We start from the raw sequence: 114850 nt of genomic DNA, 5'->3' as shown, positions 1-114850 counted from the left end.
ACTGCTGGTCGACCAAGAGCCGCAACGCCGCCGGCGACCTGGTGCCCGACCCGCAGAAGTTCCCCAACGGCATCAAGGCGGTGGCCGACTACGTCCACTCCAAGGGGCTGAAGCTCGGCATCTACTCCTCGGCGGGCACCACCACCTGCGCCGGCTACCCGGCGAGCCTGAACTACGAGCGGCGGGACGCGGCCCTGTGGGCGTCCTGGGGCATCGACTACCTCAAGTACGACAACTGCGGTGACCACCAGGGCAAGAACGGGCAGCAGCGGTACACCGCCATGCGGGACGCGCTCGCCGCCACCGGTCGGCAGATCCTGTACAGCCTGTGCAACTGGGGCCAGGAGTCGGTGTGGACCTGGGGCATGGCGACCGGCAACTCCTGGCGGACGACCGGCGACATCCAGGCCAACTGGGGCTCGATCACCAGCCTGCTGGACCAGCAGGTCGGGCTGGAGAACTACTCCGGGCCGGGCGGCTGGAACGACCCGGACATGCTGGAGGTCGGCGTCGGCTCGCTCAACGGCACCGAGGGCCGCGCGCACTTCAGCCTCTGGGCACTGCTGAACGCGCCGCTGATCGCGGGCAACGACCTGCGTACGATGAGTGCCGACACCCGGACGATCCTCACCAACACCGAGGTCATCGCGGTGAACCAGGACTGGGGCGGCAAGCAGGGGCACAAGATCAGCGACAACGGGAACCTGGAGGTCTGGCGTAAGCCGATGTCCAACGGCTCGGTCGCGGTCGTGCTGCTCAACCGGGGCACCTCCACCGCGACGGTGTCCACCACCGCCACCGCGCTGGGGCTCGGCTCAGGCGGGTCCTACTCGGTGCGCGACCTGTGGGCGCACTCGACCGCCGCCTCCTCCGGCACCATCAGCGCGTCGGTGCCCGGGCACGGCGCCGCGATGTACATCGTGAGCGGCGGCGGCCCTGCCCCGTCGCCGTCCCCGACGCCCACCCTGCCGGGGAACGGCGCGATCAAGGCGGTCGCCTCGGGCCGGTGCCTGGATGCGGGATCGTCGGCCAACGGGACGCAGGCCCAGATCTGGGACTGCAACGGCGGCACCGGCCAGCAGTGGACGCAGACCGCGTCCGGGGAGCTGCGGGTGTACGGCAACAAGTGCCTGGACGTGAACAACCGCGGCACCGCCGACGGAACGAACGTCATCATCTGGGACTGCAACGGGCAGAACAACCAGCAGTGGCGGTTCAACGCCGACGGCAGCATCACCGCGGTCGGCGCCAACAAGTGCCTGGACGTGCCGAACAACGCCACCGCCAACGGCACCAAGCTGGTCATCTGGTCCTGCAACGGCGGCACCAACCAGCGCTGGACCCGCACCTGACGCGCCGGTCCACCACGAGCACCGCCGCCGGGCCGGGTGAGCCGAGCGGCCCGGCGGCGGCCACCACCTGACGGGCGCGCGACCCGCGCGCCCGTCATGGGCCGGAGGTCCGGTCCCGCCTCACGCCATTGATATGCGGAAAACGATGGGAAGAAATTCGGTAAGTACGCACGACCGATCGCTTAACGTTCCGGCGCCGACCGGCCGGCCGGAGCGCGGCGATGAACCGTTCACCGAAATCGGCCGATCACCGTAACCGGGATAAGCGACGTCAGCTGCTCCGATGCGGGCGAAAGACCAGACGGTCGGCTGAAATTGTCCGAGCCGTGCCTTGACAACTTTTATCGCGATTTTCACACTGGACCGGCAGGATGCCTCCGGCGCCGCGATCGTGCGGACGCGGCCGATCGCCACGATCGGTGCGGCGCGGCGGCTCCGCGTACCCGGCTGGTCGGCGGTCCGGCGATAGGGCGCACTTGTTAACGCTCACACTATTTCGGGAGAGCAGATGACGTCCATGCCGTTCAGTCGCCGGCAGCTGTTCCAGGCCGCGGGCGCCGCCGCCGTCGCCTCCGCCGCCGGCCCGGTCCTCGGCGCCACCGCGGCCGAGGCCGCCGTTCCGCCGGCGCGTGCGGACATCGGGGTGTCGGCGTACGCGTTCGACGCGGGTCAGGTGCGGCTCACCGCGGGCCGCTGGATGGACAACCAGAACCGCACGCTGTCCTACCTCCGGTTCGTCGACGTGAACCGGATGCTCTACAACTTCCGGGCCAACCACCGGCTGTCCACCAACGGCGCGGCGAGCAACGGCGGATGGGACGCGCCGTCCTTCCCGTTCCGCACCCACATGCAAGGGCACTTCCTCACCGCCTGGGCGCAGGCCTACGCGGTCCTCGGTGACACCACCTGCGGGGACAAGGCCACCTACATGGTGGCCGAGCTGGCCAAGTGCCAGGCGAACAACGGTGCCGCGGGCTTCGGCGCGGGCTACCTGTCCGGCTTCCCGGAGTCGGACTTCACCGCCCTGGAGGCGCGCACGCTGAGCAACGGCAACGTGCCGTACTACTGCATCCACAAGACCATGGCCGGCCTGCTGGACGTCTGGCGGCTGATGGGCAACAACCAGGCGCGCGACGTACTGCTGGCCCTGGCCGGCTGGGTGGACGGGCGGACCGGCCGGCTGAGCTCGAGCCAGATGCAGTCCATGCTGGGCACCGAGTTCGGCGGCATGAACGCGGTGCTGACCGACGTGTACCAGCAGACCGGGGACGCGCGCTGGCTGGCGGTGGCACAGCGGTTCGACCACGCGGCGGTGTTCAACCCGCTGGCGGCGAACCAGGACCAGCTCAACGGGCTGCACGCCAACACCCAGGTGCCCAAGTGGATCGGCGCCGCCCGCGAGTACAAGGCCACCGGCACCACCCGCTACCGCGACATCGCCACCAACGCCTGGAACATCACCGTCGGCGCGCACACCTACGCGATCGGCGGCAACAGCCAGGCCGAGCACTTCCGGCCGCCCAACGCCATCGCCGGGTACCTGAGCAACGACACCTGCGAGCACTGCAACACCTACAACATGCTCAAGCTCACCCGCGAGCTGTGGCTGCTCAACCCCGACCAGGTCGCCTACGCGGACTTCTACGAGCAGGCCCTGTTCAACCACATCCTCGGCGCGCAGAACCCCGCCGACGCCCACGGGCACGTCACCTACTTCACCCCGCTCAAGCCCGGTGGCCGCCGTGGCGTGGGCCCGGCGTGGGGCGGGGGCACCTGGAGCACCGACTACAACTCCTTCTGGTGCTGCCAGGGCACCGGCATCGAGGTCAACACCGCGCTGGCGGACTCCATCTACTTCTACAACGGCACCACACTGACGGTGAACCTGTTCACACCGTCGGTGCTGAACTGGTCGCAGCGCGGCATCACGGTCACCCAGACCACCACCTATCCGGTGAGCGACACCACCACGCTGCAGGTCACCGGGAACGCCGCCGGATCGTGGACGATGCGCGTCCGCATTCCCGCCTGGGCCACCGGCGCCACCGTCAGCGTCAACGGCGCCCAGCAGGACGTCGCCGCCAACCCCGGCAGCTACGCGGTGCTCAACCGCACCTGGGCCGACGGCGACACCGTCACGGTCCGGCTGCCCATGCGGGTGATCATGAAGGCGGCCAACGACAACCAGAACGTCGCGGCGGTCACCTACGGCCCGGTCGTGCTGTCGGGGAACTACGGGAACACCGCGCTGTCGGCCCTGCCGGCCCTGACCACCTCCTCGATCACCCGGACCGGCTCCACCGCCCTCACCTTCACCGCCACCGCGAACGGCTCCTCGGTCAACCTGATCCCGTTCTACGACGCACACGGGCACAACTACACCGTCTACTGGAGCACCACCGGCGGCGGCACCCCGCCGACCGGTTACGTGCGGATCGCCAACGGCACCACCGGGCTGGTGCTGGACAGCGGCGGCAACGTGGCCTCGGGGTCCAACCTCAAGCAGTGGAACTGGGACGGCAACAACAACCTGCAGTGGCAGCTGGTGGACCTGGGCGGCGGCTGGTATCGCATCGTGAACCGGACCAACGGCATGGTGCTCGACAGCTGGGGCAACACCGCCAACGGCGCGGTGTGCCGGCAGTCGGGGTGGAACGGCGGCAACAACCAGCAGTGGCGGCTGAACGACGTGGGCAACGGCCGTAGGCAGATCATCAACCGGGGGACCGGCACCGCGCTGGACGGCATGGGCAACGGCACCGCCGGCTCCACCGTCGGCATGTGGACGCCCAACTCCAGCAGCAACAACCAGTGGACCATCACCAACGTCTGACGTCGCGGGGCCGAACTCGGGGGACGACCTCACGGGACGGTACGGCCCACCGGCCGGCCGGTGGCGGGCGAGCCGCCCGCCACCGGCGCGCGGCCGTCCGTCGCCGGCGGGCGGCTGCGCGCCCGGCTCCGGCGGATGCGTTCCGGCGGGGCGGCAGGTGGATTCCGGCCGGCGGGAGGGACCAAGATTTACGTATGTCACTGACGGAGCAGGCCATCGTCCGCATCCGGGAACTCATCAAGTCCGGAACCCTGCCGCCGGGCGCCCGGTTGCCCCCCGAACAGGAGTTGGCGGCCGAACTCGGCCTGTCGCGCAACCTGCTCCGGGAGGCGGTCCGCTCGCTGGTCACCACCAGGGTGCTGGAGGTGCGCCGGGGTGACGGCACCTACGTGACGAGTCTCGCTCCGGAGTTGCTGCTCGAAGGGGTGGGCGTGGCGGTCGAGCTGATGCGCGGCGACGACCTGCTGGAGATCACCGAGTTGCGGCGGCTGTTCGAGCCGGTGGCGACCGGGCTGGCGGCCACGCGCATCACCGCCGAGCAGCTGGCCGAGGTGCACCGCTGCCTGACCGCGATGATCGAGGCGCAGGACGACGTGGAGGCGCTGAACCAGCACGACGACGCCTTCCACCGCGCGGTGCTGGCCGCGACGCAGAACAAGTCGCTGAGCGCCCTGCTCGGCGGGATCTCCGGCCGCACGCTGCGCACCCGGGTGTGGCGCGGCATGGTCGAGGACGACGTGGCCGCCCGGACCGTCGCCGAGCACGTGGCGATCTACGAGGCGCTGGCCGCCCGGGACGCCCCGCTGGCCCAGGCGGCGGCGCTCATGCACGTGAGCGCCACCGAGACCTGGGTACGGGACAACATCCGCCGGGCCTCGCCCGGCGCCGGCCCGCGCCGGACCGGCCGGCCGGGGGCCTGACGGTCCGCGCCGGGCGCGGGCGTCCGGGGCCAGGCAGATCAGGGAAGGTCGCGGCGCAGCGAGCGCGCGCACATGGTGAGGCCGTCGGCCAGGGCCCCGCGCGTCGCGTCGTCCACCTTGGCGAGCATGACCGCCTCGATGTCGTCCAGCGACCCGTCGCAGCGGCCCAGCACCGCCAGGCCCTCGGGGGTGAGCCGGGCCGACAGCACCCGGCCGCCCGCCGGGTGCGGGTCGCGGCGGATCAGGCCGCGCCGCTCCAGATCGCGGATCACCAGGTTCATGGCCTGCGGGGTGACGAAGGCGATACGGGCCAGCTCCGCCGACGACAGCCCGTCGCGGGCGCGCAGCTCGCTGAGCGCCATGTACGCCGTGGTGGTGACACCGTGCCGGGCGAGCGCGTCGTCCAGGCGGGCGCGGATGCGGCGCTCGAGCCGGAACACCAGGTAGCTCAGGCGCGGCGCGGGCCCGGCCGGCGGGGCGGGCGGGCGGGAGCGGCGGGCGGTCACCGGACGACGATACCGCGCCGCCGCCCAATGTAAGTTTCGCGGTCTAATATCAAGTCACTTGATAACAAGTTGCTTGATATGCAGCGGAAACATGTTCCGGCCGGGGGCCGCCCGTCCGGCGCCGCCCGGCGGCGCCTTGACCGGCGGACGGCGTCCTCCTATACCGGCTGACGTCAGGTTCTCGCCATACCGGCGGCGCTCCCGCCCGGTACGCCGGACAACGGCGGCCGCCGCGATAAGAGCAGAGGAGGAGCGGATGAAGCGATTCATCTCATTGCTCTCCGGCGCCTGCGCCGCGGTGCTGTGCGCCGCGGCCCTGGTGATCGCACCACCGGCCACGGCGGCCACCCTTACCGAGGTGACCGGCTTCGGTGACAATCCCGGCAACCTGCGCATGCACCTGTACGTGCCGAACAACGTGCAGGCGAGCCCGGGGATCGTGCTGGCCATGCACCCCTGCGGCGGCTCGGGGCCGGGCTTCTACTCGTCCAGCCAGTTCGCCTCGCTGGCCGACCAGTACGGCTTCATCGTGATCTACCCATCGGCCTCCAAGAAGGCCAACTGCTTCGACAACTGGTCGGAGGCCTCCAAGGTGCGCGGCGGGCGGACCGACCCGGTGTCGCTGATGTCCATGATCACCTATGTCGAGGAGCGCTACCACGGCGACGCCAACCGGGTGTTCGCCACCGGCAGCTCGTCGGGCGCCATGATGACCAACGCCATGCTGGCGCTGTATCCCGAGGTGTTCAAGGCGGGCGCGGCGTTCATGGGCGTGCCGTTCACCTGCTTCCCCAACGAGGCGGCCTACCAGCCGGGCGGCAACGCGGCGCCGTGCGTCGGCAAGACCGCGCAGCAGTGGGGCGACGTCGTGCGCAACGCCAACCCGTCCTACCGGGGGCCGTGGCCGCGCATGCAGCTGTGGCACGGCACCAACGACAACGTGGTCGCCTTCTCCGAGCTGGAGGAGGAGGTCAAGCAGTGGACCAACGTGCACGGCCTGAGCCAGACGCCGACCGGCACCGACACCCCGCAGTCCGGCTGGAGCCGGCGCCGCTACGCCGACTCCACCGGCACCGTGCGCGTCGAGGCCTACACCATCCAGGGCGCGGGCCACTCCCTGCCGGCCGGCGGCATGGCCGCCGTCGCCGTCCAGTTCTTCGGCCTGAACGGCAGCGGACCGTCCCCGACCCCCACCCCCACCGTCACCCCCACCGCGACCCCGACCCCGACCCCGACCCCGACGCCCACCGTCACCCCGTCGCCGACCCCGACCCCGTCCACCCCGCCCGGCGCCTGCCGGGTCGGCTACCGGGCCGACTCCTGGGGTAACGGGTTCACCGCGAACGTGACGGTCACCAACACCGGCGCCGCGGCGGTCAACGGCTGGACGGTCACCTGGACCTGGCCGGGTGACCAGCGGGTCACCAACGCCTGGAACGCCACGGTGACCCAGTCCGGCGCGCAGGCCACCGCGCGCAACGTCTCCTACAATGCCGCGATCCCCGCCGGAGGCGCCACCTCCTTCGGCTTCCAGGGGACCTACAGCGGAAGCAACACCGCGCCGTCCGCCTTCACCCTGAACGGCGCGCCCTGCACCATCGGGTGACGGCGGGACCATGACAGGGTGGCGCGCGCCCGCCGCGGGGCGCGCGCCACCCTCGGGTGGCCGGGCGCGGCGGGGCCCGGCGACGAGCGGCCCCGGTGCCCCGCCCTCCGGTGCGGGACGCCGGGGCCGGTCACGCGGCCGGCGCCCGGCGGATCCCGGCCGGGCGCCGGCCGCGGGTCAGCGGGCCCAGGCCGAGCCGTCGGGGTAGCGGTAGGCGGCGATCGAGTCGGCGTGCATCCGGGCGCCGTAGCCGGGCCGCTCGGGCAGCAGGTAGCGGCCATCGCGGATCCGTACCGGATCGGTGAAATGCTCGTGAAGGTGGTCGACGTACTCCAGTACCCGGCCCTCGAGCTTGCCGCTGACGCAGACGTAGTCCACGATCGACATGTGCTGGACGAGCTCGCACAGCCCGACGCCGCCGGCGTGCGGGCACACCGGCACGCCGAACTTGGCGGCCATCAGCAGCACTGGGACGATCTCGTTCACCGAGGCCAGCCGGCAGGAGTCGATCTGGCAGTAGTCGATCGCCCCGGCCTGCAGCAACTGCTTGAACATGACCCGGTTGTGACAGTGCTCGCCGGTCGCCACCCCGACCGGCGCGACCGCCTTGCGGATCGCCGCGTGGCCGAGCACGTCGTCCGGGCTCGTCGGCTCCTCGATCCACAGCGGCTGGAAGGGCGCCAGCCGGTTCACCCACTCGATGGCCCGCGGCACGTCCCACACCTGGTTCGCGTCGATCATCAGCGCCCGGTCGCCGATCTCCTCGCGGGCGATCGCCAGCCGGCGCAGGTCGTCGTCCAGGTTCGCACCGACCTTCAGCTTGACGTGCGTCCAGCCTTCGGCGACGGCCTCTCGGCACAGCCGGCGCAGCTTGTCGTCGGGGTAGCCCAGCCACCCGGCGGAGGTGGTGTAGGCGGGATAGCCGGACTCGGCGAGCACGGCGATCCGCGCCTGGCGGGTCGGGGCGAGCCGGGCGAGCATCTCGACCGCGTCGAGCGGGGTGAGCACATCGGACAGGTAGCTGAAATCGCAGGCGGCCACCAGCTCCTCCGGGCTCATGTCCGCGATCAACCGCCACAGCGGCTTGCCGGCCCGCCGTGCGGCCAGGTCCCAGGCGGCGTTGAGCACCGCCGCGGCGGACAGGTGCACCACGCCCTTCTCCGGGCCCAGCCAGCGCAGCTGGCTGTCGGACATGATCTCCCGGTACAGCCCGCCCAGGTCGCCCGCCACCTCGTCCACGTCCCGGCCGGCCAGCCGGGCCCCGATCTGCCGGGCCGCCGCCACGCACAGGTCGTTCCCGCGGCCGATGGTGAAGGTGAGCCCGTGACCGCTCAGATCTCCGTCCAGGTCGCCGTCGGTGTGTCCGTCCGTGCCGAGCACCACGTAGGCGGCCGAGTAGTCGCCGTCGGGGTTCATCGCGTCCGAGCCGTCCAGGGTGGCCGAGGTGGGGAACCGGACGTCGATCACGTCCACGGAGGTGATGGTCGGCATGCGGTCTCCAAAATGGTCCGATGAATATGGCCGGACAGTACGGCTTTGACCAGTTAAGGTCAATAGAAAGGCTGGTAATTTCTTGCTTTGACCCGATGTCTGTGGCAGTCTCGACACCCTGGCATGTCTGGTACTCGAGTGAACCCCGGAAGAGGAGACCGTGAAACTGGTGAGAGTGGGGCCGCGCGGCGCGGAGCGGCCCGGCGTGGTGGCCCCGGACGGCCGGGTGCTGGACCTGTCCTCGGTGACGGCGGACATCGACGGGGCGTTCCTCGCCGGCGACGGCCTCGCCCGGGCCCGGGCCGCCCTGGACGCCGGGGAGCTGCCCCCCGCCGTACCGCACGAGCGGATCGGCGCACCGATCGCCCGGCCCGGGAAGATCGTCTGCATCGGGCTGAACTACTCCGACCACGCCGAGGAGACCGGGGCCACCCCGCCCGCCGAGCCGGTCGTCTTCCTCAAGGCCTCCGACACGATGATCGGCCCGGACGACGAGGTGCTGGTGCCGCGCCGCAGCGTCAAGACCGACTACGAGGTGGAGCTGGCCGTCGTGATCGGCCGCACCGCCCGCTACCTGGCCGGCCCCGAGGACGCCGCCGGCGTGATCGCCGGCTACGCGATCGCCAACGACGTCTCCGAGCGCGAGTTCCAGATCGAGCGTGGCGGCCAGTGGGACAAGGGCAAGTCCTGCGAGACCTTCAACCCGCTCGGCCCCTGGCTGGTCACCGCGGACGAGATCGCCGACCCGCAGGCCCTCGGCATGCGGCTGTGGGTCAACGGCGAGCTCCGCCAGGACGGCGACACCAAGAACCAGATCTTCGGCGTGCACCACGTGATCTGGTACCTGAGCCAGTTCATGGTGCTGGAGCCGGGTGACGTGGTGAACACCGGAACCCCGGCCGGGGTGGCCATGGGCCGCGGCCCGGACGCCTACCTGCGCGCCGGCGACGTGGTCGAGCTGGAGATCGACGGCCTGGGCCGCCAGCGCCAGACGGTGGGGCAGGCGTGACCGCGTCCGGGCCGGCCGGCGAGTTCGCCGGGCTGGTCGCCGTCGTCACCGGCGGTGCCTCCGGCATCGGCCAGGCGGTCGCCCGCGAGCTCGCCGCCCGCGGCGCCACCGTCGCGGTGCTGGACGTCAAGGACACCGAGTTCGCCTGCGACGTCACCGACGACACCACCGTGCGGGCCGCCGTCGCCGCGGTCGCCGAGCGGTACGGCCGGATCGACGTGCTGGTCAACAACGCCGGCATCGGCGCCCAGGGCGCCGTGGACGGCAACACCGACGAGGAGTGGCTGCGGGTGCTGGACGTCAACGTCGTCGGCATCGCCCGCGTCACCCGGGCCGCGCTGCCGCACCTGCGCCGCTCCCCGCACGCCGCGATCGTCAACACCTGCTCCATCGCGGCCACCGCCGGGCTGCCGCAGCGCGCGGTGTACTCGGCGTCCAAGGGCGCGGTGCTCGCGCTGACCCGCGCGATGGCCGCCGACCACATCCGCGAGGGCATCCGCGTCAACTGCGTCAACCCCGGCACCGTGGACACCCCGTGGATCGGCCGGTTGCTGGACGCCGCCGCCGACCCGGCCGCCGAGCGGGCCGCGCTTTCGGCGCGCCAGCCGCACGGCCGGCTGGTCACCCCCGAGGAGGTCGCCGCCGCGGTGGCCTACCTGGCCGGCCCCGCCTCCGGCTCCACCGTCGGCGCCGAGCTGGCGGTCGACGGCGGCATGGCCGCGCTGCGGCTGCGCCCGGAGCCGTCGTGACCCCGGGCCCGGTGTCCGGCCCGCACCGGCCGGCGCCGCCCGGCCGCGGCGCCGCCCTGGCCCTCGGCCCGTTCGGCCTGGGCACCGCGCCGCTCGCCGGGCTGTACACCCCGGTCGGCGAGGAGGAGGCCGGCCGGACGCTGGCCGCCGCCTGGGCGGCCGGCATCCGCTACTTCGACACCGCGCCGCACTACGGCGCCGGGCTGGCCGAGCAGCGCCTCGGGCGGTTCCTGCGCGGCCTGCCCTCCGGCGGGGACCGGCCGATCGTGTCCACCAAGGTCGGCCGGGTGCTGGTGCCCGGCGAGGGCGACGGCGAGGGCTTCGCCACCCGCACCGGCCTGGTCCGGGTGCGCGACTACAGCCGGGACGGGGTGCGCCGCTCGCTGGACGACAGCCTGGCCCGCACCGGCCTGGACCGGTTCGACCTGGTGCTCATCCACGACCCCGACGACCACTGGGAACAGGCCGCCGGCGAGGCCTACCCGGCGCTGGCCGAACTGCGCGACCAGGGGGTCATCGGCGCGATCGGCGCCGGAATGAACCAGGCGGAGATGCTCGCCCGCTTCGTCCGGGAGACCGACCTGGACGCGGTGCTGGTCGCCGGCCGCTACACCCTGCTCGACCGGACCGCCGCCGCCGAGCTGCTGCCCGAATGCGAGCGGCGCGGCGTCGCGGTCATCGCCGGCGGCGTGCTCAACAGCGGCGTGCTGGCCGGCGGCACCACCTACGACTACGCCGACGCCCCGCCCGAGGTGCTCGCCCGGGCCCGCCGGCTCGCCGGCGCGTGCGCCGCGCGCGGCGTACCGCTGCCGGTCGCCGCCATGCGGTTCCCGCTGCGGCACCCGGCGGTCACCACCGTGCTGATCGGGGCGCGCAGCGCCGAGGAGGTGGCCGAGGACCTCGCTCCGGCCGACATCCCCGACGAGCTGTGGGAGGAGCTGGAGCATGCGGGTTGACCTGGCCTACGGCAGCGGCGGGCTCGCCGTCGACCTGCCGGAGGACCGGACCACCGTGATCACCCCGGTGGCCCGGCCGGCCGCCGCCGACGAGGCCGCCGAGCTGCGGCGGGCGCTGCGCCACCCGGTGGCCGGGCCGCCGCTGCGCGAGCGGGTGCGCCGCGGGCAGACGGTCGCCATCTCCGCCTGCGACGGCACCCGCCCCCAGCCCCGGCACCTGATGATCCCGGCCGTGCTGGCCGAGCTGGACGGCATCGTCGACCTCGCCGACGTGGTGGTGCTGGTCGCCACCGGCACCCACCGCGGCAACAGCCCCGCCGAGCTGCGCGCCATGTTCGGCGACCAGGTCATGGACTCCGTCCGCGTCGTCAACCACGACGCGCGCGACGCCGGATCGCTGCGCTGGATGGGCCGGCACGGCAAGGACGTCCCGGTCTGGCTCAACCGCGAGTGGGCCGACGCCGACGTGCGGATCACCACCGGCTTCGTCGAGCCGCACTTCTTCGCCGGGTTCTCCGGCGGGCCCAAACTGGTCGCCCCCGGCCTGGCCGCGCTGGAGACCGTCCTCACCCTGCACGACGCCGCCCGGATCGGCGACCCCCGGGCCACCTGGGGCGTCATCGAGGGCAACCCGGTGCACGACGACGTGCGGGCCATCGCCGCCGCCACCGGGGTCACCTTCGCCCTGGACGTGGTGCTGAACCGCGAGCAGCGGATCGTCCAGGCGTTCGGCGGCGACCTGGCCGCCATGCACGCCGCCGCCACCGCCGCCGCCCGCGCCGCCGCGATGCGCCCGGTGCCCGCGCCCTTCGACGTGGTGATCACCACCAACGCGGGCTTCCCGCTGGACCAGAACCTCTACCAGTCGGTCAAGGGCATGAGCGCCGCCGCCCAGGTCGTCCGGCCCGGCGGCACCATCATCTGCGCCGCCGAGTGCCGCGACGGGTTCCCCGACCACGGCTCCTACCGCGAGGTGCTCACCTCCGCGCCGTCCCCGGCGGCACTGTTCGACGAGATCTCCCGGCGCGAGCACACGGTGCCCGACCAGTGGCAGGTGCAGATCCAGGCCCGCATCCAGCGCGCCGCCCGCGTCGTCATGCACACCTCGCACCTGGGCGACGCCGAGCTGGCCGCCGCCCACCTGGAGCAGACCGCCGACATCGCCGCCACCGCCCGCGGGCTGCCCGGCCGGATCTGCGTGCTGCCCGAGGGCCCGATGACGATCCCGTACCTCGCCGAGGAGGCCGCGTGCTCCGCCACCGCCTGACCCACCCGCCGCTGCTGGCCGCGCTGGCCGGCACCGGGCACGGCTCGCGCGTGCTGCTCGCCGACGGCAACTACGCCTGCGACGTCAACGTCCGCCCCGGCGCCCCGGTCGTCCACCTGAACCTGCGCGCCGGCCTGGTCCGGGTGGACGACGTGCTGGAGCTGCTGGCGGAGGCGGTGCCGCTGGAGGCGGTGCACTCGATGCGCCCCGACCAGGGCGGCGAGCCGGAGGTGCTCGCCCGCTACCGCGAGCTGCTCGGCGGCGGGCCGCCCATCCAGGCGCTCGACCGCCACGAGTTCTACCGGCAGGCCCGCGGCGCCGACGTCGCCCTCGCGGTCGCCACCGGCGACGAGCGGCTGTACGCCAACCTGCTGCTGACCGTCGGCCACATCGTCCCGTGACCCGTTCATGATCCTCTACCTGAACCCGGGCACCGGCCTGGCCGGGGACATGCTGCTGGCCGCGCTGCTGGACGCGGGCGCGTCGCCGGACGCGGTGCGCCGCGCGGTCGCCGCCACCGGCCTGACCGGCTGGCGGCTGACGGCCGAGCGGGTGGACGCCGGCGGGCTGGCCGCCACCCGGGTGCGGGTCGAGGTGGACGACGACGCCACCGAGCGCCCCGCGGCCGAGCTGGCCGCGATGGCCGCCCGCGCCGGGCTGCCGCTGGCCGACGCCGCGCTGGCCGCCATCGCCGAGGCCGAAGGCGCGATCCACGGGCGGCCCGCCGCCGAGGTGCACCTGCACGAGCTCGGCGGCCACGACACCCTGGTCGACGTGGTCGGCTGCGCCGCCGCGCTGCGCGACCTGCGGGTGAGCGAGGTGTACTCGGCGCCGCTGCCGCTCGGCGGCGGGACGGTGCGCACCCGGCACGGCGTGCTGCCGGTCCCCGCCCCGGCCACCCTCGCCCTGCTGGCCGGCGCCCGGGTGCGCGGCGGCGGGACCGGCGAGACGGTCACCCCCACCGGCGCCGCGCTGCTGCGCGCGGCGGGCACCGGCTACGGCCCGCCGCCGGAGATGACCCTGGCGGCCACCGGGTACGGCGCCGGGTCGCGCGTCCTGCCGGACCGGCCGAACGTGGTGGTGGCGATGCTCGGCGAGCCGGTCGCGCAGGCCTCCCGGCAGGTCGTCCTGTCGGTCAACCTGGACGACGTGACCGGAGAGGTGCTCGGATACGTCATCGAGCGCGCGCTGGGCGCCGGCGCCGCCGACGCCTGGGTCACCCCGGCGGTGATGAAGAAGGGCCGGCCGGCGCACGTGTTGCACGTGCTGGCCGACCCGGAGCGGGCCGACCGGCTGCAGGAACTGGTGCTGGCCGAGACCGGCGGCCTCGGGCTGCGCCGCGCCTTCGTCGACAAGGTGGCGCTGCCGCGCCACACCGAGACCGTGGAGATCCACGGCCGGCCGGTCCGCGTCAAGCACGGCCCGGCCGGCGCCAAGCCCGAGTACGACGACCTGGTCCAGGTGGCCGCCGCGTCCGGCCGGCCGCTGCGCCAGCTGGCACGAGAGGCACTGGACGCGCTGTGAGCACCGCACATCCCCCCGCCCCCGGGCGGATCGACGCCCACCACCACCTGTGGGAGCTGGCCCGGCGGCCGCAGGAGTGGCTGGACCCCGAGCACATGGCCCCGGTCCGCCGCGACTTCACCACCGCCGACCACGCCGCCGCGGCCGCCGCGGCGGGCGTCACCGCCTCGGTGCTGGTCCAGGTGCTGCCGGACGCCGCCGAGACCCGGGAGTTCCTCGCCACCGCCGCCGAGTCCGAGATCATCGGCGCGGTGGTGGGCTGGGCCGACCTGACCCGGCCCGACCTTCCCGCCGAGCTCGCCGCACTGGCCGCCGCGCCCGGCGGCGGCCTGCTGCGCGGCATCCGCCACCTGGTACAGGGGGAGGCCGACCCGCGCTGGCTGGCCCGCGACGACGTGCGCCGCGGCCTGGGCGCGGTGGCGGACGCCGGGCTGGTGTACGACCTGCTGGTGGTGCCGCACCAGCTGCCCGCCGCGATCGAGACGGTCCGCGCGCTTCCCGGGCTCTCCTTCGTGCTGGATCATCTGGCCAAGCCGCCGGTCGCGACCGGCGAGCTGGAGCCGTGGGCCGGGCTGCTGCGCGAGCTGGCCGCCGAGCCGAACGTCACCGCCAAGCTGTCCGGCCTGATCACCGAGGCGCGGTGGGACCGGTGGGACGCCGCGACGCTGCGCCCGTACGCCGAGGTCGCGCTGGAGGCCTTCGGGCCGGACCGGCTGATGTTCGGCTCGGACTGGCCGGTCTGCCTGCTGGCCGGCACGCTGCCGGACTGGACCGCCACCGCCGAGGGCCTGCTGGACGACCTCGGCCTGCCGGCCGCCGAGCGGGCCGCGGTGTTCGCCGGCACCGCCGCCCGCGTCTACCGCCTGCCCCTCGACGCCGCGTCCTGACCGGGCGCGCGGCGCGGGGGCGGCCGGTGCGTCGCGCACCCGGGCCCGCCCCCGCGCCGGACGCCCCCGGCGCCGCCGCTATCGCAGGTAGGCCGCCAGGCCAAGCCGCTGGTCACGGACCGCTCCGGCGACCAGTCCGGCGATCTGCCGGGCGCCGGCCGCCTCGAAGTGGGTGTGGTCGTCGGCGAAGAACGCGCCGACCGGGCCGGAGGTGTAGTCGCCGTTGAACGGGCAGAAGCGCAGCGTGTTGTAGAGCGTGTAGCTCAGCTTGTGCAGGTCGATGACCGGCGTGCCGGTGGCGGTGCCGACGGCGAAGGTATCGGTGAGGAAGCCGCGGTTGCCGGTGGCGGTGCTCCCGCTGCAGGTCAGCGCGGCGGTGGAGGTGACCAGCACCGGGTTGGCGCCGCGCTGCCGGGCCGCCTGCACCATGGTGGTGAGCAGCTCGCGGAACCGGGTGGCGCCGACATGGCGCGGGCAGGCCGAGTCCCCGTCGTTGATGCCGAACTGGATGAACAGGTGGTCGCCGGCCTTCATCCCGGTCGAGGCGTCGAGCATGGCCTGCCAGCGGGCGGCGTAGGCGTTCGAGCTGAGCACGCACTCGCCGGCGGAGTTCTTCTGGCCGGTGACGGCCGACTCGTACAGCCAGGTCTGCACGCTGCGGCCGCCCACGGCGCTGTTGACCACCGTGGCGTTCGAGGTGAGGTACTGGCCGAACTCCCGGCCCCAGCCCACGATGTTGCCCGAGCCGTTGGCGACGGTGGAGTCGCCGGCCAGCCACACGGTGACGCGGCCCGGCGCCGGCGTGGGCGTCGGGCTGGGCGTCGGCGTCACCGTCGGGGTGGCGGTCGGGCTGGGGGACGGGCTGGGAGACGGCGACGGGGTGGCCGGCCCGTTGCAGGCGGTGCCGTTGAGCGCGTAATAGGTGGGCACCGGGTTGGCGCCGGTCCAGGAGCCGTTGAACCCGAAGGTCACCGAGCCGCCGGCGGGGATGGTGGCGTTGTAACCGGCGTCCTTGGCGGTGACGCCGCTCCCGCTCTGGGCGACCGTCGCGTTCCACGCCTGGGTGACCCGCTGGCCGGCGGTGAACGTCCAGGCGAAAGTCCAGCCGCTGATCGCGTCACCGAGATTGGTCACCGTGACGTCCGCGCCGAACCCGCCGGACCACTGGCTGGTGATCTGGTACCGGACGGCGCAGCCGGCCGCGGCGCCGGCGGGCGGCGCCCCCGCCATCCATACCAGCGCACCGGCCAGGGCCGCCACGATCGGCGCGATCAGGGCGGTGGCCCGTCGTCGGAACGTCTTCATCTGAGCTCGCTTTCTGGGGGGTCGGCCCGAACCGGCCGCCATGGCGGCGGCCGGCGGGTGGAGCCGGTGGATCAGGGACGGAGCGGGACCTCAAGGACGTCGGAGGACGCCTAGCGACGCCGGGGGACGCCGCCGGACGCGTTCAGGCGGACCGGCAGCCGGCGCCGTTGAGGGTGAAGGAGGCGGGCACGCTGTTGGCGCCGGTCCAGCTCGCGCTGAAGCCCACCGTCGCCACCGCGCCGGGGGCCAGGGCCGGGCTCCAGTCCGGGCCGGTGACGGCGACGGTGGCACCGGTCTGGGCGAAGGCGCCGTTCCAGCCCTGGCCGATCCGCTGGCCGTCGGCGAAGGTCCAGCGCAGCGTCCACGGGTTCAGGGTCGTGCCACCGGTGTTGGTCACCTGTACCTCACCCTGGAAGCCGCCCGGCCACTGGTTGACCACCGTGTACCGCGCGGTGCATCCGGCGTCCGGGCCGCTCGGTGTCGGTGTCGGTGTCGGTGTCGGGGTGGGCGCCGGGCTGGGTGTCGCCGAGGGCGTCGGCGTCCAGGTGGGCGTCACAGCGGGGGTGGGGGTGGGGGTGGGGCGCGGGGCGAGGTGCGCGGCGACGATCGGCGCCAGCCGGGCGGCGATCGCCCGGTGGCCGGCGTCGTTGGGGTGCACGCTGTCGGACAGGCCGTCCGGCGGCACCCATCCGTCGGTGTCGACGAAGAAGGCGTTGCGGTCGCCGGCGTTGTTGACGGTCTGCACCGCGGCCTGGGTCTGCGGGACGAACCGCCCGCGGAAGGTGCGCAGCGCCAGGATCGCGGCCGCCGGATACCTGCTCCGGACGGTGCGCAGCAGCTCGACGTAGGAGTTCTGGAACTGCGTCGTCGACACGCCGTGCCCGGCGTCGTTGGTGCCGAGATTGATCACGACGACGTCCGCCTGGTAGCGGGAGAAGTCGTGGTCGGCGGCGCCGTCGACGGCGCTGACCTTCACGAAGCGGCGGTCCAGGCCGACGCAGCCGTCCGCGGTGCTGACCAGGCAGGCGCCGCCCTGGGCGACCTGCGTGTGATCCAGGCCGAGCTGCTCGCCGACCAGCCATCCGTAGGCGGTGAGGGCGTTCTTGGAGGTGGTGGTGCCGACGGTGATGGAGTCGCCGACGAACTCCACCGTGCCGCCGACCGGCCGGGCGGGCAGCGTGCGCGCGCCCTGGTCCAGCACCAGTCCCTGGAACACCGCGTCACCGTGGTAGGACCCGGCCACCACGCGATAGGACACCCGCAGGGTGTGCTCGCCGGCCGGCAACCGGGCGGGGGTCAGGTCGACCGTGCCGCGCACGTTCTGCAGGTACACGTCCGGGCCGCCGTCGATGCTGTAGTAGAGGTCGATGGCGTCGCGCTGCTTCAGCTTGACGGTGGTGCCGGTGAAGCCGACCCTGAGGTAGGCGCCGGCCCAGCCCGGGACGTAGGCGGTGCTGTCGCGGGTGTCCCACCGGCCGGTGAAGCCGATGTTCGGGTCGGCCGGCGTCCCGTCTCCGGCGGCGGCCCTGGCGCCGAGCGGCATCGCGAGCATGGTGGCGAGCATGGTCGCAAGGACGGCGGCGAGGGCCGCGGCCGGCCCGGCCAGGCGGCTGAGTCTCATGGCGGTCCGTTCTCCGATGACGGGTTCACCGGCGGGTGTGGTCTGGAGCTAACCGGGGATGAAACGTTTTAACCAAGCTGGTGGCCGATACCGTCATGGCGCCGCCCGCGACCGCCGCGGTGGTCCGGTCGCGGCCGTGGCCGGCTGCCGGGATTCGCGCGGCCGGACATCGCATCGGTGGCCGCCGCGTCGCCGCCGCGGGCGGTTCAGACCGTAAGAACCATGGACGGGTCCGTCAACCGGCCGGCGGCCGCCGGCCGGGGCACCGCCCGGCCGGCGGGCCGATGGCGCAGCTCGACGATACGGTGATCTTCGCGGCCGGCCGGGACGGGCCTGAAACTTTCGGCCCGTGCTCAGCCGCCGAGTCGGTCCTGCCGCACGCCGCACACCGGGCAGGCCGCGACGGCGGTGTCGGCGCGCAGCGGCGTCGCGCATCCCGCGCACCGCCCCTCGAACGCCAGGTGTCCTTGCCTGCGGTCGTCCAGGCGTGGCAGCGCGATGGCCACCGCCCGGTGGCGCCACCCCTGCTTCTTCCTGGGGGCGGGCCCGGTCACCGCCAGGAACAGCCGGGCCTCGCGGGACGGGGAATGATCGTAGGGCGCCCGTTCGGCCAGGGTCGCGCACAACACGTCCCGCAGCGCGTCGTCGGGCAGGGCGAGCAGGTGCGGCAGCAGCCGTTCGGCGGTGATCCGCGCCGCCGTGTCGCGCAGTTCGTCGTCGGTCAGCGCGCGTAGCGTGTCCGCCGGATCCGGCCGGGTCTCATCGGTCATGTCAGGTATCCCGGTTCATCGCAGATCGGGCAGATCACGTGCTTGTGGCTGCCGGCCAGCCGCGCCTGGCACCGCCGGCAGGCACCGGACTGGACCAGTGATCCATCGCCGTCGAGCGGGTCGTCGTAGTGCCGGGGGTCCGGACGGGCCACGGCCAGGTGGTCGACCTGCCCGCTCCACCGTCCGCTGCCCGGATCGCGGTCCCGGGAGGAGACGCCCGCGAAATAGCGCCCGCCGGATCGGTCGTCCTCGCCACCGGGCGGTCGCCGCTGCTCGAAGACCTGCCACAGCAGGTGCATCAGCCATTCGTCGGGCAGCGACCGCAACTGTCTGACCAATGCGTACCGGGACGGCGTATCGGACATGACATCGATGATCGCAGCACCGGCCGTGGGTTCGCAGCCCCGAATCTCCGGTGGGGCGTACGCCCCGCCGGCGCCCCGGTGACGGCGACGGGGCGATCATCCGGCGTGGGCTCAGCCGCGGTCGCCGCGCAGGGCGCGCAGGAAGCGCCACAACGCCGAGCGCGCCGGAGGCGCGGCAGGCGCCGGCTCCGGCGGGGTGCCGGACGCGGCCGGCCGGGGCGCGGGGCGGGCGGCCGGCTCGAACCGCACGGGCAGCGAGCGCAACGCCCGGACGAACGGCGAGGGCCGCCAGGGCAGCTGGTCGGCGGGCAGCGCCAGGCGAAGCCCGGCGAACCGGTCGAACAGCCGGTCCACCGCGATCGTGGTCATGGTCGTGGCGAGCTGGCGGCCCAGGCAGCGGTGCGGGCCCACCCCCCAGGCGAGATGGCCCCGGGTACTGCGCATCAGGCCGGGGTCGATCGCCGCGCCGAACAGCGGGTCGGCGTGCGCCCCGGCGATGGACACCATGACCGGGTCGCCGGCCGCGATGGTGAAGGCACCGAGCTTCACGTCCGTCCGCGGGAAGCGGAAGGTGAGGTTCGCCATCACCGGGTTGGCCAGCGCCACCCGGTTGACGATCTCTTGCACGCCCTCGGCCCGGCTCGCCCGCACCGCCGGATCGACCAGCACCTCCACGATCGTGTTGCTGATGAGGCTGGCGGTGACGTCACCGGCCAGCACCGGCAGCATGATGAGCTCGCGGGCCAGCTCGTCGACGCCGAACTCCGGCCGCGCCGCCAGCAGATAGGACGGGACGTCGTCGCCGGGCCGGGACCGTTTGGCCGCGGCCAGCCCGGCCATGGACGCCATCAGCCGGCCGGCGGCCTGGGCGGCCTCCGGGCCGGCGTCCAGCATCCGCCAGATGTCCATGAAGACCTCGTCGCCCTGCGCGGTGGGGAAGCCCAGCAGGCGGTTGATCACCATCAGCGGGAGCGGCCGGGCGTACTGCGCGCACAGGTCGGCGTAGCCGGCGCCGCCCTCCGACAGCACCGTGATGAGATCGTCGGCGTACCGGTGCACGGCGCGCTCCAGGTCGCGGCCCAGCGGGTGCGAGCGGTCCTGGAAGGGGGCCAGGGCGGCGGTCCAGGCATCGCGTACCTGCCGCAGGGCGGAGCCGTCCTGGAAGGCCGAGGAGTTGACCGCGAACGCCGGGGCCAGCGGCCAGTTCGCGGGCACCCTGCCCTCGGTCAGGTCCCGCCAGGAGTCCAGGCGCTTGCTCCACACGCCGCTGTCGTCGCGCAGCACCTCGCGCACCTCGTCGAAGCCCAGCACCATCCACACCGGGACCCCGAGCAGCCCGACCGGCGCCACCGGGCCGTACGCCGCCCGCAGGCGCTCGTGCACCGCACCGGGGTCGGCGTCGTAGTCGCGGGTCAGCAGGGGTTCGGCCGCCAGCGATGCGAGCGTCTGGTCCGCCGGTCGCGGCCACGCGTCGGATGTCATGGTGGGGATCGCCTCTCTGGATGCCGGAGCCCGGGCGCCCGGCGCCCGGCGGATCCGCCCGCGGGGGCCGCCGGAGCCCCGTGGTGACCGGATGCGGAGCATACCGATCGGACGCGGCGGCTGGGAAGGCGTGGCGGCGGTTGCCGGTGGTGGTCTGGATGCGGGACGCTGGACCCGCCCGCCCGGCGGGCCCGGCGGCAGCCGCCCCGTCGCCACCTGACCTGCAGGGGCGGGCCCTCCCGAATGGCCACACCGTGACGACCGTCTCCCTGATCGTGCCCTGCTACAACGCGGCCAGGACGCTGCGCCTGTGCCTGGAATCCGCGCTCGCGCAGACCCGCCCGCCCGACGAGATCGTCGTGGTGGACGACGCGAGCACCGACGGCTCGGCGGAGATCGCCGAAGGGCTCGGCTGCCGGGTGGTGCGCCTGCCCGAGAACCGCGGCGTGTCGGCCGCGCGCAACGCGGGGGTGGACGCCACCACCGGAGAGATCGTCTTCTTCCTCGACGCGGACGTGGCGCTGCGGCCGGACGCGGTGGCCGCCGCGCTGGACGTCCTGGCGGGCGACCCCGGCTGCGGCTGCGTGCACGGCGTCTACGACACCGAGCCGCTCATCGACGACGGCCCGGTGGAGTGGTACCGCATCCTGCACGCCGCGCACTGGCGCGGCCGCCATCTCGGCGAGGTGAACAGCGTGGTGTTCGCGCTGGCCGCCATCCGCCGCGGCGTGCTCGCCGACACCGGCCGGCTGGACGAGACCCTGCGCGACTGCGAGGACGTCGAGTACAGCAGCCGCCTCGCGGTCCGCACCCGGATCGTGCTCACCGACCGGATGGTCGGCCGGCACGACGACGGCAGCCGCCTGCTGCCCATCCTGGCCGAGCAGTGGCGGCGCGCCCTGCCGCTGGTCCCGCTGGTGCTGACCACCAACCGGCGCGGCGCGGCCAAGCCGGAGCACGCCAACCGCCCGGCCGGCATCCTCGCCTGCGCGCTGGCCATGGCGACGGTGCCGCTCGGCCTGTTCTCTCCCGCCCTGCTGGCGGTGCCGGCCGCGCTGGTCGCCGCGTTCGTCCTCGCCGATCCCGAGCTGGTGCGGTTCGTGTACCGGCGGCGCGGCCCGGCCTTCACGGCGTACTTCATGGCCGTCCACCTGGTGGTGCACACGGTGCTGGTCGCCGGGCTCGCCGCCGGGGCGGTCCGGGTGCTCCCCGGCCTCAGGAGGCGGGCGGCCGAGCCGGCCTGAGCCCGCCGCCGGGGCGGGCCGCGGGGCCCGCTCCGCCGGTGAGCGCGGCCCGGTAGACCGCGATCGTCCCCTCCGCCGCCCGGGGCCAGCTCAGCGTCTCCCGGACCAGGTGCGCCCCCCGCTCGCCCAGCTCCCGGCGCAGCACCGGATCGGTCATGACCTCGACCACCACCCGGGCGATGTCGTCCGGATCGGCCGCGCGCACGTACCTCGCCGCCGGCCGGTCCGGATCGCCGAGGAAGATCCGCGAGAAGCCGTCGCCGAGGATCGTGGGCCGGCCGAGGGCCATGGACTCCGTCGCCACCAGCCCGAACGGCTCGAACAGCGAGGGGAAGACGCAGGCGTCGGCCATGGCGTAGTAGTCCGGCAGCCGGCGCCCGTCGACGAAGTCGCCGGAACACAGCACGCGCCCGTGCAGGCCGTGTTCGGCCACGATCCGCGCCACTCCCGCCTCGTCACCGGCTCCGACGATCACCAGGCGCAGCGCGGGGACATCGGCGGCGATCCGTCGCATCGCCGCCAGCAGCTGGTAGACGCCTTTCTGCCGTTCGATCCGGCCGACGAACAGCAGTACCGGGTCGGTGGCGCCGATGCCGAGGCGCTCGCGCAGCGCGGCGGCCCGTCCGCGCAGCGCCCCCGGGTCGAACCCCGGGCCGGCGAGCAGGGTCTCGTAGGTGCCGCCCAGCCGGACGACGTCGATGGGCGTCCGGTCCCAGCCCGCCGCGAGCAGCTGCTCGCGCACCTCGGGGGTGGCGGCCACGACGCGCCGGGAGATCCGCGCCAGCCACCGCTCCACGGTCGCGAAGCCGCCCAGCGGATCGGTGACGGTGCGCTGCGGCGCCACGCCGTACTCGGTCGTGTGGACGTGCAGCACGACGGGCAGCCGCAGCACGTAGTGGCACAGCAGCGCGCACAGGAAGTTCGTCGTGTCGTGCACCGCGACCAGGTCCGGGCGCCCGGCCCGCCCGGCCCGGCACAGCCGCAGGAAGTATCGCCAGTTGCTCGCCACGACCGTCGCCACCAGCAGGGCGAACTCCGCGCCCCGGGTGCGGTTGAGCCGCCGGCGGCGGGCGATCGCGCCGAGCAGCCGGCCGAGCGGCCGGTACACCGTGACGCCGCCGGCGCGCTCGTGCACCGGCAGTTCCCCGTCGTTGAGCGTGAAGACCGCCATCCGGTGCTCGCCCGCCAGGAAGGGGGTGATCAGCTCGACATAGCGGCCCAGCCCGGCGGTGATGTACGGCGGGTACTGGTTGATGACACAGGCGATCTTCAGCGGTCTTCCCATCGCGGTCAGGCTCCGTGTTCGTTCTGCGCGCTTCGCGCGCGGGCTCGGGTGCTCTCGCCGCGAACCGGGCCGCGGGGTGCGCCTGGCTCGGGACCGCCCGGCCGGGTCGCGGGGTGGGCGGTGGGTGTCCGGTAGGCGCGGGCGGTGGCGGTGGCGACGATGGCCACCAGCAGGACGTTGGTCAGGGCGAAGCCGGCCAGGCCGCCGGTCAGCCCGCCCCAGGCGATGCACGCCGCCTGGCAGGCGAGCGCCACCGGGGTGCCGGCCGCCAGGCAGGCGATCAGCAGCCGGGCCCCCGGCACGCCGTCCATCGACAGCGCGACGGAGTACAGGTTGAAGACGGTGTGCGCGCCGATGCCGGCCGCCGACAGCGCCATCAGCCCCAGCGAGTACGGATACTCCCCGCCCATCAGCAGGAAGAAGACGGTGCTCGCCGCGAAGGAGAACACCGCCGTGCCCGCCGCGACCGCCGGGACCAGCCGGGCGATGCGCCGCATCACCCGCGGCTTGGCGGCGGTGGCGAGCATGGGCAGCAGCACCAGCCCGATCCCGTCGGTGAAGACCACCCCGAGCAGCCGCTTGGGGAAGCCGTTGTAGAGGGAGTACACGCCGACGTCGGCCCGGCCGGCCCAGTGGTTGAGGAACAGCACGTCCACCCCGAACAGCACCCCGGTGAACGCGGCGATCACGGTCACGTACCCGCCGTGCCGGTACAGCGACCGCGCCAGGGCCGGCGACCAGGCGCGCGGCCGCACCTGCAGGCCGGCCACGGCGATGGCCGCGAAGACCAGGTTGGTCACGATCAGCGCGACCAGGTAGGTCTCGGCGTCCCGGACGCCGAGGACGAGCAGGCAGTAACCGGCGGACGCCAGGTAGCCGGCGGCGACGGCCAGCTTCAGCCAGGCCACCCGGCGGAACCGCTTCAGCCCGCGCAGGAAGCTCTCGGCCAGCTGGTTCAGCGTCATCGACAGCGCCAGCGCCAGCGCGAACACCAGGGTGCGGGCGTCGACGCCGAGCGCGGGCCCGATCAGCGGCGCGGCCGCGGCACCGGCGGCCAGCACGCCGGTGCCGAGCACCAGGGTGCACAGCAGGGCCGTCGTCACCAGCGCCGGCCGGTCGGCCGGCGCCGACCGGGGCAGTTCCTGGAACATCACGTAGTTCAGGCTCGTCAGCATCCCGACGGTGACGATCAGCGCGATCGACAGCACCAGCGTGAAGTGGCCGAACGCCGCGGCGCCGGCCCCGCGGGCGATGACGAGCGTGGTGGCCGCCGCCGTCCCGCTGGCCAGGGTGCTCACCAGGGTGGGACCGGCCGCCCAGCGATGACCGGCGGCCAGCCGGGCCGCCCGGGCGCGCACGCCCGGGCGGCCGGCGGTCAGCCCGGGCACCGCAGGAACGCCTGCCGCGCGAACTCCAGGTCCTCGGGGGTGTTGATCCCGCGCGCCTCCTGCGGGTCGGTCACCGGCACCACCCGGAACGGCCAGTCCCGCACCCGCGACAGGTAGGACAGGAACGGCAGGAAGTTGACCTCCCCGGTGACCGCTCCGGGCGCGGCGCCGGCCAGGTAGAGGCGCCAGGCGGCACGCAGGCCCGCGGTGGCCAGGCAGAACACCCCGACGTCGCTGAGGCCGCCGGGCCGGCACGGGTCGCCCTCGCGGGACATCCGGACCCGGACCAGCCGGGTCTCGCCGTCCCCGGTCCCGCCGGGCGACCGGTCCGGTCCGGCCGCCGGACCGGCGCGGTCCAGCTCGTACTCGACGTACGGGTCGGGCATCGCCACCAGGGGAACGGTGAGGCCGGGACTCCGGTGGGCGGCGGCCACCCGGCCGACCGTCTCCGGCGACAGGTTCGCCTGGTCGCCCCAGACCACCAGGATCGCGTCGTAGGCCGCCCAGAACCGGGCCGCGCCGAACACGGCGTCGCCCATGCCCTCCGGCCGGTGCTGCACGCTCACCGACACCTCTCCGGCGGCGATCCGGGCCGCCGCCAGCTCGCGGAACGGCGCCTCGCCGTCGGGGGAGACGACGACGTGCACGTGCGCGACGTGCGGGCGCAGCCTGCGGTACAGCAGATCCCAGACGGTGACCCCGCCGGCCACCTCCACCATGATCTTCGGAGTGGCCGATCCGAGCCGGGTGCCCCGCCCGGCGGCCGGGATGACCGCGCAGGTCCGCGGCTCAGCCATGCCCCATCACCTCCCGGTCCAGCAGGCCGATGATCCGGGTCAGGTCCCCGGCGGCGACCGCCCCCGGCGCCGGCCGGTCGGCGTGGACCTGCAGCGTCAGCAGGCCGGCGCCCACCGCGGAGGCGACCCCGTGCGCGGAGTCCTCCACCGCGACCGCGGCGGCCGGGTCGACGCCGAAACGCCGGCAGGCCTCGGCGTAGAAGCGCGGGTCGGGCTTGCTGACCGGGACGTCGTCCCCGGTCAGCACGTGTCCGAAGTGGCCGGCCAGCGAGCAGTGCGCGAGCACCCGTCGCACCGAGCCGCGGCTGCCGCTGGTGACCAGGTGCACCGCGTGCCCGCCGCGCGCGAGGTGGTCCAGCAGCCGGCGGGCGCCGGGGAACACCGTCACCCGGCCGGCGGCCACCAGCTCGCGGTACAGCCGCCGCTTGCGCTCGGCCAGCCGGTCGGCGACCTGGCCGGGGCCGGCCAGCCGCGCGGCCACCGCGCCGGTGGTGGCGCCGGCGTGGTCGGCATAGCGGAAGGAGGCCAGCAGGGCGGGCGCCACCTCGGCGATCGCCTGCCGGAACGCGGCCTCGTGCGCCGGTCCGGAGTCGACCAGCGTGCCGTCCAGGTCGAACAGCCAGGTGCGGCGGGCGGCGGCCGGCCCGGCGGGCGGCCTCACTCGGCCACCGCCGGTGCCGCGCCCGCCGGGATGCCGGCCCCCACGCCGGCCAGCGCCTCGACGGTGCGCCGCCCGCAATGGACGCCGGGCGTGCCCGGGTCCTCCAGATCGGCGATCAGCCAGCGCGCCCCCGACCATTCGCCGTGGTCGAGCACGATCCGCGGCACCTCGGGCATCCGGGTGCCCGAGGCGGCGGGCACGGCGGGGCGGTGGCACAGCACGTGGGTCACCGTGCGCCGCTCGTTGCCCGGGTCGCCCAGGTGGTGCAGGGTGCGGCCCACCAGGGCGGGCGCGCTCAGCCCCTGGGCGTCGTGGTCGTCGCGGACGTTCACGACGAAGACCTTGGCCGCCGCCCGGCTGGCGGCGATCGCCTCGGCTATCCCGGGGGTGAGGTAGCTGGGCAGCAGCGAGGAGTGCGGCGTGCCGGGCCCGTACACGATGAGGTCGGCGTCCAGCAGCGCCCGCAGCGCCCGCGGATTGGGGGTGATCTCGGCGCGCAGGCCGTCCAGCGCCGCCCGCACCCGGCCGGCCGGCCGGCCGGACAGCGCGGCCAGCGTCGCCGGGCCGAGCCGCTCGCCGAGCAGGTAAAGGTCGCTGATCGGCACCGCGTCCTGCGGCGCGACGATGCTCGCCTCGTCCGCCAGGATCCGGCCGTCCCGCTTGACCGCCACCAGGTGGGCGTCCTCGCCACCGGTCACGTTGAGCAGGTGCACCGGCGAGCCGAAGGTGCGGGCACAGGATCCGATCGCGGCGTTGAAGTCCTCGCCGAGCCGCAGGTACGCGCCGGCGATCAGCAGGTTGCCCAGCGCGCAGTCGGCCAGGTCCAGCCCACCGGGGGCGGCGGCCAGCCGGCGGGCGAACACCCGCAGTTCCCGGCCGATCGCCTCGCGGGCCCGCGCGTCCAGCCCGGCGAACGCCGCCGGGCGGGCGTCCCCCGGGCCGCCGTCGATGGCCTCGATGAGCCCGCGCAGCCCGGCGCGGCCGGTCCCGGCGGGCAGCCGGTGGTCGAGCACGGCCGCCAGCGCCGCCTGCCGCGGGTCGCCGGGGTCCAGGTGCAGCCGCAGGTTCTTGCGGAAGTCGGACGGGCCCAGCATGCCGGGAAGGTAGCGGCGCAGCGCGCCGGTGGACATCCCGTCGTCGTACCCGTTGATCAGCAGCGTGAGGTCGACGCCGGGCGTGCGCAGCAGCCGGCGGGCGATGCTCGCCGCGCCGCGCCCGCCGCCGAACATGGCGACCGCGGCCGTCCCGGCCGCGATCACCGGGCCTCCTCCGGGGCCCGCAGCACGCCGCGGCGCAGCAGCCAGTTGCGATAGCCGAGGTAGCCGACGAACAGGGCCCGGTCCCGCGCGCCGCGCCAGAACCGCCAGCCGCGGGCGCCGCCGGCGCGCTCCCGGTGCTCGATCGGCACCTCCACCCAGGTGTGACCGAACTCGGCCACCCGGGCGGTGATCTCGGTGGAGCAGTTCATGCCGGACGACTCCAGCGGCAGCGACCGGAACAGCGGCCCGTGCACCAGCTTGAAGATCGAATTGAAGTCGCGGTACCGGGTGCGGTGCAGGGCGTTGCTGACCGCGCCGCTGGCCGCCGACCCCAGCCGGTAGCGCAGGCCGTCGGCCTTGCGGATCCGGGCGCCGGAGAAGGCGATCCCGTCGCCGGCCCGGACCCGCTCGACGAACCGGTCGAGGTTGGCGATCGGGAACTGGCCGTCGGAGTCCAGCAGCACCACCCAGTCCAGGCGGGTGCGGGCGATGGCGGCGGCGATGGCGGCGCCCGCGCCCCGGTTGCGGTCGAACGTGACGACGGCCAGCCGCGGGCACTCGGCCCGCAGGGCGGCGAGGATCTCGCCGGTGGCGTCGGTGCTGCCGTCGTCGCACACCACGATCTCCCACTCGCCGATCGCCGGGCTGCGTTCCAGGTAGTCACGCCATTCGGCCACCACGGCGGCGATGTTCGCGGCCTCGTTGTACGCCGGGGCCGCCACCGACACGTCGAGCGGGCGCGTCCGGGCATCCTTACCGGGCACTGTCACCTCCTGGGGAGGGTTCTGATGGTCTGAGACGGCCGCCGCCCGGCGGCCGGGGACCGCTAACGGACCTGGGCGGGGTCCGCGGTGCCGAGCAGGCGGCCGATCCAGCGGTCCAGGGGGAGGAGGTTGACGCCGAGCAGGATGGGGACGTGGGCCAGCGCGAAGACGATCGTCGCGCCGAAGGAGATGGGACCGCCGGTGATGATGTTGATGTGCGGCGCGTCGATGAGCGGCGGGATCGGCACCGGGTTGGCGACCTGCCACATGATGTCGAGGAACCCGGAGAACACGATCAGCACTCCGGTGACCATGATCTTCAGGCAGCGGGCGGGGCTGCCGCCGCCGATCCGGTAGGCGGCGGCCACGGTGAGCACGATCCCCGGATAGAGCAGCAGGTAGAGGTGGGTGTAGAACGAATCACCCTGGGCGCGGGCGCCGTCGCCGTAGTAGAACCAGCTGATCCGGGGGATCAGGTAGCCGGTGAAGAAGACGAACGGCACGTAGAGCAGCCAGTACAGGCGCGGCGACACCCAGGGGAAGAACGCGATCGCGCAGCACAGGCAGGCGAAGGCGAGCAGCTTGGCCACCAGCTGCCAGGGGGTCTCGATCTCCCGGGCGTGCGGGGTGGCCAGCCAGACGAAGGCGAAGCCGGCCGCCCCGACGGCCAGTGCGATCCACCACAGATGCACCGCCCAGCGGCGCGGTACGGCGGGGCCGCCAGGTGGGCGCGGGCCGGCGACCGGGCCGGGCAGGGGAGGCGGGCGATCTTTGCCGCGTGCCGTCATGAGGTCTCGGCACCTTCCTTCCAACATGCCTGAGCGCACGGTGCGGTGGCGTCAGGCGATCATCCCCGTGAGTGATGGATGTCCGGGTGGGAGCGCTCCCACGGCGGCGGCGTCCCCCGCGGCCGCCCAGGACGGGATCCTTGCCCGGAAGTATGGCACTCCACTGCCGGATAACCCCGGGCGTATCAAATAGTGAACATCACAAATTGATACATTCGCCGAACCGATCGGCCTTCAGGGTAAAAGCCCTATTTCCCGATAATGCGCTCCGGCGGCCTCGGCGAGCTCACCGCGGTGAATGCCGGATCACCCGGTCAGCGGGCCGGTGATCCTTCCCGCACCGGCACCTGTGCCGGCCGGGTGTGGCCGGCGCGCAGCCGGACGGTGCTCATCCGCGCGGTCACATCCGCCGCGGCGGGTCCGGCGTCCAGCCCGGCGAAGATCGCCCGAGCCCGCCGCAGGGCCGCCAGGGAGTCTTCGTAACGTTCCATTTCGTGGTCGAACTCGGCGAGCCCGCGCAGCATCACCGCCTCGCCGAGCCGGTTGCCGGCGTTCCGGCAGGCCGCCAGCGCGACGCGGTGGGACCGGGCCACCTCGTCCCAGCCGCCGGCCGCCGCCGCGTTGAGCAGCGTGGCGGCCAGCTCCCAGGCCAGCTCGTCGTGCCCGTGCGCCGCCGCCTGGCCGACCGCGGCGACCAGGCCGGGCCGCTCGGCGTCGAACCAGGCCGGCGGGTCCGCCAGCAGCTTGTCCTGCACCGCGGGCGGCGGGGGCCAGCGCGGCGCCCGCCCGCGCACCGGGGCGTGCCGCCGGACGCAGGCCAGGTGCGCGTCGGCCTCCTGCGCCAGCGCGAGCAGCGCGGCCAGCGCCCGGGTGACCACGACGCGCGGCGTCGTGTCGTTCTCCTCGGCGGCGGCCCGTTCCCGGGCGTACAGCCGGGCCAGCCGGTGGAACCGGTAGCGCGTCTGGCCGGTGGGGTCGGTCCCGCAGGCCTCCAGCAACCGGGCGTCCACCAGCGCGTCCAGCAGCTCCTCGGCCGGCTCCGGTGCGATCTCCAGCACGGTGGCCGCGGTCCAGGCCGCGAAGCACGGGGCGTCCAGCAGGCCGAGCAGCCGGAACGCCCGCCGGGCCGGCTCGGCCACCCGCAGATATCCGGCCGCCAGGCCGGCCCGCACGTCCAGGTCGCCGAGGACCAGCTCGTCCAGCCCGCCGGCGGCCAGCCGCGCGGCGAACCGGGCCAGCGTCCAGTGCGGCCGGGCGGCCAGCCGGCCGGCCGCGACCCGCAGGGCCAGCGGCAGCCGGCCGCACGCCTCGACCAGCTCCTCGGCGGCTCGCGGTTCGGCGCGGACCCGCTCGGCGCCGACGGCGGCGGTGAGCAGGTCCCGGGCGTCCCGCGGGGTCATCACCCCGAGGTCGACGGCCCGGGCGCCCGGCCAGCCGGACAGCCGCGAGCGGCTGGTCACCAGCACCGAGCAGCTGGGCGAGCCGGGGAGCAGCGCCCGCACGTGCGCCGGGCCGTCCGCGTCGTCCAGCACGACCAGGATGCGGCGCCCGGCGACCTGGGTGCGATACAGGTCGATCCGCTCCTCCAGGTCGTCGGGGACGGCCGCGCCGTGCACGCCGAGCGCGCGCAGGAACCGGGTGAGCACCCGGGCCGGGTCGGCGGGCCGCGGGCCGGAGCCGCCCAGGTCGGCGTACAGCTGGCCGTCGGGGTAGGCGTCGCTCAGCCGGTGCGCCACGTGCACGGCCGCCGCGGTCTTGCCGGCCCCGGCCGGCCCGGTGATCAGGGCCACGCGCACCGGGCCGGGCAGCCCGGGCGCCAGCGTGCCGCACAGCCGGTCCACCGTCGCGGCGTGCCCGGTGAAGTCGGCGATGTCCGGCGGCAGCAGCGACGGCCGGACGGCCGGCGCGGCGGCCGGCGCCGCGCCGGCCGCGGTGGGCGACGTCTCCTGGCGCAGCACCTTCAGGTGCGCCGCCCGCAGCTGCGGGCCCGGGTCGATGCCGAGCTCGTCGGCCAGCCGGGCGCGCACGGCCTCGTACTCGGCCAGCGCGTCGGCCTGCGCGCCGGAGCCGGCCAGCGCGAGCAGCAGCCAGGAGTGCACCGCCTCGTTGAGCGGCTCGGCGGCGGCGACCGCGCGCAGCTGCGGCAGCACCTCGCCGGCCAGGCCCAGCTCCAGCGCGGTGCGCGCGGCGTCCAGCAGCACGTTGATGCGCTCCTGGTCGACCGCGCGCACCCAGGGGTGACCCTTCAGCACGTGGTCCAGGTCGGCCAGGCAGGTGCCCTGCCACAGCTCCAGCGCGCGCAGCATCAGGCCGAGGGATTCGCGCGGCGCGGCGGCCCGGCGGGCCTCGGCGGCGGCAGAGCGGAACCGCAGCACGTCGGCGTCGCACCGGTCCAGCCGCAGGGCGTAGGCCGAGCCTAGCCCGGCCAGCCAGGAGGAGGCGGAGCGGGCCACGTGGTCGGGGTCGATCCGGCGGCGCAACCGTCCCACGTAGGTCTGCACCAGGTTCACCACCGAGACGGGGGCGCGCTCGCCCCACACCGCATCGATGATCTCCTGTCGGCGGACCGGCGCCCCGGCCTTCAGCAGCAGCAGGGCCAGCACGGCGCGCTGCTTGTCCGATCCCAGCTCGACCTCGGTGTCCCCCCGCCATACCCGTAACGGACCAAGCAGTTGAAACCGGATCGGTGCCATGACTCTCCCGGGAGGTATGGAGGGACGCCGGTGACGCCGGTGACGTCGGAAATCTGGAGAATCATATGTTTTGCCCATCTGGTAGGCGAGGTCGCGCGCTGTCCTATCGCGGCCATTCCGAGACCTTCCCGTAATGACCCGGCCGGCCCGGACACCCCGCGAACGCCCCCGCGCGCGGGGTACCGCCGCGCACTGGAGGCCCGCTGGCATCCGGCGCGCGTCCGGCGCCGGCCGGCCCGGCCGGCGTCCAGTCCGCCGGCGGCGCCGCTCCAGTGCCGCCGGTCATCGTTGGCGCAAGCCCTCGACGAGCGGGAGGAGGTACGAGATGAAGAAGATCACGATCCGCAAGGTGGGTCCGGTCCGGCTGACCGCCGCCGCGTGCTCCATCTACAAGAACGTGAACTAGTCCGGTTCACGGTGGAAGCGCCGGGCACGGCACGCCCGCGCCCGGCGCTTCCTTCGCCCGAAGCCGCCCAGCGACCCCGCACCAGCCGCACGGAGGGCCGTCCGCTTGAACGACGCCGACACCGGGCAGCAGGCCCCGGCGACCCGCCACGACCCCGACCGGCCGCTCCCGCTGCACCCGCTGGTCTACCTGGCCGACGGCGAGGAGGTCACGGTGGGCCGGCCGGACATCGACTCCTACGGCATCTTCCCCCCGGACGGCGCCGAACTGGTGCGCCGGCTGGAGCGGGGCGACACCCCGCGCGAGGCGGCGGCCTGGTACGCCGGCCGCTACCAGGAGAGCGTCGACATCGACGACGTGATCGAGGCGCTCGGCGAGCTGGACTTCCTGCGCGAGGAGACCGAGCCGGCGCCCCCGCCGGCCGCTCCGGTGCGCTGGCGGCGGCTCGGCGCGGCGGTGTTCTCCACCCCGGCCTTCGTGCTGTACGCGGCGCTGGCGGGCTGGGCGCTGGTCGCGATGGCCCGCCACCCCGACCTGGTGCCGAGCTACCGCAACGTGTTCTTCACCGAGTACTACACCATCGTGCAGGCGGCGCTGTTCGTCGCCGCCGTGCCCCAGCTGCTGCTGCACGAGGCGTTTCACGCCCTGGCCGGCCGGCGGCTCGGGCTGCGCTCGCGGCTGAGCGTCGGCCGCCGGCTGTACTTCATCGTGCTGGAGACCTCGCTGCCCGGCCTGGTCGCGGTGCCCCGCCGCCGCAGGTACCTGCCGATCCTCGCCGGGATGCTCGCCGACGTGCTGGTCATCGCGGCGCTCACCGTGGCCGCCGACCTCGGCCGCGGCCCGGACGGCACCTTCCCGCTGTGGGCCAGGTTCTGCCTGGCCTTCGCGTTCGCCGTGCTGCTGCGCATCGCCTGGCAGTTCTCCCTGTACCTGCGCACCGACCTGTACGTGCTGGTGACCACGGCCCTCGGCTGCGTGGACCTGCACGCCACGGCCAAGGGCATGCTCGCCAACCGGGTCAACCGGCTGCTCGGCCGCCCCGGCCGGCTGGTGGACGAGTCGGCCTGGCATCCGGTGGACCGGCGGGTGGCCCGCTGGTACTCCTGGCTGATCGTGGCCGGTTACGCGGTGAGCCTGACCACCTTCGTCCTGGCGGTGGTGCCGATCGTGTACCGGATGGCGGCCGGCGTGCTGGGCCGCTTCACCGGTGGCGGCGCGAGCGTCCCGGAACTGCTGGACTCGGCGGTCTTCACCGGGTTCGTCGCCGCGCAGCTCGCCGTGCTCGGCTGGCTGGCGATCCGCGACCGCCACCGCCGCCGGCCGGCACCCCGCCACGTCATCGCCTGAGTCCGACCGACGCCCGCCCGGCCGGCCGGGACGGGGTGACATATCTCGAAAGGGACGCACCATGGGTGACCACCACTGGATCCGGGGGGACCGGCGCCACGACCGCGACGCGCTGCGCGACCGGCTCGGCCTGCCGCCGGCCCTCGCGGTGCTCGACGCGCACCGGCGGCTGCGCGGGCCGTACACCGCGGTGGGCGCCCTGATGCGCGCCCTGGCCCCCGACGCGCTGGACCGCCGGCCGGACCTCGGTCCCCGGCACAACATCGAGATCCTCACCACCACGCCCGAGCTGCGGGACGCGGTGCCGCCGGCCTGGACGACGCTGGAGTGGACCGCGGGCAAGGGGGAGCGGACCCGCTTCTACTCCCGGCTGCACACGCTGAACATCGCCAACGGGCTGGCCGAGTTCCTGCGCGACCACCTGGCCGAGGCGGGCGGCGGGCCGCGCACCCTGGTGGTGGAGAACCTGCACGAGGCCGACCCGACCGACCAGGAGTTCGTCGCGGTGCTGCTGCGCCGCACCGACCTCGGCGCGCTGACCGTGGTGGCCGGCACCGGTACCGGCCCGATCGCCGACCCGCCCGGCGAGATCGCCATCTCGCTGGCCCCGATGCTGGAGGCGCACGCCGTCCGGCACGACGCCCCGGCGACGGCGCCGCCCCCCCTTCCGGCCGACCCGGCCGCGGCGTACGTCGCCGGGGACTGCACCTCCGACGACCCCCGGCTGCGCGAGGCCTACGAGCGGCTGCCGCGCGCCGAGCGCGCCCGCCTGCACGACGCCCGGGCCGCCGGGCTGGCCGCCGCGGGCGAGTTCTCGCTCACCCTCGGCGCCGTCCCCTACCACGCCGAACACGGCTCGGACCCGGCCGGCGCCGGGCTGAGGGCGCTGCGCGCCGCGATGGACCACTGCCGCGGCATCGGTCTCTACCAGGCCGCGGCCGACCTCGGGCTGCGCGGCCGGGCGATCGTCGAGCGGTCCGCCGACGAGGAGCTGTGGTGGCACTTCACCAACGCCACCAGCACCACCCTGGCCTCCCTGGGCCGGGCCGGCGAGGCGATGGACATCTACGACGAGGCCCGGGCCGCCACCGCCGACCCGATCGCGCACATGGAGCTCGCCTACGGCACCGCGATGCTCTACGCCCGGCACTATCCCGAGCCGCAGCGCGACTACCAGCGCGCCCGTGCCTGGATGAACATGTCCATCGCGATCGCCTCGCTGGTCGAGGACCCCAAGCGGCGCGCGTTCCACACCGTCTTCGGGCACAACGGGCTGGCCCTGGTGGAGACCCGGCAGAAGGGCGCGGCCGAGGCGCTGCGGCTGCTGGAGGAGGGCATGGCCCGGCTGGACCGGGAGCTCGCGCCCGGCGAACACCTGCTGCACCGCGCCGTGCTGCGCTACAACCGGGCGCAGGTGCTCGGCATGATGGGCCGGCTGGAGGAGTCGCTCGCCGACTACACCGCCGTGGTCGAGCTCGACCCCGACTTCCCCGAGCACCACTTCAACGTCGGCAACATCCTGCGGCGCCTGGGCCGCGAGGAGGAGGCGATCGCCGCCTACCGTCGGGCGCTGTCGCTGTCGCCGCCGTTCCCCGAGGCGTACTACAACCTCGGCGACGCCCGGCTGGAACTCGGCGACGTGGAGGGGGCGCTGGCCGACTTCGGCTACGCCATCGAGCTGGACCCCGGCCACGTGGACGCCCGGGTCAACCGGGCCGGCCTGCTGTGCGACCTGGGCGACGTCACCGGCGCGCTCGCCGAGGTCGAGACCGGCCTGGCGCTGGCCCCGGGCAACGCCCACCTGCTGTGCCTGCACGGCCGGCTGCTCGCCGAGCGCGGCGAGGCCGCCGCGGCCCGCGACGCGCTGTCGGCGGCGCTGGAGCGGGACGCGCGGCTGCCGGAGGCGTGGGCGCTGCGCGGGCAGCTGGCCTACGAGGCCGGCGACCTGCCGGGCGCGGTGCGCGACCTGGACCAGGCGGTGGAGCTGAGCGACGCGCCGCCGATCCTGTTCAACCGGGGCGTGGTCTACCAGGCGGCCGGCCGGTACGCCGACGCGGCGGCCGACTTCGAGAAGGTGCTGGCCGCCGGCGATGACGAGGAGGCCGCCGCGCGGCTGGACGCCTGCCGGCGGGGCGCGGCGGTCCCCTCCACCTGACCGAGGGCGGCCGGAGATGAGGCGGGACGGCCCGGGAAGCCGGGGAGCGGAGGAGGGGTGTGATGGCGGATCTGTTCGAGCCCGTGCGGGTGGGGGCGCTGCTGCTCCCCAACCGGCTGGTCATGTCGCCGATGACCCGCAGCCGGGCCGACCGGCGTGGCGTGCCCGCCGCCGAGGCGGCCGTCTACTACGCGCAGCGCGCCTCGGCGGGCCTGATCATCACCGAGGGCACCCAGCCGAGCCTGGCCGGCCAGGGCTATCCCGGCACCCCGGGCCTGCACACCGCCGAGCAGGCCGCCGCCTGGCGCGCGGTCACCGAGGCGGTGCACGCGGCCGGCGGCCGGATCGTGGTCCAGCTCATGCACGCCGGCCGGATCGGCCACCGGAGCCTGCACGGGCTGACCCCGGTGGCCCCGTCGCCGGTCCGGGCGGCCGGCACCGTCTACACCGAGGCCGGGCGGCTCCCGCTGCCCGAGCCCCGGGAACTGCCGGCCGCCGAGATCCGCGCCACGATCGGCGACTTCGCCCGGGCGGCCCGGCTGGCGGTCGCCGCCGGCTTCGACGGCGTCGAGCTGCACGGCGGCAGCGGCTACCTGATCCACCAGTTCCTTTCCTCCGCCACCAACCGCCGCACCGACGGCTACGGCGCCGACCGCATCCGCTTCGCGGTGGAGCTGGCCGCCGCGGTCGCCGAGGCCGCCGGTCCGGGCCGGGTGGGGATGCGGATCACGCCGGGGGACCGGCTGAACGACATGGCCGAGCACGACGCGGCCGAGATCTACCCGGCGCTGGCGGCCGCGCTGGCGCCGCTGGACCTGCTCTACCTCCACCTGGCCGGGGTGGACTGCGACGACCCGCTGGCCGCCGCGATCCGGGCCCGCTGGCCGGGGACGCTGGTGGCCGCGCCCGGCACCGGCGGCGACCCGCCCTCCGACGGCGGCCGGGCCGCCGGCGAGCGCTGGCTGGCCCGCGGCGCCGACCTGGTGGCGTTCGGCCGCGCCTTCCTGGCCAACCCCGACCTCGTCGAGCGGCTGCGCACCGGCGCGCCGCTGAACCGCCCCGACCCGGCGACCTACTACGGCGGCGGCCGGCACGGCTACACCGACTACGCCCTCACCTCACCGGCCCCGCTGCGCTGAGCGCGTACCGCCGCGCGGCGCCGCGGCGAGGTCCCGTTCCGTGCCGGACGTCCGCCGGGCCCCGGACGTCCGCCGGGCCGCGGGTGCCCGCGGACACCGGGCCACCGGGAGGTCGCCCAGGAGACCCGCGGGTTCCGGGCTCGCCGGAGGGCGTCCCGGGCGCCCGCCGGGCCACGGGTGCCCGCCGGTCCCGCACCGGCGAGGCCTGCCCGGATATCCGCCGCCTGGATATCCGCGTGCCCGGTGCCCGCCGGGCCCAGGTCAGCCGCCGGCCAGCCGCGGCTCGCCCGCCCAGGGCGGGTCGGCGCCGGGGACGGCACAGGTGAGGGCGGCGACCCGCGCCGCGAAGGCCAGCGCCTCGCTGATGACGCCCGGCTCAAGCGCGGGCAGCCGGCCGCCCAGCGCGCCACCCGCCCCGAGGCGGTGCAGCAGGCCGGCGGAGAACGCGTCGCCGGCGCCGATCGTGTCGGCCACCGCCACCCGCGGCGCAGGCACCGAGAAGTGCCGGCCGCGCAGCGACACCGTGGCCCCCCGCCCGCCCCGGGTGAGCACGACCAGCGCCGCCCCGTAACCGTGCCAGCGCGCGAAGACCTGTCCCACGGGCAGGCCCGGCGCCAGGATCTCCAGATCCTCCTCGCTCACCTTGACGATGTCGGCCAGCCCGCACCACCGGGCGATCCGCTCCCGGTAGCGGGCCGGATCCACCAGCGAGGGCCGCACGTTGGGATCCAGGCAGACGGTCACCCGTTCGCGCACCCGCGCCAGGAAGTCCTCGATCCGCGGTCCGCCCGGCTCGCGGACCAGCGCCAGCGACCCGGTGTGCAGGCAGACGGCGCCGCCGAGCCGCGCCGGGTCGAGCTCCTCGCGCGTCCAGCCGAAGTCGGCGGTGCCCTCGGCGTGGAAGGTGTAACTCGCCCCGCCCCGCGCGTCGAGCGTGGCGACCGCGAGCGTGCTCGGCTCGGCGGCGGCCACCGCCGCCGACAGGTCCACGCCCGAGGCGGCCAGCCGGGTGCGGGCCAGCGCGCCGAACCGGTCGCCGGACAGCCGGCCGAGGAAGCGGACCGGGGTGCCGAGCCGGGCCAGCGCGGTCGCGGTATTGGCCGGCCCGCCGCCGGGCAGCACGCGGAGCGCCAGCTCGGGCGGGTCGTCGGTCGCGGAGGTGACGACCGCGTCGGCGACGCACTCGCCGAGCACGGCGATCGGGCTGGCGGACATCGGCACTCCTCAAGGACCGGCGGCCCGGCAGCGCCGCCGCGGGTGGCACGCCGGCGGCCGCGCGGCCTCCGGCGGGAGGGGATCGCGGACCGTGCCCGCCAACCCGCCCCGGCCGTCATCGTGGCAGAACACCGGCCCGGCCCGCCCGCCGGCCCGGACCTGGACGGTCCGCCGGCGGCGACCGGCCGCCGAGCGGCCGGGCCCCGGGCCGGCCGGCGGGGCGCACCGCAGGGAACCTCTAGCGGCAGGGTGGCACCGCCGGACCGGACATCGCGCCACGCGAGACACGGGGGAGGGGCGGTGTTGATCGTCTGCTGACCTTCCGGCTCCTAGCGTTGCGGTAGCCGGCGGCGAGCCGGACATGCGAGCGCGGGGGGAGCGTGCCGGCCCGATGGCCTGCAGGGACGAGAAGATGGGCCGCACCAGGCCGGCGGCGGGCGCCGGGCGGCGAGGGCGTGAGACGGCCGCGACCGCCCGGACCACCCCGGCCGCCGGGGACACCGGACCCGCCGGACCGGCGAAGGCCGCCGGGACCTCCACGGCGGGGATCACCGGGAGCGCCCGGGCCGCCGGGGCGGCGATCACCGGGACGGCCGGGGCAGGGACCACCGGGACGGGGAGGGCGGGGCTGGTCCGCGGGCCGGGCGGGCGCCGTGGGGCGGCGGTGCGCGGGGCGCTGGCCGGGCTGGCGCTGCTGGCGGTGCTGCCGGCCGGCGGGTGCGCCGATGGCGGGTCCGCCACCGGCGGTGCACCGGCCCGCACCCCCGCCGCCGCGCCCTCGAGTACGCCGGCCACGGCGCCGGCGCCGGCCGCCACCCCCGCCGGGCCGCCGGGGCCGCCGCGGGCCGGCGGGGCCCAGCGGGCCGGGGTGGCGGACGTGTACGCCTTCGACCGGCCCGGGATGCTCAGCCCGGCCGTGGCCGGCTTCCCGTCCCTGGTCTACGTGCCGAACAGCGAGAGCGGCACGGTCAGCGTCATCGACCCGCGCACCTACCGCGTCGTCAGGACGTTCCGGGTGGGCGCCCGGCCCCAGCACGTGGTGCCCTCCTGGGACCTGAAGACGCTGTGGGTCAACAACAACGCGGGTAACACCCTCACGCCGATCGACCCGGCGACCGGCCGCCCGGGCCGGCCCGTCCCAGTGGAGGACCCCTACAACCTCTACTTCACCCCGGACGGCTCGGCGGCGCTGGTGATGGCCGAACGGCTGGACCGGCTGGACTTCCGCGACCCGCGCACCTTCGCGCCGCGCGGCTCGCTGCCGATGCCCTGCCGGGGCGTCAACCACGCCGACTTCACCGCCGACGGCAGGGTAATGCTGGCGAGCTGCGAGTTCTCCGGCCATCTGGTGGTGGTGGACCTCGCCGCCCGCCGGGTCACCGCCGTGGTGCGGCTGCCCCGGCACCACAGCATGCCGCAGGACGTGAAACTGTCCCCGGACGGGCGGACGTTCTACGTCGCCGACATGGCCGCCGGCGGGGTGTGGCGGGTGAACGCCGCCTCGTTCCGCGTCCTCGGCCTGGTCCGCACCGGGGCCGGCGCGCACGGCCTGTACGTCAGCCGGGACTCCCGCAAGTTGTACGTCTCCAACCGGGGCGCCGGCTCGGTCTCGGTGATCTCCTTCGCCGCCCGCCGGCCGGTCGCCACCTGGCGGATCCCGGGTGGCGGCTCGCCGGACATGGGCGGGGTGTCGGCCGACGGCCGCCGGTTGTGGCTGGCCGGGCGCTACCACCGCGAGGTCTACGTCTTCGACACCCGCGACGGGCACCTGGTGCGCCGGATCCCGGTCGGCGCCGGCCCGCACGGGCTGGCCGTCTACCCACAGCCCGGCCGGTACTCCCTGGGGCACACCGGGGTCTTCCGCTGACCGCCCCGGCCGGCGGGCCGGTCAGCCGCCCCGCGCGGACCCGGCGTACTCCTGGCCGCGCGGGCCGGCCGCGCCCGGGGCCGGCCCGGACCGGCGGCCGGCCAGCTCGTCCAGCCGCAGGACCAGGCCGGTGACCGCGACGCTCGCCACGATGGCGCCGGCCACGTCCGACAGGTAGTGGACGCCGAGGTAGAGGCGCGACATCCCCTGCAGGACCACCAGCACCACGCCGGCGGCGGCCACCGGGACCAGCCGCCCGGTCCGGCGGGCCAGGAAGGCCGCGGCGACGGCCAGCGACATGGCCAGCGCGACGTGCCCGCTCGGGAAGCTGTCGTTGCCCAGCTCGGCGGCGAGCTGGTGGGCGAGCGGCGGCCGGGGCCGGGCGACGAGCGCTTTGACCAGCGAGGCCGAGCCCCACCCGGCGGCCAGCAGCAGGAAGGTGACCAGCGCGGTACGCGGGCGCCGGGCCAGCAGCAGGCCGGCGCTGACCGCCACGATGAGCACCGCGCCCGCGTGCGGCTCGAACGCGGTGTCCAGCGCGTGCGCCAGCGTGGTGAGCGGGCCGGTTCGCAGGCCCCGCATCGCGTCGTCCAGGCGCAGTTCGGCGCTCGTCCAGGCCGGCGTGCGGGCGGCCAGGCCCAGGGCGACCGCCAGCGCCAGCAGCGGCGGGAAGGGCACCAGCGCGGCGATCGCGGCCGGCCCGGCCCGCCTGACCGGCGCGGCCCGTCCGACCCGTCCGGCTCGGCCCTGTCCGGCTCGGCCCTGTCCGGCCCGCGGTGCGGCACCCGCCGTCGCGGCCGCGGTTCGGTCCCGCCGGGCCGGGTCCCCGGCCAGGCGAGCGGCGCGGGTCACGTCGGTCACGTCGGTCACGTCGGTCACGCCGGCCACGCCGGTCATGCCGGTCTCGTCGGTCGCGTCGCCCGTGCCGGTCGTGCCGGTCGTGTCGGTCGTGTCGTCCATGCCGGACGTGTCGTGCATGACGTCCACCTTCCTGGCGGGAGGAGGCCGTTCACCGCCACCGTAAGGGCACGCCGGTCAGCCGGGGGCCAACCCCGGGTCAGTTCTCCCCGGCGGCCGGCATCCGGCCACCGGGGAACCCGGCAAAGGTAAATGTTCCGCCGGAATCCCGGAAATCGGACCGTGCGCCGGCCGCCGGCCACAGGATGGTGCCCATGCGACAACGCTCCAACGGCGGCCCGCGCACCGCCGTCCCGGCCCCGGCGGTCGTCCTCGCGGCCGCCACGGCCACCGTCCTGGCAGCCGGCTGCGGCGCCGCGCCGGAAGCGGCCGGCCGGCCGGTGCCGCCCGCCACGTCCCTGGCGCCGCCGGCGACCGCCCTGGTCACCCCGGAACCCGGCCCGGCGGACACCTCGCCGGCGCCGGCCGGGAACCGCGCCGAGGACGGCGGCGACGGCGGCGACGCCGACGGCGCGGGGGTGACCGTGGTGGCCACCGGCGACATCTCCCCCCGGTGCTCGGCCGGGCCGGGCTGCGCCGCGCGGGCGACCTCCGACCTGGCGCTGCGGCTGGCCCCGGACGCGGTGCTCGCCCTGGGCGACCTGCAGTACCCCGCCGGGGCGCTGCGCGACTTCCGGGCCTACTACGACCGGACCTGGGGCCGGCTGAAGGACATCACCCGCCCGGTGCCCGGAAACCACGAGTACATCACCGCCGGCGCCGCCGGATACTTCCGCTACTTCGGCGACCGGGCCCGCCCGCAGGGCCGCAGCTACTACGGCTTCGACCTCGGCGGCTGGCATCTGGTGGCCCTGGACTCCAGCATCCCGCACGGGCCGGGGTCGCCGCAGCTGGAGTGGCTCACCGCCGACCTGGCCGCCAATCCCCGGCCGTGCACCCTGGCCTACTGGCACCATCCCCGGTTCTCCTCCGGAAGCGTGCACGGCAACGACCCCGACGTCGGCCCGTTCTGGCGCGAGCTGGCCGCCGCGGGGGCCGACGTGGTGCTCGGCGGGCACGACCACGTCTACGAGCGGTTCGCGCCGCTGCGCCCGGACGGCACCCGGGCCGCCGACGGCATCCGCTCGTTCGTGGCCGGCGGCGGCGGGGCGAGCCGCTACGCCTTCGGCCCGCCGGTGCGCGGCAGCGCCTTCCGCGACGACGGCCATCACGGCGTGCTCCGGCTGGTGCTGAAGCCGGGCGGCTACAGCTGGGGGTTCGCCACCACCGAGGGCACGGTCCTGGACACCGGCTCGGCGCGCTGCCACTGAGCCGCCGCCAGACCGCCGCCCGGCCGCCGCCAGACCGCCGCCCGGCCGCCGCCAGACCGCCGCCGGGCCGGCCGGGTGAGGTCGGCACGCCTTCCGGAGAGCAGGTTCCTACCTTTCGGCGACATCTCCATAGATGTCCCCGGCGTCTTGTATCAGGGTGCGGGAACGAGAGGCTCACTTTCCGGGGGTCGCATGACTTCATCAACGTACGGAACCGGCAGCGATCGTGTCCTGCACCTGGCCGGCGATCCGGACGCGGTGGCCCGGGCCCGGCGGCTGGTGTCGTCCGCGCTCGGCGCCGGGCACCCGCTGCACGACGACTGCGTGCTGCTGACCAGCGAGATCGCCACCAACGCGGTGGTGCACTCCGATTCGGGCGACGGCGGCACGTTCACCCTCAGCGTGTCCTACGCCGCCGACTGGGTGCGCATCGCTGTGCAGGACGCCGGTTCGGCGCACCCCCCGTTCGGCTGGCGGCCCTCCTCCCCGCTGGACACCGGCGGCCGGGGCCTGCTCCTGCTGGAGGCGCTCGCGCACCGCTGGGGCTTCATCCGGGAGGCGGGCACCAACAACGTCTGGTTCGAGATGCACGCCGATCTGCTCGATCCCGAACCGGTGCTGCCGGCCGGCACGCTGCGCGGCGCCCGCTGAACCCGGCGCTCAGGGCAGGTCCAGCCGGCAGAGCCCCTCGGCCAGCACCTTGGTGGTCAGCCGGGTGCGGCTGTCGCAGCCCAGCTTGGCGAAGATGTGCTCCAGGTGCGTGGTCACCGTGCGCACGCTGAGCACCAGCGCCGCGGCGATCTGCGGGTTGGAGTCGCCGGCGGCCACCCGGGTGAGCACCTCGACCTCCCGGGCGGTCAGGTCGTAGGGCAGCGCGCACGGCCGCTCGGCGATCAGCGCGCCCTGGACGGCCCCGTGCGGGCCGACGCCCGCCCGGTGCACCCGCACCTCGCGCCACCGCCCGCCCGCCTCCGGCCACAGCCCGCGCCGGGACAGCTCCCGGGAGTCCAGGAAGTCCCGGGCCAGCCGGGCCATCGCCGGCTCGGCCGCGATCGCCGCCGACGCCGGCCAGCCCGCCACCGGCCGGTGCCGCCCGCCGCGCTCGAAGGCCAGCGCGTGGAAGCCGGGCGGCAGCCCCAGCGGGTCGATCACGCAGCGGGTCAGGTCGGTGACGTGCGCCAGGGTGCCGGCCACCGCGGCGAGCACCGTGCCCGCCTCCGGTGGCAGCGCCCGCCGGGCGTTGACGTGCAGCAGCCCGGTGTAGCGCTCCCCGCCGACGAACAGCGGCGCGGTCAGCCCGGCGCGCCAGCCGTACGGCTCCAGGTGCCGGCGGTAGTAGCGCTCGGTGCCCGGCGCCCCCATCGCCAGCGGCACCCGGGCGGCCATCGCCCGGCGGTAGGGGTCCAGCCGGGCGTACTCCTCGGCGGCGTCCTCGTCCACCCGCGCGTACCCGGAGGAGACCAGGCTGCGGTGCCGGCCGGTCGCCGGGTCGTAGGCGACGAACTCGTAGGCCTCCACCGGGATGACCTTGCGCAGCGCCGTCATGGCGCCGTGCGCCCCCGACCCGCCCGCGACCTCGAAGCCCACCTCGGTGAAGGCGTGGAGGTGCCGCGCGTCCAGGGTGATGCGATCCATCGGTCCTCCCCGCTGAGCCTGCCGGACACGATCATCGCAGCGGAATACGTAAACCTTCCGATGCACCGGTCTCCCTGGCTATTTAGCCTCTCCGGCATCACGCCGGAGCGACGGAGAGGCAGAGGAACAGTGACGGTCCACAACAGGGCGCGAGGTGCCGCCGTCCTCCTGGCGGCGGCGCTCGCGGTCAGCGCCTGCGGCGGGTCGGGCGGATCCTCCGGCGGCACCGGGGGCGGGACGGGCGGGACGGGCGGCGGCGCCTTCTCGGTCGCGCTCAACGAACCCGACCACCTGACGCCCGGCAACACCTCCAGCAGCTACTCCATCACCGTGCTGCAGGCGCTGTTCGACACCCTGGTCGTGGTGGACGCCCAGGGGAAGACGCAGATGCGCGCCGCCGAGTCCGTCAGCAGCGACGACCAGCAGACCTGGACCATCAAGATCCGGCAGGGGCAGAAGTTCCACAACGGCGAGGCGGTGACCGCCGAGAGCTTCGCCGACGCGTGGAACGCCGCCGCCTACGGCCCGAACGCCTGGACCAACAACTACTACTTCGCCAACATCGAGGGTTACGACAAGCTCAACCCCGAACAGGAGGGCGCCAAGCCGTCGGCCGACAAGCTGAGCGGCCTGAAGGTCGTGGACGCCGCCACCCTCCAGGTGCGCCTCACCGCGCCGTTCAGCCAGTTCCCGATCACGCTCGCCTACACCGGGTTCGCGCCGATGCCCAAGGCCGCGTTCACCGACCTGAAGTCCTACGACCTCAAGCCGATCGGCAACGGGCCGTTCATGCTGGACGGGGCGGGCTGGGAGCGCAACCAGCGCATCACCACCAAGAAGTTCGACGGGTACGCCGGGCCGCGGCCGGCGAAGTCGGCCGGCGTGCAGTTCAAGATCTACGCCAGCCGGGACACCGCGTACACCGACCTGCGCGCGAACAAGGTGGACCTGCTGCAGACCATCCCGCCGGCCAGCGCCGCCGAGGCCAAGCGGCTGTTCGGCGACCGCTTCGTGCCCACCGCCAGCGGCACCATGGACTACCTCGGATTCCCGGTGTTCGACAAGCGGTTCGCCAGCCCCGACCTGCGCAAGGCGTTCTCCATGGCCATCGACCGGCAGGCGATCGTGGACGCGGTGTACGACGGCACCTTCAAGCCGATGCGCTCGCTGGTGGCGCCGCTGGTGCCCGGCTACCGCGAGGACGCCTGCGGCGAGCCGTGCTCCTACGACCCGGCCAAGGCCAAGGCGCTGTTCGACAAGGCGGGCGGCCTGTCGGGCACCGTGAACCTCTACTTCTCCAACGCCGACCCGAGCTACGAGCAGTGGATGACGGCGGTGGCCAACCAGCTCAAGCAGAACCTCGGCATCGCCGACATCAAGTTCCGCAAGATCCCGGCGGCCGACTACCTGGCCACGCTGCGGGCCAAGAAGGAGGACGGCCCGTACCGCAACAACTGGATCATGGACTACCCGAGCCCGCAGAACTACCTGGAGAGCATGTGGGGCGCGGGGAACCGGATGGGCTGGGAGAACGAGAAGTTCACCGACCTGATCGCCAAGGCCAACGCCGCGCCGAGCATGGAGGCGAGCATCCCGCTCTACCAGCAGGCCGAGGACCTCGCCATCGCCGAGATGCCGATGATCCCGCTGTGGAACTGGCAGGATCAGGCCGGGTACTCCAACAAGATCACCGGAGTGGCGATCGACGCCTACAGCCCGAACCTCGACACGATCTCGGTCAAGTAAGGCATGTGAGGATGCACGCGATGGGGCCTTGGCGCGCGGACCCGGGGTCCCCCCGCGGCCGGGGGCGGTCGTGAGGTACACCGTCCAGCGCCTGCTGCAGGCGGTGCCGGTCTTCGTGGCCACCACCTTCCTGATCTACGTGATGGTGTGGGCGCTGCCCGGCGACCCGATCCTCGCGCTCGCCGGGGACAAGCCGCTGCCGGACAACGTGCTGGCCGAGCTGCGCCGGCACTACCACCTGGACGAGCCGCTGCTGGTGCAGTACGGCCTGTACATGGCCGGGGTGTTCCTGCGCGGCGACCTCGGCGAGACCTTCACCGGGCAGCCGGTCGGCGAGCTGCTGGCCGATCGGTGGGCGGTCACCGCCCAGCTCGGCGCCACCGCCTGGGTGTTCGAGCTGGTGGTCGGGATCGGCTTCGGCGTGCTGGCCGGCCTGCGCCGCGGCCGGCTCGCCGACACCCTGGTGCTGGCCGGCACCACGTTCGTCATCGCCGTCCCGGTGTTCGTCGTCGGGTACACCGCGCAGATCGTGCTCGGACTGAACCTCGGGCTGTTCCCGACGGCCGGCACCGACGAGGGCTGGCCCGGCAGCTACCTGCTGCCGGGCATGGTGCTCGGGTCGTTCGGCCTGGCCTACGTGGCCCGGCTGACCCGCACCAGCGTGGTGGAGAACCTGCGCGCCGACTACGTGCGCACCGCGACGGCCAAGGGGCTGCGGCGAACCCGGGTGGTGGGCCGGCACGCGCTGCGCAACTCGCTGATCCCGGTGGTGACCTACCTCGGCGTCGACTTCGGCAACCTGATGGCCGGCGCGGTCGTCACCGAGGGCATCTTCAACCTCCCGGGCGTCGGCCAGCAGGTCTTCCAGTCCATCCAGCTGCAGGAGGGGCCGGTCGTGGTCGGCGTCACCACCCTGCTCGTAATGATCTTCATCGTGGCCAACCTGCTCGTCGACCTGCTGTACGGCGTGCTCGACCCGAGGATCCGCCGTGGTTGACCTCAAGGCCTCGGTGGAGGCCGCCGCTCCGGGCCCGCGGCCGCCGCGGGACCGCCGCGGCTCGCTGTGGCACGACGCCTGGCTGGACCTGCGACGCCGGGTGATCTTCTGGATCTCGGTGGCCATCCTGGCGGTCGCCTGCGCGATGGCCGCCGTCCCGTCGTTGTTCGCCGGATTCGGGCCGAACGAGGGATGCGTCCTGCGGATGTCCAAGAAGGGACCCGGCCCGGGCGCCGTCTTCGGCTACGACCTGCAGGGCTGCGACTACTGGTCGCAGATCGTGCACGGCACCCGCCCCTCGGTGCTCATCGGCGTGGCGGTGACGGTCTTCGCGCTGCTCATCGCGATCGTGCTCGGCCTGCTCGGCGGCTACTACGGCGGCGTGCTGGACGCGCTGATCTCCCGGCTGACCGACGTGTTCTTCGGCATCCCGTTCGTGCTCGGGGCCACCGTGGTGCTGGTCGCCTTCCCCGGGCACGGCATCTGGGCGATGACCGCGGTGCTGGTGCTGCTGGGCTGGACGACGATGACCCGGCTGATGCGCGGCCAGGTGATCGCGGTGCGCGACACCGACTACGTGCAGGCGGCCCGGGCGCTCGGCGCGAGCGACCTGCGGATCATGGTCAAGCACATCCTGCCGAACGCGATCGCGCCGGTCTTCGTGGTCGCGATGCTGAACGTCGGCAACGTCATCTCCGGCGAGGCCACCCTGGACTACCTGGGGGTCGGCCTGCAGTATCCGGACGTCTCCTGGGGGCTGCAGCTCAACGTGGCGCAGTCGTTCTTCGCCGAGCATCCGCACCTGCTGGTCTTCCCGGCGATGTTCCTCACCGCGACGGTGCTCAGCTTCCTGATGCTCGGGGACGTGGTGCGCGACGCGCTGGACCCCCGGCTGCGCTGACCCGCGGGGCCGCCGGGCGGGGGCGGCCGCGCGGCGTCAGGCCACGAGGTTCACGTAGTAGGTGGAGTAGCCGTTCATGTCGACCAGGCGGGTGCCGACCCGCCGGGCCGCGGTGCTGCCGATGTTCAGGCAGGAGTCGAAGGCGTTCTGGTAGACGTACATCGGCCCGTAGGGGCCGGACCAGACGGCCCCGTTGGCCGCCTCGGCGTAGTAGGCGGCGTAGCGGTTGCTCGTGTTGAGCACGAAGGCCTCGCCGCCGGGGTCGATGGCCCACCAGCCGCGGGTGCCCCACTGGCCGTAGTCGCGGCAGGTGTCCGGGCTGTAGAACATGATCGCGACCCACACCCTGGAGGTGTAGCGGTTACGGAAGTGCAACTCCATGGCGGGTCAGTCCTCCTCCGGCTCGGTGAAGCGCTGGGCGAGCGGCCTGGCGTCGGGGGAGCGATCGGCCATCGGGGGCAGGTATTCGCCCTCTCCCGCGACCACGACGGCCTGGTCCACCGTGCCGGGCCGGTCGTCGGACTCGCCGGTGTCGGCCGTTCGCACCCCGGCGAACGCCACCCGGGGATCGGGCAGTCGTTCGGTGCCGTTGTCGGGCATGTGACTCACCTCCACTTAACGTGACTGGCTGACAACCTACGGTCACCGGCAAGCGGGTGTAAAGGCCGCGGTCGCCGACGTTCGCGGCCACATCCGGCCAGGTGGGACCGGGGGCGCCCGCCCCGGCGGGCCGGGCGGGCGGCCGGCGGTCGCGGGTCTAGATTGAAGGGGTGGCCGGTGAGAAGGTGGAGTTCACCCGGGAGAAGGAGACCCTTCTCGCCACCCTGTACGGCCGGGCCGCGCACAGCCGGGCCGGTGGGACGGTGCTGCGCGACCCGCTGGCCGAGCGGGCGGTCGAGCGCATCGACTACGACTTCCACCGGCTGCGGATGCGCCCGGTCGACGCGCTGGCGGTGGCCATCCGCGCCCGGGCCTTCGACGTCCTCACCGCCGAGCGGCTCGCCGCGCTGCCCGGCGCGACCGTGGTCCATCTCGCCTGCGGGCTGGACACCCGGGTCCACCGGCTGGACCCGCCGCCGGGCGTGCGGTGGTTCGACGTCGACTATCCCGACGTGATCGAGCTGCGCCGTCGGCTGTTCCCGCCGCGCGCCGGCTACACGATGATCGGCCTGCCCGCCACCGACCCGGGCTGGGCGGCCCTGGTGCCCGGCGACCGGCCGCTGCTGGCCGTCGCCGAAGGGCTGATGATGTACCTGACCGCGGCGCAGGTGCGGGAGGTGCTCGGGGTGATCGCCGGCCGGTCCGGCTCCGGGGAGTTCGTGTTCGACGCGATCAGCCGGGCGGCGGTGAAGCTCTCCCGGCTGCAGCCGCAGATCCGGGTCACCGGGGCCACCATGCGGTGGGGCCTGACCGACCCGGCCGAGATCACCGCCGCCGACCCGCGGTTCCGCCTGGTCCGGCAGATCTTCTATTCCGAGCTGCCGGACGTCGCGCGGTTCCCGGCCGGCTACCGCGCCGCGCTGGCGGTGGTGAATCGCGTCTACTTCCTGCGCCGGGTCGGGCGGATCCTGGACTACCGGTTCTGACGCCGGTCCCGGCGGCCGCTCTCCAGCCGATAATCGATATTAGTGATGCTTTGTCGCTTACGTCCTTCCATATGGGGATATGTCCGGTGTGCTCCGCGATAATGAGAGGGTCGCCGCACAACCGCAAAAGGGGATAAGGATGAATCATCGTCTTCTCGCCCTGCCGATCGCCGCGGCCCTGTCGTTCGCGGTCGCCTATCAAGCCGGGGCCGGCGCGACCGACGGCACCGGCGCCGCGGTGCCCGCCGCGGCCCGCACCGAATCGCCCACTCCCATGCCCGCCTCCTCCCCGGTCGGCCCCGGCTGCGCCTCGCTGCCGCAGTCCGGGCCGGGCAGCCCCGCCCAGCTGGCGAACGAGCCGCTGACCGCCGCCGTCTCGCACATCCCCGACCTGTCCACGCTGGGCGAGGCCATCAAGAAGGCCGGCCTGGGCGACAAGATCGACGCCGCCAAGGACATCACCCTGTTCGCGCCGAACAACCAGGCGTTCGCCAAGGTGCCCAAGGACCAGCTCGACAAGCTCCTGCAGAACAAGGGCGACCTCACCCGGGTGCTCGCCTACCACGTCGTGCAGGGCCGCAAGGCCCCGGCCGACCTGGAGAAGGGCGACCTGACCACCCTGGAGGGCGGCAAGCTCACCGTCACCAAGTCCGACGACACCTACCAGGTCAAGGACGCCAAGGTGGTGTGCGGGAACATCCAGACCCGCGACGCCACCGTGTACATCATCGACGGCGTCCTCAAGCCCGGGCAGTGACGGGCGGCGGGCGCGCGCCGGCGGGCCTGGCCCGCCGGCGCCGTCACGCCGAGACCGGCGCGGCCGGGGCCGCCGGGGCGGCGAGCAGCCGGTCCAGCACCCGCACGCCGAACTCCAGGCCGGCCACCGGCACCCGCTCGTCCACGCCGTGGAACATGCCGAAATAGTCGAGGCCGGGATTCAGCATAAGCGGCGCGAAGCCGTACCCGCGGATGCCGATCCGGGCGAACGCCTTGGCGTCGGTGCCGCCGGTCATCACGTACGGCACCGGGCGCCCGGCCGGGTCCTCGGCGCGCAGCGCGTCGCACAGCTCGCCGAACAGCCCGCCGGCCGGAGCGGCGATGGCGTCGTCGAAGCTGACGAACTCCCGGGTGATCTTCGGGCCGAGGAGCCGGTCCACCGTCTGGAGGAACTCCTCGCGCAGCCCCGGCAGGAAGCGCCCGTCCACGTGCGCCTCCGCGGTGCCGGGGATCACGTTGACCTTGTAGCCCGCCGACAGCATCGTCGGATTGGCCGAGTTGCGGATCACCCCCTTGAACAGCGCGCCGGCCCGCCCCAGGCGCACCGCCTCCTCGTCCAGCCGGTCCAGGTCGATCGACGTGCCGAGCGCCCGGCCCAGCCCGTCGATCAGCGCGGCCACCCCCGGGGTGAGACGCACCGGCCAGCGGTGGCCGGCCAGCCGGGCCAGCGCCCGGCACAGCTCGGCCACCGGGTTGTCCACCGGCGGCTTGGAGCCGTGCCCGGGCACGCCGCGCGCGGTGACCTTCATCCACGCGGTGCCGCGCTCGCCCACCGCCACCGGGTAGACGCGCAGCTCGCCGCCCTCCGGCGCCGGGGCCGGCACGCTGAAGCCGCCCGACTCGCTGATGGCCTCGGTGCACCCCTCGAACAGCTCGCGGTGCCGGGTGACGGCGTACCCCGCGCCGTACTCGCCGGTGGCCTCCTCGTCGGCGAGGAACGCCAGCACCAGGTCACGCCGGGGACGCACCCCACGCCGCGCCCAGTCGCGCACCAGCGCCAGCGTCATCGCCAGCGAGCCCTTCATGTCCACCGCGCCGCGGCCGTGCACGCAGCCGTCCTCGACCTCCCCGGAGAACGGGTGCGTCCGCCATTCCGCCGGGTCGGCGGGCACCACGTCCAGGTGGCCGTGCACCAGCAGCGCCTCGGGGGAGTCCCCGGGGATCCGGGCCACCACGCTGGTGCGGCGCGGCGCCGACTCGAAGACCACCGGCTCCACGCCCGCCTCCGCCAGCAGCCCGGCGACGTGCTCGGCGGCCACCCGCTCGCCCGAGCCGCCGGGCGTCCCGTCGTTGGTCGTGTCGATCCTGAGCAGGTCCGAGCAGATGCCGGCGACCTCGGTCACGTAAGTCCTTTCCCAGTTCCGTTCAGCGTCAGCGCCGGCACCTCCGGGGTGGCGAACCCGAAGATCAGCCCGTAGAACGCGAGCTCGGCCTCCAGCGCCGCGACCATCGTCTCCTGCCTGCGCCACCCGTGCTGTTCCCCGGGAAAGGTCAAATACGCCCACGGCCTGCCGGCGCGGTCCAGCGCGGCGACGAACCGCTCGGCCTGCCCGGGGTCGACGATGACGTCCTCCAGGCCGTGCATTAGCAGCGCCGGCCCCGAGGCCCGGGCCGCGTGCAGGGTGGGGGAGCGGTCCAGGTAACGCCGCCGCGTCTCGGGCAGCGGCCCGATCAGGCCGTCCAGGTAGCGGGACTCGAAGTCGTGGGTCTCCCGGGCCCAGCCCTCCGGGTCGGTGATCGCGTAGTGCGCCACCGCGCCGCGGAAGGCGTCGCCGTGCACCAGGGCGGCCAGCGCGGTCCAGCCGCCGGCGCTGCCGCCGCGGATCGCGATCCGCGCCGGATCGGCCAGCCCGGCGGCGGCCAGGCCCCGGGCGACCGTCTCGCTGTCGCGCACGTCGACCACGCCCCACTCGTGGCGCAGCCGCTCGCGGTAGGCCCGGCCGTATCCGGTGGACCCGCCGTAATTGACCTCGGCCACCCCGATCCCGCGGCTGGTGAAGTAGGCGATCTCCAGGTCGAACACCATCGGGCTGGACCCGGTGGGACCGCCGTGCACGAACATGACGTACGGCGCGGGAACCCCCGGCGCGGCGCCGGCCGGCGGGTACACGTGCGCGTGCACCCCGTCGAAGACCATCGCCTCGGGCACCGGCAGCACCGCGGGGTCGGGCAGCGGCCGGGCGGGGGACAGCACCTCCTGCCGCCCGGAGGCCAGGTCGACGCGGACCACCTCGAACGGCCGCAGCGGTGACCCGCCGATCGCGGCCACGCTCCCGCCGTCCGGCGCGGCGCAGATGGTGGGCGCCCAGTAGGTGTAGGCGCCGCCCACGTCGGCCAGCGCACCGGTGGCCACGTCCAGCACGCCGAGCCGCTTGCCGCCGGCGGTGCCGTGCGGGGCGACCAGCCGGTCCCCGGCCACCGCGAACCAGGTCAGACCCGGTTTCCACGCCGCGCCGCCGAACTCCTGCGGCATCGGCGCCAGGTTGCGCGCCGGGCCGCCGTCCAGCGGGACCAGGTGCAGGTTCCACCAGCCGTCTGGGTCGGTCACCGCGTACAGGGCGTCCTCGTCGCGCCACTCGGCCTGGACCACCGCCTCCTGCGGCCCGCCCGCCACCACCCGGTACGGCCCGGCGGTGCCGTCGGCGCCGAGCGGGGCCACGCACAGCACCGTGCCGTCCCACGGCATGGCCGGGTGGTCCCAGCCGATCCAGGCGACCTGCCGGCCGCCGGGCGAGACGCGGGGGTTCATGACGAAGTGCTGGGCCCGGACGGCCACCCGCGCCGGGCCGCCGCCGAGCGGCACCGCGACCAGCTCGCGCACCTCGCCGGTCTCGCGCACGCACCACACCTGCTCGCCGTGCACGACCAGGTCGGCGTACCGGGCGGCCCCCGGCGGGGTGAGCGGCCGCGGCACCTCGTCGCCGGGGTCCACCCGGTAGAGCCGCTGGTCGGCCCACTCGGTGAACACCAGGCCGCCGCCGGGCAGCGGCCGCCAGGAGCGGCCCCCGTACTCCACGACCCGGTTGCGGGCGTTCCAGCCCGGCGGCAGCACGTCGGCCATGCTGCCGTCCGGGCGGCGCCGCACCACGCAGCGCCGGCCGCCCTCGGCCGGGCGCGGCTCGTCCCACCACACCTCGTCCCCGCCGGGGGTGGGCACGATCTCGACCCACAGCGGGCGGTCGTCCACCCGCGCGACATCGGCGGCAGTGATAGGAGAAGAGATCACCAGTTGCCCTCTGAAGGTGGTAGCGGAATGTCATGTGGGTGGATGACCTGGACGATTCCCCCGCTGCCCGTGCCGCGCAACCACACGTTCTCGAACGGGCGCCGCGGATACACCCTCTTGACCGTGCCGTCGGACGGTGCCGCCGGATCGTTGGCGATGACGTCGCCGCCGGCGGTGAACCCGATGAGCACCATCAGGTGCCCCCGGGTGGAGTACCCGGCCCCGGGCAGCTCGGGCTCGCGGAAGGACTGCGAGGTGATGACCGGCACCCCGGCCCGCACCAGGCGCTCGGCCTCGGCGAGCGAGCGCAGCCGGGTCACGAAGCCGGTGGTGCCGTACCGGCCGGCGTAGGCAACGGCGAACGGCCAGTTGCCGGTGCCCTGGTAGCTGTGGTCGTACATGTCGCGCGCCGCGTGGTCCACGGCCGGGCACGGGTCGGCCGGGTCGACGAACGACAGCTCGGCCGGTCCGGGCCCGCGCCCCCAGTACCGCAGCACCATCGCCACCGACGCCGGGCTGCACCAGGACTCGCCGCCGCCGTCCCACTCGGGGTGGTGGCCGGCGTGCACCTTCTGGGAGTAGGCCGGCACGTCCAGCTCGACCGCCCCCTTCCCAGGCGGGCCGGGCGGCACCACGGCCCCGGGGGGGATCGCCGACGCCATCACCCCGGCCGTGCGGACCCACGCCCCCTGCCCGTACAGCGTGATCCGCAGCCGGTAGGCGGTGACCGGGAGCGCCGCCACGAAGGTGTCCACCGCGACGTCGCCGTCCTGGTCGCCCTGGCCGGGCAGCGAGGTGCGGTGGATGTCCTCGCCGCCCTCGGCCCAGCGGCCCATGTCGTACCACTTGGTCAGCGCGCCGGTGACGGTCCGCGCCCGCAGCTCCACCCGCAGCCAGGTGCCCTTGGGGGCGGCCGCCGTCCAGGACGGCACCAGTTCGGTGGCCGGGAAGCCGATCTCGCGCTCCTCGGAGGTCCACCGGGTGTAGGGCCAGTCCGAGGCCCGGCCGCCGAACGGGTCGAGGTAGCCGGTGGTCCCGGTCTCGGTGGGGACGACGCGGGTCCACCGGTGGAACGCCACGCGGGCGGCGGGAGCGGCCCGGTTCGGGCCGGCGGGCGACGGGGTGACCACCCTGCCGATTCTGGGCAGGGCCGCCGGGCGGCGCATCGGATGGTTTACGTATCCGTGATCCTCCGGCCACCGGACCGGGCCGCCGGAGGATCACCGCACGTCAGCGCACCTTTGACATCACAGGTACAGGCCGGGGGCCCGCTCGGCCGGCGCCGGGACGGCCCGCCCGGCGCGCAGCGCGTACAGCTCGGCCAGCGTGGCGCCGGCCGCGCCGACCCCGTCGGCCGAGCCGAGCCAGGCGGCCGCCTCGGCCGGGGTGAGCGGGCCCGCCTCCACCTGGGCCAGGCAGCGGCCCGGGCGCACGACCGCCGGGTGCAGCCGGCCGAGCGACTCGTTGGTGGTGACCGCGACCAGCACGTCCCGGCCCTGGCCGAGCAGCCCGTCGGTGAGGTTCAGCAGCCGGGACAGGCCCTGGCCGGTGGCCTCCTTGGCCTCCGCGCGGATCAGCTCGTCGCAGTCCTCCAGCACCAGCAGCCGCCAGCGGGCGTCGTCCTGGTCGCCGTCGTGGCCGACGGCGACCTCCATCAGGTAGCCCGGTCCGGCGAACAGCCGCTCGGGGTCGAGCACGCAGTCGACCTGGCACCAGGACGACCACTCCTTGGCCAGCGCCCGCAGCGCGGTGGTCTTGCCGGTGCCCGGCGGCCCGTGCAGCAGGATCAGCCGCCCGGCGACCTCGGGCGGGGTCAGCGCCATCAGCCGCTCCAGCGGGCCGCGGGCGGCACCGGAGTAGTTGTCCCGGATGTCGGGCCAGCGCGGCGCGGTGATCGGACGCTCGGTGCGCCGCGGGCCGTGCTCGCCCATCCACCAGAAGCCCATGTCGACGTGCCCGGCGTCGGCGGGCGGCGGCTCGACGGCGTCCCGGGTGGCCTCCTCCAGCACCCGCCGGGCCAGCTCGTCGCTGGTGGCGGTGACGGTGAGCAGGGCGGTGCGGTTGCGGAACCGGACCGCGCGCAGCGTCCAGCCGTCCCCGCGGGACAGGCGGGACTCGCGGCCGTCGTCCTCGACGGCGGATCGGGCCAGGCAGGCGGCGGCGGGCATCAGCGGGGCGTCGGGGCGCACCCTCTCCAGGTTGGCCGAGCGGGCCCACGGCTGGCTCCCGGTGGCGAACGGGGACAGCGCGAGCGCGTCGATGACGTCGACCGGCGAGTCGCCGTCGTCGAGCCACACCTTCATCGGCAGGGCTTCGGCGGCAGGGAAACGAACCTCCTCCACAACGGACATATATTCATGATTGACGCCCATTGCCAGCGGCGTCCAAGGTTTTTCCCACTTCGGCCGGGACTTTCACCGGTCAGCCGGGGTGAGCGGCGGCCGGTGACCGCTCCTGGCCACAAATCCGCCATCTGATGATGTGACAGTCGTTAGGGTCGTCCATGCGGATTCGCTCTACTCCGAAGGTTGATGATGCGGTTTGGGAACCGTAGTGGGGGACAGTGGTCCGCAGTCGGAATGTCCGTTCCCCGCAGGAGAAATCCGTGGCCATCGATCTGGTATCGCGTAAACAGTGGGGCGCCCGCGCCCCGCGCGGCTCCTATTCGGCGCTCGCCTCCACCAAGGGCGTCAAGGTCCACTACACCGGCGGCCGGGTCGACCCGGCGATCGTGCAGGACCACGCGAAATGCGTCGCCATGGTCAGGACCATCCAGGGCCATCACATGGACGGAAACGGCTGGCTGGACATCGGTTACAGCATGGTCGCCTGCCCGCACCGCAAGGTGTTCGTCGGGCGCGGCCCGCGCCACCTGCCGGCCGCCAACGGCCCGGGCCTCAACTCCGGCCACTACGCCGTCCTCGGCCTGGTCGGCAACTCCGGCCTGGTCAAGCCGCCGGACGGCATGCTGCACGGCATCCTGGACGCCATCGAGTACCTGCGGCGCGAGGGCGGCGCCGGCAAGGAGATCAAGGGACACCGGGACGGCTACGCCACCGACTGCCCGGGTGCCGCGCTTTACGCCTGGGTCAAGAAGGGCGCGCCCCGCCCCGGCGGCACGCCCCCGCCGCAGACCGAGCCGTCCGACCACCCCGAGTTCCCCGGCCGGCTGCTGAAGTACCCGCCGGTCATGCACGGCGACGACGTGCGCACCTGGCAGGCCCAGATGGACAAGCGCGGCTTCACCATCGACGTGGACGGCGCCTACGGGCCGGCGTCGCGGGACGTGTGCGTGCGGTTCCAGCGCCAGCAGCACCTGGACGACGACGGCATCGTGGGCCGGCGGACCTGGGACGCCGCCTTCGAGGCGCCGATCCCCTGATGAGGGCCGCCGGGTCGCCTGATCGGGCGGACCCGGTGCCCGGTGGCCCCCGGCCACCGCCCTACCGGGTCCCCGCCGTCCGGCGGCGCGCGGGCCGCCACCCCCGGCGTGCCCTCGGCCGGGCGCAGCGCCTACGATCCGGGACATGACCGTGCAGCCCAAGGAGCAGCCAGAGCAGCCCGCGGACCTGCGGACGGCCGGCGACTTCCCGCCGGGCACCCGGGAGGAATGGCGGCGGCTGGCCGCCGCCGTGCTGCGCCGCTCCGGCGCCCCGGCGGCCGCCGCGGACGCCCCGCCCGAGGAGGCGCTGGCCGTCACCACCTACGACGGCGTGCGCGTCGCCCCGCTCTACGACGCCGGCGACCTGCCGGGCGACCCGGGCCTGCCGGGCTTCGCGCCCTACCTGCGCGGCACCCGGCCGGCCGGTGGCGTCCCCACCGGCTGGGACGTGCGCCAGCGCCACGCCCACCCCGACCCGGCGGCGGCCGGCGAGGCCGTGCTCGCCGACCTCACCGGGGGCGCCACCTCGCTGTGGCTGGTGCTCGGCGACGGCGGCCTGGACCCGGCCGCGCTGCCCCGCGCGCTCGGCGAGGTGCACCTGGACCTGGCCCCGGTCATCCTCGACGCCGGCGCGCGCACCGAGGAGGCGGCCCGCGGCTACCTGCGGCTGCTCGCCGAGCGCGGCACCGCCCCGGCCGCCGGCGGCAATCTGGGCGCCGACCCGCTGGGCCTGCGGGCGCGCACCGGCGCCGCCCCGCCGCCCGCCGAGATGGCCGCCGAGGTGGCCGGCCAGGTGGGCGCCGCCGCCCGGCTCGCCGCCGAGGCCCCCGGCCTGCGCGCGGTCACCGTCGACGCGACCCCCTACCACGACGCGGGCGGCTCCGACGCCGAGGAGCTCGGCTGCTCGCTGGCCACCGGTGTCGCCTACCTGCGCGCGCTGGCCGACGCCGGCCTGCCGGCCGCCGAGGCGTTCGGGCAGCTGGAGTTCCGGTACGCCGCCACCGCCGACCAGTTCCTCACCATCGCCAAGCTCCGCGCGGCGCGCCTGCTGTGGGCCCGGGTCGCCGAGGCCTGCGGCGAACCGGCGCACGGCGCCCAGGTCCAGCACGCGGTGACCTCCTCGGCGATGATGACCGCCCGCGACCCGTGGGTGAACATGCTGCGCACCACGCTGGCCTGCTTCGGCGCCGGCGCCGGCGGCGCGGACGCCGTCACCGTGCAGCCGTTCGACGCCCGCCTGGGCCTGCCGGACGCCTTCGCCCGGCGCATCGCCCGCAACACCCACGCCCTGCTCGTCGACGAGGCCGGGCTGGCCCGGGTCGTCGACCCGGCGGGCGGCTCCTGGTACGCCGAGCGGCTGACCGCCGAGCTGGCCGGCCGGGCCTGGGACTGGTTCCAGGAGATCGAGCGGGCCGGCGGCATGGCCGCCGCGCTGGAGGCGCTGGTCCCCGAGCGGCTCGCCGCCACCTGGGGCCGCCGCCGGGCCGACATCGCCCGCCGCCGCGCCCCGATCACCGGCGTCAGCGAGTTCCCCGACCCGGCCGAGCGCCGCCCCGCCCGCCGGCCGGCGCCCGAGCCGCCCGGCGGCGGCCTGCCCCGGGTGCACTACGCGCAGGACTTCGAGGCGCTGCGCGACCGCGCCGACCGCGCCGCCGCGGCGGGGGAGCGCCCCCGGGTGTTCCTGGCCACCATCGGCCCGGCCGCCGCCTACACCGCGCGCGGCACGTTCGCCGCCAACCTCTTCCAGGCCGGCGGGATCGCCACGGTGACCGCCGGCCCGGGCACCGACCCGGCGGCGATCGCCGAGGCGTTCCGCGGCAGCGGCACGACGGTCGCCTGCCTGTGCTCCACCGACGAGCTCTACGCCGAGCACGCCGCCCCGGTCGCCGCCGCGCTGCGCGGGGCGGGCGCCCGGCGGATCTGGCTGGCCGGCCGGGGCGACCACCCGGGCGTGGACGCCGCACTGTACGCCGGCTGCGACGCGCCCGAGGTGCTGCGCGCCACGTTCGACGACCTGGAGGTGGGCCCGTGATCCCCGACTTCACGACGATCCCGCTGATCCCGCCGACCCCGCCGACCCCGCCGGACGCCGGCCGCCCGGCGGCCGGCCCCGGCCGCTGGGCCCGCGCGGTGCAGGAGCAGACCGGCCACACCCCGGACGAGCTGGTCTGGGACACCCCGGAGAACATCCCGGTCAAGCCGCTCTACACCGCCGACGACCTTTCCGGGCTGGACTTCCTGTCCGGCTACCCGGGCATGGCGCCGTTCGTGCGCGGCCCCTACCCGACGATGTACGCCACCCGGCCGTGGACGATCCGCCAGTACGCCGGCTTCTCCACCGCCGAGGAGTCCAACGCCTTCTACCGGCGCAACCTCGCCGCCGGGCAGAAGGGGCTGTCGGTCGCCTTCGACCTGGCCACCCACCGTGGCTACGACTCCGACCACCCGAGGGTGGCCGGCGACGTCGGCATGGCCGGGGTGGCGATCGACTCCATCGACGACATGCGCCGGCTGTTCGACGGCATCCCGCTGGACGAGATGAGCGTGTCGATGACGATGAACGGCGCGGTGCTGCCGGTGCTCGCCCTGTACATCGTGGCCGCCGAGGAGCAGGGCGTGCCGCCGGAGCGGCTCAGCGGGACCATCCAGAACGACATCCTCAAGGAGTTCATGGTCCGCAACACCTACATCTACCCGCCCGGGCCGTCGATGCGCATCATCTCCGACATCTTCGCCTACACCTCGCGGCACATGCCCCGGTTCAACTCCATCTCCATCTCCGGCTACCACATCCAGGAGGCCGGGGCCACCTGTGACCTGGAGCTGGCCTACACCCTGGCCGACGGCGTGGAGTACCTGCGGGCCGGTGTCGCGGCCGGCCTGGACGTCGACGCCTTCGCGCCGCGGCTGTCGTTCTTCTGGTGCGTCGGCATGAACTTCTTCATGGAGGTCGCCAAGCTGCGCGCCGCCCGGTTGCTGTGGGCCGGGCTGGTCAAGGGGTTCGGCGCGCGCGACCCGAAGTCGCTGTCGCTGCGCACCCACTGCCAGACCTCCGGCTGGTCGCTGACCGCCCAGGACGTCTACAACAACGTGGTGCGCACCTGCGTCGAGGCGATGGCCGCCACCCAGGGCCACACCCAGTCGCTGCACACCAACGCGCTGGACGAGGCGCTCGCCCTGCCCACCGACTTCTCCGCGCGCATCGCCCGCAACACCCAGCTGCTGCTGCAGCAGGAGTCCGGCACCTGCCGGGTCATCGACCCGTGGGGCGGCAGCGCCTACGTCGAGCGGCTGACCTACGAGCTGGCCCGGCGCGCCCAGGGGCACATCCAGGAGGTCGAGCGGGCCGGTGGCATGGCGCGGGCCATCGACGACGGCCTGCCCAAGCTGCGCATCGAGGAGGCCGCCGCCCGCACCCAGGCCCGCATCGACTCCGGCCGGCAGCCGGTGATCGGTGTCAACAAGTACCGCGTGGGGTCCGACGAGGACATCGAGGTGCTCAAGGTGGACAACTCCGCGGTGCGCGCCCAGCAGGTCGAGCGGCTGGCCCGGCTGCGCGCCGGCCGCGACCAGCACGCCTGCCGCGCCGCGCTCGCCGCGCTCACCCGCGGCGCCGCCTCCGGGGCCAACCTGCTGGAGCTGGCGGTGGACGCCGCCCGGGCCCGGGCCACCGTGGGAGAGATCTCCGACGCCCTGGAGGAGGTCTTCGGCCGGCACGCCGGCCGGGTCCGTACGATCACGGGGGTGTACCGAGACGAGGCGGGCGACTCCGCCGGCATCGAGCGGGTCCGGGCGGCCTGCGCCGCGTTCGAGCGCGCGGAGGGCCGCCGGCCGCGCATCCTGGTCGCCAAGGTCGGCCAGGACGGCCACGACCGCGGGCAGAAGGTGATCGCCACCGCCTTCGCCGACCTCGGCTTCGACGTGGACGTGGGCCCGCTGTTCCAGACCCCGGCCGAGGTGGCCCGGCAGGCGGTCGAGGCCGACGTGCACGTCGTCGGGGTGTCCTCGCTGGCCGCCGGGCACCTGGCGCTGGTGCCCGAGCTGCGCGACCGGCTGGCCGGGCTGGGCCGCGACGACATCATGATCGTGGTGGGCGGGGTGGTGCCGCCCGGCGACTTCGCCGCGCTGCGCGAGGCGGGCGCCGCCGCCATCTTCCCGCCCGGCACGGTGATCGCCGACGCCGCGCTGGACCTGCTGCGCGACCTGTCCGCCCGGCTGGGCCATGCCGGCGCTTGAGGAGTACGCCGAAGGCGTGCGGGCGGGCTCGCCGCGCTGGGTCGCGCGGGCGATCACGCTGGTGGAGTCGACCCGGCCCGACCACCAGGAGCTGGCGCAGCGGCTGCTGGTCGAGCTGACCCCGCTGGCCGGCAAGGCCCGGCGGGTCGGTGTCACCGGGGTGCCCGGGGTGGGCAAGTCGACGTTCATCGACGCGCTCGGGGTCCGGCTGACCGGCGAGGGCCACCGGGTCGCGGTGCTCGCCGTCGACCCCTCCTCCACCCGCACCGGCGGCAGCATCCTGGGGGACAAGACCCGGATGGCCCGGCTGTCGGCCGACCCGGCCGCCTACATCCGGCCCTCGCCCACCTCCGGCACCCTCGGCGGGGTGGCCAAGGCGACCCGCGAGGCCATGGTCGTGGTCGAGGCGGCCGGGTTCGATGTCGTGCTGGTGGAGACGGTCGGCGTCGGCCAGTCCGAGACCGCCGTCGCCGAGATGGTGGACACCTTCCTGCTGCTCAGCCTGGCCCGCACCGGCGACCAGCTGCAGGGGATGAAGAAGGGCGTGCTGGAGCTGGCCGACGTGATCGCGGTCAACAAGGCGGACGGCCCGCACGAGGCCGACGCCCGCAAGGCCGCCCGCGAGCTGGCCGGCGCGCTGCGGCTGCTCGGACCGGGCGCCGGCGGCTGGACCCCGCCGGTGGTCACCTGCAGCGGGCAGGAGGGCACCGGGCTGGCCGAGCTGTGGGGGCACGTGGTCCGCCACCACGACACGCTGGCCGCCACCGGGGAGCTCGCCGCGCGGCGCCGCCGCCAGCAGGTCGGCTGGACCCGCGCCCTGGTGCGCGACCGGCTGCTGGCCCGGCTCGCCGCCGACCCGCAGGTGGCCGAGGTCGCCGCCGCCGCCGAGCGCGAGGTGCTGGAGGGCACGCTGACCCCCGCGCTGGCCGCCGACCGCGTCCTGGCCGCCTTCGCCCGCGTGACCGCCGGGCCCAGCCGGGCGGCGGGGTCCTGACCCGGCCGATCCGCAAGGATCCGCAGGTCGCGGGCGGGGCGCCCGGGCCGGGTTGTCCCCGGGCGGAGACCGCTGCACCGGAGTGGAAGGAACCTCCGCCCGGCGTACCCGCCCCCGGCGGCCCCCCCGGCGCGCCGGTGTGACGATTGCCGCACACCGCGTGATGGGAGGTTCCATGGGCGATGACGACCCGATGCTGCCGGCGGCGGTCGCCGGCGCGCTCGAGCGGTACCGCGACGCGCTGGCGGCGCACGGCATGAGCTGGACGGAGCCGCCGAGCCCCTACGTCCGGCTGATGGGCGTGTCCCGCTTCGCCGGCGAGGAGGAGTTCTTCCGGGCCGCCTTCGCCCGGGTCCGTACCGGGGCGGGCCCGGGCGCCACCGGCGACGAGATCACCCGGGTGCTGGAACTGGACTTCGACGAGGTGCTGCGCGACGCGGTGGGGGCGGCCCCGCCGGACGGGCTCGCCGTGCTGCGGATCACCCCCGACGGGCACCGGGTGGACGGCCGGCCCCGCACCGTGCTGGACGGCCGGCCGGTACCGCTGGCCCTGCTGCTGGACAACGCCGGTCCCGACCCGGTCCGCGTCACCGTGGCCGGCCGGCCGCACCGGGTCGGGGCGGGCGGCGCCCGCCTGGTGGACCTCGACTCGGCGGCCGAGGTGGCGGTGGCCGGCCGGCCGGTGGACCTGTCCGGCCTGACCCGCCGCGCGCCCGCCGCGCGGTTGCGGCTGCGTGCCGGGCTGCCCTGCCGGTGGAGCGTCTACGGCGCCGACGGCCAGGGCTGGTACCCGGCCGGGGCGCCGCCGCGCCGCGACCACCACGGCACCCCCTACTTCCACGGGGACGACCTGGTGCTCGACGTGCCCGCCGAGCCGCTGACCGTCCGGGTCACCCGGGGCATGGAGTACGAGATCGCCGAGACCGCGGTCGTCCCGGCGGGCGAGACCACCGTGGAGCTGGCACCGGCCCGGATCATCGACGCCGCCGCCCGCGGCTGGTACGGCGCCGACCTGCACGTGCACCTCAACTACTCCGGGGACGTGGTGGCCACCCCGGCGATGGCGGCCGCCGCCCAGCACGGCGAGGACCTGCACGTGCTCAACCTGCTCGCCGCCAACGTCTCCGGCGGGCAGGTGTACGACCGGGAGGCCCTGGCGCACTGGGCGGGCCGGGACCTGCCGTGGTCGGACGGCACGCACGTGGCCCGGATGGGCGCCGAGTACCGCGACGACCTGCTCGGGCACCTGCACGCCTTTGGGATCGCCGCCCCGCCCGGCCGCTACCACGCCGGTCCGGCCGGGGACCCGGCCCGGCCGCCCACCGGCGAGGTCTGCGAGGAACTGCGGGCGCTCGGCGGCGTCGTCGGGTACGCCCACACCTTCAAGACGCCGGTCGGCGAGCCGCGGGACGCCGTCGGCACCGGGCGCGCCGACTGCACCGCCCGGGCGGTGGTGGTGGACGCCGCGCTCGGCCTGGTGGACGCCATGGAGATCCTGCACTACGCCTCGGCCGCCGGCTCGTCGGCGGTCTACCGCCGGCTGCTCGGCGCCGGGAACCGGCTGGCCGCGGTGGCCGGCACCGACGCCATGCTCTCTTTCGGCCACCAGCGGATGGAGACGGTGACCAACCCGCCCGGCTGGGAGCGCACCTACGCGCGGGTGGACGGGCCGCTCACCGCGGCGGCCTACGCCGAGGCGGTGCGGCGCGGGCGCACCTTCGCCACCACCGGCCCGTTCCTGGAGCTGGCGGTGGACGGGCACGGCCTGGGCGACACCCTGGTCCGGGAACCGGGGGACCGGGTGGAGATCACCGCGCGGGCCACCGGCCCGGAGGTCGAACGGCTGGAGATCCGCACCGCCGGCGGCGTGCTCGCCGCGGGTCCGCCGCCGGTGCTGACCGCCGAGCTGGTGGTGGACTCGCCCACCTACGTGGTGCTGGTGGCCGGCGGCGGGCCGCATCGGCGGTCGCACTTCGCCGAGGTCTTCGCGCACACCAGCCCGGTCTACCTGGACGTGCGCGGCCGGCGGGTCGCCCGCCCCGCCGACGTCCGCTGGTGCCTGGCGTGGCTGGAACTGCTGGAGGAACTGGTCGGCGCGCACGTCCGGCCGGGGGCCGGCCGGCTGCGCGAGCACCTTTCGATGATCGACGAGGCCCGGCGGGTCTACCAGGCGCGGCTGCCCCGCTGACCCGCCGGCGCGGCGGGCGCTTCGGCGGCGGCCCGGCGCGGCGGGCGGTGCCCGGCCACCGGACCCGATACGGGCCCGGGAGCAGGGGCGGCGCCGGGCCGGAAATCGTCTGAGGCCGGTGCTTCGGGCCGCACGCGGCGGCCATTGCTGTCACCATGGCGTCACACTGTGTAATGGGAGGTGTCATGAGCGGTGATCCAGCGCTCTTCGAGGCGGTCGCCGCCGCCGGGTCCGGCCCGGGGGCCGGTGGCCGTCCGCTGCTGTACAGCCGGGTGATGAGCCTGTGCCGCCTGGTGGGCGAGGAGCGTTTCTTCCGCGCCGCGTTCAGCCGGGTCCGGGCGCCGGCCGGGCCCGAGGCCGGCCCGTGTTCCGGCGCGGCCGGCGACACCTGGGTGCTGGAGCTGGACGTCGAGGAGGTGCTCCGCGACGCGTTCGGCGCCACGAGCCCCGCCCCGGCCCCCCGGGCCGCCGGGGCGGTCCCGCGCGCCGACGCCTGAACGCCGACGCCTGAACAGGGCGGGACGCGTGCCCGGCCGCTGCGTGGGCACGTACCAGGGCATGCGCAAGGCCACCTTCACCCGCCCCAGGATCAGAAAGGCGCTCGGCGCGCTGGACCGGCGGCTGTTCTCGTCGGTCGCCACGGCGCGGCTGCCCGGGTTCCACCACGTGCTTCCCCGGTTGTCCCGGGCGGCGGACAACTCGCTGCTGTGGGCCGGGGCCGCCGCCGTTCTGGCCGTCACCGGCCGCCGGCGGATGCGGCGGGCCGCCACGCGCGGCCTGCTGGCGATCAGCGTGGCCAGTCCGGTGGTGAACCTGCTCGGCAAGCAGGCGTTCGCCCGCGCCCGGCCCGCGGTCGCCGACCTCGTGGACTTCCCGGCGGTCCGGCTGGGGCGCGTCCCGAGCTCGCACTCCTTCCCCTCCGGGCACTCGGCCGCCGCGGCGGCCTTCGCCACGGCGGTCGCGATGGAGGCGCCGCGCGGGGTCGCCGTCCCGGTCGCCGTCACCGCCGGCGCGGTCTGCTTCTCCCGGGTCTACACCGGGGTGCACTATCCGGGGGACGTGCTGGCCGGCGCGGCCATCGGCGTGCTCGCCGCGGCGGCCTCCCGCCGGATATGGCCGGAGCCCGCGGTGCTCGGCGAGGTCCGGGTCGCCGCCACCGCCCCGACCCGCGACCTCGACCCGCGCGGCGCCGGGGTGGTCGCCGTGGTGAACAACGGCACCGGCCGCGACCCCGGTACCGCCGCCGCGCTGCGCCGGGCGTTGCCGGACGCCGAGGTCGTGGAGGTGGCACCGGGTGACGACCTGGCCAAGCACCTGCACGAGGCGGCCGGCCGGGCCCTGGTGCTGGCCGTCGCGGGCGGCGACGGCACCATGGCCTGCGGCGCGCAGGCGGCGCTGGAGCAGGGCGTCCCGCTGCTGCCGGTCCCGGCCGGGACGCTGGACCACTTCGCGCGCACCCTCGGCCTGCAGACGGTGGCCGACGCGGTCGCCGCCTACCAGGCCGGGCACGTGGTGGCGGTCGACGTCGCCGAGGCGGCCGGCCGGGTGTTCCTGAACACCGCCACGCTCGGCATCCATCCGCTGGTGGTGGACCGGCGCGAGCGCTGGGAGCGCACAGTGGGGAGGTGGCCGGCGCTGGTGATGGCGATGGCCGACGCGCTGCTGCACGACCGGCGCCCCGAACCGCTGGTGATCGACGGGGTGCCGCGCCGGGTGTGGCTGCTGTTCGCCGGCAACTGCGCCTACCGGTCGCGGGGTGTCGCGCCGACGGTGCGCGACCGGCTGGAGGACGGCCTGCTCGACGTCCGGGTGCTGGCCGCGGCCGGCCGGCTGCCCCGGCTGCGGGCCCTGGCCAGCACCGTCGCCGGCGGGGTCGGGCTGTCGCGCAACTACCTGCGCTGGCGTGCCGACACCGTACGGATCGACGCGCCGGACGCGCCGGACGGGCAGGTCCGGCTGGCCCGCGACGGGGAGACCTTCAGCGTCGCCGGGCCGGTCGTGCTGGCCAAGCGGCCGCGCTCGCTGCTGGTGTTCCGCCCGCCCGGCTGATCCGCGGCCGGCGGTCCACGGCCGCCATGACCGCCCGGCTTGACAGTGCGGCGGCTCTCCCGGAATATCGGCGAATGATCGCCCCCCGGTGGCTCCCCCTCGCGCTCGTCGCGACGTTCGCGGTGTCGGCGTGCAGTTCCGGCGACGAGCCGGCCGACCAGTCCTCGCGGTTCTCCCGGAGCGCCCCGCCCGCGGGCGGCTCCACGCCCGCCCGTGCCGCCGCGCTCTCACCCGAGCGGTACTCCGCCGAGCTGACCGCGCAGGCGGGGCCGGTGGCCAAGGCGCTGGCCGGCATCGGCAGGTCGCGCTCGCTGAAGGCGCTCGGCGAGCGTTTGGAACGTGCCCGCGTGGCCGCCGCCGAGGCGGCGGCCGGGCTCGGCGTGCTCGTGCCGCCGGCGGACGCCGCCGCCGAGCACGCCGACTACGTGGCGGCGCTGCGTGACCTGACCGACGACTTGGACGACCTGCGCGAGTCGGTGGAGGGGCGGCGGCTGTGCACCTCCGGCGCCGTGCTGGCCAGGCTCGGCCGGGCGGAGGGTTTCGAGGCGGTGCGGTCGGCGGGCGGCGACCTGGCCGCCAAGGGCGACTACCCGGCCGAGGTGGCCACGGTGAAGGTCCCCGCGGCGCGTGACCGGCGGCTGGCCAACGGGGCGTTCGTGCGCTCGGGCGCCCGCTCCGGGCGGGGCACCCTCACCGTCGACAACGGCACCGGCAAGGACGCGGTGCTGACGCTGGTGCGCGGCGGCACCAAGGCGGTGTCCTTCTACGTGCGCAAGAAGCGGAAGGCGAAGATCGGCGGCGTGCCGGACGGCACCTACCGCATCTACTTCACCGGCGGTGCCGACTGGGACGGCAAGGCACGGGCGTTCACCCGCGACTGCGGGTTCCAGCGGTTCGAGGAGCCGGTGAAGTTCACCACGGTGCGCACCGGCAACCTCATCCGGTTCAGCACCTGGACGCTGACGCTGCAGCCGGTGGCCGGCGGTAACGCCCGCACCGCCGAGGTCGACCCGGACGGCTTCCCGCGCTGAGGGGAACGGCGGGCCGCCGGGCCGGGACGCGCCCGGGCCCGGCGGACGCCGCCGTCAGCTGGAGAAGAGCATGCCCACCCAGCCGCGCTGGTGATGACCGTGGCGGCCGTGGTGGCCGTGGTGCGGCGCGCCCCAGGCCGGACCGCCCGGGGCCGGCGGCGGGCCGTACTGTTGCTGGGCCCACTGCGTCTCCACCCGGGACAGCGTCTCCAGCTCGCCGTAGTCGAGGAAGATGCCGCGGCAGTTCTCGCACTGCTCGATGTGAACGCCGTTGCGATCGTAGGTGCGCATGACGCCGGGGCACTTCGGGCACTTCATCGATAGATCTCCTTCGTTGATCCGCAAGGCGACCCTACTGCCGCCGGGCGGCGCGGGTGATCCTTCCGCAGGAGGAGACGAGCGCCTGCTCGGCCTCGTCCAGCGGACGTCCCTCCTCGCCGGCCGCCGCGACCGCCGTGGCCGCCAACTGGACCGTCAACGCCCGGGCGGGCCGGTCGAGTTCCGGCCACGGATCGCCCGCGTCCACCGCCGGACCACCTGCACTGACATATCCCGATAAAAGGCGGTGCCATAACTCCGGGTCGAGGAGTCCGGCGGCGTACCAGGCGGCGGGACGGGCCAGATCCCACACCGGATCGCCCAGCCCGAGGTCGTCCACGTCGATCAGCAGCCAGCGGTCCCGGTACCGGACGATCTGGCCGAGATGCCAGTCGCCGTGCGCCAGGCCGGTGCCCGTGCCGCCCCCGGCGGGCAGGGTGCGCGCGGCCCGCCGGACGGCCGCGGCCGCGGCGGCGGGCGCCCCCGGCGCGCCGGCCAGCCGGGCCAGCGCCCGGGCCACCCGGTCCGGGCCGCCGGCCGGGGGCAGCCCGAGGCCGCCGGCCGGCGTCGCGTGCAGCCGGGCGAGCAGGCCGGCCGCGGCCTCCCAGGGCGCGGCCGCCGGATCGCCGGCCGGGTCCACCGCCTCGCCGGCCGGCCAGACGGTGACCAGGCGCCCCGCCACCCGCAGGGCCCGGTCGGACGCCGGCGGCAGCAGCAGGTCCGGCAGGGCGGCGGCCGCGCGCAGCCGGGCGTTCAGCGCCGCCTCCGCCGTGCCCGGCTCGTGGGCCTTCACCACCAGCTCGCCGGCGCGCACCACCGTGACCCGGGTCCGCTTGAGCACCGTCGCCGCGCGTGGCGACACCCCCGCCACGCCGGCCAGGGCCTCCGGTAAGCCGCCTGCCACCCCGGTATCGTCCTCGACGGTCACCGGATCACTGTAGGACCGCGCCTTAGGGTGGGGGGCATGAAGATTGGATTCGGCGCGCCCATCTCCGGCTCGTGGGCCACCCCGCGCAACGCGCTGCGGATCGCCCGCGGCGCCGAGGAACTCGGCTACGCGACGCTGTGGACCTTCCAGCGGCTGCTCTATCCGGTGGGGCACGACATGGGGCCGGTCTACCGGTCGGTGCGCGACCCGATCGTCACGCTGTCCTACCTCGCCGGGGTGACCGAGCGCATCGGGCTCGGCCTGGCCGTGGTCAACCTGCCGTTCATGTCCCCGGTGCTGCTGGCCAAGCAACTGGCCACCCTGCAGGACGTCTCCGCGGGCCGGCTGTCGGCCGGGCTCGGGCTCGGCTGGGTCCCCGAGGAGTTCGCCGCCTCGGGCGTGCCGATGGCCGCCCGCGGGCGCCGCGCGGTGGAGTACCTCCAGGTGCTGCGGCTGCTGTGGGGCGAGGAGATCATCTCCCACCAGGGGGAGTTCTACCAGGTGCCGCCGGTCCACCAGGACCCCAAGCCGGTCACGCCGCCGCCGCTGCTGCTCGGTGGCACCGCCGAGGTGGCGCTGCGCCGGGCCGGGGAGATCGCCGACGGCTGGATCAGCTCCAGCCGCGCCGACCTCACCGCGATCCGTGATCAGATCTACATTGTAAAGGAGGCGGCCGCGGCCGCCGGCCGCGACCCGGAGGCGCTGAGCTTCGTGTGCCGCGGCGTCACCCGGCTGCGGCCGCCCGGATCGCCGGACCGGCGCCCGCTGACCGGCTCGCCGGACGAGATCCGGGCCGACGTCGCGGCGCTGGCCGCCGCCGGGGTGACCGAGGTCTTCCACGACCTCAATTTCGACCCCGAGATCGGCTCGCCGGACGCCGATCCGGCCGAGTCCATGCGCCGCGCCGAGGAGGCCCTGACGGCGCTGGCCCCGGAGGCGTAGGGGGCCGTCCGCCGGCCGGTCCCGGCATTTCGCCGCGGGGCCGGCGAGGTGGCATGCTGGGCCCGACGTACCGCGGCGAACCGGGGGAAGCGTGGACGAGCGCAAACCGATCGAATGCTGGCTGTCGGACATGGACGGTGTCCTGGTGCACGAGGGCCAGCCGGTGCCCGGCGCCGAGGAGTTCATCCGCCGTCTTCGCGAGTCCGGCCGCCGGTTCCTGGTGCTGACGAACAACTCCATCTACACGCCGCGCGACCTGTCGGTGCGGCTGCGCGGCGCGGGCCTTGAGGTGCCGCCGGAGTCGATCTGGACCTCGGCGCTGGCCACCGCGCAGTTCCTGCACGACCAGCGGCCCGGCGGTACGGCGTACGTGATCGGCGAGGCGGGGCTGACCACCGCGCTGCACGAGGTGGGATACATCCTGACCGACATCGCGCCGGACTACGTGGTGCTGGGCGAGACGCGCACCTACAGCTTCACCGCGATCACCCGGGCCATCCGGTTGATCGAGGCGGGCAGCCGGTTCATCGCCACCAACCCCGATGCCGTCGGCCCGTCCAACGAGGGGTCGCTGCCGGCCTGCGGCGCGGTGGCCGCGATGATCACCAAGGCGACCGGCGTGCAGCCCTACTTCGTCGGCAAGCCCAACCCGATGATGATGCGCAGCGCGCTGAACGCGATCGAGGGCCACAGCGAGAGCACCGCGATGATCGGCGACCGGATGGACACCGACATCGTGTCCGGCATGGAGGCCGGCCTGCACACCATCCTGGTGCTCACCGGGGTCACCGCCGAGGATCAGGTCGACCGCTACCCGTTCCGCCCGTCGCGGGTGGTGCGCTCGGTGGCGGATCTGATCGAACTCGTCGAGTGACCGCCGGTTCCTGTCAGGTATGCCGGGGAAGATGGGGCCCATGACCGACGTCTACCTCGAGATCGGCCCCAAGAAGAAGGTCTTCGCCTGCGCCCCCGACTGGCCCGGCTGGTGCCGGGCCGGCAAGACCGAGGAGGCGGCGCTCGCGGCCCTGGCCGACTACATCCCCCGTTACCGGAAGATCGCTCAGCGGGCCGGCCTGCCCTTCGAGCCGGACGCCCTCACCGTGGCCGAGCGGGTGACCGGCAACTCGACCACCGACTTCGGCGCCCCCGCCGCGGTGCCCGAACTGGACGCCCGCCCGGTGGACGCGGCGGTCGCCGAGCGTGACACGGCACTGCTGCGGGCCTGCTGGGCGGCCTTCGACGAGCTGGCCGCCGCCTCGCCGAGCGAGCTGCGCAAGGGCCCGCGCGGCGGCGGGCGCGATCGCGACAAGATGATCGCGCACGTGGTGGAGGCCGAACGCTCCTACGCCCGGCTGATCGGGGTGCGCCACCGGCCGTTCCCGCCGGCGGACGCCGCGGCCCGGGACGCGCTGCGCGATGAGATCGCCGCGGTGCTCGGCAAGCCCTCCGACGGCGTGCCGCTCGCGGCCAAGGGGTGGCCGGCGCGCTACGCCGCCCGGCGGATGGCCTGGCACGTCATCGACCATCTCTGGGAGATGGAGGACCGCCGGCCCTGACGGCCGGGGCGCCACCGGCGACCGGCGTGGTGATCGGTGCCGCGCCTTCGCCGGTGCCCCGCGGGTTCGGCCGCCGGGCTCAGAACCCGTCGGGGCGGCGCAGGCGCTTGACGTCCGAGCGGCGTTTCTTGGCCGCCAGCCGACGCTCGGCCGCGCCGCGCGACGGCTTGGTCGGGCGGCGGCGCTTGGGCGGGGGAGCGGTGGCCTCGGCGAGCAGGCCGGCCAGCCGGGCCTTGGCCGCCTCGCGGTTGCGCAGCTGCGAGCGGTACTCGGCCGCGGCGATGGTGAGCACGCCGTCCACCAGCCGGGGCGCCAGCCGCTCCAGCGCCCGGGCCTTGAGGACCGGCGGCAGCGTGGTGGTGCCCGCGAGGTCGAAGCTCAGCTCCACCCGGCTGTCGGTGGTGTTCACCCCCTGGCCGCCGGGCCCAGAGGACCGGGAGAAACGCCAGCAGAGCTCGGCGTCCGGGATGACGACCGAGCCGCGGACGGTGACCGGGCCGGACATTCCCCCAGAGTAGCCGGTGCCCCTGGTCGGCGATCAACCGGTTTCCCGGCGGCCGGGGCTGTCCGGTTCAGGACGATCTCGGCCGGATGCCGGGACGGTGGTTGTCGGGGTCGGCGGCGTGCGGGACAGTGGGCGTGTCCCCGGCCCCGGCGCGTGCGGGCCGGGCGCGTCGCACGGGGAGGGCCGCGGTGGCGGGGATCGTGGGGGTCCACGGGATCGGCAAGTACCACTACTTCGCCGAGGCCGGCTCGGCCGCGGGGGCCGCGGCGGTGATGCGCGCCAAGTGGGACCGGTACCTGCACGCCGGGCTGACCCGCGGCGCGCCCTACCGCGGCGAGGCCTACCTGTCGGAGGTCGCCTACTACGCCCACCTGCTGCGCGCCGAGGTGCCCGCCGCCGTGCGGCGGGAGCTGCGGGCGATGGATCCGCCGGCCAAGCTGGTGCTGGCCGGCTGGATGCGCCAGGCCGGCGCGGCCGGCGCGTTCGCGGGGGAGGGCCTCACCGGGCTGGTCCACCGGGCCGCCGAGTGGCTGCTGCCGCTGCTCGGCCCGCGGGCGGTGGACTTCGCCGAGGACTTCTGCCCGGAGGTCGCCGCCTACCTCGCCTCGGCCGACGCCGCCGCCCGGGTGCGCTCGCGCGAGGCGGTCGCCGAGGTGATCCGCCGCAACCGGCCGGACGTCGTCATCGCGCACTCGCTGGGCAGCGTGGTGGCCTACGAGGCGCTGTGCGCGCACCCGGACCTGTCGGTGGAGCTGCTGGTCACCCTGGGCAGCCCGCTCGGCATGCGCGGCGTGGTGTTCGAGCGGCTGCGGCCGCTGCCCAGCCAGGGGCGTGGCATCGGCCCGAAAGGGGTGCGCACCTGGATCAACATCGCCGACAAGGACGACATCGCCGCGATTCCCGGCGCGCTGAAGGCCTGCTTCGACGGGGTGACCCGCGACGAGCGGGTCAACATCGACTGGGCGGATTTCCACACCGTCCGCCACTACCTTGGGTGCGGGGCTGTCAACGCGTGCGTGCAGCCCTTCCTCAAGAACGCGGTTCGGTAATATCTCGATCATGAAATGGGTGCTGTTCGACTACGGGGAAGTGCTGTGCCACGCGCAGCCCGCGGCCGACCGGGAACGCCTGGTGGCCGCCTCGGGGATGGACCCGGACCACTTCTGGCGACACTACTGGGAGCACCGGCTGGAATTCGACCGGGGCACCCTGGCGCCGGACGCCTACTGGTCGGAGGTCCTGGACCGCTCGCTCGGCGACCTGGAGGTCGCCCGGCTGGTCGACCTGGACGTCGAAAGCTGGACGCACGCCAACGACGCGGCGGTCGCCGTGCTGAAGGAGATCCGGGCCGCCGGGCACCCGGTCGGGCTGCTGTCCAACGCGCCCGCGTGCGTGGCCGACGGCATCGAACGGTTGTCCTTCGTCCAGGAGATGGACGCCCGCTTCTACAGCGGCCACCTCGGACTGGTCAAGCCGGACGCGGAGATCTACCTCCGGGTCGCCGCCCGGCTGGGTGCCCGTCCGGGTGACTGCGTGTTCGTCGACGACCGGCTGGTGAACGTCAGCGGAGCGGAGTCGGCCGGGATGACGGCCGTCCACTTCCGGGACGCCGGCGCGCTGCGGGACGACCTGGCGGCGGCGCTGGCCGCACCGGGCCGCGCCTCCTGACCGGCCCGTCACCCGGCCGGGGCATTCCACTCCTGTGACCCGTACCGGCGCATCGCCGGACCTATCTGGGGGAATACGGGTCACAACCGGATAACGGAGGCGTGGAAATGACCATCGGCGGAATCATCAGCGCGATCATCATCGGTGCCATCATCGGCGTGCTCGCGCGGCTCATCATCCCGGGGCGGCAGCCCATTCCCTGGTGGCTCACCATCATCGTCGGCATCGTCGCGGCGCTGATCGGCACGGCCATCGCCCGCGGCCTCGGCGTCGCCACCACCAGCGGTATCGACTGGATCGAGCTGATCATACAGATCGTCCTCGCCATCATCGGCGTCCTGATCGCCGTCGCCCTGTGGACGAGACGCGGCCGGGTCACCTGACCCGCCGCCCTCGCCTCCCGCCGGCCCGGGCGTCCGGCGGCGCGGTCCCGCCGGCCGCGCCGCCGCGGCCCCGGGCGTGCGGCGGTTGTTCACGCCGCCGACACCGGGTCCTCGCCGGCCGGCCGGCCCGGCCCGCTGCACTGGGCGTGTGCAGCGGAAACCCTCACGCAGAGCGTTCCTCATCGGCGCGGCCGCCGGCGGCCTGGTGCCGCTCGCCTCCGCCCGGGCCGCCACCGGCGCCGCCCGGCCGGGCCGCGCGCTCCCCGACCCCTTCACGCTGGGGATCGCCTCCGGCGACCCGTCGGCCGACGGCTTCGTGCTGTGGACCCGGCTGGCCCCCGAGCCGCTCGCCCCGGACGGCCATGGCGGCATGCCGTCCCGTGACGTCGAGGTGGCCTGGCAGATCGCGGCCGACGAGCGCTTCCGCACCGTGGTGCGCTCGGGCACCGTCACCGCGCGCCGGGACGGCGGACCGCCAGCCCGTCCGGGGTCACCGCGACCGACGAGCCGAACAGGTCGCCGGGGCGGCCGGCCCGCCCGGCGAGCAGCGCGTGGTGCCGGGCGGTGAGCCCGCCGGTCCGGGTGCCCGCCAGCACCAGCACCCGGCCGGCGCCGGGCGCGCCGGCGGCGAGTTCGGCGTCCCCGTCCCCGTTGAGGTTGCCGGCCGCCAGCGCCGAACCGAGCCGGTCGGTGCTGCGGGCGCGCCCGCGCACGCCCCGGGCGTCCAGCGTCCAGAACTCGCCGCCCGACGCGCGCGGGCCGCGCGGGCCGCCGTACAGCACGTGCACCGCCCCGTCCCCGTACATGGGCCCGTCCTGGAAGCGGTCCAGCCCTTCGCCGGGCACGCCGACCGCCAGGTCGTCGCGGCCGTCGCCGTCGAAGTCGCCGGTGACGACCGCCGAGCCGAACGCGGCGCCCCGCCCCGGTTCGCCGGCGATCCCCGCCCGGCCCTGCGCGAGCGTGCCCGCCGGGCGGGCGTCGCGGAACAGGCTGACCGCGCCGGCCCTGTAGCGCCCGGCCACGGTGGCGTAGGGGGCGGTGACGGCCAGGCCGGGCACCCGGCACGCCGCCGCGGTGGTCTGGACGGTTCCGGTGGCCGGGACGGTTCCGGCGGTCCGGGCGCTTCCGGCGGTCCGGGCGGCCGCATCGGTCGTGGCGGCCCGGGCGGTCGCGTCGGCTCGGACGGTCCTGGCGTGCCGCGCGGCCCCGGCGTCCCGGACGGCGGACGCGGTGGACCCGGCGGCCGCCGCCGGCGGGAACGCCGGCGGCAGCAGCGCCAGAGCGGCGGTGAGCAGGCACGATGCCCGCATGATGGTCATGGCCGGATCATCCCCCGCGATCCGGACATCGGTCCCACCAGGTGGTGACGCGGGCACGTCGGCCCGCTGAACTCACCCCGCCGGCCGTCCGCCGTGCCCGGTCAGCGGTAACCGCCGCACGACGGGGCCGGGAGCGCGAACGCCACCGCCTTGCCGGCACCGCCGCCGACCGACATCGTCGTCGGGTAGGCGTAACAGTGGCCGTAGGAGAGCCGGTGGGCGAGCAGCAGGCCGCGCCCGTTCTCGGCGAACGGCGCCGGGTCGTGCTCGGGCCCGGTGTGCAGGCCGGCGAGGATGGCGAGGATCCCGTCCAGGCCATGGCCGCCGTCCACCATCTCGCACCACACCGGGATGCCGCTCAGGCAGTGCACACGCAGCTCGTACGGGCCGCACGCGTGCTTCTCGGCGTTGGCCGCCAGCTCGGCGACGATGATCTCGGCGTCGCTCACCCCGTCGGCGGCCACCCCGGCCCGCTCCAGGGCCTCGCGCAGCGCGGCGCGCGCACCACGCGAGGCCGACCCGGCGCGCAGCATGGTGACCAGGACGCGGAAGGCGTCATCGCCTCCACCGCCCGGGACGCCGGCGGGCGGGCGGTCCGCCGCCAGGACCCCGGTGCGTTGAAGAGCCTCCTTCGGGACGGGCTGCTGGGCGCGCATTGGCTGATCACTCCTTGCATCTTGACGGACTGTGACGCGGAGGAAGCGCGCGGTGATCCCCCCGAGGTGAGTCCGATGGTGCGGCAGCGCGTCACGGAGCGGTAAGCCGCGCCACCGATAGCCATCCCTGATCTGTCCGTGATCGGTCAAACCGATCTGCCCGGGCGATCGGTCCGACCGTTATCCCTGCGCGCGCCGCGCCGGGACGGCTTAATTGATGGAAGCGAACGGGCGTTTCCTCCGGCGGAAGGTCGACATGAATGTCACCCATGTCAGCGAGCAGGCGATCAGCTTCGCCATCTGGGAGCGGCCCGCCATGCGGCAGGCGCTGGCGTCCCGCGACATCGCGGGCGTCTACCAGCTGCTGCAGCGCGTGGGCGTCTCCCAGCGCCGGATCGCCGCGCTGACCGGGCAGTCCCAGTCGGAGATCTCCGAGATCCTCAACGGCCGCCAGGTCATGGCCTACGACGTCCTGGTGCGCATCGCCGACGGCCTCGGCGTGCCCCGCGGTTACATGGGGCTGGCCTACGACGGCGACTCCCAGCACCCGCTGCCCGCCGTCTACCAGGAGGACGGCGACGAGGACGAGCAGGTCCGCAAGCTGCTGGCGCACGCCGCGCAGGTGACCATCGGCGCCGCCCCCGCCTCGGTCGAGGAGTGGAGCCGCCCGCTGCCGCACCAGGAGACGCCGGTGCCGGACCGGATCGGCGAGGCGGAGGTCGAGACGGTGGAGAAGGTCACCGAGTCACTGCGCGCGCTCGACTACCGGTACGGCGGCGGCATCTGCCGGGACGCGGTGCTCGCCCAGCTCGGCTGGTCGAACCAGTTACTGAGGGCGAGCTGCACCGAGGAGGTGGGGCGCCGGCTGCACCGGGCGCTGGCCGACCAGCACAACCTGGCGGGCTGGACGGCCTTCGACGTCGGCCTGTACCCCGCGGCCCGCCGGCACCTGGCGCGCGCCCTGGAGCAGGCCAAGTACGCCGGCGATCCGTCGCTGGCGGCCAACATCCTGTACCGGATGGGCCGGGTCCACCTGCACCAGGAGCGGGTGAAGGACGCGCTGCGCTTCTTCCAGCTCGGCCAGATCAGCGCCCAGGACGCCAGCTGCGAGCTCACCGTCGCCATGCTGTGCGTGAACGAGGCCTGGGCCTACGCGCTGCTCGGCGACGAGAAGCTCGCCCTGAAGTCGGTGAGCCGGGCCCGCGACGAGTTCGCCCGCGCCGACCAGGACTCGGCGCCGGGCTGGGTGCGGTTCTTCGGCCAGGCCGACCTGGACGCGGCCAGCGGCGTGACGCTGTCCAACCTGGTCGCCAGCGACGCCCACCTGTCGGAGGCGGCCGAGCTGCTGGCCGCGAGCGTCGAGGGCCGGGCGCACGACATGGCGCGCAGCAAGGTGTTCGAACTCATCGCACTGGCCACCGTCCAGCTGCTCCTGGGCGAGGTGGAGGCCGGGCTGGACCACGGCCACCAGGCGGTCACCCTGGTCACCCAGCTCCGGTCGGTACGCACGATCGACCGGCTGGCGCCGCTGGAGAAGGCGGCGTTCAAACGCCGGGCCGCGGCGGGCGCCGACCACCTCCTGCAGCGCATCGCGGACGTGCGGATCAACCCGCAGCGGTGAGCACGCCCGGCCGTCCCGGGCCACGGTACGCGCCGGAGGTTGCCGGTTACTTAAAGTAATCAGTCAAATGCTTAGCGCTGCCTTGCGGTCGCTGTAGAGGATGTCGGCGCATCCGATTCCGTGGCCACGCCGGGCCCGCGCACCGCCCGCGCGACGGCGGCCGCGCCGTTCCCGCTCCGGCACCGTCGCGTGGCCGCCGTACCCGGCGACGCCCCCGCGACCCGGACGAGACCGGCGCTCCCGGGCCGGCGCGCGGGGGCGCCCAGTGCTCTCCCCGTACCAGACCGGCATCCCCGCACGACCCTTTCGAGCAAGACGACAAGGACGTACAAGAACCGATGACGATCTCCGCAGTACAGAACCCCTCCGGCGGGCTCACCCGCGACACCCTGGACGGCCTGCTCGCGGCGCTGTGCGCCGAGACGGGGCTCGACCCGGAGGGGGCCGAACTCATCAAGTTCACCAACAACGCGGTGTTCCGGCTCCGCGCCGACCCGGTGGTCGTCCGGATCGCCGGCTCCACCGCGGCCCGGGAACGGGCCGGCACCGTGGTGCGGGTGGCGCGCTGGCTGGCCGGATACGGCTTCCCGGCCGTGCGGCTGCTGCCGGGCTGGGAGCGGCCCATCCGGCTGCGCGGGCAGGTGATCACCTTGTGGGAGCGGGTGCCGGAGGGCGGGCCGCGGCCGGACGGCGCCGGGCTGGCCGAGCTGCTCAAGAGCCTGCACCACCTGCCCGATCCGCCCGGTGACCTGCCCCGCTGGCGGCCGATGGACGAGGTGCGCCAGCGGCTCGCCGAGCCGGAGGACCTATCCCCGGCCGACCAGGCCTTCCTGCGCCGGGAATGCGACGAGGTGGAGGAGCAGCTCGCCCGGGTGCGGTTCGAGCTGCCGGCGGGGGTCATCCACGGGGACGCGTTCCTCGGCAACCTCATCCCCGGGCCGGGCGGTCCGGTGCTGTGCGACTTCGACAGCACCAGCATCGGCCCTCGCGAGTGGGATCTGGTGCCGGTCGCGGTCGGCCGGCTGCGGCTGGACTATCCGACCGACGACCAGGCCATGCTCGCCGAGCACTACGGCCACGACATCACCGCCTGGGACGGCTTCCCGGTGCTGCGCCGGCTGCGCGAGCTCAAGCTGGTGACCAGCGTGCTGCCGATCCTGCGCAGCCAGCCGGCGATCCGCGCGCAGTGGGAGCACCGCATGCGCACGTACAAGGCGCGCGACCTGCACGCCAGGTGGCAGCCGTACCGCTGAGCGGCGGCGGCCGGACCCGGCCGCCGCGTGCCGCGGCGGCCCGGGCCGTGCCAGGATAGGGGCGTGGAAACGGCGGTGGAGACGGGCATCGACCTGGCGGACCTGGCGTTCTGGCGCCGGCCGCCGGCCGAGCGCGATCGCGACTTCGCCCGGCTGCGCGCCCTGGACCGGCCGGTGTTCTTCCCCGAGCGGCGGGTGCCGCTGCTGCGGTCCGGGCGCGGGTTCTACGCCCTGGTCCGGCACGCCGAGGTGGTCGAGGCCAGCCGCAATGCCCGGGTGTTCTCCAGCGAGCCCGCCGTCACCAACCCCGAGCCGCCCGGCTGGGTGAAGCACGTCTTCGGCGACTCGATGGTCAACCTCGACGATCCCCGGCACGCCCGGCTGCGCCGCATCGTGTCCAGGGCGTTCTCGCCTAAGCGGCTGGCCGCCCTGGACGGCCACATCGCCGCGGCGGCCGCCCGCATCGTCGACGACGTGGTGCGCGAGGGGCCGCGCGACTTCGTCCGGCAGGTCGCCGCCCGGCTCCCCATCCATGTCATCTGCGACATGATGGGCATCCCCGGCGACATCCGGGCCAAGGTGCACGAGCACGTGGACGTGTCCACCGCCTACACCGGGGTGCGCATGAGCCTGGCCCGCACCGCCGCCATGGCCGGGCGCAACATGGCGGCGCTGTTCGCGCTGCAGCGCCTGGTCATCCGGCTGGGCCGCGAGCGCGAGCGGGCGCCGGGCGACGACCTGGTGTCGGCGCTGGTCACCGCCAACGTCGACGGCGAGCGCCTCACCCCGCGCGAGCTGGGCTCGTTCTTCACCCTGCTGCTGGTGGCGGGGAACGAGACGGCCCGCAACACGATGGCGCACATGCTCCGGCTGCTCACCGAGCATCCCGGCCAGCGCGAGCTGCTGGCCGGTGACTTCGAGGGGCGCGTCGCCGGCGCGATCGAGGAGACGGTGCGCGTCGTCTCGCCGATCATGCAGTTCCGGCGCACCGTGACCGAGGAGTACGAGCTACGCGGCGTGCGGCTGGCACCGGGCGACAAGGTGGTGCTCTTCTACGGCTCGGCCAACCGCGACGCCGAGGTGTTCGCCGACCCCGACGGTTACGACATCACCCGCCGGCCGAACCCGCACGTCGGCTTCGGCGGCCCCGGCCCGCACTTCTGCCTCGGCGCCAACCTGGCCCGCCAGGAGATCAAGATCATGTACCGGGAGCTGTTCGACCGGCTGCCCGGCATCCGCACCACCGGCGAGCCGGAACTGCTGCTGTCCAACTTCGACAACAGCGTGCGCGCCCAGCCCTTCACCTTCTGAGGCCGTTCCCGGACCCGGACCGCAGGCCACGGGTGAACGGCCCTGGCCGGCCGCGGTCGGCCGCGGGCCCGGGCCGGTTCGCCCGGTTCGCCCTCCAGCACCCCGGCCGGCGAACCGGGGCGGGGCGCCGCTGCGATAGAGGAGTTGTGCCCGCTTTTCTCAACCGCCGCCGCCCCCCGCCTGAGGTGGACTCCGACAGCCCGGACGCCGATCTGCTCGCCGCCGTCGCGGCCGGCCGGGTGGAGGCGCTGCGCCTGCTGCACACCCGGCACGCGCCGTGGCTGCGCGCCAGGCTGGCCCGCCGCTGCGTCGACCCGGACGCGGTGGACGACGCGATCCAGGACACCTTCGTCGCCGTCTGGCGTGACGCCCACCGCTACCGGTCGTCGCGCGGCGAGGCCGGCGGCTGGCTGTGGACCATCGCCTCCCGCCGGCTGATCTCCGCGCTGCGCCGGCGGGGCGGCCGGTGGCTCGGCGGCGACCTGCCCGGCGAGGACGCCCGGACCGTGCAGTCGGCCGAGGACGTGGTGCTCCTCGGTGTCGAGCACGGCGACCTCGGCATCGCGATCTCCCGCCTGTCGCCCGAACTGCGCGCCGCCATCCAGGCCACCGTGCTGGACGGCCTGACCACCCGGGAGGCCGCCCGGCTGCTCGGCATCCCCGAAGGCACCGTCAAGACCCGCGTCATGCGGGCGAAGGCCCAGCTCAGGGAGTACCTCGTATGAACGACACCGGCGCCGCGCCGCGCCCGTCCGGCCCGGCGCCCTGGCACCTGCCCGCCGACCTGGCCGGACGGTACGCCGCCGGCCGCCTGGACCCGGCGCAGACCATGTCCGTGGAGGCGCACCTGGAGCGCTGCGCGCGCTGCCGGGCCGCGATCCCGGCCGACGCCGGCTGGCTGGCGGCGAGCTGGGAGCGCGTCGCCGACATCGTGGACCGGCCGCGCGCGGGGGTCGCCGAGCGGCTGCTGTGCCGGTGCGGCGTCCCCCAGCATCTGGCCCGGCTGCTCACCGCCACGCCGGCGCTGTCACGGGCCTGGCTGGGGTCGGTCGCCGCCGTGCTGGCGTTCGCCGTGCTCGCCGGGCTGGCCTCCACCTTCGCGGTGCCGGTGGGCCGGGCCGGGGTGCTGCTGGCGTTCCTGCTGCTGGCGCCGATCCTGCCGACGGCGGGGATCGCGGCGGCCTACGGCACCCGGGTCGACCCCGGCCACGAGTTGCAGGCCGCGACGCCGATGGCGGGCCCGCGGCTGCTGCTGCTCCGCGCGCTCGCCGTGCAGGTGACGGCGGTCACCCTGACCGGCCTGTGCGCCCCGTTCCTGCCCGGGCCGCCGGGGCTGGTCGCCGCCTGGGTGCTGCCGTCGCTCGGCCTGACCGCCGCCGTTCTCGCGCTCACCCGCCTCGTCCCGGTCCAGCCGGCCGCCGCGGGCATCTCCGCGTGCTGGGCGGCCGCCGTGCTGGTCTACGGCGGGTGGGCCGACGACCTGTTCGCCGCGTTCCGCCCGCCGGCCCAGGCCCTGTACGCGATCACCGCGCTGGTGCTGCTTCCCGTCCTGCTCACGCGGTACCGCCGCGCCGACCACTGGAGATACCGTTGAACCCCACCGATACCACCGTCGGCGTCCGCGCGCTGACCAAGCGATACGGCTCCCGTACCGCGCTGGCGGCGCTGGACCTGGCCGCCGGGCCGGGCGTCACCGGGCTGCTCGGGCCGAACGGCGCCGGCAAGACCACCCTGCTGCGCTGCCTGGCCACCACGCTCGCCCCGGACGGCGGCGAGATCCGCCTGCTCGGCCTGGACCCGGCCGACCGGGCGCAGCGCACCGAACTGCGCCGCCGGCTGGGCTACCTGCCGCAGGACCCCGGGTTCTACCCGCACTTCACCGCGTTCGAGCTGGTCGACTACATCGCCATCCTCAAGGAGATGAACGACCGGCGGGCCCGGCACGCCGAGGTGCGCCGGGTGCTCGCCGAGGTCGACCTCGCCGACCGGGCCGCCACCAAGGTGCGCAAGCTGTCCGGCGGGATGAAGCAGCGGCTGGCCTTCGCGCAGACCCTGCTCGGCGACCCGGAGCTGCTCATCCTGGACGAGCCCACCGTCGGCCTGGACCCCGAGCAGCGGATGCGCTTTCGCGCCCTGGTCTCCCGGCTCGGCGAGGGACGCACCGTGCTGCTGTCCACCCACCAGACCGAGGACGTCGCCGCGCTGTGCGAGCGGGTCGTCGTGGTCGGCGGCGGCCGGGCCGTCTTCACCGGCACGCCCGCCGGGTTGGCGGCCACCGCGGCCGGCCAGGTGTGGCTGTCGGAGCGCCCGCCGGCCGGCCGGCAGCTGTTCTGGCGCACCGCCGACGGCCGGTACCGGGCACTGGGGGAACGCCCCGAGGGCGCCGAGCCCGCGGTCCCCGGCGTGGAGGACGGTTACCTGCTGCTGCTCGGCGACACCGCGGCGGTGGCGGCGTGACCGCGCTCGTGGCGGCCCCGGCGCGGGCGCGGAGCGGAGCCGCGGGTGCCACCGGGCGGCAACTGGTGGTGTTCGAGCTGCGCCGGTTCGCCCGCAGCCCGGTGCTGTGGGCGGCGGTCGCGCTCACCGTCGCCTGGCGGCTGTACGACGCCTGGGGATGGCTGCCGGACATGACGGTCGAGACGATCGGCGCGGCGAACGCGTCGGCCATCGTCGCGGTCGCGGCGCTGGTCGTCGCGAACCTCGCCACCTCGCGCGACCGGCGGCAGGGCGCGCCGGCGACGCTGGCCGCGCTGCCGCGCCGGGCCGTCGACCGGACCCGGGCGGTCGCGCTGGCCGCGCCGGTGGCGGGGGCGGCGGCCGCCGCGATCGCGATCGCGGCCTGTCTGGCGGCGCGCTGGGCGTCCGGGCCGGTGGCCGGCCGGTTCGACGCCTACGAGGCGCTGTCGGGGGTGGCGGTCGCCGCGCTGGCCGCCGCCGCGGGCGTCGCGCTGGGCCGCTGGCTGCCGGCCCTGGTGGTGGCACCGCTGGCCGGGTTGCTGTGGCTGTTCGGCCTGCTGGCCAACTCCCGGGGCGAGTACGGCGGCTGGCTGCTGCCGGTCATCCCGTCCTACGAGCCGGACTGGGGACCGCGCTCGTCCGGATGGCACCTGGTCTACCTGTGCGCGCTGGTGGTCCTGGTGGCGGCGGTCGCCCTGTTCCGGCACGGTGTCCGGCCGCTCCGGGTGGCCGCCGCGCTCGCCGCGCTCGCCGTCGCGGTACCCGCCGTCTCGGCCGCCGGCCACGCGCCCGATCAGCAGATGCGGATCCTGAACCGGGTGTATGACGCGGTGGACGCGCGGCGGGCGGGCCTGTACGGGGATCGGTGCCGGCAGATCGACGGCATCTCCTACTGCGCGCTGCCCCGCTACGTTTCCTGGACCGCGGCATGGGCTGAGGCCGTCCACCCGGTCGTCGCAGCCCTGCCGCCCGGTGCGCGGACCGGCCTGCCCGCCGTACGGCAGACCAACGTCACCTTCTCCGCCCTCGTCGCGCCTGCCCTGCCGGTACTGCTGAACTGGTCCACCGATCCCGGACAGGGGCACCGCGCCTGGCTGGCGGGTGGGATGGCCGCGGCGGCGGTCCGGCTGGGCCCCGAATGCGACGCGCGCGGCCGGGCCGGCACCCTGGTCGCGCTGTGGCTGCTCGGCCAGGCCGGGCCGGTCCCGCCGCCCGGGCCGCTGATGGTCGAGGGCCTGCAGCCGGCGTCGGCGATCAACAGGTACTACGGCGCCGCCGAGGCGGGGTACGCGCGGCGGCTGCTGGCCCGGGCGGACACGCGGCAGCGGATCTGGGCGAGCTGGGACCGGCTGGCCGACCCTCGGACCACGCTCGACCAGGCGCTGCCCCTGCTCGGCCTGCGCCCGGAGCGCTTCCCTGCCGATCCGCCGGCCGACGTGGCCGCCGTCTGCCGGTTCGAGCCGGAGACGGGCGGCCGGGGGTGAGCCGCCGGCACGTCCCGCTGCTGGGGGTGCTGGTGCGCGCGGTGGACTGGACGCCGCTCGCCGCGGCGACCGCCATCGCGGTGGCGCTGGCCGCCCTGCTCAACGTGCAGGACCCGCACCTGGACCCCGGGTTCGCGGTGCTGGCACTGCGGATGGCGGGCGTCATGCTGGGCACCGCGGCCGGATTCACCCTGGTGGACGCGATGGCGGCCAGCACCGCCGCGGTCCCGGTGCCGCGCTGGGTGCGCCAGTGGCTGCGCACCGGGCTCGGCGCGGCGGCCGCGGCGACCGGCTGGGGCGCCGCCGCGGCCGTGACCGCGCTGCGCCTGCCACCCGGCGGATCGTTCCCGTTCGGCGGCCTGGCGCTGGAGGCCGCCGCCTGGGTGCTGGCCGGCCTGGCCGGCGCGGCGGTGGCGGTGCGGACGGTGCCGGGCCGGCCCGCCGCACTGGCCGGCACCGGCGCGCAGGCGGTGCTCGGCGCCGTCGCGGTCCTGCAGGCCGGCGGCGCCGCGAACGCCTGGCCTCTGCCCGCCGACCCGTCCTGGACGGCCGCGCAGCGGGGCTGGGCGTGGGCGCTGCTGCCCGCCTTCCTGGCGCTGCTCGCCGCCCACCGGGCCCCGCGTACCCGTCCCGGTGCGCTGATCGGCCGGCCACCGGCGCCCCGGAGCGGCGCGCCCTCTCGCCTGGACGGTGAGGTCCCGGCCCGGCGGTGAAGGCACCCGGCCGGCTGCCGCGGGGGCGGGGTGTGGCCGGTGCGGACCGGAAGGTCCGCTCCGGCGCGGCGCCGGACGACGCTGCTGGGACACCGGGCCGGCCGGGCGGAGCGTACCGCCATCATTGCTACGGTGGGCGGGTGGCGCGACTGCTGCTGATCGAGGACGACCCCGCCGTGCGGTCCGCCCTGATCCGTGCCCTGGGCGAGCGCGGCCACGCGGTGAGCTCGGCCGCCACCGGGATGACCGGGCTGCGCGCGGCGGTCGACGAGCGACCGCAGCTGGTGCTGCTCGACCTCGGCCTGCCCGATCTGGACGGCTACGAGGTCATCCGCATGCTGCGGGCGGTCAGCGAGGTGCCGGTGATCGTCGCCACCGCCCGGGACGACGAGAGCGAGATCGCCCGGGTGCTGGACGCGGGCGCCGACGACTATCTGGTCAAGCCGTTCCGCGCCGTGCAGCTGGACGCCCGGATCCGGGCGGTGCTGCGGCGGCAGGGCGGTGACGGCGCCGGCGCCGATCGTCCGCTGGTGGTCGGGGCGCTGCGCGTCGACCCGCGCGGACGCGAGGCGAGCCTGGACGGCCGGCCGCTGGACCTGCGGCCCCGGGAGTTCGACCTGCTGTGCTACCTGGCCGCCCGCCCCGGTGAGGTGGTCAGCAAGCGCGAGCTGCTCACCGAGGTCTGGCAGGTGCCCTACGGCGGCGCGGACAAGACCGTGGACGTCCACCTGTCCTGGCTGCGCAGCAAGCTCGGCGAGTCGGCGCAGCGGCCGCGCTATCTCCGGGCCGTGCGCGGCGTGGGCGTGAAGATCGTGGATCCGGGGCCGTGAGGCGCCGGCTGCTGCTGCTGGCCGCCACGACGGTGTCGCTCGCGCTGATCGCGTTCCTGGTCCCGCTGTCGCTGCTGGTGACGGTGCTGGCCGCCGACCGGGCCACCGCCGACGCGCTGGTGCGCGCCCAGTCGCTGGTCCCGGTGGTGGCGCAGGCGGACCGGGCCGGGCTGGAGCTGGCCGCCGAGCAGGCCGGCAGCGCGGGCGGCCTGCCGATCACGATCTTCCTGCCGGACGGGACGCCGCTGGGGGCGCCGGCCACGGTGTCGGACGCCGTGCGGCTCGGCTTCACCGGCCGGAGCCTGACCGCCGAGGCCGCGGGCGGGCGGGAGATCGTCGTCGCGGTCGGCGGCCGGCCGGGCGGCACGGCCGTGGTGCGCACCTTCGTCTCCCAGGCGCAGCTCCGGGCCGGGGTGACCCGGTCCTGGCTGATCCTCGCGCTGGTCGGCGGCGGCCTGCTCGCCATCGCCCTGGCGGTCGCCGACCGGCTGTCCCGGTCGCTGACCCGGCCGATCGCCGAGGTGGCGCGGGCGTCGCACCGGCTGGCGGCCGGCGAGCTGACCGCCCGCGCGGCGGCCGGAGGCCCGCCGGAGGTGGTCGAGGTCGCGACGGCGCTCAACCATCTGGCCGACCGGATCCGGGTGCTGCTCGCGCAGGAGCGCGAGGCGGTCGCCGACCTGTCCCACCGGCTGCGCACCCCGCTCACCGTGCTGCGGCTGGAGGCCGACGGGCTGCCGCCGGGCGGCCAGGCGGCCCGGGTGTCGGCCGCGGTGGAGGAGATGGAGCGGATGGTCACCCAGGTGATCAAGGAGGCCCGCCGGTCCCGGGAGGAGGCGGCCGGCAGCTGCGACGCGGCCACGGTCGTCGCCGGCCGGCTGGACCACTGGTCCATGCTGGCCCGCGACCAGGGCCGCGCGGTCGGCCGCGAGCTGGCCGGCTCGCCGCTGCCGGTCGCCCTGGCCGAGGAGACCCTCGCCACTTGCGTCGATGCCCTACTGGAGAACGTCTTCGCCCACACCCCCGACGGGGTGGCGTTCGACGTCCGGCTGGCTCGGCGGGACGGCGGCGGCGCCGAGCTGGTGATCACCGACCAGGGCCCCGGCTTCCCGCACACCGGCCTGCCGGCCCGCGGGGTCAGCGCCGGGCGGTCCACCGGTCTCGGCCTGGACATCGCCCGGCGGGCCGCCGAACGCTCCGGCGGGTCGCTCGACCTCGGCACCGGCCCGGACGGCGGCGCCCGCGTCCGGATGATGCTCGGCCCGCCGCGCCGCTGACCTCGCCGCCCACCCGTCGGCCGCCGCCCGGCCTCGTCCTGCTGGCCGCGCGCCGGCCCTCCGTCCGGCTTGCGTCCTGGTCACGGGCCATCCTGTCCGCCGCCCGCTCCCTGTCCGGCTGCCGCTCGTGCTGCCCGTTGCCGGCTGCCCCGTTGCCGGTTGGCCGCTGGCCGCGCCGGGAGCCGGCGTCGCGTTAACCGGACGTTAGGGATCCGGCAGCGCGGCGATATCCCGCTGCCGGACAACCTTGGGTCATCGACGAGTCAACCGACCGCTGGAGGTTCGGATGCGCAAGCCTATGATCATCGCTGGTATCGCCGTGACGGGTGCCCTGCTCGCCGGCGGCGGAGCCGCCTTCGCCGCGCAGCAGGACGCCACGCCCACCCCTGCTCCCGCCTCCTCGGCGCCGGCATCCGACGCGGGCCGCCAGGACGGCGGCCAGGGCACCACGACGCCCGCCCCCACGGTCTCCCGCGAGGACGCCGAGCGCACCGCGCTGGGGAAGGTGCCCGGCGGGAAGGTCACCGAGGCCGAGCTGGACGACGAGAACGGCGTCCAGGTCTGGGACGTCGAGGTCCAGGCCGGTGACGGCACCGAGCACGAGATCGAGGTGAACGCGGCGGACGGCAAGATCGTGACGGCCGAGGTCGACGATGACACCGACGACCAGAACGACACGGACGACCCGAACGACGCCGACGACCAGAACGAGCAGGACGACTGACCGGCCGGCCGGGTCGCCCGGGCCCCCGCGGCCGGGCGGCCCGGCTGACAGCGGCCCGGCCAGGACCACGGACTGCCCGGGCCGGTGGAGTGCCTGGGAAGGGCGGAGCGGCCGGACGGCGGGATATCGGGATGTGAGCCGTCCGGCCGGCGGGTGGCCGCCCGGACGGGAACGGATCGGCCGGACCGCGGATGGCGGGCCGCCCGGACCGTGGACCGGCTGGACCTCGGATGGCGGGTCAACTGGACCCGGACCTTGGACCGGCCGGACTTCGGGCGGCGGGCCGGCCGGACCTGGGGGGCGGGCCGGTCGGTCGGCGGGCCGGGAGCGCGGCGGGAGCTAGGCGCTCGCCGGGATCTCGCGGCGTCGCACGCCCTCGACGCCCGGTTCCAGACCCCAGGAGAACACGGTGCGCGGATGGATCCGGATGATCTCGCGGCTGAAGCCCGGCATCGGCGGCTCCTGGTCGCGCAGCGCCTCGGCGATGCCGCGGATCTCGATCCCGCGCACCTCCCATGGCTGGAATGACTTCACGTCGTCGACCACGAAGGCCACCTGGACGCCGCCGCGCTCGATGTTGCGGAACTTCTTGGTGGCGCCCATCCGGTATCCGCCGATGTCCACGGTGCCGCGCTCGGCGTCGTAGCGGAAGGCCACCGGATTGTTCTGCAGCGTGCCGTCGGGGGCGGCGGTGGCCAGCCGCCCGATGGCCTGGGCGTCCAGGAACTCGCCCTCGGCTTTGGAGAAAGACATGAGCCAATGCTGGAACCTCAACCGCGGTTGAGGTCAACCCGCCGCCCGGCTCGCCCGCCGGCACCGTTCCAGGGGCCGGCCCGGTGGCTGACATACCCTGAGAACGCCCGCGCGGCCGTCCACCAGCGCCGCCAGTGTCAAGGCAGGAGCCATGAAACGCCGATCGCTGCTCGCCGCTCTCGGCTTCGCGGCCGTCGCCGCGTTGACGACCCTCACCAGCACCTGGGCGATCTCCCTGCTGGGCGCGGGACTGTCGGAGAACGTGGTGGCGCCGATGAGCCGGGCGGAGGTGGCGCGGGCACTGGCCGCCGCCACCGGCACGCCCGCGCCCGCGCCGCCGGCCGGGGGCACCGCGCCCCGGGCCTTCCACGCCCCCGGCGGCTCGGTCACCGCGTCGTGCGCCGGCGACCGGGCGGTGCTCCGCTCGTGGAGCCCGGCCCTGGGGTACGGCGCGGAGGACGTCAGCGCCGGTCCGGCGCCGGCCGCGTCGGTGGAGTTCGAGTCCGAGACCGAGACGATCACCGTGCGGGTGACCTGCCCCGGCGGCGCGGCCAAGATGACCTACGTCATCGAGGCCGACCGCGACTGAGCGACATGCTCAAGCGACATGCTCAGCCGCCGGGGGAGACCAGTCCGGTCTCGTAGGCGAGCACGACGGCCTGCACCCGGTCGCGCAGCTCCAGTTTGCCGAGAATGCGGGCCACGTGCGTCTTCACCGTCGCGGTGCTCAGGTGGAGCCGGTCGGCGAGCTCGGCGTTGTTGAGCCCGGTGGCCAGCAGGCGGAGCACCTCCAGCTCGCGCGGCGTCAGTTCCGCCAGCGCGCGGTGGCCGCCGGCCACCGGGTCGTGGCGGCGGGCGAACCGCTCCACCAGGCGGCGGGTGATCACCGGGGCGAGCAGGGCGTCACCGGCGCGCACCAGGCGCACCGCGGCCACCAGGTGCTCGGGGGAGACGTCCTTCAGCAGGAAGCCGCTGGCGCCGGCGGTCAGCGCCGTGTACACGTAACTGTCGAGGTCGTAGGTCGTCAGGATCAGTACGCGGGTGCTCGCCGTGCCGTCGGCAACGATGCGCCGGGTGGCCTCCAGGCCGTCCATCCCGGGCATCCGCACGTCCATGAGCACCACGTCCGGCCGGGTGCGCCGGACCGCGCTCACCGCCTCCGCCCCGTCGGACGCCTCGGCGGCCACCTCGACGCCCCCGGCGGCCAGGATCATCCGGAAGCCGGTGCGCACCAGCGACTGGTCATCGGCGATCACCACCCGCAGCGGCGGGTCATCGGCCGCGATGGCCGCCGCCCGCTCCGGGACGCTCAACGGGATCGCCACGGCGCGACGCCCCGCACCCGGAACCCGCCGCCGGGCGCCGGCCCGGCGGCGGCCATCGGCGGAGAGGGCCGGTCGGGAGGGTCCGCACCCGGCCGCGGCGCGGTCACCGGGACCGCCAGGGAATGGTCGCCCGCACCCGGAACCCGCCGCCGGGCGCAGGCCCGGCGTCCAGGGTGCCGCCGTACACCGACAGGCGCTCCCGCAGGCCGATGAGCCCGCGACCGAGGCCCGCCACGCCCGGTCCCGCCGGTGAACCCCACCCCCGGGACACCCCCGAGGAGTGCGGGGCAAGGCCCGAGAGGGCCGGGCCAGCCGGGCGGCCCGGTACGCCCGGTGCCGCACCGGTGTCGGTCACCTCCACCTCCAGCCGGTCGCGGCGCCGGCCGACGGCGACGCTCGCCGTCGCGCCCGGCGCGTGCTTGATCGTGTTCGTCAGCGCCTCCTGCACGACCCGGTAGGCCGCCAGCTCCACGCCGGGCGGCGGCTCCGGCAGCCCCGGCGGCTCCGGCGGCTCCGGCGGCGACACCACCACCTGTACCGGCACCCCGGCCGCCCGGACCCGCTCGACCAGGGCGTCGATCTGCCCGAGCCCCGGTTGCGGTTCCAGGCCGGTGCCGTCGCCGGGCCGCTCGCTCTCCGGGCCGGCCAGCAGGCCCATCACGTTGCGCAGCTCTGCCATGGCGGCCCGGCCGCCGGCCTCCACCGCCAGCAGCGCCCGCCTGGACTCGGCCGGCGCCAGGTCGATCATCGCGCGGGCCGCGCCGGCCTGGATCACCATCACGCTCACATTGTGCGTCACCACGTCGTGCAGCTCGGCGGCGATGCGGGACCGTTCCTCCTCGACCGCCCGGCGCATGGCCTCCCGCTGGGTGCGCTGCAGCTCGGCGACCCGTTCCCGGCTGTCGCGCAGCCGCTGCCGCCAGAAGCGGACCACGCTGGAGAACACTCCGGCGGTCAGCAGCACGACGAAGGGCCCGAGCCAGCTCGGCAGGCTCGGGACGACGTCGCGAAAGGCCACCCCGGCCAGCACGGCGGCCAGCAGCAGCCCGGCCACCGCCACCACCCGGTCCCGGCTGTGCGCGACGGCGCTGTAGGCGGCGATCGCGCAGGTGAGCACGGTGATCCATGTCGCGCCCTGGTAGGCGGCCAGCGCCGCCAGCAGCACCGTCCAGAACGTGGTCAGCGGATAACGGCGCCGGGACGCCAGCGGCAGCGCGGTGAGCACCACCAGCAGGACCGGCGGCCCGTCGTCCACCGGACCCGGCGACCGGACCGGCGGCGGCTCGGCCGGCGGCCGTGGCCGCTGGGGCGCGGATCGCGGCCCGGCCACCGACGGCGGTCCGGTGGGAGCGCGATCGGCGGCCGGTTCTGCCAGGCTGAGGCTCTCGGCGAGCCGCGCGGACCGCGAGTCGGCCCCGTCCTGGACCGTCGCCACGGCGTACATCGCGGCGGCGGTCAGCATGACGGCGAGCACCATGTCGGCGACCAGTGCCCGCGCCGGGAGCCTGGGCGGCGCCTCCCGGCGCAGCGCGGCGCGCAGGACCCGCACGCCCCGCCGCCATGGCCCTTCCGTGGTCTCCACCCGCGTCATTGTGCCTGTCGCCCGATGCCGCTCGCATCGGCATCCGGATGTATCGGCCGTACATCGCAGGGATGATCAGCAGGCGGATGACTCCAGCGAGTGACTCGATATCGCCACCGCGGCCGACGCGCGGGACGCCGGGCCCGCCCTACCGTCGTTCCTCGTCGGACGGCCCGCCCTGATGACCTCTCGCGGGCTCTCCCCTCTACCAGGATGGACATGTCGTGCCTCAGCCGATGGACCCTAGTCGTGCTCCCAGCCGGCCGCTTCCCGTGCGCCGTGCGCTGAGCACCGGGCTGGCCACCACGGCCGCCCTGATCGCCCTCGCCGCACCGGCCACCGCCGGCGCCGCCTCGGGCACGCCGCCCCGGCCGGCGGCCGCGCCGGCCGGGGATGCCGCGATCCGGGTGACCGCCCCGCCCCGGCTGCCCGCACCGACCGGCCCCCGGCCGGTGGGCAGCACCTCGCTCCACCTCACCGACACCGCACGCCCCGATCCCTGGGTGGCGGCGGCCAGGACACGCGAGCTCATGGTGACCGTGTGGTATCCGGCCCGCATCACGCCGAAGGGCACCCGGGCGCCTTACATGACCCCGAAAGAGTCCGAGATCACCCTCAAGGGGGCCGACGTCGACGTGCGCGGCCTGCCGGTGGACATCCTGAGCAGAACGCGCACCCACTCCATCCGAGACGCCGCGCCGGCCGGCCGCAGGCACGGCCGGCCGCTGGTGGTGCTCTCCCCGGGGTACGGCCTGCCGCGCGGCTCGCTGACCGGGCTCGCCGAGGACCTGGCCTCCCACGGATACATGGTGGCCGGCATCGACCACACCTATGAGAGCGCCGCGACGGAGTTCCCCGGTGGCCGGCTCGCCACCTGCGTGACCTGCGAGCAGCCACACGGGCCGGACTTCTGGAAGAAGCTGACCGCAGTGCGGGCGGCCGACGTGTCCTTCGTGCTCGACGAGCTCACCGGAGCGAAGCCCGCCTGGCGGGGCGGCCCGCTCATCGATCCGGCGCGGGTCGCGGTGGTGGGCCACTCGGCCGGTGGCGCCGCCGCCCTGGCGGCCATGGTCGCCGACCCCCGGCTGCGGGCCGGCATCGACATGGACGGGACGACCATGGAGGTGATCCCGGCGACCGGCCTGGCGCGCCCGTTCCTCTTCCTCGGCCAGCCGGATCATGCGCCGGGCGGGCGGGACACCAGCTGGGATCGCGACTGGCGGCTGCTCACCGGCTGGAAGCGCTGGCTCGTCCTCGCCGGCGCGGCACACGCGTCCTTCCACGACTTCGCGGTCATCGGTGAGCAGCTCGGTATCGACGATGAGGCCGAACTGCCCGGGGCCCGCGCCATGACGGTCACCCGCCGCTACGTGCGCGCCTTCCTGGATCGGCACCTGCTGGGCCGGCCGCAACCGCTGCTGGACCGTCCCTCGGCGCGCTATCCGGAGATCCGGCTGTGCTCGGTCGCGGAGAAGACCTGCGCTTAGCCGGGCGTCACCGGGGCGACGGCCGGTCGCCTGCCGGGCCGGTCGGCGGGGGCACCGGTCCGCCGGTCGGCGGCGCGGCGGCGACGGTGGCATCGGCCGGGCCGGCGGCGGTGGCGGTATCGGAGGTGGGGCCGGTGCCGGTGGCCGGGGCGGCCAGCACGTTCGTGCGGATGGTGACGAAGGTCAGAGCCGCCGAGCAGGCCATCATCACCGCGCCGACGAGCATGGCGAGCCGGTAGCCCGCGGTGAAGCCGGCGGGCGAGGTGTAGGCGGCACCGGTCAGCCCGACCAGCGGCGGGATGGCCGCCACCGCCAGCAGGCTGCCGGTGCGGGCGACCGCGTTGTTCACCCCGCTGGCGATGCCCGCGTACCGCTCCTCGGCGGTGGCCAGCACGGTGGCGGTCAGCGGCGCCACCGCCGCCGACAGGCCGAGTCCGAACAGCGTCACCCCGGGGAGCACGTCGAGCAGATAGGAGGAGCCGGGGCCCACCCGGGTGAGCAGCAGCAGGCCCGCCGCGCACAGCAGGATGCCGCCCGTCATCGGCAGCCGCGGCCCGATCCGCCGGCCGAGGTCGCCGGCGCGCGGTGACAGCAGCAGCATCAGCAGCATGATCGGCAGCAGCGCCGAGCCGGCGGCGAGCGGAGAGAACCCGGCTGCCACCTGCAACTCCACCACCAGCAGGAAGGTGACCACGCCGAGCGCCGCGTACATGATCAGGGTCACCGCGTTGACCGCGGTGAACTCGCGGGAGGCGAACACCCGCACCGGCACCAGGGCCGACACCCGGGCGCCCTGGCGGGAGCGGCGGGACTCCAGCAGCACGAAGACCACGCCGAGCGCCACGCCGGCCGCCGCGGCGACCGGGGGCAGCGCCGAGCCGCGCTCGATCAGCCCGTAGGTGATCCCGGCCAGTGCCAGCGCGGCGAGGGCGGCGCCGAGCACGTCGAACCGGCCGCCGGCGGACTCGTCGCGGCTCTCCGGCACGTGCCGGGCCGCCACCGCGACGACGAGCGCGGCGATCGGCAGGTTGATCAGGAACACCCAGCGCCAGCCCGCCGCCGCGACCAGCCAGCCGCCGAGCAGCGGGCCGATCGCGCCGGCCACGCCGCCGAGCCCGGACCAGGCGCCGACGGCGCGCGGCCGGTCCTCGCGCACGTACGCCGACTGGATGATCGCCAGCGAGCCGGGCGTGAGCAGCGCGCCGCCGATGCCCTGCAGCGCGCGGGCCAGGACGAGGGTGGTGATGTCAGGCGCGATCCCGCACAGCGCCGAGGCCACCGCGAACCAGACGACGCCGACGACGAAGATCTTGCGCCGCCCGTACCGGTCGCCGAGCGAACCGCCGAGCAGGATGAGCCCGGCCAGGGTCAGGGTGTAGGCGTTGATGGTCCACTGCAGCCCGGCCATCGAGGCGCCGAGGTCGGTGCCAAGCACCGGGAGCGCCACGTTGACGACCGTCCCGTCCAGGAAGGCCATCCCCGAGCCGAGCACCGTGGTGAACAACACCCACCGGCCCCGCGGAGTGCCCATCCTGATGCCGCCGTCGCCGCCGTCGCCCATGCCGTTCCGTCCCGGTTCGCCGCTCGGCGGGCCTGCCCCCGCCTACCGGGGGTCAAGCGGGATGCGGGCCGGTTTGTTCCCGTCCGAACGGCTTTCCAGCGGGCCGCCGGATCGCCCGCGCCGGGCCACCGCCGCGCACGCCGCGGCCACCAGCGCCGCCGGGATCGGCAGCCAGCACATCCGGTGCAGCAGCCAGGCGGGAGAGCCGGGCGGGGCGAGCAGGCCCGGCGCGCCCGAGTCGACGGGCAGCACGGCGAGCATGACCGCGGTCAGCGCCGTCTGATGCCACAGGAACACCGTCATGGCCGAGACGTTGGCCGTGGCGACGCCGGCCCATAGGCGGGGCCGGCGCATGAGCGCCGACAGCGGTCCGTGCAGCAGCAGCGCCAGGCCCACCTGTGCGACGCCGAAGGACACCGCGGCCAGCGTGGGCGGGCTCAGGTTGGAGACCCGCGCGCCGGTGACGCCGATCATGGCGGCCGGGTACCCGAACGCGACCACCAGCACCACGGTGGCCGCGGCGCCCCCGGCCAGCAGGGCCCCCGCGGCCCGCCGTCCGGTCAGGGCGCCGCGTGCCCGGGCCAGGCCCAGCGCGTACGGAACCAGCCAGCCCGCGGCCACGTTCACCCAGCCCACCCAGGAGGGGCTGTCGAGCGCGAAGCGGGCAGCGTCGACGGCGAGCACCACGGCGACGGCGCCGAGGACGAGCACCGTCGGCCGCACCCGGACCAGCAGCGGTGTGGCCACGGTCAGCAGGCCGAACACCGCGAGAAACCAGAGCGGGCCGAGCGCGGGCACCACCAGCGCGCGCAGCGTCCCCATGGGGACGCCGCCGGCCGCCGCGGCGGCGAGCAGCGCCGCCCACATCGCGAGCAGCGGGCCCGCCGGGCGCAGCAGCCGGCCGGCCCGGCGGCGCAGCCAGGCCCGCGGGTCGCCGGCCCGGGCCAGGCCGCCGGCCGCGGTCCGGCCACCGACGAAGAAGAAGACCGCCAGGGTTTGCAGCACCCAGGACAGCGGTGCCAGGCCGGGCATGAACGCCAGGGGGCTGGTCACCCGGAGGTTCCCGGCGGCGTCGACCAGCCAGGCCGTCACCAGCCAGTGCCCGATGATGACACCGGCGATGGCCAGGGCGCGCAGCGCGTCGATGCCCCGGTCGCGGTCCGGTGGCGTCGCGGCCGCGAGCCGGGCGGCGTACCCGGTGCCCGCCCGCCGGGCCTGGACGTCCCCCGCCATGCCCGCCGCCGGCTCCACCGGCCGAGCGCCGTTCATCGGATGTCGCTGACCATTGCCCGGTCGCCGGCCCTGGATGTCGTGGCCGAGACTCCCCGTCTGCTCCACCGGCCGGGGTCCGGGCATCGGATGTCGCGGACCGCCCGTTCGCCGGGCCTGGGGGGCTTGGCCGGGTTCCGCCGGCTCTACCGGCCGGGGGCCGTTCACCAGGGGTCGCGGACCTTTGCCAGGCGGCCGCGCGTTCGTCGGGTGTCCCGGATCCCGGGGCAGCGGCCACGCGTTCATCGGGCCGCCCCGACCTCGGCGGCGCGGCCGAGGGTGATCAGCGCCAGGTTGCGCAGCGCGGTGCCGCCCGGGCGGAAATAGTCGCTGTGCCCGCCGTCGCCGGTGGCGAAGACACGCGCGCCGAAGGACGGGCGGGCCGGGTCGGCGCCGAACCCCAGCGCGCCGAGCCTCACCGAAGGGACGAACCGGACCCAGTCGTTCGCCGATCGGCCGGCCCAGAGCCGGGACCGGGATCCCAGAGCCGCCAGCTCGCCCGCGTGCCGGACGCCGAGACCCGGGCTGCCGACCACGACCGCGTCGGTCACCGGCAGGCCGGGCAGCGCCCTGGCGCACACCACCGAGCCGTAGGAATGGCAGAGCAGCACCACCGGGGCCGGGGTGGCGGCGCGGATCGCCGCCACCGTGCGGCGCAGTTCCCCGGCGCCTGCGGCGGCGGCGGTGGTGGTGGCCGCCGACAGGCTGACCGTGGGCGGGCTGTCGTACCCGAGCCAGGCCACCACGGCGGTCCGGGCGGCCGGGTCGATCGCCTTCATCTGGGCGGTCAGGGCCCGCGCCGCGCCACCCGGGGTGCTGTACCAGGCGCGGCGGCCACCGTCGAAGGTGGCACGGGTGACGTCCGCGCCGGGGACGATCACCGCCACCCGGTCGGCGGTGGCGAGGTCGCCGAAGACCTTGACGATCCGGGTGCCGGCCGGGGGAGGCGCCAGGGCGGGAGCGATGAGTGACCCGCCGGCGGCGCCGACGAGGGATGCCGCGAAGACGGCGGTCCGCATCATGGTTCGCACCTCCTGTGTCGAGCCGCGTCCGTCGCGGTTCAGGAGGAACCGTAGAAATCATGATCGGTAACCCGCGTCCCGCCGGATGCCGGTCTGCCGCCGTAGTCCCACGGGATGACGCCGGTGACCCGGGCCGCGAGATCAGGAACCCGGGCGGACCAGGCCGGACTCGTAGGCGAACACGATCGCCTGGGCGCGGTCCCGGACGCCGAGCTTGGCGAGGATCCGGCCGACGTGCGTCTTGACGGTCTGCTCGGAGACCACCAGCCGGGCGGCGATCTCCGCGTTGGACAGGCCCTGCGCGATGAGGGCCAGCACCTCGGTCTCCCGTTCGGTCAGGTCGCGCAGCCGCCGCACGGTGGGCGAGCGGGGCGCCCCCAGTCGGGCGAACTCGGCGATGAGCCGCCGGGTCACCGTCGGCGCGAGCAGCGCCTCGCCGCCGGCGACCACCCGGACCGCCTCGACGAGCTGCTGGGCCGAGGCGTCCTTGAGCAGGAACCCGCTGGCACCGGCCCGCAGCGCCTCGTACACGTAGTCGTCGAGGTCGAAGGTGGTGAGGATGAGGATCCGAGTAGGGACCTCGGCCAGGATGCGGCGGGTGGCGGCCAGGCCGTCCATCACCGGCATGCGCACGTCCATCAGCACCACGTCCGGCGCGAGCTCGGTGGCCAGCGCCACCGCCTCGGCGCCGTCGGCGGCCTCGCCGGTGACCTCGATGTCGGGCTGGGTGCCGAGGTACGCGGTGAACCCGGCCCGGACCATGCCCTGGTCGTCGGCGATCAGGACCCGGATCATCGGGTCGCCGTCCCCGGGCCGGGCCGGCCGGGGCCGGGACGGAGCCGCGCGGGGGCCACCGGGCGGCGCCGGGGGCCAGGGGAAAGGTTCATCTGGTCTTCCTGGCTTCCTTGAGGTCCTGGACGTCGTCGAAGGGGAGTTCGGCGGTCACCATGAAGCCGCCGTCGAGGGTGGGGCCGGCGGTGAGCGTGCCGCCGAGCAGGGCGGCCCGCTCCCGCATCCCGATGATCCCCCGCCCGCCGGCCGGTGGTGCGGTGGCGGCCCGGCCGGCGGAGACGGCCCGAAGCCGCCGGCCGGCCCGGGACGGGGCCGCCGCGGCAGGCCCGTCACCCGGCACCGGACCGGCGGCCGGCCCGGCGCCGTGGCCGGCGGCGCCCCGATCGCCGGGGGCGGACGCCGCGACGCCGAGGGTGTCCGGACGGCCGGGCGGGCCGTTGCGCACCCGGAGCCGGATCAGCGTCGCGGTGCCGGTCACCTCGACGGTGACCGCGCAGCCCGGCGCGTGCCGCATGGCGTTGCTGAGCGACTCCTGCAGGATGCGGTAGGCCGACAGCCCGACCGCGGTCGGCGGGTCCAGCCGTCCGCGCGCGGTCACGGTGACCTCCAGCCCGGCCGACCGGGCGTTGGCCACCAGCTCGTCCAGCCGGTCCAGGCCCGGCTGCGGCGCCGTCTCGCGCCGGCCGTCCTCGCCGCGCAGCGCCCCGAGCACCTGGCGCATCTCGGCGAGCGCTGCCAGCGACAGCCCGCGGATCTCGGCCAGCCCGGCCGCGAGCGCGTCGGGGTCGCCGGCCGCCCGCAGCGGGACGGCCTCCGCCTGGATGGCGATCACCGACATGTGGTGCGCCACCACGTCGTGCAGTTCGCGCGCGATCCGGGTGCGTTCCTCCAGCACCGCCCGGGCGGCCCGCTGCTCGGCCGCGCCGCGCCGTTCCTCGTGCATGCGGGCGGTGGCGGCCCGGCGGACCCGCACGTTGTACCCGAACAGCAGCACGCCGGCCACCAGCAGGCTGACCAGGACCATGGAGTTCGGGTGGGCGATCCACGCGCCCACCGTGGTGATCAGCCAGATCCCGATCGTCGTGCGCCGCCCAGCTCGCGTCGCCGCGGTGTAGGAGCACAGCAGGAAGGTGATCACCTGCGGGGCGATGTACGGCATCGCGTCCTGCGTGGGGATCTGCAGCAGTTGCGGGTAGCCCAGCGAGCCCGCCGCGGCGGCCAGCGTGGCCAGCCGCCAGGCGGCCAGCGGCCAGCGTTCGCGCAGCGCCAGCGGGATCGAGAAGCCGGCCGCGAGCGCCCACAGGGCCGGCTCTTGCGTCGGCGGGCTGATGGCGTCCGCCTTGGACATCAGGAAGGCCAGCCCGGTGGCGAACATGACCCAGGCGATGATCACGTCGGCCACGGCGACCAGGTGGACGGTCCGGAACGGCAGGCGCGGCGTCCGCGGGCGCAGCCACCGGGAGCGGGCCGGCGGCGGGCCGGCGTTGCCGGTGACCGCGGCCTCGATCCACGGGCGCGCCACCCAGTACGGCAGGGCGGCCATCCGGGAGATCATTCGCTCAGCCTAGAGGTGGGCGGCCGGGCCCGGCGTCCCGCGCCGAGGTGACGCCCGGCATCACCCGTGGGGGTGAGATTACACGATTACGATCGCCGTCAGCGAACACGCGCAAGCCTGGGAACATTCAGCGGCTCCCATTAATTGAGCGGATGTAACTCAACTTTGGAGGGCGCATGAGTGAGAGCCTGATCCTCCCGGTGCTGCCGCTGGACGACGAGGTCGTGCTGCCCGGCATGGTGGTCCCGCTCGACCTGTCGGACGGCGAGGTGCGCGCGGCGATCGACGCCGCCCGGGCCTCCTCGGCGCAGGCCAAGCCCCGGGTGCTGCTGGTGCCGCGCGTCGACGGCAGGTACGGCGCGGTCGGCGTCGCCGGGGTGGTCGAGCAGGTCGGCAGGCTGCCCGGTGGCGAGCCCGCCGCCGTGCTGCGCGGCGTGGAGCGGATGCGCGTGGGCTCGGGCACCACCGGCCCGGGTGCCGCGCTGTGGGTGGAGGCGACCCGGATCGAACCGGTGCCCGCCGGCCCGCGTGCCGAGGAGCCGGCCCGCGAGTACAAGGCGCTGGCCACCACGATCATGCAGAAGCGCGGCGCCTGGCAGATCGTCGACGCGATCAACCAGATCGAGGACGCCTCGGAACTGGCCGACAGCTCGGGGTACGCGCCGTGGCTGACCACCGCGCAGAAGGTCGAGCTGCTGGAGAACCCCGACCCGGCCGAGCGGCTGGCCCGCCTGGTCGAGTGGGCCCGCGAGCACCTGGCCGAGCTGGACGTCGCCGAGACGATCCGCAAGGACGTCCAGGAGGGCATGGAGAAGCAGCAGCGCGAGTTCCTGCTGCGCCAGCAGCTCGCCGCGGTCCGCAAGGAGCTGGCCGAGCTGAACGGCGACGCCGCCGCCGAGGAGGACGACCTGCGGGCCCGGGTGGAGGCCGCCGACCTGCCGGAGAAGGTCCGCGAGGCCGCGCTGAAGGAGGTCGGCAGGCTCGAGCGCACCTCCGACCAGTCGCCGGAGGCCGGCTGGATCCGCACCTGGCTGGACACGGTGCTCGACGTGCCGTGGAACACCCGCACCGAGGACTCCTACGACATCGCCGCCGCCCGCGCCGTGCTCGACGCCGACCACACCGGGCTGGACGACGTCAAGGACCGCATCATCGAGTACCTGGCGGTGCGCGGCCGGCGGGCCGAGCGCGGGCTCGGCGTGGTCGGCGGCCGCCGCAGCGGTGCCGTGCTGGCGCTGGCCGGTCCGCCCGGGGTCGGCAAGACCTCGCTCGGCGAGTCGGTCGCCCGCGCCATGGGCCGCACGTTCGTCCGGGTGGCGCTCGGCGGCGTCCGGGACGAGGCGGAGATCCGCGGCCACCGGCGCACCTACGTCGGCGCGCTGCCCGGCCGGATCGTGCGCGCCATCCGCGAGGCCGGCAGCATGAACCCCGTCGTGCTGCTGGACGAGGTGGACAAGGTCGGCGCCGACTACCGCGGCGACCCGACCGCGGCGCTGCTGGAGGTGCTGGACCCGGCGCAGAACCACACCTTCCGCGACCACTACCTGGAGGTGGAGCTCGACCTGTCGGACGTGCTCTTCCTGGCCACCGCGAACGTGCTGGAGGCGGTGCCCGGCCCGCTGCTGGACCGGATGGAGGTCGTGACGCTCGACGGGTACACCGAGGACGAGAAGGTGGCGATCGCCCGCGACCACCTGCTGCCCCGCCAGCTGGACAAGGCCGGCCTGACCGGCGGTGACGTCACCGTGGGCGACGACGCGCTGCGCCGGCTGGCCGGCGAGTACACCCGCGAGGCCGGGGTCCGCTCGCTGGAGCGGGCGGTCGCCCGGGTGCTGCGGAAGGTGACCGCGAAGTCGGCGCTCGGCGAGATCGGGTTCCCGGTGCACGTCGGGGCGGACGACCTGGTCGGCTACCTCGGCCGGCCGCGGCACGTGCCGGAGTCCTCGCTGCCGGAGGCGGCGCAGCGCACCGCGGTCGCGGGCGTGGCGACCGGCCTGGCGGTCACCGGCGCGGGCGGGGACGTCCTGTACGTCGAGGCGTCGCTGGCCGACCCGGAGACCGGCGCGACCGGGGTCACCCTGACCGGGCAGCTCGGCGACGTGATGAAGGAGTCGGCGCAGATCGCGCTGTCCTACCTCCGCTCGCGGGGGGCCGAGCTGGAGCTGCCGGTCGGCTCGCTGAAGGACCGGTCAGTGCACATCCACGTCCCGGCGGGCGCCATCCCCAAGGACGGCCCGTCGGCCGGCGTCACGATGACCACCGCCCTGGCCTCGCTGCTGTCCGGCCGGCCGGTGCGCTCGGACGTGGCGATGACCGGCGAGGTCTCGCTGACCGGGCGGGTGCTGCCCATCGGCGGGGTCAAGCAGAAGCTGCTCGCCGCGCACCGGGCGGGCATCACCACGGTGCTCATCCCGGCGCGCAACGAGCCGGACCTGGACGACGTGCCGGAGGAGGTGCGCGCCGAGCTGACCGTGCACCCGGTCGGCGATGTGCGGGAGGTGCTGGAGATCGCGCTGACTCCGGCCGTCGTGGCGGAGCCCGCGGCGGCCTGAGCCCGGCGAATACCGCCTAACTCACCTTTGTGGACGAATCATCCAGTCACTTGACTGGATGATTCGTCCATGCTGTCATGAGGGCATGATCTACGGAACGCCGGAGCTGGAGCCGGCCGACAAGGCGGTGCTGGTCGAGATCGAGGACATGCGCCGCGACCTGCGTCACCGGCTGGCCGAGCCGCACCGCTGGGACGGCCAGCTGCGCCGCCAGTTGCAGGCCCGGGCGATCCAGGGGTCCAACTCGATCGAGGGCTACCGGGCCAGCGTGGAGGACATCGAGTCCATCATGCTGGGGGAGGAGCCGCTGGAGACCTCGGCCGCGGTGACCCGCGAGATCGCCGGCTACCAGCAGGCGCTCACCTACATCCGCGGGCTGGCCGGCGCCCGGGCCTTCCGCTTCGACGCGGGCCTGCTGCACGCGCTGAATTTCATGATCATCGGCCATCACCACGACAAGAGCCCCGGCATCGTGCGCCCGGGCGGCATCTACGTGCGGAATTCCGCCACCGGCGAGGTGGTCTACGAGGGCCCGGACGCCGAGGAGGTGCCCGGTCTGATCGCCGAGCTGGTCGACTGGCTGAACGACGGTGATCTGGAGCACCCCGCCTACGTCCGGGCCGCGATGGCGCACTTCAACCTGGTGGCGATCCACCCGTGGCGGGACGGCAACGGCCGGATGTCCCGCGCGCTGCAGACCCTGGTGCTCGGCCGGGACGGCATCACCACCCCGGAGTTCTGCTCCATCGAAGAGTGGCTCGGCCTGGGGGAGAACACCGTCGACTACTACCGGGTACTGCGGACGGTCCAGCAGGGCAGCTGGTCGCCGCACGGGGAGACGCTGCCCTGGCTGCGGTTCTGCCTGCGGGCGCACCACCTGCAGGCCCAGCTGGTGCGGCGCCGGCTGGCCGAGGCGGGCCAGGTCTGGATGCTGCTGGAGGAGCAGGTGGACGCGGACGGCCTGCACACCCGGTGCGTGTCGGCGCTGTACCAGGTGTTCGTCAGCCGGCGGCTGCGCCGGGCCACCTACCAGGCCGACGAGGCGCTGAGCCAGGGCCAGGCCGCCCGCGACCTGCGCGAGCTCGCCGCGCGTGGCTGGCTGACCCCCTACGGGGAGACCAAGGGACGGTTCTACGCGCCCGGACCGCGGATGGAACGGGTCAAGGCCGACTTCGCCGGCCGCGCCGAGCCGCTGCGCGACCCCTACCGCGAGCTGCTGACCGCCTAGCCACGCCACTATCTTCAAGGGTGTCCTGCCGTCGCTGCCCTGGAGCCACGTTGTCCATCGCCCTCATCGCCCTCACGATCATGCTGGCCCTGACGCTGCTCGGCTCGGGGTACGCGAAGCTGACCCGGCACCAGGTGGTGGTCGACAGCCTCACCGGCGTCGGCGTGCCGCTCGGCATGTTCCCGTTCCTGGCCGCCTGCGAGATCGCCGGTGCCATCGGGCTGCTGGCCGGGCTCTGGCTGCCGCCGCTCGGCGTCGCGGCCGCGGCCGGCGTCGTCCTCTACTTCGTGGGAGCGGTCGGCACCCATCTGTACCGGCGCGACTTCCGCGGGATGCCGAACGCGCTGGTGATCCTGGTGGTGGCGGTCGCGGTCCTGTGGCTTCGCCTCGCCACCCTTTGATCCGCTCCGCGGCGCCGCCGGCGGGCACGCATACAGGGCGCGCACGGCGGCCACGTCGGCCGGGCTGAAGCCGACCCGCTGGCCGATGGGCACGCTGACCCGGGGGACCAGGGTGTCCTTGCCGTTGCGGCTGAAGAAGGCCCGCCCGTAGAGCATCACCGAGCCGTAGTCGAACGCGCCGAACAGCCGGTTCTGCGGCGGCCGCAGTTTCTGGAACTGGGCGGCGTAGCCGTCCAGCACGTTCTCCAGGTGCACGGTCACCGCCGTGTCGCGGTCGGACCGGGAGTGCTCGTGGTAGAAGCCGAGCGCGTGCATCAACTCGTGGATGACGATCCCCTTGCGTTCGCAGCCGGGGCCGACGGAGACGTCCTGCGGGCCGGTGCGGCGCCGCCCGACGTAGGAATAGCAGCCGCCGCCGGGAAAGATGTCGAGGAATCCGTCCTGGCCGGCCCGGGGCACGAAACGCACGCAGGTGCGTTCGGTGAAATCCCCGATCGCCGCGGTGACCGCCGCGCGGGCCTCGGGCGGCAGCGCGGGCGACAGGACATAGGGCACCACCCCGCCCGGCCACAGCGCGTCGCGGTCGGAGGTGGCGGCACTCGCGTCCGGCCGGCGGCAGCGCCCGCGGGGCCCGCCCGGGTGCCGGGGAGCCGGTGACGCGGCGCCGTCGGGCAGGACACCGGGCATCCGGAGCCGGCCGGAGGAGGCCTCGGCGGCGGTGCCGACCACGATGTCGCCCTCGATCACCGCCCGTCCGTCGATGTCCACGTAGGTCACCGTGCGCGGCCGGCCGGCCAGGTCCGGGACGGTGATCGAGCGGCCGGGCCGGTCCGACTGCTGCCGCCAGAGGGGCTCCAGCGGATCGTCCTGCGCGCCGGGCGCGATGCCGGCCGCCACGACGAAAAGCACACTGGCCGATATAAGCTCCGGTCTCATATGAATGCCCCCGAAAATATGTCGTATCCGCTTTATGGGGATAGCACGGAACGTACCCCGCCCGGCATCCCACGTCTCTCCGGAGAAAGTCCCAATTCTCCCATGTGTTAATTTCGTCGCACTATCTCGAAAAATACGTAGAAGCGCCGTGAAGAGTATTTAACCGACCATGAGGGATATGTCAGGACAGGCCGTGCGGGTCCGGGTGGCGCGGCGTCCCCAGGGCTGCACGCTCTACCTTCGGGCCGGGCCCGGCGTAACGTCACGGACCCGGCTGAAACGTTCAGGCGACCTTCAGGAAGGGCTTAGGGAGTTCTTATCGGCGCCTTGTCATCATTGATTCACCGGTCACCAACCGGCGGCCGCGAACGGCGGTCAGTGTGGAGACCCTGGGGGATGAGATGAGCACCGAAGACCCGCGCGAGCACACCGAGGAGAGCAGCACCCCGGCGACGCGGCCGGGACCGCGGGGATGGACCCAGTTCGGTCAGAACCCGCCCGAGGCGGGCGGCTACCGGCGCGCCTGGACCGGCGCGGCACGGCCCGCCGCGGACACGATGGTCCTGCCGACCAGAGGGCCGGCCGGGGCCGCCGCGTGGTGGACCACCGGACGCAAGGCGGTGGCCGGCCTGGCGCTGGCCGTCACCGCGGTGGCCGGCGGCGCCGCCGGCGCCTTCGTCACCGCCACCGTCGCCCAGCCGGAGCCGGCGGTGGCCATGCCGGTCACCCGGGCCGTCTCCGGCGACTCCGCCGCGACCGTCGCCGACGTGGCCCGGGCCGTGCAGCCCTCGGTGGTCTCGATCACCGTCAGCGCCGGCTCCGGCCAGGTGGAGGGGTCCGGCGTGGTGCTGTCCACCGACGGGCTGATCCTGACCAACAACCACGTCGTCGCCGAGGCCGGCCAGGGTGCGAGCGTGAAGGTCAGGTTCAGCGACGGCGACACCGCCACCGCCACGGTCGTCGGCACCGACCCGACCACCGACCTCGCCGTCATCCGGGCCCAGAACGTCTCCGGCCTGACCAAGGCCACCCTGGGCGACAGCGACCGGCTGCGGGTGGGCGACGCCGTGCTCGCCATCGGCAGCCCGCTCGGCCTGGAAGGATCGGTCACCGCCGGCATCATCAGCGCCCTGGACCGCACGCTCACCGTGGGCGGCGAGTCCCAGCGGCAGCGCCCGCAGCTGCCGCCCGGCTGGGGCCAGGACGGCTGGGGCCAGGAGCGGTCCGGTGACCAGCCCTCGGGCGGCTCCACCACGACGACGATCGGTGGGGCCATCCAGACCGACGCGGCGATCAACCCGGGCAACTCCGGCGGCGCGCTGGTCGACGCCGGCGGGCGGCTCGTCGGCATCAACACCGCCATCGCCACCAATGGCGGCGACGGCAGCATCGGCGTCGGGTTCGCCATCCCGATCAACACCGCCCGCCAGGTGGCCGACCAGATCATCAAGACCGGCAAGGCCTCGCACGCCTTCCTCGGCGTCAACGTCGCCGACGCCACCGGTGACGCCCAAGGGGCCGTCGTCGGCTCCGTGCAGGACGAGAGCCCGGCCCAGCAGGCCGGCCTGCGCGAGGGCGACCTGATCACCAAGATCGACGGGAAGCCGGTCGCGAGTGCCGACACCGTGGTGGGCGCCGTCCGCGGCTACGCCCCCGGAACCAAGGTCACCCTCACCTACGTGCGGGACGGCCGGACGGCCACCGTCACCGTCACGCTGCGGGAGCGGACGCTGGCCGGCTGACCGGCCCCCCCGCGAGGTCCGCCGCCGGTCACCCGGCGGCGGACCGCTTTTTTTCCGCCCTCCACCGGCGCCTGCGCGATCGCCTCGGCCCGGCGGGTTTACCGCCCGGGGCAGGGGTAGTCGAGATCGGGTGTGGCATCCGTTGGCGGTCCCGGCGCGCCGGGGCGGGCGAGAGGAGGCGGACATGATCACATGGCCCGGCTCGTGGGAATGACGGCCGCGGCTCACCTCGCGGTCAGGGCCTCCGCCTCCCACAGGTCGCGGTAGTAGCCCGGGACCGCGAGCAGGTCCTGGTGGGTGCCGCGCTGCGCCACCCGGCCGCCGGACAGCACGACGATCTCGTCGACCCGCTCCAGCCCGCGCAGCCGGTGGGTGACCAGCACGGTGGTCCTGCCGTGTGTGGCGTCGAGCAGGTCGGCCAGCAACGCGTCGGCCGTGGGCTCGTCCAGCGACTCGGCGGGCTCGTCCAGCAGCAGCACCTCGGGGTCGTACAGCAGCGCCCGGGCCAGCGCCAGGCGCTGCAACTGGCCGCCGGAGACGGTGCGCCCGTCCTCGCCCAGTGTCGCCTCCCAGCCGGTGGCCGCCACCCACGCCGACAGCCGGGCCCGCCGGACCGCCGCCGCCAGATCCTCCTCGCCGGCCTGCGGGCCGGCCAGCCGCAGGTTGTCGCGCAACGAGGCGCGGAAGACGTAGGGGTCCTGGGTGAGTCCGGTGATCCGCGCCCGCACCTCCTCCGGCGCGATGGCGGTGACGTCCACCCCGTTGACCAGGATGTGCCCGGATTCGATCTCCACGGTGCGCATCAGCGCAGCCAGCAGCGTGCTCTTGCCGGCCCCGCTCGGGCCGACCACGGCCACCCGGCGGCCCGGTGCCAGCCGCAGGGAGACCCCGTCCAGCGCGGGTGCCCGTCCCGGGGCGTGCCGCACCACCAGATCCCGCACCTCGATCGCCAGCGGCCCGCCGGGCATCGGCACCGGGCGGGCGGGCGCGGCGACGGCGGGCGGCGTGGCGCGGACCTCCCGCAGCCGGCGCAGCGCCGCGGTGACCCCGGCGAACCGCTCGCCGGCGGCGGCCAGCGGCAGCACCGGCTCGAAGGCCACCAGGGCGGTCAGCGCCAGCACCGCGGTGACCACCTGGCCCGCCCCGGCCGTCTGGGCGGCCAGCACGACCGCCGCCGCGGTGAGACCCTGCGCCAGCGTCCCGGCCGCCAGCGCGGTGGCACCGGCCCGTGACCGCCGGCGTTCCAGGGCGGCCAGCTGCCCGTCCGCCGCCGCCGCGGCCGCCAGCGCTTGCTCTCCGGCGCCGTAGGCGGCCAGGTCGGCGGAGCCGTGCACCAGGTCGGCGACCCGGGCCGCCAGGTCGGCCCGCGCCGGCGCCAGCCGGGCCGACCACCGCCGGGCGAGCCCGGCGGTGGTCGCCGGCAGCAGCACCCCGGCCACCAGCAGCCCGGCCAGCAGGACCAGGGCGGCGGCCGGCAGCAGGAAGGCGGCCAGCGTGACGGCGGCCACCGCGGTGACCGCGGCGGCGGTGGCCGGCAGCAGGCAGCGCACCAGCAGGTCCTGGACCGCGTCGGTGTCGTCGACCATCCGGCTGAGCAGATCGGCGCCCCGGTGGCCGTGCGGCGCGGCGGGCGCCAGGGCCCGGTACAGGTCCTCCCGGGTGCCGGCCTGCGCGCGTAGTGCGACGTCGTGGCCGGCCAGCCGCTCGCCGTACCGGAACACGCCGCGGGTGGTGGCGAACGCCCGCACCCCGACGATCGCCACGCTCAGCGCGGCCAGGGGCGGCTGCTCGGCGGCCCGGGTGATCAGCCAGGCCGCCGCGCCGATCAGGCCGAGGCCGGCCAGTTCGGCGGCGGCGCCGGCCGCGGCGGCGGCCAGCAGCCGGCGGCGCCCGCCGGGCCGGCCGGACGGCCGGCGTGCGGGCCCGCCGCCCGGCGCGGCGGGCGGTGCCGGGGTCTCGGCCGGGGTGGTCATCGGGTGCCTCCCGAGGTGATGGGGGCGGCCTGGCCGTCCCCGCCGTCCGGCGGGGCGGCGCCGGTGGCGGGCCGGTCGGCGACGATCCGCCCGGCGTGTACGCGGACCACCCGGTCGGCCAGCCCGATCATCGCGGGACGGTGCGCGACGATGAGGGCGGTGCGCCCGGCGGCCAGCGCGCCGGTGGCGGCGATGACCGCGGCCTCGCTGCGCCCGTCCAGCCGCGCGGTGGGCTCGTCCAGCAGCAGCAGGTCGGCCTCCGGCCGGCAGAAGGCGCGGGCCAGCGCCAGGCGCTGCCGCTGCCCGGCGGACAGGTCGGCGCCGCGCTCGCCGACCACGGTCCGGTACCCCTGTGGGAGCTCGGCCACGAACTCGGCGGCCCCGGCCGCCGCGGCCGCCGCCCGCACGCGTTCCTCGCCGGTGTCCGGCCCGAGGGCGATGTTGTCGGCCACCGTGGCGGTGAACAGGTGCGGCCGCTGCGGGACGAACGCCAGCCGGCGCCGCCATCGGTCCAGATCCAAAGTGGCCAGGTCGACCCCGCCGGCCAGCACGCGGCCGGACTCGGGGGTGACGAACCCGAGCAGCAGGTGCAGCAGGGTGCTCTTGCCGGCGCCGCTCTCACCGACCAGCGCGACCCGCTCTCCGGGCGCGATGACCAGCGAGACGCCGTCCAGCGCGGGCTCGGCCCGGCCGGGATATCGCACCGTCACGTCCTCCAGCCGGATCTCCGGCACCCCGGCCGGCACCCCCGGGCCGTCCGGGATCCCGGCCGGCCGGGGCGGCGCGGCGTCACGGTCCGCCTCCGCGTCGCCTTCCAGCACGGCGAACGCCTCGTCGGCCGCGGCCACGCCCTCCATGGCGGCGTGGAAGCGGGTGCCGACCGCGCGCAGCGGGATGTAGGCCTCCGGCGCCAGGAGCAGCACCAGCAGCGCGGTGCGCAGGTCCAGCGAGCCGGACAGCAGCCGCAGCCCGACCGGCACGGCGACCAGGGCCAGCGACAGCGAGGCGACCAGTTCCAGCACCAGCGAGGACAGGAAGGCGACGCGCAGCGTGCGCATGGTGGCTGACCGGTGGGCGTCGGCGACCTCGCGGATCACCGTGACCTGGTGGCCGGCCCGCCCGAACGCGCGCAGGGTGGGCAGGCCGCGCACCACGTCCAGGAAGTGGCCGCCCAGCCGGGACAGCGCGCGCCACTGGCCTTCGGTGACCTCCCGGGTGTGCCGGCCGACCAGCGCGCCGAACACCGGGATCAGCGGCAGGGTCACCAGCACGATCACCGCGGTGGCCAGGTCGGCCACCGCCAGCCGGACGAGCACGGCGACCGGCACCACCGCGGCCACCGCCACCGCGGGCAGGTAGCCGGTGATGTAGGCGTCCAGGGCGTCCAGCCCGCGCCCGGCGAGGGTGACCAGCTCGCCGGAGCGGCGGTCGGCCAGCCGGGCCGGACCGAGCCCGCCCAGCCGGGCGAGCAGCCGGTGCCGCAGCACCGACTTCAGCGCGGTGGCGGTGCGGCCGCCGGCGGCGCCCTGCAGCCGGGCGAGCAGTGCCCGGGCCGCGACCACGGCCGCCAGCGGGACCAGGGCGGTGATCGCGAGCGCCCCGGACAGCACCCCCGACAGCAGCTCGGCCTGCACCAGGACCGCGAGCCCGGCGAGCACGGCCGCCACCAGGCACGCCAGCAGGTGCCGGCGGACCGCCGGTTCGGTCCGCGCCAGCCGGACGAGTGCCTGGTGCATCGATCTCCTAGAAGAAGGACGGGACGCGGGCGGCGGCGCCCGTGGACCGCGCGGGGCGGAACGTGCGCCATACCCATACTTGCGCGGCCACGAGGATGGGTGTGACGGGTAGCGCGATGAAACCGAGCACATTCAGCGTGGCCGGTGACGCCGCGTGGCCGAGGACGTGGCCGGCGGTCACGGCCAGTGACGCGGCGGCGGGCAGCCCGGCGAGCACGCCGGTCAGCAGTAGGCGGGACGCGCCGCCGGCCGGCGGCAGCCGCCAGGCCGCGAAGGCGCGGCCGTGCAAGGTGAACACCGCGGCCACCACCGCGCCGCCGAGCAGGCCGGCCAGGTCGAAGGGCTGGGCCGGCAGGCCGCGGACCACGGCGGCCAGGATGGCGCCCCAGGTGAGGGCCAGACCCCACGAGCCCGCGCAGAGCACGGCGTCCCAGCAGGCCCGCCAGCCCGGGCCGTCGATCCGGCGGCGGAACCACAGGCCGGCGTCGCGCAGGATCCACGCGACCAGCAGGGCCACCACCAGCGGGTAGAGGCCGCCCAGCAGGGGGCCCTCGAGCGCGGGGAACGCCCCGACCAGGGTGCCGGCCAGCGCTACCAGCCAGACCTCGTTGGCCAGCACGAACGGGGCCATCCCCGCCACCAGCAGGTCGCGGTGGTCCTGCCGGGTGCCGGGCTCCCCGGCGCGCTCGCGGGCCCGGGCCAGCGCGGGCAGCATCATGCCGAGGCCGATGTCGAAGCCTTCCAGCGCGAAGTAGCCGACCAGCAGCACGGCCAGGACCGCGAGCCAGATGATCTCCATGGGGGACTCCTCAGAGGGTGCGGGGCCGGCGGTTCACAGCGACAGCGCCGGGGCGGCCGCCCGGCCGGGGCCGTCCGGGGCCGGAGCGCCGAGATCGGCCTGACCGGGCCCGCGGCGCACGGTCCGGGCGATCAGCAGGTAGTCGACCAGCGCGAGCAGGCCGAGCACGCCGGCGAAGGCGGCGAACGACAGGGTGACCATCCCCTTGGTGAGCCCCGGGGTCATCGCGTCGGCGACGCCGAGCCGGCCGTAGATCAGCCACGGCTGCCGGCCGACCTCCCGGGTCAGCCAGCCGAGGATGGCGGCCACGAACGGCAGCGGGGTCATCAGCATCAGGATCGGGTGCAGCCACCGGGCGCGGGCCAGCACGTCGCGGATCAGCAGCGGGAGCAGCACGAGCATCACGGCGAACTGGGTGAGCTGCCCGATCGTGATCATCAGGCCGAGGGCGAGGCCGGGCAGCACGCCTTCGAACTTGTGCGGCTGCAGGGCGCCGATGAAGCCGAACTGCGCGTAGCCGAAGCCGATGGTGAGGGTGGACCCGATGAAGGCCCACACCACGCCGGTGCGCAGCGAGCGCCGGAAGAACTCCTGCTCGGCGGTCCGCCGGAACAGGTGGTAGGCGCTGGCGCCGATGATCACGAAGCTGCCGGCGAACATGCCGGCGCCGAGCACGTGCGGCAGCGCCATGACGAAGGTCGGGTTGGTGAGCAGGGCGCCGAAGTCGGTCAGCACCAGTCGGCCGTCGCGCAGCACGCTGCCCACCGGGTTCTGCAGGAAGGAGTTCGCCGCCATGATCCAGAAGGCGCTGGCGTAGGCGGTCAGGGTGACCAGCCAGATGCACGCCAGGTGCAGTCCCTTCGGGAGCCGGTTCCAGCCGAAGATCCACAGACCCAGGAAGGTGGATTCCAGGAAGAACGCCACCAGGGTCTCGATGGCGAGCGGGGCGCCGAACACGTCACCGGCGTAGTGCGTCAACCCGCTCCAGCTCAGGCCGAACTGGAACTCCATCACCAGCCCGGTGAAGATCCCGAGTGCGTAGTTGATCACGTAGATCTGGCCCCAGAACCTGGTCATCCGCGCGAAGATCGGCCGGCCGGTGATGGCGTGCCGGGTCTGCATGATCGCGACGAGGGGGGCCAGGCCCAGCGTCAGCACGACGAACAGGAAGTGGAGGCTTCCGGTCACCGCGAACTGCAGCCGGGCGAGGTCGAGCACGTTCATTGCTGCCTTCCGGTTATCTGTGTTCTTCTACATATACGTGGCCTACATATAGACTCGCGGCGTGGTGTATCGGGAAAGGGTGTCTCCGTGAACATCGACGCGCTCCGCGGCCACATGAGCGCCCTCCTGCTGTCCGTCCTGGAGCAGGAGCCGCTGCACGGGTACGCGATCATCGAGGCGCTGCAGCGCCGCAGCGGGGGCGCGCTCAGCGTGCCCACCGGCACGGTCTATCCGGCGCTGCGCAGGCTGGAGCGGGTGGGGTACCTGGTCAGCGAGTGGGCGACCGTCGCCGGCCGGCGACGCCGCACCTACCTGCTGACCGCCGCCGGCCGCACGGCCCTGGCGGACGAACGTTCGGCCTGGCTGGCGTTCACCAGCGCCGTGGGCAGTGTGATCGAGCCGCGGCCGGTGCCCTGACGGCCGGGCGCTCGCTCACCAGGGCGCCTCCGCCCCGGCGCCGGCCCCAACGCAGGCCCCAACGCGGGCCCCGGCGCCCGGCGGGTCGGTCCGCCCGGCCGCCGGCCGGGCCGGGCCCGCGGCCGGGCGGGTCCCGGCGGCGGCCCGCCCGGCGCGCGTCCCGCGCCTCGGGTCGGGCCCGGTCCGTTCCGGCGTGCGCGTGGGAGGGGCCAGGGTGCTCAGGTGGCCGTCGATGACACCCGTGATCACCATGGTCCTTCCCCTCTGCCCCTCGCCGGACGGTTCGTCCCGGCCATTCTCACGCCGGGTGGTGCCGTACCGGAATCCGGGAGATCCCTGACAGACCCCTGGGGGCCGGGACGGGGACAGGTACCTGCGCATGATGCGCGGAAGCGTACGGGGGCGGCGGGTGCCCGACCGGCCGTGACGTGGCGTCGGGCCCGGCCGAGGCGTACAGGGTCATCGCGGCGGCGGCGCCCGCCAGCGCCAGCCAGCCGGCCGCCCGGCCCATCCGCAGCCCGTAGCCGCACAGCAGCCAGTGCAGCGACAGCGCGAACCAGGTCGTGCCGTGCCCGCTGGCCAGCCGGCGCATCTCCATGGCGCCGAAGGCGAAGTCGGCGGCGGTGCGGTCGTCGTCGACGGCCTGGCGCAGCCGTTCGTAGAGGCCCGCCAGCCGGCCGGGGTCCGGCGGCTCGCCCGCGCGCGGCGCCCAGCCGCGCCAGGACCGCTCGTCGGCCAGGACCCGCCGGCCGGTCCACCAGCGCACCGGCGGCCAGGCCGCCTGCAGCCGCACCCCGCGCGGGGTGGCGGCGAACGCGCATCCCGACAGCCGCAACGCCTCCGGGCGGCGCACCCCGGCCAGCGAGCAGGTGCTCAGGTCGGCCCGGTCCAGGGTGAGCGCGGCGGCGTCCAGCCGGTCCAGCGAGACGATCCGCAGCCCGCCACGCCCGGTGACCGTCGCCGGGCCGGCCAGCACGGCGTCGCGCAGGTCGAGATCGGCGTCGGCGAGCCGGAGGGTGAGCCGGCCGGCCACCCGCGCACCGCCGAGGTCGACCGGGCAGTGCGCGGTGTCGACGTCCAGGGCCGCGGCGTGCGCGCCGGCCAGCGACAGCCGGTCACCGGCCCGCAGCCGGGACAGGAAGCCGCCGCCGTGGAAGCGCGCCGCCTCGAAGCCCGCGGTCCCGCCGGTCGTGGCCCGGCGGAAGGACGCCGCCCGGCGGAACCGGGCACCGCGGAAGATCGCGTCTCCGCCCACGGTGAACCCGTCGAACACCGCGAACCCGGCGAACTCCGTGCCGCGGAAGGCGACGTCCTGCCCGAAGCGGGCGTCGCCGAACAGCGCGTCGCCCGCGGCGTGCGCGCGGTCGAACGTCCCGTGGCCGGCGACCCGGGCGCCGTGCATGGAGAACTCCCGGGCGAACCGGGCCTCCCGGAACGACACGTGGCGGGTGAAGCGCGCGTCGAAGAACGACGCCAGGCGCTCGAACCTGGCATGGTCGAACGTGGCGTCGCCGGCGAAGACGGTGCCGCCGAACCGGGCCGGCCCGGTGAAGACGGCGTGGTCGAAGCGGGCGCGGCCGAGCCGGCCGCCGGTGGCGGCCAGCAGCCGGGCGAGCAGGTCCTCGCCGATCCGGGTGCCGCGCAGGTCCACGGTGCCGCCCGGTCCGAGGTCGCCCAGCACCCGGGCGAGTTCGGCGGGGTCGAGGTGGGCCGCGCACCGCGGGTATGGCGGCCACGTCACGCCGGGGCAGTCCGGAGAGGCGTCGCAGGCCGGCCAGCCGGCGGCCAGCGCGGCGATCTTCAAGGCGGGCTTCAAGGCGGGCTTCATGGGCAAAGTCATACCCACGAACGCGCGCGATCTCGCCGGATGGTGATGGGCCGCTGACACAGTGTGGGCGGGTGGCGGGCCCGCCACGTCAGAGGGCGCCAAGCCTCCTGTCGTTAAATCGCCATTAAGTGCCAAGATTCGGTTTTTTCACCTTCTATCTGGTTCTACCGGCAGTTGAGGCGGTCTCGCCCCCCTACGCTGCCGCTCATGCGTCCTCTAACCCGGGCGGTCGCCGCCCTCGCGGCGGCCGGTACCGCCATGGCCGGCCTCGCCGTCATCCCCGCGTCCCCGGCCGCAGCCGCGCCGGGGACCGTCCAGACCGCCCGGCTCGGTGACCCGGGCCCCGCGCCGTCCGGCACGCCCGCCCCCACCCCGGCGGCCGGGCCGTGCGAGGTCCCGGCGACCGCCGAGATCGCCGAGGTGCAGGGCGCCGGCGAGACCTCCCCGCTGGCCGGACGCCAGGTGCGCGTGCAGGGCGTGGTGACCGGCGACTTCCAGGGGGCGAACGGTCTCGGCGGCTTCACCGTGCAGGATCCCGACCCCGACGGCGACCCGGCCACCTCCGACGCGGTCTTCGTCTACTCCTCCCGCCCGGTGGCGGCCGGCGACCTGGTCCGGGTCAGCGGCACGGTCACCGAGTACAACGGGCTCACCGAGCTGACCTCGGTCACCGCGGCCGACGTCTGCGGGACCGGTACCGTCGAGCCGGCCGCCGTCACGCTCCCGTGGGCCGAGGGCACCGGCCTGGAACGCCTGGAAGGCGTGCTGGTGCGGTTCGCCACGCTCACCGTCTCGGAGGTGTACGACCTGGCCCGCTACGGCGAGCTGACGCTGTCGGCGGGCGGCCGCCTGTACCAGCCCACCGACCGGGCGGGGGTCGACCCGGCGCGGGACGCCCGCCGGCGCGTGCTGCTGGACGACGCCTCCACCGTGCAGAACCCGCCGGCGCTGCCCTACCACACGACCGGCTCGTCCAGCGTGCGCGTCGGCGATACCACCCGCGGCCTGACCGGCGTGCTGACCTACGGCTTCGGTGCCTACCGGCTGCAGCCGACCCGGCCGGTGGTCATCGACCCGGCCAACCCCCGCCCGCCGCGGCCCCGCCGGGTCGGCGGCGACGTGCGGGTGGCGAGCCTCAACACGCTCAACTGGTTCACCACGCTCGGCTCGCGCGGCGCGACCACCGCCCAGGAGCGCGACCGGCAACTCGCCAAGCTCGTCGCGACGCTTAAGGGCCTGGACCCGGACGTCGCCGGGCTGATGGAGGTGGAGAACAACGGCACGGGCGCGCTGGACGCGCTGGTGGCCGCGCTCAACGCCGAGGCCGGCGCCGGCACCTACCGCGGCATCGTCTCGCCGAACCCTGGCACCGATGCCATCCAGGTCGCCCTCATCTACAAGCCGGCCGCCGTCACCCCGGCCGGCCCGGCCCGATCCTCGGCGGACCCGGTGTTCCGCCGCCCGCCGCTGATCCAGGAGTTCCGGCGCGCCCGCGGCGGCGCGGGCTCGGCGTTCACCATGATCGTCAATCACTTCAAGTCCAAGGGCTGTGACGGCGCCACCGGCGCCGACCTGGACCAGGGCGACGGCCAGGGCTGCTTCAACGACGAGCGGGTCCGCCAGGCGCGGGCGGTGCTCGACCTGATCGCGACCGCCCGGCCGCGCAATCCGCTGGTGCTCGGCGACCTGAACGCCTACGGCGAGGAGGACCCGGTGCACGCCCTGGAGAAGGGCGGCCTCACCAGCGTCAGTAAGGAGTTCGTCCGGGCCCGGGACCGCTACAGCTATGTCTTCGGCGGCCTGTCCGGCGAGCTCGACCACATGCTGGCCGCCCGTTCGCTGATGAAGCGGGTGACCGGTGCCACCATCTGGCATGTCAACGCCGACGAGGGCCGGTTCCTGGACTACAACACCGAGTTCAACCCGCCCGCCCTCTACGCCCCCGACCCCTTCCGCTCCTCCGACCACGACCCCCTCCTCCTCGGCCTCGATCTCCCCGGCCACTAACCCACTCACCCCATGGCGACAAGGGTCATCCCCGCCGCCCACCCGCCCCGCGGAGCAGCCGCTGACCCCGCCGCCGGCCCGCCCCGGCGTTC

The 114850-nt window shown here is 75.2% G+C and carries 99 protein-coding genes and 1 pseudogene (1 of these 100 cut by a window edge); 57 read left to right on the top strand and 43 right to left on the bottom strand.

All coding sequences use genetic code 11. The features are described from left to right. From Sru01_RS11810 to Sru01_RS11800, 3 genes are all read left to right on the top strand, one after another. Positions 1-1352 carry the 3' portion of a lectin gene (locus tag Sru01_RS11810; RefSeq protein ID WP_203984212.1) on the top strand. The gene continues 244 nt to the left of window position 1, outside the view, so the window shows 1352 of its 1596 coding nt (coding positions 245-1596); its start codon lies beyond the left edge, outside the window; its stop codon occupies positions 1350-1352. Positions 1353-1860: 508 nt separating this feature from the next. After that, entirely contained in the window at positions 1861-4185 is a 2325-nt protein-coding gene (locus tag Sru01_RS11805; protein ID WP_203984211.1) for a beta-L-arabinofuranosidase domain-containing protein, read from the top strand. Positions 4186-4379: 194 nt separating this feature from the next. Further along, positions 4380-5105, top strand: coding sequence for a FadR/GntR family transcriptional regulator (locus tag Sru01_RS11800; protein WP_203984210.1), 726 nt, complete (start codon positions 4380-4382; stop codon positions 5103-5105). Between the two features lie 38 nt (positions 5106-5143). Here the strand turns inward: Sru01_RS11800 and Sru01_RS11795 are convergent, their stop codons facing one another. Then, the gene (locus Sru01_RS11795; protein WP_239137327.1) at positions 5144-5611 is read right to left on the bottom strand and encodes a MarR family winged helix-turn-helix transcriptional regulator; all 468 of its coding nucleotides are present in this window, start codon (positions 5609-5611) and stop codon (positions 5144-5146) included. Positions 5612-5867: 256 nt separating this feature from the next. Here Sru01_RS11795 and Sru01_RS11790 point away from each other — a divergent pair, with 256 nt between their 5' ends. Continuing rightward, positions 5868-7217, top strand: a complete 1350-nt coding sequence (locus Sru01_RS11790) for an extracellular catalytic domain type 1 short-chain-length polyhydroxyalkanoate depolymerase (RefSeq protein ID WP_203984209.1) — start codon at positions 5868-5870, stop codon at positions 7215-7217. Positions 7218-7394: 177 nt separating this feature from the next. Here Sru01_RS11790 and Sru01_RS11785 read toward each other — a convergent pair whose 3' ends face one another. Then, positions 7395-8708, bottom strand: coding sequence for an L-fuconate dehydratase (locus tag Sru01_RS11785; protein WP_203984208.1), 1314 nt, complete (start codon positions 8706-8708; stop codon positions 7395-7397). 160 nt (positions 8709-8868) lie between these two features. On the opposite strand from Sru01_RS11785, the gene Sru01_RS11780 reads away from it, so the two are divergent. Genes Sru01_RS11780 through Sru01_RS11750 form a run of 7 tightly spaced genes read left to right on the top strand, consistent with a single transcriptional unit; the run spans position 8869 to position 15100 of the window. Further along, entirely contained in the window at positions 8869-9717 is an 849-nt protein-coding gene (locus Sru01_RS11780) for a fumarylacetoacetate hydrolase family protein (RefSeq protein ID WP_203984207.1), read from the top strand. Next, positions 9714-10466 (top strand): SDR family NAD(P)-dependent oxidoreductase, encoded by a 753-nt coding sequence (locus Sru01_RS11775; protein ID WP_203984206.1) that lies wholly within the window; start codon positions 9714-9716, stop codon positions 10464-10466. Before Sru01_RS11780 ends, Sru01_RS11775 begins: the two co-directional genes overlap by 4 nt. After that, entirely contained in the window at positions 10463-11422 is a 960-nt protein-coding gene (locus Sru01_RS11770; RefSeq protein ID WP_239137325.1) for an aldo/keto reductase, read from the top strand. The genes Sru01_RS11775 and Sru01_RS11770 overlap by 4 nt, the downstream gene beginning before the upstream one ends. Further along, the gene (gene larA / locus Sru01_RS11765) at positions 11412-12689 is read left to right on the top strand and encodes a nickel-dependent lactate racemase (RefSeq protein ID WP_203984204.1); all 1278 of its coding nucleotides are present in this window, start codon (positions 11412-11414) and stop codon (positions 12687-12689) included. The genes Sru01_RS11770 and larA overlap by 11 nt, the downstream gene beginning before the upstream one ends. After that, a complete protein-coding gene (locus tag Sru01_RS11760) occupies positions 12671-13090 on the top strand; it encodes an RbsD/FucU family protein (protein ID WP_203984203.1) in 420 nt (139 codons plus the stop codon). Before larA ends, Sru01_RS11760 begins: the two co-directional genes overlap by 19 nt. A 7-nt stretch (positions 13091-13097) precedes the next feature. Beyond that, positions 13098-14213: a nickel pincer cofactor biosynthesis protein LarC gene (larC, locus tag Sru01_RS11755; protein WP_203984202.1), complete on the top strand. Its 1116-nt coding sequence runs from the start codon at positions 13098-13100 to the stop codon at positions 14211-14213. Continuing rightward, positions 14210-15100 carry an amidohydrolase family protein gene (locus tag Sru01_RS11750; RefSeq protein ID WP_203984201.1) on the top strand — a complete coding sequence of 297 codons (891 nt, stop codon included), beginning with the start codon at positions 14210-14212 and terminating at the stop codon, positions 15098-15100. The genes larC and Sru01_RS11750 overlap by 4 nt, the downstream gene beginning before the upstream one ends. Before the next feature lie 78 nt (positions 15101-15178). Here the strand turns inward: Sru01_RS11750 and Sru01_RS36190 are convergent, their stop codons facing one another. The 5 genes from Sru01_RS36190 to Sru01_RS11725 form a co-directional block, all read right to left on the bottom strand. Then, positions 15179-16405, bottom strand: coding sequence for a cellulose binding domain-containing protein (locus Sru01_RS36190; RefSeq protein ID WP_203984200.1), 1227 nt, complete (start codon positions 16403-16405; stop codon positions 15179-15181). A gap of 142 nt (positions 16406-16547) precedes the next feature. Continuing rightward, the gene (locus Sru01_RS11740) at positions 16548-18026 is read right to left on the bottom strand and encodes a cellulose binding domain-containing protein (RefSeq protein WP_203984199.1); all 1479 of its coding nucleotides are present in this window, start codon (positions 18024-18026) and stop codon (positions 16548-16550) included. 353 nt (positions 18027-18379) lie between these two features. Continuing rightward, positions 18380-18796, bottom strand: coding sequence for a hypothetical protein (locus tag Sru01_RS11735; protein ID WP_203984197.1), 417 nt, complete (start codon positions 18794-18796; stop codon positions 18380-18382). After that, the gene (locus Sru01_RS11730) at positions 18793-19161 is read right to left on the bottom strand and encodes a hypothetical protein (RefSeq protein ID WP_203984195.1); all 369 of its coding nucleotides are present in this window, start codon (positions 19159-19161) and stop codon (positions 18793-18795) included. The genes Sru01_RS11735 and Sru01_RS11730 overlap by 4 nt, the downstream gene beginning before the upstream one ends. Positions 19162-19272: 111 nt before the next feature. After that, the gene (locus Sru01_RS11725; RefSeq protein WP_203984194.1) at positions 19273-20643 is read right to left on the bottom strand and encodes a cytochrome P450 family protein; all 1371 of its coding nucleotides are present in this window, start codon (positions 20641-20643) and stop codon (positions 19273-19275) included. A gap of 254 nt (positions 20644-20897) precedes the next feature. On the opposite strand from Sru01_RS11725, the gene Sru01_RS11720 reads away from it, so the two are divergent. Further along, entirely contained in the window at positions 20898-21887 is a 990-nt protein-coding gene (locus Sru01_RS11720) for a glycosyltransferase family 2 protein (protein WP_239137323.1), read from the top strand. On the opposite strand, the gene Sru01_RS11715 is transcribed toward Sru01_RS11720, so the two are convergent. The 8 genes from Sru01_RS11715 to Sru01_RS11680 form a co-directional block, all read right to left on the bottom strand. Beyond that, positions 21859-23172 (bottom strand): glycosyltransferase family 4 protein, encoded by a 1314-nt coding sequence (locus Sru01_RS11715; protein WP_239137322.1) that lies wholly within the window; start codon positions 23170-23172, stop codon positions 21859-21861. The genes Sru01_RS11720 and Sru01_RS11715 overlap by 29 nt on opposite strands. Before the next feature lie 5 nt (positions 23173-23177). Then, the gene (locus tag Sru01_RS11710) at positions 23178-24560 is read right to left on the bottom strand and encodes a lipopolysaccharide biosynthesis protein (protein WP_239137320.1); all 1383 of its coding nucleotides are present in this window, start codon (positions 24558-24560) and stop codon (positions 23178-23180) included. Continuing rightward, positions 24548-25357, bottom strand: coding sequence for an NTP transferase domain-containing protein (locus tag Sru01_RS11705; protein WP_203984193.1), 810 nt, complete (start codon positions 25355-25357; stop codon positions 24548-24550). The genes Sru01_RS11710 and Sru01_RS11705 overlap by 13 nt, the downstream gene beginning before the upstream one ends. Then, positions 25350-26018, bottom strand: a complete 669-nt coding sequence (locus Sru01_RS11700) for an HAD family hydrolase (protein WP_203984247.1) — start codon at positions 26016-26018, stop codon at positions 25350-25352. Before Sru01_RS11700 ends, Sru01_RS11705 begins: the two co-directional genes overlap by 8 nt. Further along, complete coding sequence (locus Sru01_RS11695) at positions 26015-27277, bottom strand: 2-phospho-L-lactate transferase CofD family protein (RefSeq protein WP_239137318.1); 1263 nt, start codon at positions 27275-27277, stop codon at positions 26015-26017. Before Sru01_RS11695 ends, Sru01_RS11700 begins: the two co-directional genes overlap by 4 nt. Then, positions 27274-28041: a glycosyltransferase family 2 protein gene (locus Sru01_RS11690; protein ID WP_203984192.1), complete on the bottom strand. Its 768-nt coding sequence runs from the start codon at positions 28039-28041 to the stop codon at positions 27274-27276. The genes Sru01_RS11695 and Sru01_RS11690 overlap by 4 nt, the downstream gene beginning before the upstream one ends. Positions 28042-28103: 62 nt before the next feature. After that, positions 28104-28829: a hypothetical protein gene (locus Sru01_RS11685; RefSeq protein WP_239137316.1), complete on the bottom strand. Its 726-nt coding sequence runs from the start codon at positions 28827-28829 to the stop codon at positions 28104-28106. A gap of 314 nt (positions 28830-29143) precedes the next feature. Next, entirely contained in the window at positions 29144-31522 is a 2379-nt protein-coding gene (locus Sru01_RS11680) for an AfsR/SARP family transcriptional regulator (protein WP_203984191.1), read from the bottom strand. A gap of 511 nt (positions 31523-32033) precedes the next feature. On the opposite strand from Sru01_RS11680, the gene Sru01_RS11675 reads away from it, so the two are divergent. The 3 genes from Sru01_RS11675 (at position 32034) to Sru01_RS11665 (ending at position 36569) form a co-directional block, all read left to right on the top strand. Next, complete coding sequence (locus Sru01_RS11675) at positions 32034-33275, top strand: hypothetical protein (protein WP_203984190.1); 1242 nt, start codon at positions 32034-32036, stop codon at positions 33273-33275. A gap of 61 nt (positions 33276-33336) precedes the next feature. After that, positions 33337-35430, top strand: a complete 2094-nt coding sequence (locus Sru01_RS11670) for a tetratricopeptide repeat protein (RefSeq protein ID WP_203984188.1) — start codon at positions 33337-33339, stop codon at positions 35428-35430. A 62-nt stretch (positions 35431-35492) separates the two neighbouring features. Then, positions 35493-36569: an oxidoreductase gene (locus Sru01_RS11665; RefSeq protein ID WP_203984186.1), complete on the top strand. Its 1077-nt coding sequence runs from the start codon at positions 35493-35495 to the stop codon at positions 36567-36569. Between the two features lie 261 nt (positions 36570-36830). Here Sru01_RS11665 and Sru01_RS11660 read toward each other — a convergent pair whose 3' ends face one another. Continuing rightward, positions 36831-37784, bottom strand: a complete 954-nt coding sequence (locus Sru01_RS11660; RefSeq protein WP_203984184.1) for a carbohydrate kinase family protein — start codon at positions 37782-37784, stop codon at positions 36831-36833. Between the two features lie 412 nt (positions 37785-38196). Between Sru01_RS11660 and Sru01_RS11655 the strand changes: the two genes are divergently transcribed. Continuing rightward, positions 38197-39651, top strand: coding sequence for a YVTN family beta-propeller repeat protein (locus tag Sru01_RS11655; RefSeq protein WP_203984182.1), 1455 nt, complete (start codon positions 38197-38199; stop codon positions 39649-39651). A gap of 21 nt (positions 39652-39672) precedes the next feature. Here the strand turns inward: Sru01_RS11655 and Sru01_RS11650 are convergent, their stop codons facing one another. Continuing rightward, positions 39673-40629: a phosphatase PAP2 family protein gene (locus tag Sru01_RS11650; RefSeq protein WP_203984179.1), complete on the bottom strand. Its 957-nt coding sequence runs from the start codon at positions 40627-40629 to the stop codon at positions 39673-39675. Between the two features lie 194 nt (positions 40630-40823). Between Sru01_RS11650 and Sru01_RS11645 the strand changes: the two genes are divergently transcribed. Together Sru01_RS11645 and Sru01_RS11640 are read left to right on the top strand one after the other, a co-directional pair. After that, positions 40824-41879 carry a metallophosphoesterase family protein gene (locus Sru01_RS11645; RefSeq protein ID WP_203984177.1) on the top strand — a complete coding sequence of 352 codons (1056 nt, stop codon included), beginning with the start codon at positions 40824-40826 and terminating at the stop codon, positions 41877-41879. 192 nt (positions 41880-42071) lie between these two features. Continuing rightward, the gene (locus tag Sru01_RS11640) at positions 42072-42530 is read left to right on the top strand and encodes an ATP-binding protein (protein ID WP_203984175.1); all 459 of its coding nucleotides are present in this window, start codon (positions 42072-42074) and stop codon (positions 42528-42530) included. 9 nt (positions 42531-42539) lie between these two features. On the opposite strand, the gene Sru01_RS11635 is transcribed toward Sru01_RS11640, so the two are convergent. Next, entirely contained in the window at positions 42540-43514 is a 975-nt protein-coding gene (locus Sru01_RS11635; protein ID WP_203984174.1) for a helix-turn-helix transcriptional regulator, read from the bottom strand. Between the two features lie 129 nt (positions 43515-43643). On the opposite strand from Sru01_RS11635, the gene Sru01_RS11630 reads away from it, so the two are divergent. From Sru01_RS11630 to Sru01_RS11620, 3 genes are all read left to right on the top strand, one after another. Beyond that, on the top strand, positions 43644-45260 hold the full coding sequence (locus Sru01_RS11630) for a peptide ABC transporter substrate-binding protein (RefSeq protein ID WP_203984173.1): 1617 nt from the start codon (positions 43644-43646) through the stop codon (positions 45258-45260). Positions 45261-45330: 70 nt separating this feature from the next. Continuing rightward, entirely contained in the window at positions 45331-46257 is a 927-nt protein-coding gene (locus Sru01_RS11625) for an ABC transporter permease (protein ID WP_203984172.1), read from the top strand. After that, positions 46250-47158: an ABC transporter permease gene (locus Sru01_RS11620; RefSeq protein ID WP_239137314.1), complete on the top strand. Its 909-nt coding sequence runs from the start codon at positions 46250-46252 to the stop codon at positions 47156-47158. Before Sru01_RS11625 ends, Sru01_RS11620 begins: the two co-directional genes overlap by 8 nt. A gap of 36 nt (positions 47159-47194) precedes the next feature. On the opposite strand, the gene Sru01_RS11615 is transcribed toward Sru01_RS11620, so the two are convergent. Together Sru01_RS11615 and Sru01_RS11610 are read right to left on the bottom strand one after the other, a co-directional pair. After that, positions 47195-47539: a DUF1036 domain-containing protein gene (locus Sru01_RS11615; RefSeq protein ID WP_203984171.1), complete on the bottom strand. Its 345-nt coding sequence runs from the start codon at positions 47537-47539 to the stop codon at positions 47195-47197. A 6-nt stretch (positions 47540-47545) separates the two neighbouring features. Next, positions 47546-47758 (bottom strand): hypothetical protein, encoded by a 213-nt coding sequence (locus tag Sru01_RS11610; RefSeq protein WP_203984170.1) that lies wholly within the window; start codon positions 47756-47758, stop codon positions 47546-47548. A gap of 170 nt (positions 47759-47928) precedes the next feature. On the opposite strand from Sru01_RS11610, the gene Sru01_RS11605 reads away from it, so the two are divergent. Next, the gene (locus tag Sru01_RS11605; protein ID WP_203984168.1) at positions 47929-48744 is read left to right on the top strand and encodes a class I SAM-dependent methyltransferase; all 816 of its coding nucleotides are present in this window, start codon (positions 47929-47931) and stop codon (positions 48742-48744) included. Positions 48745-48883: 139 nt separating this feature from the next. After that, positions 48884-49501: a fasciclin domain-containing protein gene (locus Sru01_RS11600; RefSeq protein ID WP_203984166.1), complete on the top strand. Its 618-nt coding sequence runs from the start codon at positions 48884-48886 to the stop codon at positions 49499-49501. 43 nt (positions 49502-49544) lie between these two features. On the opposite strand, the gene Sru01_RS35525 is transcribed toward Sru01_RS11600, so the two are convergent. The 4 genes from Sru01_RS35525 to Sru01_RS11585 form a co-directional block, all read right to left on the bottom strand. Next, entirely contained in the window at positions 49545-50864 is a 1320-nt protein-coding gene (locus Sru01_RS35525) for a M20/M25/M40 family metallo-hydrolase (RefSeq protein WP_239137312.1), read from the bottom strand. After that, on the bottom strand, positions 50861-52747 hold the full coding sequence (locus tag Sru01_RS35520; RefSeq protein WP_239137310.1) for a S9 family peptidase: 1887 nt from the start codon (positions 52745-52747) through the stop codon (positions 50861-50863). Before Sru01_RS35520 ends, Sru01_RS35525 begins: the two co-directional genes overlap by 4 nt. Beyond that, positions 52744-53877, bottom strand: coding sequence for a C39 family peptidase (locus tag Sru01_RS36185; RefSeq protein WP_275412154.1), 1134 nt, complete (start codon positions 53875-53877; stop codon positions 52744-52746). Before Sru01_RS36185 ends, Sru01_RS35520 begins: the two co-directional genes overlap by 4 nt. A gap of 117 nt (positions 53878-53994) precedes the next feature. Next, positions 53995-55098, bottom strand: a complete 1104-nt coding sequence (locus Sru01_RS11585; protein ID WP_239137308.1) for a DUF5925 domain-containing protein — start codon at positions 55096-55098, stop codon at positions 53995-53997. Positions 55099-55352: 254 nt separating this feature from the next. Here Sru01_RS11585 and Sru01_RS11580 point away from each other — a divergent pair, with 254 nt between their 5' ends. The 8 genes from Sru01_RS11580 (at position 55353) to Sru01_RS11545 (ending at position 66627) form a co-directional block, all read left to right on the top strand. Beyond that, the gene (locus tag Sru01_RS11580) at positions 55353-56129 is read left to right on the top strand and encodes a peptidoglycan recognition protein family protein (protein ID WP_203984162.1); all 777 of its coding nucleotides are present in this window, start codon (positions 55353-55355) and stop codon (positions 56127-56129) included. A gap of 145 nt (positions 56130-56274) precedes the next feature. Then, positions 56275-58161 carry a methylmalonyl-CoA mutase subunit beta gene (locus Sru01_RS11575; protein WP_203984160.1) on the top strand — a complete coding sequence of 629 codons (1887 nt, stop codon included), beginning with the start codon at positions 56275-56277 and terminating at the stop codon, positions 58159-58161. Continuing rightward, the gene (gene scpA / locus Sru01_RS11570) at positions 58158-60365 is read left to right on the top strand and encodes a methylmalonyl-CoA mutase (RefSeq protein WP_239137306.1); all 2208 of its coding nucleotides are present in this window, start codon (positions 58158-58160) and stop codon (positions 60363-60365) included. Before Sru01_RS11575 ends, scpA begins: the two co-directional genes overlap by 4 nt. Further along, positions 60352-61359 carry a methylmalonyl Co-A mutase-associated GTPase MeaB gene (gene meaB, locus Sru01_RS11565; protein ID WP_203984158.1) on the top strand — a complete coding sequence of 336 codons (1008 nt, stop codon included), beginning with the start codon at positions 60352-60354 and terminating at the stop codon, positions 61357-61359. Before scpA ends, meaB begins: the two co-directional genes overlap by 14 nt. Before the next feature lie 175 nt (positions 61360-61534). Further along, positions 61535-63547, top strand: coding sequence for a CehA/McbA family metallohydrolase (locus Sru01_RS11560; protein WP_239137304.1), 2013 nt, complete (start codon positions 61535-61537; stop codon positions 63545-63547). 185 nt (positions 63548-63732) lie between these two features. Further along, positions 63733-64044, top strand: coding sequence for a hypothetical protein (locus Sru01_RS11555; RefSeq protein WP_203984157.1), 312 nt, complete (start codon positions 63733-63735; stop codon positions 64042-64044). A gap of 28 nt (positions 64045-64072) precedes the next feature. Next, positions 64073-65596 (top strand): bifunctional phosphatase PAP2/diacylglycerol kinase family protein, encoded by a 1524-nt coding sequence (locus Sru01_RS11550; RefSeq protein ID WP_203984156.1) that lies wholly within the window; start codon positions 64073-64075, stop codon positions 65594-65596. Positions 65597-65670: 74 nt separating this feature from the next. Next, complete coding sequence (locus tag Sru01_RS11545) at positions 65671-66627, top strand: hypothetical protein (RefSeq protein WP_203984155.1); 957 nt, start codon at positions 65671-65673, stop codon at positions 66625-66627. Between the two features lie 54 nt (positions 66628-66681). Here the strand turns inward: Sru01_RS11545 and Sru01_RS11540 are convergent, their stop codons facing one another. Next, positions 66682-66945 (bottom strand): TFIIB-type zinc ribbon-containing protein, encoded by a 264-nt coding sequence (locus Sru01_RS11540; RefSeq protein ID WP_203984154.1) that lies wholly within the window; start codon positions 66943-66945, stop codon positions 66682-66684. 34 nt (positions 66946-66979) lie between these two features. Continuing rightward, positions 66980-67873 carry a phosphotransferase family protein gene (locus Sru01_RS11535; RefSeq protein ID WP_203984153.1) on the bottom strand — a complete coding sequence of 298 codons (894 nt, stop codon included), beginning with the start codon at positions 67871-67873 and terminating at the stop codon, positions 66980-66982. A gap of 36 nt (positions 67874-67909) precedes the next feature. Here Sru01_RS11535 and Sru01_RS11530 point away from each other — a divergent pair, with 36 nt between their 5' ends. The 3 genes from Sru01_RS11530 (at position 67910) to Sru01_RS11520 (ending at position 70371) form a co-directional block, all read left to right on the top strand. Then, the gene (locus Sru01_RS11530) at positions 67910-68815 is read left to right on the top strand and encodes a TIGR03619 family F420-dependent LLM class oxidoreductase (protein ID WP_203984152.1); all 906 of its coding nucleotides are present in this window, start codon (positions 67910-67912) and stop codon (positions 68813-68815) included. A gap of 91 nt (positions 68816-68906) precedes the next feature. Further along, complete coding sequence (locus tag Sru01_RS11525; RefSeq protein ID WP_239137302.1) at positions 68907-69689, top strand: HAD-IIA family hydrolase; 783 nt, start codon at positions 68907-68909, stop codon at positions 69687-69689. 40 nt (positions 69690-69729) lie between these two features. Further along, on the top strand, positions 69730-70371 hold the full coding sequence (locus Sru01_RS11520; protein WP_239137300.1) for a hypothetical protein: 642 nt from the start codon (positions 69730-69732) through the stop codon (positions 70369-70371). 79 nt (positions 70372-70450) lie between these two features. On the opposite strand, the gene arfB is transcribed toward Sru01_RS11520, so the two are convergent. Then, positions 70451-70876 carry an alternative ribosome rescue aminoacyl-tRNA hydrolase ArfB gene (gene arfB / locus Sru01_RS11515; protein ID WP_203984149.1) on the bottom strand — a complete coding sequence of 142 codons (426 nt, stop codon included), beginning with the start codon at positions 70874-70876 and terminating at the stop codon, positions 70451-70453. Positions 70877-71064: 188 nt separating this feature from the next. Between arfB and Sru01_RS11510 the strand changes: the two genes are divergently transcribed. From Sru01_RS11510 to Sru01_RS36575, 4 genes are all read left to right on the top strand, one after another. Then, positions 71065-71925 carry a hypothetical protein gene (locus tag Sru01_RS11510; RefSeq protein WP_203984147.1) on the top strand — a complete coding sequence of 287 codons (861 nt, stop codon included), beginning with the start codon at positions 71065-71067 and terminating at the stop codon, positions 71923-71925. Between the two features lie 10 nt (positions 71926-71935). Beyond that, entirely contained in the window at positions 71936-72544 is a 609-nt protein-coding gene (locus Sru01_RS11505; protein ID WP_203984145.1) for an HAD family hydrolase, read from the top strand. 107 nt (positions 72545-72651) lie between these two features. Then, positions 72652-72927, top strand: a complete 276-nt coding sequence (locus tag Sru01_RS11500; protein WP_203984143.1) for a GlsB/YeaQ/YmgE family stress response membrane protein — start codon at positions 72652-72654, stop codon at positions 72925-72927. A gap of 76 nt (positions 72928-73003) precedes the next feature. Beyond that, entirely contained in the window at positions 73004-73495 is a 492-nt protein-coding gene (locus Sru01_RS36575) for a PhoD-like phosphatase N-terminal domain-containing protein (protein WP_373869515.1), read from the top strand. Here the strand turns inward: Sru01_RS36575 and Sru01_RS11490 are convergent. Together Sru01_RS11490 and Sru01_RS11485 are read right to left on the bottom strand one after the other, a co-directional pair. Then, complete coding sequence (locus Sru01_RS11490) at positions 73377-74246, bottom strand: FG-GAP repeat protein (RefSeq protein WP_203984139.1); 870 nt, start codon at positions 74244-74246, stop codon at positions 73377-73379. The genes Sru01_RS36575 and Sru01_RS11490 overlap by 119 nt on opposite strands. Before the next feature lie 101 nt (positions 74247-74347). Further along, positions 74348-74902 carry an ATP-binding protein gene (locus Sru01_RS11485; protein ID WP_203984137.1) on the bottom strand — a complete coding sequence of 185 codons (555 nt, stop codon included), beginning with the start codon at positions 74900-74902 and terminating at the stop codon, positions 74348-74350. A 256-nt stretch (positions 74903-75158) separates the two neighbouring features. On the opposite strand from Sru01_RS11485, the gene Sru01_RS11480 reads away from it, so the two are divergent. From Sru01_RS11480 to Sru01_RS11430, 11 genes are all read left to right on the top strand, one after another. Next, the gene (locus Sru01_RS11480; RefSeq protein ID WP_203984136.1) at positions 75159-76523 is read left to right on the top strand and encodes a helix-turn-helix domain-containing protein; all 1365 of its coding nucleotides are present in this window, start codon (positions 75159-75161) and stop codon (positions 76521-76523) included. A 338-nt stretch (positions 76524-76861) separates the two neighbouring features. Beyond that, positions 76862-77776 carry a phosphotransferase enzyme family protein gene (locus tag Sru01_RS11475; protein WP_203984135.1) on the top strand — a complete coding sequence of 305 codons (915 nt, stop codon included), beginning with the start codon at positions 76862-76864 and terminating at the stop codon, positions 77774-77776. A 63-nt stretch (positions 77777-77839) separates the two neighbouring features. Further along, positions 77840-79087, top strand: coding sequence for a cytochrome P450 (locus Sru01_RS11470; RefSeq protein WP_203984134.1), 1248 nt, complete (start codon positions 77840-77842; stop codon positions 79085-79087). Between the two features lie 146 nt (positions 79088-79233). Then, positions 79234-79812, top strand: a complete 579-nt coding sequence (locus Sru01_RS11465; RefSeq protein WP_203984133.1) for an RNA polymerase sigma factor — start codon at positions 79234-79236, stop codon at positions 79810-79812. Next, positions 79809-80681 carry a zf-HC2 domain-containing protein gene (locus Sru01_RS11460; protein ID WP_203984132.1) on the top strand — a complete coding sequence of 291 codons (873 nt, stop codon included), beginning with the start codon at positions 79809-79811 and terminating at the stop codon, positions 80679-80681. Before Sru01_RS11465 ends, Sru01_RS11460 begins: the two co-directional genes overlap by 4 nt. Next, the gene (locus Sru01_RS11455; protein ID WP_239137299.1) at positions 80678-81544 is read left to right on the top strand and encodes an ATP-binding cassette domain-containing protein; all 867 of its coding nucleotides are present in this window, start codon (positions 80678-80680) and stop codon (positions 81542-81544) included. The genes Sru01_RS11460 and Sru01_RS11455 overlap by 4 nt, the downstream gene beginning before the upstream one ends. Then, a complete protein-coding gene (locus tag Sru01_RS11450; RefSeq protein ID WP_203984130.1) occupies positions 81541-83028 on the top strand; it encodes a hypothetical protein in 1488 nt (495 codons plus the stop codon). Before Sru01_RS11455 ends, Sru01_RS11450 begins: the two co-directional genes overlap by 4 nt. Next, positions 83025-83741, top strand: coding sequence for a hypothetical protein (locus tag Sru01_RS11445; RefSeq protein WP_203984128.1), 717 nt, complete (start codon positions 83025-83027; stop codon positions 83739-83741). The genes Sru01_RS11450 and Sru01_RS11445 overlap by 4 nt, the downstream gene beginning before the upstream one ends. 140 nt (positions 83742-83881) lie before the next feature. Continuing rightward, entirely contained in the window at positions 83882-84571 is a 690-nt protein-coding gene (locus tag Sru01_RS11440) for a response regulator transcription factor (protein ID WP_203984126.1), read from the top strand. Continuing rightward, complete coding sequence (locus Sru01_RS11435; RefSeq protein ID WP_203984125.1) at positions 84568-85845, top strand: sensor histidine kinase; 1278 nt, start codon at positions 84568-84570, stop codon at positions 85843-85845. The genes Sru01_RS11440 and Sru01_RS11435 overlap by 4 nt, the downstream gene beginning before the upstream one ends. Positions 85846-86131: 286 nt before the next feature. Then, on the top strand, positions 86132-86569 hold the full coding sequence (locus Sru01_RS11430) for a PepSY domain-containing protein (protein WP_203984124.1): 438 nt from the start codon (positions 86132-86134) through the stop codon (positions 86567-86569). A 339-nt stretch (positions 86570-86908) separates the two neighbouring features. On the opposite strand, the gene Sru01_RS11425 is transcribed toward Sru01_RS11430, so the two are convergent. After that, positions 86909-87322, bottom strand: a complete 414-nt coding sequence (locus Sru01_RS11425) for a PPOX class F420-dependent oxidoreductase (RefSeq protein ID WP_203984123.1) — start codon at positions 87320-87322, stop codon at positions 86909-86911. Between the two features lie 151 nt (positions 87323-87473). On the opposite strand from Sru01_RS11425, the gene Sru01_RS11420 reads away from it, so the two are divergent. Then, on the top strand, positions 87474-87911 hold the full coding sequence (locus Sru01_RS11420; protein WP_203984122.1) for a hypothetical protein: 438 nt from the start codon (positions 87474-87476) through the stop codon (positions 87909-87911). A gap of 22 nt (positions 87912-87933) precedes the next feature. Here Sru01_RS11420 and Sru01_RS11415 read toward each other — a convergent pair whose 3' ends face one another. Together Sru01_RS11415 and Sru01_RS36180 are read right to left on the bottom strand one after the other, a co-directional pair. Further along, a complete protein-coding gene (locus Sru01_RS11415; protein ID WP_373869514.1) occupies positions 87934-88647 on the bottom strand; it encodes a response regulator in 714 nt (237 codons plus the stop codon). A 103-nt stretch (positions 88648-88750) separates the two neighbouring features. Beyond that, positions 88751-90229 carry a sensor histidine kinase gene (locus Sru01_RS36180; protein WP_275412153.1) on the bottom strand — a complete coding sequence of 493 codons (1479 nt, stop codon included), beginning with the start codon at positions 90227-90229 and terminating at the stop codon, positions 88751-88753. Positions 90230-90501: 272 nt separating this feature from the next. Here Sru01_RS36180 and Sru01_RS11405 point away from each other — a divergent pair, with 272 nt between their 5' ends. Continuing rightward, the gene (locus tag Sru01_RS11405; RefSeq protein ID WP_239137297.1) at positions 90502-91716 is read left to right on the top strand and encodes an alpha/beta hydrolase family protein; all 1215 of its coding nucleotides are present in this window, start codon (positions 90502-90504) and stop codon (positions 91714-91716) included. 7 nt (positions 91717-91723) lie between these two features. Here Sru01_RS11405 and Sru01_RS11400 read toward each other — a convergent pair whose 3' ends face one another. From Sru01_RS11400 to Sru01_RS11380, 5 genes are all read right to left on the bottom strand, one after another. Further along, positions 91724-93277 carry an MFS transporter gene (locus Sru01_RS11400; protein WP_203984121.1) on the bottom strand — a complete coding sequence of 518 codons (1554 nt, stop codon included), beginning with the start codon at positions 93275-93277 and terminating at the stop codon, positions 91724-91726. A 42-nt stretch (positions 93278-93319) separates the two neighbouring features. Continuing rightward, positions 93320-94546: an acyltransferase family protein gene (locus Sru01_RS11395; RefSeq protein ID WP_239137295.1), complete on the bottom strand. Its 1227-nt coding sequence runs from the start codon at positions 94544-94546 to the stop codon at positions 93320-93322. A 242-nt stretch (positions 94547-94788) separates the two neighbouring features. Further along, complete coding sequence (locus Sru01_RS11390) at positions 94789-95568, bottom strand: alpha/beta hydrolase (RefSeq protein WP_203984119.1); 780 nt, start codon at positions 95566-95568, stop codon at positions 94789-94791. Between the two features lie 141 nt (positions 95569-95709). Then, positions 95710-96363 carry a response regulator gene (locus tag Sru01_RS11385; RefSeq protein ID WP_203984117.1) on the bottom strand — a complete coding sequence of 218 codons (654 nt, stop codon included), beginning with the start codon at positions 96361-96363 and terminating at the stop codon, positions 95710-95712. Positions 96364-96451: 88 nt separating this feature from the next. After that, positions 96452-97915 (bottom strand): sensor histidine kinase, encoded by a 1464-nt coding sequence (locus Sru01_RS11380; RefSeq protein ID WP_203984115.1) that lies wholly within the window; start codon positions 97913-97915, stop codon positions 96452-96454. Between the two features lie 176 nt (positions 97916-98091). Here Sru01_RS11380 and lon point away from each other — a divergent pair, with 176 nt between their 5' ends. The 3 genes from lon (at position 98092) to Sru01_RS36570 (ending at position 102096) form a co-directional block, all read left to right on the top strand. Beyond that, the gene (lon, locus tag Sru01_RS11375; protein WP_203984113.1) at positions 98092-100467 is read left to right on the top strand and encodes an endopeptidase La; all 2376 of its coding nucleotides are present in this window, start codon (positions 98092-98094) and stop codon (positions 100465-100467) included. Between the two features lie 85 nt (positions 100468-100552). Beyond that, a complete protein-coding gene (locus Sru01_RS11370; RefSeq protein ID WP_203984111.1) occupies positions 100553-101695 on the top strand; it encodes a Fic family protein in 1143 nt (380 codons plus the stop codon). 80 nt (positions 101696-101775) lie between these two features. After that, positions 101776-102096 (top strand): DoxX family protein, encoded by a 321-nt coding sequence (locus tag Sru01_RS36570; RefSeq protein ID WP_373869516.1) that lies wholly within the window; start codon positions 101776-101778, stop codon positions 102094-102096. A 42-nt stretch (positions 102097-102138) separates the two neighbouring features. On the opposite strand, the pseudogene Sru01_RS36565 reads toward Sru01_RS36570, so the two are convergent. Further along, a pseudogene (locus Sru01_RS36565) lies at positions 102139-102783 on the bottom strand (M12 family metallopeptidase); the annotation flags it as partial. Between the two features lie 650 nt (positions 102784-103433). Here Sru01_RS36565 and Sru01_RS11360 point away from each other — a divergent pair. After that, positions 103434-104774, top strand: coding sequence for a S1C family serine protease (locus tag Sru01_RS11360; protein WP_203984108.1), 1341 nt, complete (start codon positions 103434-103436; stop codon positions 104772-104774). A 224-nt stretch (positions 104775-104998) separates the two neighbouring features. Here Sru01_RS11360 and cydC read toward each other — a convergent pair whose 3' ends face one another. From cydC to Sru01_RS11340, 4 genes are read right to left on the bottom strand one after another with little or no spacing between them, the layout of a single operon-like run. Continuing rightward, entirely contained in the window at positions 104999-106747 is a 1749-nt protein-coding gene (cydC, locus tag Sru01_RS11355; protein WP_203984106.1) for a thiol reductant ABC exporter subunit CydC, read from the bottom strand. Then, on the bottom strand, positions 106744-108483 hold the full coding sequence (cydD, locus tag Sru01_RS11350) for a thiol reductant ABC exporter subunit CydD (RefSeq protein ID WP_203984104.1): 1740 nt from the start codon (positions 108481-108483) through the stop codon (positions 106744-106746). Before cydD ends, cydC begins: the two co-directional genes overlap by 4 nt. Positions 108484-108490: 7 nt before the next feature. After that, entirely contained in the window at positions 108491-109282 is a 792-nt protein-coding gene (locus tag Sru01_RS11345; protein WP_203984102.1) for a cytochrome d ubiquinol oxidase subunit II, read from the bottom strand. Positions 109283-109315: 33 nt separating this feature from the next. Continuing rightward, the gene (locus Sru01_RS11340; protein WP_203984100.1) at positions 109316-110506 is read right to left on the bottom strand and encodes a cytochrome ubiquinol oxidase subunit I; all 1191 of its coding nucleotides are present in this window, start codon (positions 110504-110506) and stop codon (positions 109316-109318) included. Between the two features lie 87 nt (positions 110507-110593). Between Sru01_RS11340 and Sru01_RS11335 the strand changes: the two genes are divergently transcribed. Beyond that, positions 110594-110923 carry a PadR family transcriptional regulator gene (locus tag Sru01_RS11335; RefSeq protein ID WP_203984099.1) on the top strand — a complete coding sequence of 110 codons (330 nt, stop codon included), beginning with the start codon at positions 110594-110596 and terminating at the stop codon, positions 110921-110923. Between the two features lie 298 nt (positions 110924-111221). Here Sru01_RS11335 and Sru01_RS11330 read toward each other — a convergent pair whose 3' ends face one another. Beyond that, entirely contained in the window at positions 111222-112751 is a 1530-nt protein-coding gene (locus Sru01_RS11330; RefSeq protein ID WP_203984098.1) for a pentapeptide repeat-containing protein, read from the bottom strand. A gap of 207 nt (positions 112752-112958) precedes the next feature. Here Sru01_RS11330 and Sru01_RS11325 point away from each other — a divergent pair, with 207 nt between their 5' ends. Next, positions 112959-114758 (top strand): ExeM/NucH family extracellular endonuclease, encoded by a 1800-nt coding sequence (locus tag Sru01_RS11325; protein WP_239137293.1) that lies wholly within the window; start codon positions 112959-112961, stop codon positions 114756-114758. Positions 114759-114850 lie beyond the last annotated feature (92 nt).

Origin of the sequence: Sphaerisporangium rufum (assembly GCF_016863395.1) — a bacterium.
In the GTDB taxonomy this organism is placed as follows: domain Bacteria; phylum Actinomycetota; class Actinomycetes; order Streptosporangiales; family Streptosporangiaceae; genus Sphaerisporangium; species Sphaerisporangium rufum.
The sequence above is the reverse complement of the archived record's forward strand: the minus strand, read 5'-3'. Positions and strand labels throughout refer to the sequence as shown.

Excerpts from the sequence above, each read along its gene's own strand:
- Sru01_RS11805 (WP_203984211.1), top strand. The coding sequence starts at position 1,861 with ATGACGTCCATGCCGTTCAGTCGCCGGCAGCTGTTCCAGGCCGCGGGC.
- Sru01_RS11800 (WP_203984210.1), top strand. The coding sequence starts at position 4,380 with ATGTCACTGACGGAGCAGGCCATCGTCCGCATCCGGGAACTCATCAAG.
- Sru01_RS11790 (WP_203984209.1), top strand. The coding sequence starts at position 5,868 with ATGAAGCGATTCATCTCATTGCTCTCCGGCGCCTGCGCCGCGGTGCTG.
- Sru01_RS11785 (WP_203984208.1), bottom strand. The coding sequence starts at position 8,708 with ATGCCGACCATCACCTCCGTGGACGTGATCGACGTCCGGTTCCCCACC.
- larA (WP_203984204.1), top strand. The coding sequence starts at position 11,412 with ATGCGGGTTGACCTGGCCTACGGCAGCGGCGGGCTCGCCGTCGACCTG.
- larC (WP_203984202.1), top strand. The coding sequence starts at position 13,098 with ATGATCCTCTACCTGAACCCGGGCACCGGCCTGGCCGGGGACATGCTG.
- Sru01_RS36190 (WP_203984200.1), bottom strand. The coding sequence starts at position 16,405 with ATGAAGACGTTCCGACGACGGGCCACCGCCCTGATCGCGCCGATCGTG.
- Sru01_RS11740 (WP_203984199.1), bottom strand. The coding sequence starts at position 18,026 with ATGAGACTCAGCCGCCTGGCCGGGCCGGCCGCGGCCCTCGCCGCCGTC.
- Sru01_RS11735 (WP_203984197.1), bottom strand. The coding sequence starts at position 18,796 with ATGACCGATGAGACCCGGCCGGATCCGGCGGACACGCTACGCGCGCTG.
- Sru01_RS11730 (WP_203984195.1), bottom strand. The coding sequence starts at position 19,161 with ATGTCCGATACGCCGTCCCGGTACGCATTGGTCAGACAGTTGCGGTCG.
- Sru01_RS11725 (WP_203984194.1), bottom strand. The coding sequence starts at position 20,643 with ATGACATCCGACGCGTGGCCGCGACCGGCGGACCAGACGCTCGCATCG.
- Sru01_RS11715 (WP_239137322.1), bottom strand. The coding sequence starts at position 23,172 with ATGGGAAGACCGCTGAAGATCGCCTGTGTCATCAACCAGTACCCGCCG.
- Sru01_RS11705 (WP_203984193.1), bottom strand. The coding sequence starts at position 25,357 with ATGGCTGAGCCGCGGACCTGCGCGGTCATCCCGGCCGCCGGGCGGGGC.
- Sru01_RS11685 (WP_239137316.1), bottom strand. The coding sequence starts at position 28,829 with ATGACGGCACGCGGCAAAGATCGCCCGCCTCCCCTGCCCGGCCCGGTC.
- Sru01_RS11680 (WP_203984191.1), bottom strand. The coding sequence starts at position 31,522 with ATGGCACCGATCCGGTTTCAACTGCTTGGTCCGTTACGGGTATGGCGG.
- Sru01_RS11670 (WP_203984188.1), top strand. The coding sequence starts at position 33,337 with ATGGGTGACCACCACTGGATCCGGGGGGACCGGCGCCACGACCGCGAC.
- Sru01_RS11665 (WP_203984186.1), top strand. The coding sequence starts at position 35,493 with ATGGCGGATCTGTTCGAGCCCGTGCGGGTGGGGGCGCTGCTGCTCCCC.
- Sru01_RS11660 (WP_203984184.1), bottom strand. The coding sequence starts at position 37,784 with ATGTCCGCCAGCCCGATCGCCGTGCTCGGCGAGTGCGTCGCCGACGCG.
- Sru01_RS11655 (WP_203984182.1), top strand. The coding sequence starts at position 38,197 with ATGGGCCGCACCAGGCCGGCGGCGGGCGCCGGGCGGCGAGGGCGTGAG.
- Sru01_RS11650 (WP_203984179.1), bottom strand. The coding sequence starts at position 40,629 with ATGCACGACACGTCCGGCATGGACGACACGACCGACACGACCGGCACG.
- Sru01_RS11645 (WP_203984177.1), top strand. The coding sequence starts at position 40,824 with ATGCGACAACGCTCCAACGGCGGCCCGCGCACCGCCGTCCCGGCCCCG.
- Sru01_RS11640 (WP_203984175.1), top strand. The coding sequence starts at position 42,072 with ATGACTTCATCAACGTACGGAACCGGCAGCGATCGTGTCCTGCACCTG.
- Sru01_RS11635 (WP_203984174.1), bottom strand. The coding sequence starts at position 43,514 with ATGGATCGCATCACCCTGGACGCGCGGCACCTCCACGCCTTCACCGAG.
- Sru01_RS11615 (WP_203984171.1), bottom strand. The coding sequence starts at position 47,539 with ATGGAGTTGCACTTCCGTAACCGCTACACCTCCAGGGTGTGGGTCGCG.
- Sru01_RS11610 (WP_203984170.1), bottom strand. The coding sequence starts at position 47,758 with ATGCCCGACAACGGCACCGAACGACTGCCCGATCCCCGGGTGGCGTTC.
- Sru01_RS11600 (WP_203984166.1), top strand. The coding sequence starts at position 48,884 with ATGAATCATCGTCTTCTCGCCCTGCCGATCGCCGCGGCCCTGTCGTTC.
- Sru01_RS11585 (WP_239137308.1), bottom strand. The coding sequence starts at position 55,098 with ATGTCCGTTGTGGAGGAGGTTCGTTTCCCTGCCGCCGAAGCCCTGCCG.
- Sru01_RS11575 (WP_203984160.1), top strand. The coding sequence starts at position 56,275 with ATGACCGTGCAGCCCAAGGAGCAGCCAGAGCAGCCCGCGGACCTGCGG.
- meaB (WP_203984158.1), top strand. The coding sequence starts at position 60,352 with ATGCCGGCGCTTGAGGAGTACGCCGAAGGCGTGCGGGCGGGCTCGCCG.
- Sru01_RS11560 (WP_239137304.1), top strand. The coding sequence starts at position 61,535 with ATGGGCGATGACGACCCGATGCTGCCGGCGGCGGTCGCCGGCGCGCTC.
- Sru01_RS11555 (WP_203984157.1), top strand. The coding sequence starts at position 63,733 with ATGAGCGGTGATCCAGCGCTCTTCGAGGCGGTCGCCGCCGCCGGGTCC.
- Sru01_RS11545 (WP_203984155.1), top strand. The coding sequence starts at position 65,671 with ATGATCGCCCCCCGGTGGCTCCCCCTCGCGCTCGTCGCGACGTTCGCG.
- Sru01_RS11540 (WP_203984154.1), bottom strand. The coding sequence starts at position 66,945 with ATGAAGTGCCCGAAGTGCCCCGGCGTCATGCGCACCTACGATCGCAAC.
- Sru01_RS11530 (WP_203984152.1), top strand. The coding sequence starts at position 67,910 with ATGAAGATTGGATTCGGCGCGCCCATCTCCGGCTCGTGGGCCACCCCG.
- Sru01_RS11520 (WP_239137300.1), top strand. The coding sequence starts at position 69,730 with ATGACCGACGTCTACCTCGAGATCGGCCCCAAGAAGAAGGTCTTCGCC.
- arfB (WP_203984149.1), bottom strand. The coding sequence starts at position 70,876 with ATGTCCGGCCCGGTCACCGTCCGCGGCTCGGTCGTCATCCCGGACGCC.
- Sru01_RS11505 (WP_203984145.1), top strand. The coding sequence starts at position 71,936 with ATGAAATGGGTGCTGTTCGACTACGGGGAAGTGCTGTGCCACGCGCAG.
- Sru01_RS11500 (WP_203984143.1), top strand. The coding sequence starts at position 72,652 with ATGACCATCGGCGGAATCATCAGCGCGATCATCATCGGTGCCATCATC.
- Sru01_RS11490 (WP_203984139.1), bottom strand. The coding sequence starts at position 74,246 with ATGACCATCATGCGGGCATCGTGCCTGCTCACCGCCGCTCTGGCGCTG.
- Sru01_RS11485 (WP_203984137.1), bottom strand. The coding sequence starts at position 74,902 with ATGCGCGCCCAGCAGCCCGTCCCGAAGGAGGCTCTTCAACGCACCGGG.
- Sru01_RS11480 (WP_203984136.1), top strand. The coding sequence starts at position 75,159 with ATGAATGTCACCCATGTCAGCGAGCAGGCGATCAGCTTCGCCATCTGG.
- Sru01_RS11475 (WP_203984135.1), top strand. The coding sequence starts at position 76,862 with ATGACGATCTCCGCAGTACAGAACCCCTCCGGCGGGCTCACCCGCGAC.
- Sru01_RS11460 (WP_203984132.1), top strand. The coding sequence starts at position 79,809 with ATGAACGACACCGGCGCCGCGCCGCGCCCGTCCGGCCCGGCGCCCTGG.
- Sru01_RS11430 (WP_203984124.1), top strand. The coding sequence starts at position 86,132 with ATGCGCAAGCCTATGATCATCGCTGGTATCGCCGTGACGGGTGCCCTG.
- Sru01_RS11425 (WP_203984123.1), bottom strand. The coding sequence starts at position 87,322 with ATGTCTTTCTCCAAAGCCGAGGGCGAGTTCCTGGACGCCCAGGCCATC.
- Sru01_RS11420 (WP_203984122.1), top strand. The coding sequence starts at position 87,474 with ATGAAACGCCGATCGCTGCTCGCCGCTCTCGGCTTCGCGGCCGTCGCC.
- Sru01_RS11400 (WP_203984121.1), bottom strand. The coding sequence starts at position 93,277 with ATGGGCGACGGCGGCGACGGCGGCATCAGGATGGGCACTCCGCGGGGC.
- Sru01_RS11395 (WP_239137295.1), bottom strand. The coding sequence starts at position 94,546 with ATGAACGGCGCTCGGCCGGTGGAGCCGGCGGCGGGCATGGCGGGGGAC.
- Sru01_RS11390 (WP_203984119.1), bottom strand. The coding sequence starts at position 95,568 with ATGATGCGGACCGCCGTCTTCGCGGCATCCCTCGTCGGCGCCGCCGGC.
- Sru01_RS11385 (WP_203984117.1), bottom strand. The coding sequence starts at position 96,363 with ATGATCCGGGTCCTGATCGCCGACGACCAGGGCATGGTCCGGGCCGGG.
- Sru01_RS11380 (WP_203984115.1), bottom strand. The coding sequence starts at position 97,915 with ATGATCTCCCGGATGGCCGCCCTGCCGTACTGGGTGGCGCGCCCGTGG.
- lon (WP_203984113.1), top strand. The coding sequence starts at position 98,092 with ATGAGTGAGAGCCTGATCCTCCCGGTGCTGCCGCTGGACGACGAGGTC.
- Sru01_RS11370 (WP_203984111.1), top strand. The coding sequence starts at position 100,553 with ATGATCTACGGAACGCCGGAGCTGGAGCCGGCCGACAAGGCGGTGCTG.
- Sru01_RS36570 (WP_373869516.1), top strand. The coding sequence starts at position 101,776 with ATGCTGGCCCTGACGCTGCTCGGCTCGGGGTACGCGAAGCTGACCCGG.
- Sru01_RS11360 (WP_203984108.1), top strand. The coding sequence starts at position 103,434 with ATGAGCACCGAAGACCCGCGCGAGCACACCGAGGAGAGCAGCACCCCG.
- cydC (WP_203984106.1), bottom strand. The coding sequence starts at position 106,747 with ATGACCACCCCGGCCGAGACCCCGGCACCGCCCGCCGCGCCGGGCGGC.
- cydD (WP_203984104.1), bottom strand. The coding sequence starts at position 108,483 with ATGCACCAGGCACTCGTCCGGCTGGCGCGGACCGAACCGGCGGTCCGC.
- Sru01_RS11345 (WP_203984102.1), bottom strand. The coding sequence starts at position 109,282 with ATGGAGATCATCTGGCTCGCGGTCCTGGCCGTGCTGCTGGTCGGCTAC.
- Sru01_RS11340 (WP_203984100.1), bottom strand. The coding sequence starts at position 110,506 with ATGAACGTGCTCGACCTCGCCCGGCTGCAGTTCGCGGTGACCGGAAGC.
- Sru01_RS11330 (WP_203984098.1), bottom strand. The coding sequence starts at position 112,751 with ATGAAGCCCGCCTTGAAGCCCGCCTTGAAGATCGCCGCGCTGGCCGCC.
- Sru01_RS11325 (WP_239137293.1), top strand. The coding sequence starts at position 112,959 with ATGCGTCCTCTAACCCGGGCGGTCGCCGCCCTCGCGGCGGCCGGTACC.